The sequence below is a fragment of the Streptomyces sp. NPDC111516 genome (assembly GCF_055635345.1).
This window is the reverse complement of the sequence record NZ_JBVKBV010000004.1, coordinates 1-111,816: the sequence shown is the minus strand read 5'-3', so window position 1 is coordinate 111,816 and position 111,816 is coordinate 1. Positions and strand designations below refer to the sequence as shown.

Below are 111,816 nucleotides of genomic sequence, written 5' to 3'. Positions count from 1 at the left end.
TCCCGATGAGGGTGGTGCCGACCAGGCCTCCCGGGTCGCGACCCGGGAGCAGGACCTTGGCGATGGCACCGGCAAGCAGTCCGAGAATGATCCAACCAATAATGCTCATGCGTGCGAACCTACCCGTCACTCGTTCCTGGAATCCAAGACGTTCCTGCCGGTCGGGCGGTTGCGGTACGTGGCCCGCGATACGGGTTCGCGGTGGCGGGCGGGCCGTTCCCCGCTCGCCCATGGGTCATACACGGGCGCTGAAATCCGGCCAGGGCGCCATCTCGGCCCCTTCGTCCTCGGCCTCCTCGCAGTACCATGCGGTGCCGTCCAGCCAGTTACGGAGCCACTGGGCGAGGTCGGGCTGGTCCACGTACCAGGCGCGCTCCGGCTCATCGGCGTTCGGCTCGAAGAGCAGCACCGTGGTGTGTTCACTGCGGCAGTCCACGCAGGAGTACATCCCGCACCCCAGGCTGCATATCGGCAGTACGCCCTCCGGCCACGGCCACTCGCCCTCCTCGGTCGCGGCCCGGCGGTGCGCGAGATACTGCGCGACGGCGGACTCCTCACCGTCCGGGCCGCGGTCGCCGGTCAGCGGAATCAGGCCGTACTCCGGTCCGAAGCCGCCGTTGGCGATGCGGGTGTACAACGCGGTGAGCAGCGGCGGCAGGGCGAAGCCGAGGGCGGCTTCGGCCCGTTCGACGGCCTCGGTGGGCAGCGGGGCGGGAAGAGGGTGCTCCTCCCGGCGCGGGGCGGTGTGTGCGGTCTTCTCCGCGGCTGCCAGCAACTGCTCGGTGTCGTTCATGGGTTCATGGTGGACGACGGCACTGACAGTCAGGCGGGCCCTCTTCGCCCCCGGGACCGATACTGGCTTTGAGCAGCCCTGCCGGCAGGCGAGATTTATGGAAGGCTAGTGATCATGAAGCTCGTACAGCTGATCCTGAACGTCTTGTGGGTGGTGTTCTGCGGGTTCTGGATGGCCCTCGGGTACCTGGTCGCCGCAATCATCTGTTTCGTTCTGATCGTGACGATTCCATTCGGCATCGCATCCCTGAGGATCGCCGGCTACGTGCTGTGGCCGTTCGGGCGGACCACGGTGGAACGGCCCGACGCGGGTGCGCCCTCCTGCGTCGGTAACGTGATCTGGCTCGTCTTCGCCGGGTGGTGGCTCGCGCTGGGTCACCTGATCACGAGCATCCCGCTGTTCGTGTCGATCATCGGAATCCCCTTCGGCTGGGCAAATCTGAAGATGATCCCCATCTCGCTCATGCCGCTGGGCCGAGAGGTGGTCTCGACCGACGAAGCGTTCGGAGCCCGCTAGGGCCTTTCGTTTGGATCAGGCCGGATCAGGGAGCGGGGTCCGGTGCCGTGCATCGCAAGGCGGAGGAAGGAGTCATGGCGGAGCCAATGGGGTCTCCCCTGCTCGAGCGGAGCCGAGAGCTTGGGGAAGGCTGACGACAACGCCGCGAGGTGCGGTGCCGGGGCACGCGAGCCCGGCATGATCCAAACGACAGGGCCCAGGAGTTGTCGGCGTCCCCTGGCAGGGGGTTCGGTTCAATAGCGGCGTGGGGGACGACGATGAGTACGCGAGAACCAGCAACCGGCTGACGGGGTGCGGCTGCCTGGCCGGGCTGGCGATCGCCGTACTCATCGTGCTCGGCTTCCCCCCTGTGGATTTTCCTCGGTCTGCTCTTCTCCGACTTCCACTAGGGCGTCCGCACCGATCGTCCTCACGGGCGATGACCTGCCATCTGTTCCAGTCGGGCGATGCGCTCCGCCATCGGCGGGTGTGTCGAGAACATCTTGGACATGCCCTGGCCGGGGCGGAAGGGGTTCGCGATCATCATGTGGCTCGCGGTCTCGATCCTCGGCTCGGGGGGCAGCGGGAGCTGTTTCGTTCCTGCGTCCAGCTTCCGCAGGGCGCTGGCGAGGGCCAGCGGGTCGCCGGTCAGCTGGGCGCCCGAGGCGTCCGCCTGGTATTCGCGGGAGCGGCTGACGGCCAGTTGGATGACGGACGCGGCCAGCGGGCCGAGGATCATGATCAGCAGCATGCCCAGGATGCCTGGGCCCTCGTCGTCGTTGGACCGGCCCCCCGGAATCAGCCAGGCGAAGTTGACCAGGAACATGACGACGGAGGCGAGCGCTCCGGCGACGGACGAGATCAGGATGTCGCGGTTGTAGACATGGCTCAGCTCGTGGCCGAGGACGCCGCGCAGCTCTCGCTCGTCCAGGATCTGCAGGATGCCTTCTGTGCAGCAGACCGCCGCGTTGCGCGGATTACGGCCCGTGGCGAACGCGTTGGGGGCCTGTGTCGGGGAGATGTAGAGCCGGGGCATGGGCTGGCGGGCGGCCGTCGAGAGCTCGCGGACCATGCGGTACAGCTGGGGCGCCTCGAATTCGCTGACGGGGCGGGCGCGCATGGCCCTGAGCGCCAGTTTGTCGCTGTTCCAGTACGCGTAGGCGTTGGTACCGACGGCTACGAAGAGCGCGACGATCAGGCCCGTACGTCCGAAGAAGCTTCCGATGACGATGATGAGTGCGGACAGGCCTCCGAGGAGTACGGCGGTTCTCAGCCCGTTGTGCCGGCGGTGCACGGTACGCCCTCCAAGTGGTGCGGCAGGGGAACCCTTTACTTGGTGGTCTCCACTTCCCCAGTGGAGCCTCCCGTACAGGTCAACGCCAGGCGAGGAGAGCTAGTTCCCTGGTGCTGCGGCCGCGGGACAGTGCCTGTCAGGCCGTTGGGGCCCGGCGCCGGGCTTTGGACCGAACGGGTCAGGGCCTGTCCGGCCGTGATGGGCCGGACAGGCCCTGAGGGGACCGTGCGTCTTTCGTTCCGTGCCGGACGGCTCAGCGCTGGGCGGGGAGACCGGCGAGTGCGAGGGCCTCGGGGTCCGGCTTGATCTCGCTGGTGCAGTGGGCGCAGCGGGAGGCGATGGCCGGGATCTCGGTGTAGCAGCGGGGGCAGTCGCGCAGGGCTGCCTTGATGTCGACCTTCTCCTCCGCCTTGGAGAAGCGGTTCTGGACCTTGGTCATGGGGACGACGACGCCGAAGTAGAGCACCGCCGCGGTGATCAGGAAGGCGATGGCGGCGGCCAGGAACTTCCCGTACGGGAAGATGGCGCCCTCGATCGAGAACTCCGCCGAGCTGAAGTCGCCGACGGAGCCGGTCGCGAGGCCGATCAGCGGGGTGATGAAGGCGGTGCTGAATCCGGTGACGACTGCGGTGAACGCCGCTCCGACGGCCAGCCCGATGGCCATGGAGATGACGTTTCCGCGCAGGATGAAGTCCTTGAACCCGTTCAGCACTGCTCTTGCTCCTCTGGGACCTGGGTGCGTGTGTGGGGCTGTGCGGCCATGACCTTGCCCTGTGGGGACCGCTCCGGGCAAACCGATCTTGGATATGTCAGAAGAGATTGACGGCGGCGAATCTGAGGACCGTCTGCGGGGCACCGGAGAGCACGACGCCGGCGACGGCGGTGAGGGCGATCGCGAGGGCGACGGGCGTCGGGGCGCGGTGCCTGGCGGGTGCGGCCGCGTCCGCGGGTGCGGGCCCCTCCGCCCGGGCCTGGGCCGGGGCCTCCTCAGGGGCGCGGAAGAGCGCCGCGGTCCACTGAAGGTAGTAGTAGAGCGCGATCACGACGTTGACGGCCATGACGACCGCGAGCCAGCCGAGTCCCGCGTCGACGGCTGCGGAGAAGACCGTGACCTTGGCGAAGAGGCCGACGATGCCGGGCGGCAGGCCGGCCAGGCAGAGCAGGAAGAAGGCCATCGCGAGGGCGGCGAGGGGACGGGTGGCGTACAGGCCGCGGTAGTCGGAGATCCGGTTCCCGGGGTTCGTGCGGGCGACGAGGGCGGCGACCGCGAAGGCGCCGAGGTTCACGACGGCGTACATGAGGGCGTACGCGACCGTCGAGCCGATGTGCTCGTCGCTGGAGTATGCGGCGGCGGCGATCGGCACCAGGAGGTAGCCGGCCTGGGCGACGGACGACCAGGCGAGCAGGCGTACGGCGCTGCGGACGCGGGTGGCGCTCTGGCGCAGGGCGGCGACGTTGCCGATGGTCATGGTGAGCGCGGCGAGGACGGCGAGGGCCGGCCCCCAGACGTCCGCGTACGCCGGGAACGCGATCACGGTGACGAGGATGAGGCCGGAGAAGCCGACCGCTTTGCCGACGACGGAGAGGTAGGCGGCGACCGGCAGGGGGGCGCCGACATAGGTGTCGGGCACCCAGAAGTGGAAGGGCGCGGCGGCCGTCTTGAATGCGAAGCCGACCAGGGTGAGGACGACGCCCGCCTGGGCGAGGGTGTCGAGCTGACCTGGTACGTCGTCGAGCCGGGCGGCGATCTCCGTGAGGTGCAGGGTGCCGGTGGCCGCGTACACGAAGCTGACACCGAGCAGCGTGACGGCGGTGGCGACGACGGAGGAGAGGAAGAATTTCAGCGCGGCTTCGGAGGACCGCCGGTCGCCGCGCTTGATGCCGACGAGGGCGAAGGCGGGCAGCGAGGCGACTTCGAGGGCGACGACGAGGGTGGCGAGGTCGCGGGCGGCGGGCAGGAGCGCGGCGCCCGACGCGGAGGACAGCAGCAGGAACCAGAACTCGCCCGCGGGAAGTCTGCGGATGTCGCCGAGGGAGAGCAGGGCGGTCAGCAGGGCGCCGCCGAGTACGAGTGCCTGGATGACGAGGGCGAAGTGATCGGCGGTGTAGCTGCAGGCCCCGGGGGCACCGGTGCCGGTGGTTGCCGCGGTGAGGCAGAAGGTGGAGTGGTCGCCGTCGCGCAGTGGGACGAGGAGGGCCAGTGCGGCGACGAGTCCGGCCATGGTGACCCAGCCGAGGAGCGGCTTGCGCTCCTCGGGGAGGAAGAGGTCGGCGACCAGGACGATCAGCGCGACGGCCGCGACGACGACCGGGGGCGCGATCGCGAGCCAGTCGACGGACTGGACGAGGCTGGTGGTGCTGTCGGCCGCTGCGGTGACGACGGCTGTGGTCACGACTTGCCTCCTGCAAGGAGCTTCTGCACGGCCGGGTCGGTGAGGCCGAGGAGGACGGCGGGCCAGAGGCCGGCGAGGACGGTGAGGGCGACGAGCGGGGTCCAGGCGGCGAATTCGTACGCCTGGACATCGGCGAGCTGCTGCGGCTCTGCCCGCTTCTCACCCATGCAGACGCGGCGTACGACGATCAGCATGTACGCGGCGGTGAGCAGGGTGCCGAACGCGGCGATCGACATGAAGGTGAGGAAGGCGGGGCGGCTGAGGCCGTCGGCGGGATCGAAGGAGCCGAACAGGGCGAGCATCTCGCCCCAGAATCCGGCGAGCCCGGGCAGGCCGAGGGAGGCGACGGCGGCGAAGGCGAGGAGGCCGCCGAGGCGGGGTGCCCGGCCGTAGAGCGCGGCTCCGGTGGCGCCGGAGAGGGTGTCGAGGTCCGCGGTGCCGTACCGGTCCTTGACCGCGCCGACCAGGAAGAACAGCAGGCCGGTGATGAGGCCGTGGGCGATGTTGGCGAAGAGCGCGCCGTTGACTCCGGTGGGGGTCATGCTCGCGATGCCGAGGAGTACGAAGCCCATGTGTCCGACGGAGGAGTACGCGATCAGGCGCTTGAGGTCACCCTTGGAGCCGGGGCGGGCCAGCGCCAGGCAGGCGAGCGATCCGTAGACGATGCCGACGACCGCGAAGGCGGCGAGGTAGGGCGCGAAGGTGTGCATCCCGTCGGGGGTGATGGGCAGCAGGATCCGGACGAACCCGTACGTACCCATCTTCAGCAGGACGCCCGCGAGCAGCACCGAGCCGACGGTCGGGGCGGCGGTGTGGGCGTCCGGGAGCCAGCTGTGCAGCGGCCACATCGGGGTCTTCACGGCGAGCCCGATGCCGATCGCCAGAACGGCGATGACCTGCACGGACGAGGTGAGCCCACGGCCGTTGTCAGTGGCGAGTGCCACCATGTCGAAGGTGCCGCTCTTCAGTCCGATGAGGAGCAGGCCCAGCAGCATGATCACCGAGCCGAGCAGCGTGTAGAGGATGAACTTCCAGGCGGCGGCCTGCTTCTGCGCACCGCCCCAGCGGGCGATGAGGAAGTACATCGGGATGAGCACCATCTCGAATGCCAGGAAGAACAGCAGCAGGTCGAGGACGGCGAAAGTCGCGAGGGTGCCGGACTCCAGGACGAGGAGGAGTGCGACGAAGGCCTTCGGGGAGGGGCCCTCAGGCATTTTGAAGTAGCTGTAGAGCGCGCAGAGGAAGGTCAGCAGCGCGGTCAGTACGAGAAGGGGGAGCGAAATGCCGTCGATGCCGAGATGGATGCGGACGTCGAGCGCCGGGATCCAGCTGATGTCGGTGGTGGCCTGCATCTTCGACGGGTGGTCGTGGTCGAAGCCGGCGGCCAGCACGATCGCGGCAATGAGGACCGCCCCGGTGACGGTCACGCCGTGGCGGAGCACGGCCTGGTCGGGGCTGGTTCCCTTCAGCCCGGGCGGGGCCGGCAGGAGAGCGGCCACGGCGCCGATGAGCGGGACGACGACGATGAACGCGAGAAGGAACTGCATCACGGATTCACTGATATCGATCACGGCTCACGACCCGGCGTTGACGTTGGCAAAGACGACGGCGGCGATCGCCAGGACCAGGGAACCGGCAAGCAGTGCGCTGAGGTAGGTCTGCACGTTGCCGGTCTGGGCGCGGCGGACGGCGGTGCCGAGCCAGCGTGCGCCGGTGCCGGAGCCGCGCACGTACGTGTCGACGACCTCGCGGTCCAGGAAGCGGACGAGGCTCGCCGCGGCCTGGACGGGGCGGACGAACAGGGTCGTGTACAGGGCGTCGAGGTGGAAGCCCGCGGCGGCGTGGCGGTGGAGCGGGCCGAGGAGCAGGCGGCCGGGGTCGGCCGGGTCGGGGGCGTCCCCGTAGGCGCCGTAGGCGGCGGTGTGCGCCGACATGGCCTGGGCTTCGACAAGGGCGGGTTCGGCGTCGGGGTGAGCGACGACCGTGCCGACGGCGGTGCGGGCGGCGAGCGCCGAGGTGTGGCGCCAGGCTCCGTAGGTGACGAGGCCGCCGACGAGGCCGACGCCCGTGGAGAGGACGGCGGTGGTCAGGGACGGGGTGAGGCTGTGGCCGTCGAACCAGTCGGTGATCACGCCGACGGTCAGCCCGAAGGCAATGGTGGGAATGGCGAGGACCCAGAGGACGGCGGTCATCGCGACGGGCTGCCTGCCGTGGTCGGGGGCCTCGGCCCCACGGCCCCGGAAGGCGAGGAGCCAGAGGCGGGTGGCGTACGCGGCGGTGAGGACGGCGGCGAGCAGTCCGGCGACGAGGACGGTCCAGCCGGCCGCGGCCGGGGCGACGTGCCGTTCCCCGAGTGCGGTGTGCTCGGCGGCGACGAGGACGGCTTCCTTGGAGAAGAAGCCGGCGAACGGCGGGATGGCGGCGAGCGCGAGGAGGGCGACGGTCATCGTCCAGTAGGCGTCAGGGATGCGCTTCGTCAGGCCGCCCATGCGGGACATGGCGGCCAGTGAGTTGGTCCCGGCGGCGTGGATGACGACGCCCGCTGCGAGGAAGAGGACGGCCTTGAACGCTCCGTGGGAGAGGAGGTGGAAGACGGCGGCACCGCGGTCGCCGACGGCCAGGGCGCCGGACATGTAGCCGAGCTGGCCGATCGTCGAGTAGGCGAGGACGCGTTTGATGTCGTCCTGGGCGAGGGCCGCGATTCCCGAGCCGATCATCGTGACGGCGGCCATCACGGCGAGGACGACGAGGGCCGCGCCGGACTGGGCGAAGACGGGGAGGAGCCGCGCCACGAAGTAGATACCGGCGGCGACCATCGTCGCGGCGTGGATCAGCGCGGAGACGGGGGTGGGGCCGGCCATCGCGTCGGGCAGCCAGGTGTGCAGGGGGAACTGTGCGGACTTGCCCGCGACACCCGCGAGGAGCAGCAGGGCGATGAGGGTGGGGTGGTCCAGTCCGCCGTTGGCGACGGCGCCCAGGATGCGGGTGATGCGGAACGAGCCGGTGTCGGCGGCGAGTGCGAACAGACCGATCAGGAAGGGGACGTCGCCGAGCTTGGTGACCAGGAAGGCCTTGAGCGAGGCGGCGCGGGCTTCGGGCGTCTCCCAGTAGTGGCCGACGAGGAAGTACGAGCAGATGCCCATGATCTCCCAGCCGACCAGGAGCACCATCAGGTCGCCGGAGTAGACGACGAGCAGCATCGCGGAGGTGAAGAGGGAGACGAGGGCCGCGTACGAGGGGTAGCGGGGGTCGTCGCGCAGATACGCGGTCGAGTAGATCTGCACACAGGCCGCGACGAGCCCGACCAGGACGGCGACGAGGACCGCGAAGCCGTCGAGGTGCAGGGCGAGGTCGACCGGGACCGAGCCGGTGGGGGTGAGCCGGGTCGCCGCGTCGATGGCAGGGCCGCCGCCCTGGCGCGAGGCGACGACGACGGCGAGCGCGAAGGCGGTGAGGGTGGGCAGTACGGCCAGGGGGCGTACGTAACCGGGGGCAAAGAAAAGCGCGCGAAGCCCCGTCTCGGGGCGGTGGCGGGAGACGGGTGGGCCGAGAAGGAGACCGGCCACGGCGCCCAGGAACGGAAGGAGGGGCACGAGGACGGCGAGGGTCGTGGTGGTCACGTGGTGGCCTCTGCCTTCTTTGCCTTCCCTGCCGGAGCAGTGGCCTGGTCTTCGGTGTCGTCGGCCTCGTCGCCGGGGAGGGTTTCGGCGGAGTCGGTCTCTGCGGTGTCGCGGAGGCGGTCGACGTCGGAGCTGCCGCGGTTGCGGTGGACGGCGAGGACGATGGCGAGGCCGATGCCGAGCTCTGCCGCCGCGATGGCGATGGTGAAGAGGGTGAGGGCCTGGCCGGAGTGCAGGGCGTCGCGGAGCCAGACGTCGAAGGCGACCAGGTTGAGGTTGACGGCGTTGAGCATCAGCTCGACGGACATCAGGACCAGGATCGCGTTGCGGCGGGCGAGCACTCCGTACAGCCCGGTACAGAAGAGGAGGACGGCGAGCACGGCGGGATAGGCGAGGTGCATCAGCTCTGCTCCTTACCGCGCTTGCGGGACAGGACGATCGCGCCGACGAGCGCGGCGAGCAGCAGGACGGAGAGCGCCTCGAACGGCAGCACCCAGTGCCGGAAGAGGAAGGCGCCGGTCACCTCGGTGGAGCCCTGGGCCGGTCCGTCCAGGTTGATCCAGGTGGCGCGGAAGGCGTCGACGACGACCCAGACGAGCGTGCCGGCGGCGGCGACCGCCACACCGAGGGCCGCCCAGCGGTTGCCCGAGTCTGCGTCCGGGGAGCGGCCGATGGGGGCCTTGGTGAGCATCAGCCCGAAGAGAAGGAGAACGACCACGGAACCGATGTAGATCAGTACCTGCACCCAGGCGATGAACTCCGCGGTGAGCAGGAGGTACTCGACGGCGAGACCACCGAGCGCCACGACCAGCCAGAGGGCGGCATGCACCAGCTGCTTGGTCGTGACGGTGAGGAGGGCCGCGCCGAGGGTGGCGATGCCGACGAGGACGAAGGCGATCTCGATGCCGGTCGGGGAGAGGAAGCCGGAGTGGGCGGAGTCGGCAGCGTGGACGAATTGCGCTGCGGCGGCTGCGAGTGTCACTCCTCCCCCTCTTCCTTCCGGTCCTGCTGGGTCGCTCGGGCCTGCTGGGCTTCCTGCGCCTCCTTGGCGCGCTGGGCTTCGAGTTTCTCCGCCGTCTTGCGGGCGGCGGCGATCTCCTTCGGCTCCTCGGCACCGGGGTCGAGCGCGGGCGGTTCCGGTACCGTCCACATCCATTCGCGGAGCTTGTCGCGCTCATGGGTGAGTTCGAGGATGTCCGTCTCCGCGTACTCGAACTCCGGCGACCAGAACAGTGCGTCGAAGGGGCAGACCTCGATACAGATACCGCAGTACATGCAGAGCGAGAAGTCGATCGCGAAGCGGTCGAGGACGTTGCGGCTGCGCTCGCGTCCGCCCGGTGCGGCGGCGGGCACCGTCTCCTTGTGGGAGTCGATGTAGATGCACCAGTCCGGGCACTCACGGGCGCAGAGCATGCAGACCGTGCAGTTCTCCTCGAACAGTGCGATGACGCCGCGGGAGCGGGGCGGGAGCTCGGGCTGGACATCCGGGTACTGAGCGGTGACCGTCTTCCTCGTCATCGTCCGCAGGGTGACGGCCAGGCCCTTGGCCAGACCGGAGCCGGGAATGCCGGGTCGGGAGGGCTGGGGGGTACCACGCCGGGAGGGCGGGAGCGGCGCAGCCATCAGTTGATCGCCACCTTCACGATGCCGGTGAGCGCGATCTGCGCGAGAGCGAGCGGGATGAGCGTGGTCCAGGCGAGCTTCTGCAGCTGGTCCTCGCGGAGCCGGGGATAGCTCACGCGCAGCCAGATGACGACGAAGGCGAGGACCGCGATCTTGAGGAGCGTCCAGACCCAGCCGAGTCCGTGGGCGCCGAACGGGCCGTGCCAGCCGCCGAGGAAGAGGACGGTGGTCAGTCCGCACAGCACGACGATGCCCGCGTACTCGGCGAGCAGGAACAGCGCGAAGCGGAGGCCGGTGTACTCGGTGTACGCGCCGAAGATGATCTCCGAGTCGGCGACCGGCATGTCGAACGGCGGGCGCTGCAGTTCGGCGAGTCCGGCCACGAAGAAGACCAGGGCACCGACGATCTGCCAGGGCAGCCACCACCACTCGAAGGCGTCGAGGATGCCCGGGAGGGAGACGGTGCCGGCCGCCATCGCGACGGAGGCGGCGGCGAGCAGCATCGGCAGTTCGTACGCGAGCAGCTGGGCGGCGGTACGGAGGCCTCCGAGGAGGGAGAACTTGTTGGCCGAGGCCCAGCCCGCCATCAGCGAGCCGAGCACGCCGACGCCCATCACGGCGAGCACGAAGAAGATGCCCGCGTCGACGACCTGGCCGACCGCGCCCTCGCCGGGGCCGATCGGGATGGCGACGAGCACGAGGAGGTACGGGAGCAGCGCGACGGCCGGTGCGAGCTGGAAGATACGGCGGTCGGCCTCGGCCGGGACGATGTCTTCCTTCTGCGCGAACTTCACGCCGTCGGCGACGAGCTGGGCCCAGCCGTGGAAGCCACCCGCGTACATGGGTCCGAGGCGGCCCTGCATGTGGGCCATCACCTTGTGCTCGGTCTGTCCCACGACGAGGGGGAGGACCATGAACACGGCGAAGACGATGACGAGCCGGAGGGCGACGTCGAGTACGTCGTTCACGCGCTATCGCCTCCGGCGGGGCGGTCGGGGGTTTCGGTTTCGGGCTGCTCGGGTTCGGCGGGGTGCGTGGGCGGGGTCCCGGGCTGGTTCGGGGTGTCCGGGCTGTCCTCCGTCGTGCCCTGCGACTGCGACGTACCCGGGTCCGAGGGCGGTTCGGGAGTGGTGTCGAAGGCCGGACGGGCGTGGTGCCAGGGCGCGTCGGCGCTTCCTGGGGTCGGCTCCGCCGACCCGGACCCGGCGCCCGTTTCCGTTGCCGGCTTCGTTGCCTCGCGCTGCTGGCTCGCCGAACCCTGGGAAGCGCTGCGGGTGCGGCGCGGGGGTACGGGGGAAGTGGTCTCGGCTCCGGCCGCCGGTGCGGCCGGCTCCTGCCGCTGGCCGGCCGAGCCCTCGCTCACGCTGCGGGCGCGGCGTACCGGGCGGTCGCCCGCCGCGCGTGCGGCGCGGGCCGGGCGGGACGGGGCGGGCGGAAGCTGGCCCTTCAGGGGGCCCCATTCGTTCGGGTCGGGGACGCCGGGCGGCAGCATCGTGCGCCGCTTCGGGCCGCCGTGCTCCGACTCGCCCGGCTCCTTCGCACCCGGCCAGGCCTTCGCGACGCGTGCCGCCAGCACGAAGTCCTTGCGCAACGGATGCCCCTCGAAGCCCTCGGGCAGCAGCAGCGGCACCAGATGCGGGTGGCCCTCGAAGCCGATGCCGAACATCTCGTGTGTCTCGCGCTCGTGCCAGGCGGCGCCCGCGTAGACGTCGATGGCGGTGGGAAGGACGGCCGCCTCGTGCGGAACGGTCGTACGGATCAGGAGACGGCGGACCCTGCCCTCGGCCAGGGCCACGACGTGGGCGCAGACCCGGAAGCCGGTGCCCGGTTCGTCGACCGCGCTCAGCCAGTCGAAATAGGTGCAGCCGAGCCGGTCGCGGGCCGTTTCGAGGGCGGCGGTCCAGGAGGCGGCCGGTACGTCGACGGTCAGCAGGTCGTACGCGTACGCGGCCGTGGCCTCCTCGCCGAAGAACTCGGCGGCGGCATCCGGCAGGCGGTCGTAGCCGTCGGCGGCGTCAGGGGTGCTGGTCATCGCGGTCCTCCCCCGGTGCCGGCGGGGCGGCGACCAGGCCGCTGCGCAGTGCGGTCGTGGAGGGACGGCTGCCGCCGCCCGTCGCGTACCGCTCGCCCAGCGACTCGCGGGCGATCTTCTCCTGAAGCTTGAGGATGCCCTGGAGGAGCGCCTCGGGACGGGGCGGGCAGCCGGGTACGTAGACATCGACCGGAATGATCTGGTCGACGCCCTTCGTCACGGAGTACGAGTCCCAGTAGGGGCCCCCGCAGTTGGAGCAGGCGCCGAAGGAGATGACGTACTTGGGCTCGGGCATCTGCTCGTACAGCCGCTTCACGGCCGGGGCCATCTTGTCCGTCACCGTGCCGGAGACGATCATGAGGTCGGCCTGGCGCGGGCCCGGGGCGAACGGGATCACGCCGAGCCGGATGAAGTCGTGCCGGGCCATGGAGGCGGCGATGAATTCGATGGCGCAGCAGGCGAGCCCGAAGTTGAAGACCCAGAGGCTGTAGCGGCGGCCCCAGTTCAGGACCACCTTCATCGGCTCGGGGGCCAGGCGCGACAGGACGCCGAGCCGCTTGGGCTCCGGCAGGAATGTCGGAACGGCCTGCGGTTCGGAGCCCGTCTCGGGGTCCGGTCCCGGCTGCGTCGCGGGCCGGCGCTCGGGGGGCGGCGTGCTCGTCACGTCCATTCGAGGACGCCCTTCTTCCATGCGTAGAGCAGTCCTACGGCCAGGAAACCGAGGAAGATGAACATCTCCACCAGGGTCGTCGCCCCGTATCCGGGTGCGGCGAATACGGTCGCCCACGGAAACAGGAAGATCGAGTCGACGGCGAAGATCACGTACAGGAAGGCATAGACGTAATAACGGACCTGGGTATGTGCCCATCCTTCACCCACCGGGTCCACACCGCACTCGTACGTCAGGAGCTTCTCCGGTGTGGGAACCACGGGCCGCAGCAGCCGGCCCGCCCCGAAGGCGACGGCGACGAACAGCACGCCGATCACAGCGAGCAGTCCGACCACGGAATAGCTGTGGAAGTAGTCCGACGCGAGAACGGTCGATTCCGGCAGGTCCGCCACGTCCGCCCCTCGCTCCCTCAAACCCGTTCGACGATCTGTACGCAGGGAGTCTAGGCCCTGACAAAGAGCCCTGTTAAAGAGAGGGTAAGCAGCCGCCTCGGGCTACGGGTGGGGTTATCCCTACTTCACCCCACCCACGAGCCCCATGGCGCGCGCAGACCCCGCCCGGCAGGCTGGGGCGTATGACCATGAGCCCCCTGGTGCCCGACAACGACCGTCCACCGCCCGCCCGCTTCGCCCTCGATCGGTGGACATGGAAGGAGATCGGCTACCTCCTGGCCAACCTTCCCATGGCCGCGGCCGGGTTCGTTTACACAATTTTCATGATCGGCATCGGTGTGGGGCTCGCGGTCACGGTCATCGGTCTGCCGCTGCTCGCCGCCGGACTGCAGGGAGCGAGGCTGATCGGCCGGGCCGAGCGGAGCCGGGCGCGGGCGATGCTCGGGGTGTGGATCGACGAGCCGAGCCCGATGGTTCTGTCCCGCCGCGAGCAGGGCTTCTTTCCCTGGCTGTGGTCGAGCCTGAAGGATCCGGTGGGCTGGCGGGCGGTGCTCTACTCCTTCATCCGGCTGCCCTGGGGCGTACTCACCTTCACCGTGACGCTCGTGAGCCTCTTCGTGCTGTGGCCCGTGCTCCCCTACATCGCGCGGCTCCTCGCCAATGCCGACCGTGCGATGGCGCGCGGGCTGCTCTCCCCCTCCGACGAGTTGGAGCGCAGGATCGCCGAGCTGGAGTCGGACCGCGGGGTGGTCGTCGACACGGCCGCCGCCGACCTGCGCCGCATCGAGCGCGACCTGCACGACGGCGCACAGGCCCGACTCGTCGCCCTCGCCATGGATCTGGGCCTGGCAAAGGAGAAGCTGACGGACGACCCCGAGGCCGCGGCCCGCATGGTCGACGAGGCCCACGGCGAGGTCAAGGTCGCCCTCCAGGAACTCCGCGACCTCGCCCGCGGCATCCACCCCGCCGTCCTCACCGACCGCGGACTCGACGCCGCGCTCTCCGCCATCGCCTCCCGCTGCACCGTCCCCGTGACGGTGGGGGTGGATCTGCCGGCGCGTCCGGCGGAGGCGATCGAGGGGATCGCGTACTTCACGGTCTCGGAGCTGTTGCAGAACGTGAGCAAGCACAGCGGGGCACGTTCGGCGTCCGTGGAGGTGTGGCGGTCGGCGGACCGGATGCTGCTCCAGGTCACCGACGACGGGCGGGGCGGGGCCCGGATGGACGGCGGTACGGGCATGGCCGGGCTGGCCGAACGGCTGGGCGCCGTCGACGGGCTGTTCGTCCTCGACTCGCCGGTCGGCGGCCCGACGACCGTCACCGCGGAACTGCCCTGGCGGGACCGGGACCGGGACAAGGGCCGGGTCGGGTAGGCCGGGAAGCCAAGCACTCCCAGGTCCCCTCCCGGGGTAGGGAAAACCCCCGGTCGAAGAGGGATACCGGCCTCATGGTGCACGGGCCCACGACCCAGCACCCTTGATGTACCAGTCGAAGCCCGTAACCCGAACCCCGTACCCCGAGCCCATGACCCCGAGCCCCCGGACCCGCGCGAATCCGCCGGAGAATCCGGGCCTCCGCCGGAGAAACCGGCTCCCCGAGACGAAACGGACAGCACCCATGGCCACGGCATACGGACCGGACACTCGGGACCACCAGCGGTCCGGAGCCGGCTTCGGGGACCTTCCCCCGGCGAAGCACTTCTTCCCCGCCGCGCTCCGCGCGCCCTTCGAGGGCAGGACCTGGCGCGAATTCGGCTATCTGCTGCTGAGCCTGCCGATCAGCGCGGTCCTGTTCGGCCTCTCGATCACCCTGACGTCCCTGGGCGTCGGCATGCTGATCACCTTCCTCGGCGTCCCGATCCTGGCCGGCGCGCTCGCCATGTGCCGCGGTTTCGGCGCGCTGGAGCGGGCCCGGGCGCGCGGGCTGCTGGGGCTGAACGTGGCCGCGCCGGCGCCGGTGCGCGGCAGGACCGGCGGCCTGATGTCCTGGGTGGGCGCGGTCCTGAAGAGCGGGGTGTCCTGGCGGCATCTGCTCTACACGCTGCTGCACTTCCCGTGGGCGGTCTTCGCCTTCACCGTGTCGCTGACGCTCTGGACCTTCGGATGGGGGACGCTCACCTACCCGCTGTGGCACTGGGTCTTCCCCTCGTACGTGGGGATCGACGGCATCCAGCTGTACGGCGACAACACCCATCAGATCTACCTCGATTCCCCCTTCGAGCTGGCCGCGACCAGCGTGTGCGGCCTGATCGTCGTCCTCATCACCCCGTGGATCATCCGCGGTCTGGCAGGCGTGGACCGGGTGATGGTGGCCGGGCTGCTCGGCCCGTCCCGGCTGGCGACGCGCGTCTCGGAGCTGGAGTCGGACCGCGGGGTGGTCGTCGACACGGCCGCCGCCGACCTGCGCCGCATCGAGCGCGACCTGCACGACGGCGCACAGGCCCGACTCGTCGCCCTCGCCATGGATCTGGGCCTGGCAAAGGAGAAGCTGACGGACGACCCCGAGGCCGCGGCCCGCATGGTCGACGAGGCCCACGGCGAGGTCAAGGTCGCCCTCCAGGAACTCCGCGACCTCGCCCGCGGCATCCACCCCGCCGTCCTCACCGACCGCGGACTCGACGCCGCACTCTCCGCCATCGCCTCCCGCTGCACCGTCCCCGTGACGGTCGAGGTGGACCTGGCGTCCCGGCCCGCCCAGGCCATCGAGGGGATCGCGTACTTCACGGTCTCGGAGCTGTTGCAGAACGTGAGCAAGCATGCACGGGCGACCCGTGCGTCGGTCGATGTGTGGCGGTCGGCGGACCGGCTGATGCTCCAGGTCACCGACAACGGCCGTGGCGGCGCCGAGGTGTCGTCGGGCAGCGGGCTGGCCGGGCTGACCGAGCGGCTGGACGCGGTGGACGGCGTCCTCGTCGTGGATTCCCCGCAGGGCGGTCCGACGCGGATCACGGCCGAGCTGCCCTGGCGCGGCTGAGCGCACCCGTCCGGTGCCGTGACCGGGACCCCAGGTCCACGGCCCCTTCCAGTCTCCTCGTCCCCGGCCGTCGTACCGGCTCGATTTCGAGCCGGTACGACGGCCGGGGACACGGCGCTGCCGATACTGGGATGCTGGAGGCCATACGGGCGGGACCAGCAAACAGTGGGGATACAGGCGTCATGGTGGAGGACAGGGTGCGGGTAGTCATCGCCGAGGATTCGGTACTGCTTCGGGAGGGGCTCACCCGGCTGCTGACCGATCTCGGGCATGACGTCGTCGCCGGGGTCGGGGACGCCGAGGCGCTGATCAAGACGGTGCGCGAGCTCGCGGAACAGGACGCGCTGCCCGATGTGGTGGTCGCCGACGTACGGATGCCGCCCACCCACACCGACGAGGGCGTGCGGGCGGCCGTGCGGCTGCGCAAGGACCACCCGGGGATCGGGGTCCTGGTTCTTTCGCAGTACGTCGAGGAGCAGTACGCCACCGAGCTGCTGGCCGGATCCAGCCGAGGTGTGGGGTATCTGCTGAAGGACCGGGTCGCCGAGGTCCGGGAATTCGTCGACGCCGTGGTCCGGGTGGCGCAGGGCGGCACGGCGCTGGATCCGGAAGTGGTGGCTCAGCTGCTGGGCCGGAGCCGTAAGCAGGACGTCCTGGCCGGGCTGACGCCGCGCGAGCGCGAGGTGCTCAGCCTGATGGCGGAGGGGCGGACGAATTCCGCGGTGGCCAAACAGCTGGTGGTGAGCGACGGCGCCGTGGAGAAGCACGTCAGCAATATCTTCCTGAAGCTGGGCCTGTCCCCCAGTGACGGGGATCACCGCAGGGTACTGGCGGTACTCACCTACCTGAACTCCTGATTCACTGACACTCTGTCAGATACCTGGTGAGAGCCGGTGCGGGCCGGCGGGGGCGCCGCGGACTCCGATCGGCCGTCTCGGCGGCCGATCCGAGTCCTAGAACCAAAGAATGAGTGCACAGCGTCTTCATCGAACGGCTGGGGGGCTTGCCAAACATGACAAACCGGTATCAAATCGCGTCTCAAAACGACGTCCACCATATGATCGGTCCAGGGAAGGCGACCCTTACCGACGTAGGGTGGGCCTTGGGACCGTCGGCGGGCCGACCGGTCCCGAGCCGCCGCCCCGAGGGAGGTCCAGTTCAGTGACCAGCCAGGTCAGTAGCGCAGCCGAACAGGCCGATGAGGCCAGCGAGGCGCTCGTCGGGGGACAGCGTGCCCCCCGTTCCGATCATGCGGGTGCCGGTGAGAAGGAGATCCGCCGTCTCGACCGGGTGATCATCCGTTTCGCGGGTGACTCCGGTGACGGTATGCAGCTCACGGGTGACCGGTTCACTTCGGAGACCGCGTCGTTCGGGAACGATCTGTCGACGCTGCCGAACTTCCCCGCCGAGATCCGGGCCCCTGCAGGCACCCTGCCAGGGGTTTCGTCGTTCCAGCTGCATTTCGCCGATCATGACATCCTCACCCCGGGCGACGCGCCGAACGTTCTGGTCGCGATGAACCCGGCCGCGTTGAAGGCGAACATCGGCGATGTGCCGCGCGGCGGTGAAATCATCGTGAACACCGATGAGTTCACCAAGCGTCCGATGGCGAAGGTCGGCTACGCGACCAGTCCGCTGGAGGACGGCTCGCTGGAGGCGTACAACGTCCATCCGGTGCCGTTGACGACGCTGACCATCGAGGCGCTGAAGGAGTTCGGGCTTTCCCGCAAGGAGGCCGAGCGGTCCAAGAACATGTTCGCGCTCGGGCTTTTGTCCTGGATGTATCACCGGCCGACGGAGCGGACCGAGGCGTTCCTTCGGGCGAAGTTCGCGAAGAAACCGCAGATCGCAGAGGCGAACGTAGCGGCGTTCAGGGCGGGGTGGAACTTCGGGGAGACGACGGAGGACTTCGCCGTCAGTTACGAGGTGGCACCCGCCTCGCAGGCCTTCCCTGCGGGTACGTACCGCAACATCTCGGGGAATCTGGCGCTGTCGTACGGGCTGATCGCTGCGTCGCGGCAGGCGGATCTGCCGTTGTATCTGGGTTCGTATCCGATCACTCCGGCGTCCGACATTCTGCACGAGCTCAGCAGGCACAAGAATTTCGGTGTCCGTACGTTCCAGGCCGAGGACGAGATCGCGGGTATCGGGGCGGCGCTGGGTGCCGCGTTCGGCGGGTCGCTCGCGGTGACGACGACGTCCGGGCCCGGGGTGGCGCTGAAGTCGGAGACGATCGGGCTGGCGGTCTCGCTGGAACTGCCGCTGATCGTCATCGACATCCAGCGTGGCGGCCCGTCCACGGGTCTGCCCACCAAGACCGAGCAGGCCGATCTCCTCCAGGCGATGTACGGGCGCAACGGTGAGGCGCCGGTCCCGATCGTGGCGCCCAGGACCCCGGCGGACTGCTTCGATGCCGCGCTCGACGCCGCCCGGATCGCCCTGACGTACCGGACCCCGGTCTTCCTCCTCTCGGACGGGTATCTCGCCAACGGTTCCGAGCCGTGGAAGATCCCCGACGTCGATGAGCTCCCGGATCTGCGTGTCCGGTTCGCGACCGGTCCGAACCATGAACTGGCCGACGGCACCGAGGTGTTCTGGCCCTACAAGCGTGACCCGCAGACCCTGGCCCGCCCGTGGGCCCTGCCGGGCACTCCCGGTCTCGAACACCGTATCGGCGGCATCGAGAAGCAGGACGGCAGCGGCAACATCTCCTACGACCCCGCCAACCACGACTTCATGGTCCGCACCCGCCAGGCCAAGACCGACGGCGTCGAGGTCCCCGACATCCATGTCGACGACCCCGACCAGGCACGCACCCTCGTCCTGGGCTGGGGCTCGACCTACGGTCCCATCACCGCCGCCGTCCGCCGGCTCCGCGCCACCGGGCAGCCCATCGCGCAGGCCCATCTGCGCCACCTCAACCCCTTCCCGGGGAATCTCGGCGAGGTGCTGAAGCACTACGACAAGGTGATCGTGCCCGAGATGAACCTCGGCCAGCTCGCCACCCTCATCCGGGCCAAATACCTCGTCGACGCACACAGTTACAACCAGGTCAACGGTATGCCGTTCAAGGCCGAACAGCTCGCGACGGCACTGAAGGAGGCCATCGATGCCTGACGCCAACCCCCTCCTCCACCTGGTGCCCAAGGCCGAAGCCGAACAGACCATGAAGGACTTCAAGTCCGACCAGGAAGTCCGCTGGTGCCCCGGCTGCGGCGACTACGCCGTCCTCGCCGCCGTCCAGGGCTTCATGCCCGAACTCGGCCTGGCCAAAGAGAACATCGTCTTCGTCTCCGGCATCGGCTGCTCCTCCCGCTTCCCGTACTACATGAACACCTACGGGATGCACTCCATCCACGGCCGCGCCCCCGCCATCGCCACCGGACTCGCAACCTCCCGCCGCGACCTGTCCGTCTGGGTCGTCACCGGCGACGGCGACGCCCTGTCCATCGGCGGCAACCACCTCATCCACGCCCTGCGCCGCAACGTCAACCTCAAGATCCTCCTCTTCAACAACCGGATCTACGGACTCACCAAGGGCCAGTACTCCCCCACCTCCGAAGTCGGCAAGATCACCAAATCGACGCCGATGGGGTCGCTCGACGCCCCGTTCAACCCGGTGTCCCTGGCCCTCGGCGCGGAGGCGTCCTTCGTCGCCCGCACCATCGACTCCGACCGCAAACACCTCACCAGCGTGCTGCGCGCCGCGGCCGACCACCCCGGCACGGCGCTGGTGGAGATCTACCAGAACTGCAACATCTTCAACGACGGCGCCTTCGAAGTCCTCAAGGACAAGGACCAGGCACAGAACGCCGTGATCCGGCTGGAACACGGGCAGCCGATCCTCTTCGGCACGGACAACGCCAAGGGCGTCGTACGCGACCCCGCCACCGGCGACCTGTCGGTCGTCACGGTCACCGAGGACAACAAGTCCCGGATCCTCGTCCACGACGCCCACGCCGCCAGCCCCACCACGGCCTTCGCCCTGTCCCGCCTCGCCGACCCCGACACCCTCCACCAGACCCCCATCGGAGTCCTGCGCAACGTCGACCGGCCCGTCTACGACACGCAAATGGCCGAACAGCTCGACACCGCCGTCGAGCAGAACGGCAAGGGCGACCTGGCCGCGCTCCTCGCGGGCAACGACAACTGGACCGTCGTCGGCTGACGGTTCCCGCCGTCGCCACCTGCCGTCGCCGGACGGGCTGAATTTCGGCCCGTCCGGCGATTGCGTCCAGGGGTGCGCCCGACCACCGCGCACCATGTGGCCATGACCCTGGACCGCCCCGCCTACCGCATCAAGCGGCGTCTGCTCGGCAGAGCTCTCACCACCGAGCGCATCAGCGAGGAGAAGCTGGACAACCGGACGGCGCTCGGGGTGCTCGCCTCCGACTGCCTCAGTTCGACCGCGTACGGCTCCGAGGAGATGCTCCGGGTCCTCGTACCCGTCGTCGGTGCCGCCGCCTTCACGCTGCTCATGCCGGTGACCGGCGCGATCCTGCTCGTACTGCTGCTCCTGACGCTCTGCTACAGCGATGTCGTGATGATCTACACCCGGGCCGGCGGGTCGTACGTCGTCGCCCGGGAGAACTTCGGGCCGAACATCGCGCAGATCGCCGCCGTGGCACTGCTCGTCGACTACATCGTCACCGTGGCCGTGCAGGTGTCGGCCGGTACGAACGCCCTGATCTCGCTCGCCCATCTGCTCGGCGGCAACTTCACCGGCCTGGACCATCTCCAGATCCCGGTCTCCGTCGCCGTCATCGTGCTGCTCGCGTACGGGAATCTGCGCGGGGTCCGCGAGGCGGGCCGGGCCTTCGCGCTGCCCGCCTACCTCTTCATGGCCGCCGTCGGCCTCGTCCTCCTCGTCGCCGCGCTGCGCGGGATCTTCGGCGAGCTGCCGCACGCCGATCTGCACGCCCCCGGGGTCGTGCCGCTCGGTACCCCGGGCAGCGGCTGGCTCTACGGCGCCTCCCTCTTCATCGTGCTGCGCTCGTTCGCCAACGGCGGCTCGTCCCTCACCGGGCTCGAAGCGATCTCCAACGGCATCTCCGCGTTCCGTGAACCCCAGGGCCGCAACGCCCGCCGCACCCTCATCGCCATGAGCGCGGTGCTCGGCACCCTCGTACTGGGCGTCTCCACGCTGGCGCACTTCACCCACGCGGTGCCGTACACCGACGGCACCCCGACCGTGATCGCGCAGGAGGCCCACCTCGCATTCGGCAGCGGGCCGGTCGGCACGGCCGGGCTGGTCTTCGTGCAACTGGCGACCGCACTGATCCTCTACACCGGCGCCAACACCCCGTTCACCGGCTTCCCGTACCTCGCCAGTTTCGTCGCCGCAGACCGGTTCCTGCCGCGCTTGCTGACCCGGCGCGGGCACCGGCTGGCGTTCTCCAACGGCATCATCTCGCTGACCGTCGTCTCGCTGGCGCTGCTGCTGGCGACCGGCGCCAGCGTGGACAGGCTGGTGGCGCTGTACGCGATCGGCGTGTTCACCGCGTTCACCATGGCCGGGGCCGGCCTCACCGCGTACCACGTGCGGCGCCGGGAGCCGCGCCGCCGGCTGAAGATCGCGATCAACGGGCTCACTGCGTTCATCTCGGCCGGCGTCGTGCTGATCTTCGCCGTCACCAAGTTCACCGAGGGCGCCTGGCTGGTCGTGGTGATCTTCCCGCTCGGCGTCTGGGCACTGACACGGATCAACCGCGAATACCGGCGCGAGGCGGCCGCACTGCAGAGCATCCACGCTCCGGGCGCCGACCGTGCCCGGTCCCGCCGCCATCTGGTCTTCGTGCTCGTCGAGACGCTCGACCTCGCGACGCTGAAGGCCCTGCGGTACGCCCATGAGCTGCGTCCGGACCAGATCCGGGCGGTGCACTTCGCGATCGACGAGGCGTACGGCAGACGGCTGGCCGCACGGTGGGAGACGACGGCCGCCACGTCCGTGTCCCTGGAGTTGGTGGCGTGCCCGGACCGGCGGCTGCGCAACGCGATGCGGAAGCTCGCGGTCCGCACCACGGAGGACGGGAACACCTGGCTGACGGTGCTGGTGCCCCGGCGCACGTACCGCAATGTGCTCGGGAAGCTGCTGCACCGGGGTACGGGTGAGCAGATGGCGAAGACGCTGGCGCCGCTGCCGCACGTGGCGGTGACGATCCTGCCGTTCGACGTCTCGCGGGCGCTGCGGACGCTGGAGGAGGGGGGAGCACCTCAGCCGGACTGACCGCTGCCTTCCTGCTGCTTCCGGGTGGTCCGGGCCCCCGGGGAGCATCCGAACGGAAATCAGCGGTAGCCGCTGAACCGGATCACGGTCCGGTTGGTGCCGCGAGGGTGTTGCCGCCGTTCTCGAACTCGCGACGGGACGGGCTTTGCGCTGTGGCGGGATGGCCGGGGTGCCCGGCCAACGAGGCGGCCCTGCGCGCATGGGCGTCATGGGCCGCCGCACGGCACGACACCTACGAGCTGGGCGCCGCGCGCGCCGAGGTCCTGGCGACGGTCGAGCACCTCCTCGACGCCGCCGCGCAGAAGCCGCTGCGGATCGGGAAGGCGTACCTGCTGGACGAGCACCGTCCTCCCCGCCGTCTTGATCGGCGGCCTCGGCAGCGACCTCGACGAGCGGCGCGCCGACCTGGCCGCGACCGTCCGCCTCCTGGCCCGCGCCGCGGACCGGGAGCCGGTCGAACCGTCCGAAGCGCTCGCCGGGCAGCTCGAGTTCCTGCTGACCGGGACGGGCTCGGCCCCCGCCAGCCAGATGACCGCGATCATCTGCGGCGACGTGGCCGAGCGGCGCGGCGTCGGCAGCTACTGGCGCGCGGTCCAGGCCTCCCGCGAGCGGTTCCCCCTCGCCGGGCCGCTGGCCAACAACATCACCCCCTGCGAGTTCTGGGACCGGCCCGCCGTGGCGCCGACCGTGCTCGACAACGACGTCCCGGCCCTGCTCGTCAACGCCACCGGCGACCCCCGCACCCTCTACGCCGGCGCCCAGGCCGTGCGCGAGCAGTGGCCGAGCTCCCGGCTGCTCACCATGGACGGCGCCCGCCAGCACGGCCTGTACGGCGAGTACGGCAACGCCTGCGTCGACGAGCACGTCAACGCCTACCTGCGCACGGGGCGGCTCCCCGCGCACGACCTGACCTGCGAGGCGTAGCCCTGGCAGCGGTACCCGGCGTCGCGGGCGGTGCCGGCGTCGCCGGGGCCGTACATCACGCTCCGCGATGAGCCGGGGTCCCGCCGGTCATGCTGCTGGATCGAACGCCATGGGCGTTGGCTGTCCTGACCTGCGATCGGGCGCTCTCCAGACAGACGCCGTAGCTGCCGTGACCAGTGGTCCGGCTTCGGCCGGTCACGACCCGCGGCGATCGCGCGCTGGACCGGGCCGCTGCGTATCACCCTGTCCGGCTTCGGCGGGCAGGGTGATACCGAGGGCCGGCTACGCGTCGCACGCCTTCCGCGTGTCGTACGTCTCGCGCGCCGCGTGCACGGCGTCGAGGCGGCGCTCCGTCCAGCGGGCCAGTGCCCATACCTGCTCGGCGGCCTCCCGGCCCAGCCCGGTGAGCGAGTAGTCGACCCGGGGCGGGATCACCGGCTTCGCGTCCCGGTGCACGAAACCGTCCCGCTCCAGGGTCTGGAGGGTCTGGGCCAGCATCTTCTCGCTGACCCCGCCGACCTCGCGGCGCAGTTCGCTGAAGCGGTACGAGCGCTCCAGCAGCGCGGCGAGGACCAGGACGCCCCAGCGGCTGGTGACGTGTTCGAGCACCAGCCGGGAGGGGCACATCTGCCGGTTCACGTCGGGCTTCCGGCTCGGACCCGGGTCACTCACGCTCATGCCAGTACCTTACTCCAGTGGGTACTTTCGTTTGGTTAGTGCACCCCGTACGGTGAGCTCAAGAGACCGAACAAGGACCAGCGCCACCGAAAGAGGAGAAACCCATGAGCATCGTCGTCACCGGAGCCACCGGAGAGCTCGGCCGTCTCGTCATCGACCAGCTGCTCACCACCGTGCCCGCGACCGAGATCGCCGCCGTGGTCCGCGACGAGGAGAAGGCCGCCCCGCTCGCCGCCCGCGGCGTCGAGCTCCGCGTCGCCGACTACGACCGTCCGGAGTCCCTCAAGGGCGCCTTCCGGGCCGGTGACCGCGTCCTGCTCATCTCCGGCAGCGAGGTCGGCAGGCGCGTCCCGCAGCACACCGCCGTCATCGACGCGGCCAAGGCGGCGGGCATCGCACAGCTCGCGTACACGGGCGTGCTGGGCGGTCCCGACGCGGACTTCACGCTCGCCGACGAGCACAAGGTCACCGAACAGCTGATCCTCGACGCCGGGCTGCCGCACACCTTCCTGCGCAACGGCTGGTACACCGAGAACTACACCGCCAACCTCGCCCCCGTCCTGGAGCACGGCGCCGTCGTCGCCAACGCGGGCGACGGACGGGTCGCCTCCGCCACCCGCGCCGACTACGCCGCCGCGGCGGCGGCCGTACTGACCGGCGAGGGCCACATCGGCGCGGTCTACGAGCTGAGCGGCGATGTCGCCTGGTCGTTCGCCGAGTACGCGGCCGAGGTCGCCGGGGCCACCGGCAAGGAGATCGTCCACAAGAACGTCCCGGCCGCCGTCCACCAGGAGATCCTGGTCGGCGCCGGTCTGCCCGAGGGTTTCGCGGCGATCCTCGTCGATGTGGACGCCGCGATCGAGCGCGGGCTGCTCGCCGGTACGAGCGGGGACCTGGCCCGGCTGATCGGCCGGCCGACGACGCCGCTCGCCGAGACGGTTGCCGCGGCGGTGGCCACGGCGTAACTCCGCCCACCCCTCCTCACACACCCCAGGGGCCCCTTGTCATGACCGTATGCCGATACGGCTATGACATGGGGCCCTTCCGGCGCTACCGTCGTGCAGTCGACGGATCGATCGACGCCCAGCAGCTGACACAGACATGCCAGGAGGGCCCGTGAAGGGGACGACCGACCAACGGGCCGGACTGCTGTCCGGTATCGGCGCATACGGCCTGTGGGGCATCGTCCCCCTGTTCTGGCCGCTGCTGAAGCCCGCCGGCGCGATCGAGATCCTCGCTCACCGCATGGTCTGGTCCCTCGGGGTCGTCGGCATCGCGCTGCTGGCACTGCGCCGCTGGTCCTGGATCGGCGAGCTGATACGGCAGCCGAGGAAGCTCGGTCTGATATCGGTCGCGGCGGCCGTGATCACGGTCAACTGGGGTCTGTACATCTGGTCCGTGAACAACGGGCACGTCGTCGAGGCCTCGCTCGGCTACTTCATCAATCCGCTGGTCACCATCGCGATGGGCGTCCTGCTCCTCGGCGAACGGCTGCGCCCCACGCAGTGGGTGGCGGTCGGCACCGGCGTCGCGGCGGTGCTGGTGCTTGCGATCGGTTACGGACGGCCGCCGTGGATCTCGTTGGCGCTGGCGTTCTCCTTCGCGACGTACGGCCTGGTGAAGAAGAAGGTCAACATGGGCGGCCTGGAGTCGCTCACCGCCGAGACCACCGTGCTGTTCGTGCCCGCGCTCGGCTATCTGCTGTGGCTGGGCGCGCAGGGCGACTCGACGTTCACCTCCGAGGGCCTCGGCCATGCGGCGCTGCTGGCCGCGACGGGTGTCGTAACGGCCACGCCGCTCGTCCTGTTCGGAGCGGCCGCGATTCGCGTACCCCTCTCCACGCTGGGCCTGCTGCAGTATCTGGCACCGGTCTTCCAGTTCATCCTCGGCATCCTGTACTTCCATGAGGCGATGCCGCCGGAGCGGTGGGCCGGATTCGCCCTGGTGTGGCTGGCGCTCACCCTCCTGACCTGGGACGCGTTCCGGACGGCACGGCGGACGAGGGCGCAGGCGCAGGCCGTTGCCGCGCAACTGGCGGGACAGCCGGTACAGCAGACGCCACCGACCGGGGATTCCGCATCGCCCCCCTCGGCCGCTACCCCGACCCGGTGACCGGACCTCCAATTCAGTTACCCGGTTTGCTTTTTTAACTCGGTTACGTTTTTCTGGGCTTCCACGGACCTACGACCGAGGACCCCGCATGCCCATACCCACCGCCCAGGTACTGATCGTCGGCTCGGGCCCCACCGGCCTGACCCTGGCCTGCGATCTGGCCCGGCGTTCCGTCGCCGTACGGATCATCGACAAGTCCCCCGAGTTTCCGCGCAGCTCGCGGGCCAAGGGCCCCAATCCCCGTTCCCTGGAGGACCTCGGGATCGTTGACAGGGTTCTGGCGGCGGGCTCGGCGCCGCTGCCCATGCGGAAGTACCGCAATGGGCTGCCGATCACCGACACCGACCCGTTCGAGGCGTCGCACCCGACGCCGGACGCCCCGTACGACCGGGGGTGGCTGATCGCCCAGTGGCGGCTGGAGGAGATCCTGCGGGACCGCCTGGCGGAGTACGGCGTACACGTGGAACTCGACGCGGAGGCAACCGGGTTGGCGGCAGGACCCGACTCGGTGACCGTCACGCTCGCCGACGGCCGGAGCCTCGCGGCGCCGTACGTGGTGGGGTGCGACGGCGGTCACAGCCCGGTACGCAAGCTGCTCGGCATCCCGTTCGAGGGGAAGACGACCGAGGAGCAGATGATGGTCTGCGGGGACGTGGAGGCGGACGGCCTCGACCGCGGCTACTGGCACCAGTGGTTCGACGAGGACGGTGCCGTGATGCTGTGCCCGATCCCGGGTACGGGGTCGGGCTGGTGGTTCCAGGCCGGGCCGGAGCGGGACCGGGCGGGAGCCCCCGTACCGCCCTCGCTGGAGAGTTTCCGCCGGCTCTTCGCCCGGCACACCGGACTGCCGGGCACCCAACTGACGCGGGCCGACCTGCTGTCCACGTACCGGGTCAACGAGCGCATGGCCGACCGCTACCGGGTGGGCCGCGTCCTGCTGGCCGGGGACGCCGCGCATGTGCACTCCGTCGCGGGCGGACTGGGCATGAACACCGGGATCCAGGACGCGTTCAACCTGGGCTGGAAGCTCGCCCGAGTCGTCAGCGGCCAGTCGGATCCGGGCCTGTTGGACACGTACGAGGAGGAGCGGCTGCCCGTGGCCTCCTGGACGCTGGACATCACCTCCGAGCGGCTGCGCGCCACCCTCGAAGCGATCAAACAGCCGGGCGGCGGCCTGGACGCGGCGGGCACCGCCGAGACCACGGGCCTGACCCGTGGCTACCGCTGGAGTTCGCTCTCCCCCACGGGCTCCACCTCCCGTCTGCGAGTGGGCGACCGCGCCCCGGACGCCCCCTGCCGCGACGCCGTGACGGGCGCACCGACCCGCCTCTTCGAAGCGTTCGCCGGACCGCACTTCACCCTGCTGGGCTTCGGCCCGGGCACTGCGGACGCGCTACGGGCGACGGAAGCGTCGTACGGCGACGCGGTGCGGGCGTACGGGGTGGGCGCGGGCGGCCCCGCCGATCTGGCCGACGAGGCGGGCCACGCCCGTACGGCATACGGCATCGAGCCGGGCAGCGACACCCTCGTCCTGGTCCGCCCGGACAACCACGTGGCACTGATCTCACCGGCGGCGGACAGCCGGGCCGTCAGTACCTACATGGACCACCTGAGCGGTACGGCATTCAGGCGGCTCTGAGCGCGTCGCGCCGGGCAATCCCGGAACTGTCACACACTCATATTTTCCTGACGTGTTATGAGCCGACTCACGCGCGCGTGCGGGAACTCCCGCGTGCTCCTGCGCACCGCCACCGCCACCCTGTCAACGCTGTCCTTCCTGGTCTTCGGCGCCTCACCCACGGACCACGCGGACGCCGGCGCGGACCGGACCCACCCGTCCGGCCCTGCCTCCCCGCGGCCCGTCCACGTCGTCGAGGGGTACCCGCAGCAATACTTCCTGGGCCCTTGGTCCACTGCCTCGTGACCAAGCCGGAGTGCCCGGCGTGATCGCCTCCGGCGAGCGACCCGACGGGGCGCTCGCCCTCGACCAACGCTCGCCTACCCCTCCGCCTTGGCTGCACACTCCACCCAGAGCAGCTTCCCGCCCTGCCCCGGCAGCCCGCCACGCATGGGGTACGCGCCCCAGCTCTCCGCGTAGAGGGTGACGAGGTACAGCCCGCGCCCCCGCTCCGCCAGCTCCGCCGGGGCCTCGGCGCTCCACCGGAACGGGGCGGGGATGTGCGGGTTGGTGTCCCACACGCTCAGCCTGACCCGGCTACGCCCGGCATCGCGCAACCGCAAGGAGTACGCCCCCGAGGAGTGCAGGTACGCGTTGGTCACCAGCTCGCTCGCCAACAGTTCGGCGATCTCGGTCAGTTCGCGCATGCCGTGCACGCGCAGGATCGTGCGGAGAGTCGTACGGGCCACGCCGGGCGCGCGGGGATCCTGCGGAAGTTGGAGGGTGTACGTCCAGGGCGGCGTTACCGTGGCACTGACCATGGAAGTCTCCATTCACGGAGGGAGGTTGGAAGGTGCACTGCGGGTTGCCCGGTGACGAGACCGCTCCGTCGAGCGGGGTACTTCCGGGCGGGCGGCCCGGCATTCAAGGTAGCGACTCGGCGCATAAACTATTTGCCATATGGCCAATTGCTTGATGTAAGCACTCATGTGGGTGACACTTCCTACGGCAGTCGGAATGAGGAGAGTTGACGATGGCGTCCAGAGGCACTCCTGGTGTGCGACGGGTGCGCCTCGGCTTCGAACTGCGGCGGTTGCGGGAAAGAGCAGGGCTCACCGCCACCGAGGGCGCACGTCTGCTCGGCATCAGCCAGGCCCAGCTCAGCAACATCGAAGCGAGCCGTTTCGGAGTGAGTCCCGAGCGCCTGCGCGCCATGGCCCGCAACTACAGGTGTGCGGACGCCGATTACATCGACGGCCTGCTCGACCTCGCCGGGGAACGCAGGAACGGGTGGTGGGAGACACTGCGCGAAGTGCTGCCGGCACCGCTTCTGGACATCGCTGAATTGGAACACCACGCCACAGCGCTGCAATCGGCCAACACCTCTCACGTTCCTGGCCTTCTCCAGACCACGGACCACGCCCGCGAGATCTTCCGCCAGGTCGTCCCCGAGTTCTCCCGTACGGACATCGAGCATCGGGTGAGTCACCGCCTCCAACGCCAGACCATCCTGGACCGACCGGCACCGCCGCCCTACCGGGCTGTCATTCACGAGGCGGCCCTCCGCGTGCCGGTCGGCGGACCGGCCACGGCCAAGGCGCAGCTTCGTCACTTGCTGGAGCAGGGCGAACGCGAGCACATCACGGTCCAGGTGATCCCGTTCGCCATTGGTGCCTATCCCGGATCAGGGCAGACGATCCTGTACGTGCACGGCTCGGCACCCCGGCTCGACACCGTCTCCCTGGATCAGTCGCACGGGCCCGTCCTGGTGGATGCCGAAGCGGAACTCGATGCGTACCGGCTCCTGTTGGCGCGTATGGAAGCAATCGCCCTCACACCAGCCAGGACCAGGGACTTCATCCGCGCTTTGGCCGACGAACTGTGAAGGAGCCCTTCGTGCACCCGTACACCTGGCAGAAGTCCTCATACTGCGGGCAAGGCGAGTCCTGCGTCCACGTAGCCACCCCCGCCCCCGGCATGGTCTGGCTCACCGAGAGCGCCGACCCGACCGGGGCGATACTCCGTACCGCCCCCGCCACCCTGGCCGCCCTCCTCCACACCCTGAAGAAAGACACCCTCCATGGCTGACATCGCCACCGACCTCACCTGGGTCCGCGCCGCCCCCGAGGGCGAGGAGGGCCCCGGCCCCTGGATCGAGATCGCCTTCGGACCGGACGAACTCGTCCACCTCCGCGAAACCGGCGACCCCACCAACGTCGTCACGACCACCCGGACCAAATGGGACGCCTTCACCAAGGGCGTCCAGGCCGGCGAGTTCGACCACTTCATCGAACCCGACGACCGAACACCGCAGAGCTGAGCTGAGTTGGCTCAGGCTGACCTGTGCGGCGAGGCCGTGGGGTGGTTGACTTCTTCGTCCGTCGCTTCGCTGGGCCCGGTTTGCCGCCTGTGTAGACGTAGGTGCCGTCCATGAGCTGGGGCCTGGCTCGAGCGTGCAGACGATCGAGTACGGCCAGCCGGGGACAGGGATGTGCCGGTCCTTGCCCCGGCCGTAATCGCCAAGAGGCCCTGCCTTTATGCACCGGCCGCACCGAGATCATCCGATCCAGAACGCTGTTCGATCCCCAAGCTCCATATTCGGCATGAATACGGCTTCTAGCCAAACAGCCCAATCACACCTGATTCCTGATAGATCTCCCGGCCAGATCCGGACGCCAGGCGGGATCGGCCCACCAGCGGTGGATCTCTTCTGCGGCGGCGCCGATGTGGAAGGGAGTGGCGTCGTCGTAGGCGCGGCCGACGATCTGCGCGCCGGTGGGGACGCCGTTGGCGGCGCGGCCGGTGGGGATGTTCAGGACGGGGTGGCGGCTTGCGACGTTGAAGACCGGCGTGAGGGCGGCGCCGAGGTAGAAGTCGAGGTAGGTTCCGTCGACGGTGACACCGTGGTCGACATAGTCGTCATCGGCCAGGAATCCGGTGCTGCCGAGGGTGGGGCAGATGATGGCGTCGTAGTCCGCGAACACATCGACCAGAGCCTGCTGGACATCGGCCTCCAGGCACAGGCCTTTGAAGAAGCCGTGGGCGGCGAGGGCTTGTCCCGCCCGGTCGGCGAAGCGGCGGGCGTAGCGGGTCAGCCGGTCGTCGTCGCCGAGCTCGGTGATCATCGGTCCGAAGATGGCGCCGTAGTGGATCAGGGCCGCGGTGAACACGGTCTCGTGGGTGATGGGTATCGCGACTTCCTCGACCTTGACCCCTGCGCCCCGCAGGGAGTCGGCCAGGGCGCGGGTGTTCGCGGCGACGTCCGGGTCGATGGGGAAGTCGCCGATGGTGGCCGCGAAGGCGATCTTCAAGCCGCGGGCCTTCGTCGCGTCCGGAACCACCGGCCGGGTCGCCGGGAGTGACACGGGATCCACCGGGTGCGCGCCGGCGATCAGGTTCTGCAGCAGCGCGGTGTCGGCGACGGTGCGGGCCATCGGTCCGTCGTGGCAGTAGGTGTCCAGGTTGAACGGGGGCACACCCGGAACCCGGGCGTAAGGGGGCTTGAACCCCACCACTCCGCACAGCGAGGCGGGCAGCCGGATGGAGCCGCCGATATCGGATCCCGTGGCCAGGATCGTGGTGCCCGCCGCGAGCGCGGCGCCGGAGCCGCCGGACGAACCGCCCGGTCCGTAGCCGAGGTTCCACGGGTTCCGCGTGACTCCCCACAGCGCGGACTGGGTGAACGCCGCACACGAGTACTCCGGTGTCGCCGCCCGGGCGTGGACCACGCCGCCGGCCGCGAGGACGCGCTCCACCACCGGGTGGGTGATCGGCGAGGGAGTGTCGTCCGTGAGAACGGATCCGAGGCGGAGCGGAAGCCCGGCGATGGGCTGCTCCTCCTTGGCCGCGACGGGGATCCCCTCCAGCGGACGCGGCTCGCCGCCGCCCCGGCCGGCGTAGCGGGCCTCGGCCTCGACCGCAGCGGCGCGGGCCCGCTCCTGGAGCCGGTCGCTCAGGGCGTTGACGGCCGGCTCGACGGCATCCGCCCGGGCCTCGACCGCGTCGAGGACCTCGACGGGCGACAGCGCCCTGGTCCGGTAGGCCTCCAGCAGCCCGTGCGCGCTGAGGTAGTGCAGATCTGTCATGAACTTTCCTTCGTGTTCTGTGTCGCATCCGTGCTGGCGAGCACGGCGTAGAGGTCGGGCCGACGGGCCCGGAGGCGGAGCGCGTACCCGGCCCCGCCGAGGCCGAGCAGCACCACCGGGCTGAGCAGCGCGCCGTTGATCCAGCCGGTGCGGCCTGTGAGCAGCTCGAAATTGGTGAGCATCAGGTACAGGCCGACGGTGAGGCCGACGGAGGCGAGCGCCGGAGCGGCCTTGACCCGTGCGAAGTGGTGCCCGCGGTTGTCCTTCCAGAAGAACCGGATGACCGCGAGCGCGCACAGCACCTGGAGGGCGACGATTCCGATGATCCCGACGCCGTTCGTCCACAACAGCAGCTGCATGTAAGGGTCGGCGTGGACGAGCGTCGCGAACACCACGACGACCACCGAGACCGCGGTCATGGCGACGCTGGCCACGTGCGGCGAGCTGTGCTTCGTGTGGGTGCGGGCGAGCCGACGGGGCAGGAGCCGCTCCCGGCCCAGGGCGAACAGGTAGCGGGTGCTGGCGTTGTGGAACGCGATGAGCGCCGCGAAGATGCTCGTGACGATGAGGGCTTCCATCACGGACTTCGCCGCGTGTCCGACGAACTTGTCGGCGAGGTCGAAGTACATGTTCCCGAAGTCGTCGGATTGGGCCAGGCTCACAAGGCCGTCGGCTCCGAAACCGACGGTCGCGGCCCAGGTGGCGAATGTGTAGAACAGGGCCAGGAAAGCTACGGCCAGGTAGGTCGCGAGAGGGATCGTCCGCTTCGGCTCCCGCGTCTCCTCCGAGTAGATCGCGGTGCCCTCGAAGCCGATGAACGCGCCTAGGACGAGCACGAACATCCCGCCGGCGCCGGCGCCGAACACCTGGCCGGGCTGGAAGGAGCGGGCTGACATGCCCTCCGGGCCTCCGGTCACCAGCACGGCCACGGCCACGACGATCAGAATGAGGACCTCGGCCGCCATGAACACCCCGAGCACTCGGGCGCCCACGTCGATCTGGCGGTAGCCGAGGCACCCGACGACGGCCACCGCGGCCAGCGCCCACAGCGGCCAGGGAACTGTCACACCGGTGAGGTCGGCCAGGGTGTTTCGCGCGAAGTAGCCGAACGCACCGTAGAACCCGGTGCAGATCGCGCAGTACGACAGCAGCGCGACCAGCGCTCCCCCGACGCCGACGGGCTTGGCCAGGCCGCGGGAGATGTAGGCGTAGAACGCTCCGGCGTTCGCCATTCGCCCGGACATGGCGGTGAATCCGACCGCGAACACGATGTAGACGACGCCCGCGAACAGGTAGGCCGCGGGCGCGCCGATGCCGCCCAGCCGGAACGCCAGGGGTGCGCTGCCGGCGACCACGGTCAACGGCGCGGCGGCGCCGACGACGAAGAAGACGATGTCGAAGGTGCGTAGCTTTCCGCTGGCGAGCCGCCCGGCGGGCACGTCGGGAACGGGGCGGTCGTCCGTGATTGGCACAGCCATGAGCGGCTCCTGAGCACACTGACGTACTTAGTACGGTATGGTGTACGGAGTATTGTGGCCAGGGTGACTACAAGTCAAGAGACCCAGCGGCGGCCGCGAGGATCGTTGTCCCGGCAGAGCATCGGCGCCGCGGCGCTGCGCGTGATCGAGCGCGACGGACTTGACTGCCTGACCATGCGCCGAGTCGCGAGTGAGCTGTCCTGCGGGGTGATGAGCCTCTACTCCCACCTGACCGATGCCGACGACCTGCGTGGCGTCGTGGTCGGGCAGCTCATCGACCGCATGGACCTGCGCCCGCGCGAAGGGGAATCCTGGCAGGACGCGACGCGCCGGATGCTGAGCACCTACGCGGACCTGGCCGCCTCGTTCCCCCGCTCGTTCGAGCTGCTGGCCCTGGCCGGCGCCGACCAGCGGCCGGTCGCCCCGAACATGGAGCGGCTGGTCGACCTGCTCGTCACGGCGGGACTGACCGAAGAGGACGCCCTGATCGCGCTGAGCGTGATCGACGCCTACGCGTCCGGGTTCCTCGTCATCGCCGTCCGGAACCGGCCGACTGCCGCCTCGGCCGAGCGGGCCGCTCCGCATCAGCACGATCGGCTCGCCCGGCTGCACCACCTCGACTCCTACGGCGTCGGGTCGGAGGTCGTCATCGCAGGGCTGGAACAGCGCTTCGAAGGGCGTCGGGCCGGGCGAAAGCCACGATGAACCGTCGCCGCGGACCGGAAGCCGCCGGTCGAGGTGGTGGACGCCGGGGGTTCGGTGATGCGGATGGCGGTCCGGGGCCGAAGCCTGTCGCTCACCACAGCGGTGAGCGGCAGGACTTCGGCCCGGCTACGGACCGGTCGGTTCAGTCCTCCACCACATCCTGTGGATACCAACGCAGCTCCACGGTGTTGCCGTCCGGGTCCTGGACGTACACCGACTGCGCCGAGCCGCGGGCACCGGAGCGGTCGACCGGGCCCTCCAGCACGGTGAAGGTGCCCGAGTCGATGACCTCTTGCCAGTCCAACGGCTCGACGACCAGGCAGATATGGTCGACGTTCGATTCGGAGCGCGGTCGGCACAGCAGATCGATGATCATGCTCGGGCTGACCCGCACCGACGGGAACGGGAACTCACCCGCCCGCCACTCGTCCACCTTGATCGGCTCCAGGCCGAGAAGGCCGCAATAGAACTCCAGGGCTCGCTCGACATCCTGCACATTGAGCACCAGGTGATCGAAGTCCTTGACTCTTACTCGCACGGCACAGCCTTTCAGCCACTCGAATTCGGTTCGGTTCAAAGAGCCGCAGCGGCCGGAGGAGCCGAAGGCCATGGGACCTCGGCCAGCAGGGGCAGGATCTGCTTCTCCTCGTAGTCGAGATGCGCGTTCAGCTCCGTGGACATCCTGTCCAGCTCGGCGCGGAAGAACTCGGGTTCGGCAATACCGATGTCCGCCAGCAGGGCCACCAACTCGCCCTGGATGCGGGCGACCGCGCGGTGTTCGTCGGCGAGCCGGGCGAAAGTGTCGGTCACGTGCGGGTGGTGGCGGGCGATTCCGGGGAACAGGTGAGCGTCCTCGCTGGTGTGGTGGAACTCCAGGGACTGGCAGAACGCCAGGCAGCGCTGCCGGATCTGCAGCCCCAGGCTCGGGGCCTGTGGTTCGCCGGGGCCCTGATGGGCCGCCCGTGCGACGAAGTGGGCATCGACCTCCCTCTTCACCTGTCGCAACTGGCCCCGCAGCCAGGTGTGGACCTCCATGACCTTGTCGGCGAGGCTGTTGACCTCACGGGGGGCCTCCCAGCCGTCGGGCTCGGCACGCTCCAGCACTACGACCGGCAGGAGCCGGGTGGTCCGGGCCTGGTAGTCGCCGTATCCGGGCGCCGCTTTGGCGGCATGCTCGAACAGTTCCTCGCGTCGCACCCCTTCGGCGGGGACCGCGAGGGCCTGGAACGTACGAGTGCCGAGCTCCACCCGCACCACGGGGTGGGCGAGCAGGTTGTGGTACCAGTCGGGATCGGTCGGGGCGCCGAGGTTGGAGCCGACGATCAGGAGCGAGTCGCCGTGGCGGACGTAACCGAGAGGGGTGGCGGTCTCCTTCCCCGACCTCGCGCCGGTGGTCGTCAGCAGGAGGAGGTCGCCGCCCTTGAAGGGGCCGCCGACCTTTCCTCCGTTGGCGCGGAACTCTTCGATGACCGATTGGTTGAAAGACGTGGGCATACGGGGCTGTGTCTCCGTGGGTAGCAGGCGCGGCCGTGGCCGCGTTGAACTGAGGGAACGAGTGATCGCGGTGCGCGTCCGGGCGGCGGTTTCGCACATCGCGGTGCGGACGGCGCGCAGGACGGTGCGCAGCGCCGGAAGGCGTGAAAGGCGGACGAGGGCGCGCGGCTGCCGCGCTGTCGCTACGTCAGATGCAGGGTGCGGAGCAGAAACTCATCACGGACCCCTTGAATACAGAGTGTTCGCCCGATCACCGGCCGGCCCACTGCTCTTTGGCCAGCGTCACGCGACACCGGTTTCATTACACGCAGCCGACCGTCGCCTGTCAACGCGGACGTGTGCGCACCTGGGCCGACCTTAGGCTTGATCCATGCACATCCCACCCGCCCATGCCCTCGTCGCCACGGACCTGGACGGCACCCTGTTGCGCCGTGACGACAGCGTGAGTTCCCGCACCCGTGCCGCGCTCGCGCTGGCCGCCCGGGCCGGGGCGAGGCATCTCGTGGTCACCGGACGGCCCGTGCCCGGTATACGAGGGCTGCTGGCCGCGCTGGGCTACCGGGGTCCGGCGGTCTGCGGACAGGGGGCGCAGCTGTACGACGCCGGGTCCGGGCGCATGGTGCGTGCGGTCACCCTGGACCGGGAGGCCGCCGACACCGCACTGGGCAAGATCGAGGCCCAGGTGGGGCCGGTCCACGCGGCCGTCGACCAGGACGGGGCCGAGGGCCGGACACTGATCGAGCCGGGATATCTGATGCCTCACCCCACGCTCCCCGCCCAACGGACCCGACACCGCGATGAGTTGTGGTCGGCGCCCGTCATCAAGGTGCTCATCCGCCACCCGGAGCTCACCGATGACGCGCTGGCCGAGGCCGCCCGTACGGCGGTCGGCGACCTCGCCTCCGTCACGCTCTCCGGCCCCGGCACCGTCGAACTGCAGCCGTACGGCGTCGACAAGGGAAGCGGGCTCGCGCTGGCCGCCGAATTCCTGGGCGTGGCCGCGGACACCACGATCGCCTTCGGGGACATGCCCAACGACCTGCCGATGTTCCGCGCGGCCGGATACGGAGTCGCAATGGCCAACGGTCATCCGGACCTACGGGCCGCGGCGGACGAGGTGACGTCGTCGAACGAGGACGACGGGGTCGCGGAGGTGCTGGAGCGGGTATTCGGCTGAGTGGGCGTGACCGTACCGATCACGGTGATCCGTTCCGTGGACGGTTCTCAGCCACTCCCGCCCTCCGACAGGCGCGGCTCCGACGCCCCCAGCGCCCGCAGCACATGCGCGACCAGGGCCGCGACCGTCTCCTCGTCGTGCACCGGCTTGCGCAGCACATGGCGGTAGTACACCGGGCCGTACAGCAGCTCCACGGCCAGCGGAAGGTCGGCGTCCGATGGGATCTGGCCCTGTTCCTGCGCGCGGCGCAGGCGGGCGACGGCCTCCTCGAAGCGGGGGTCGACCAGCTTCGTTCTGACCGTTTCCGCGAGCGCGTCGTCGTGGTGGACCTCGGAGAGGATCCCGGCGTACGCGGGGCCGAAGGGCGGTGTGGAGAGCAGCTTCACCGCGCCCATCACATTGGCCCGCAGGTCGGCGGCGATGTCACCGGTGTCGACGAACGGCGTCGTGCCGACCAGTGCGTCGGTGAACGCCTCCAGCATCACCGCGCCCTTTGACGGCCACCAGCGGTAGATCGTCTTCTTGCTGACACCCGCTCTGGCCGCGATGGCCTCGACCGTGACCCGGCCGTACCCCTTCTCCGTGCACAGGTCGAGGGCGGCTTTCAGGATCGCCCGTCGTGATCTCTCGCTGCGGCGCAGTGAACTCGGCGATGTGATCATTTGGTGAGCATAGGTGTATTTGAGCCAATCCTTATTGACAGTCCGTCGCCAGAAGTCGAACAATACTGAGGCGGAAACGGAACGTGCCGTGTCGCATCGTTCCTGCTGTTCGCACCGTTCGTGTCGTTCGTGCCGCGACGAGCCGATCGGGGGACGGCTCGCCCGGCCGACGGCACGAGGGCGGTGCGCCGTACGTCAGACGGTGATGTCCTTCGCCGTGAACCGGGCCCACGCCGCCGAGCCGAACACCGCCGCGTACAACCCCTGAAGCCCCAGGTTCTTCACCACGTCGTCCCAGTAAACGGGTTCGCGCAGCAGGTCCGCGTACGACATCCAGTAGTGCGGGAAGAGATACGGGTGGATGCCGCTCAACTGCGGGATCGTGTCCACGATCTGCACGGTGATCAGCAGTCCGACGGTGGCGGCCATGGCCGCGATCCCGCTGCCGGTGAGGGTCGAGATGAACAGGCCGACCGCCGCGAACCCGATCAGCGACGCGGCGGCCACCACCGCGATCAGCCCGGCCCGCAGCAGCCCTTCGCCGAAGCCGATCCGGGTGCCCGAGATGGTGGTGACCTCGCCGACGGGGAACAGCAGTGTGCCCACGGCCAGCGCCGAGGCCGCCACGACCAGGGTCGCGACCAGGCAGAACGTGAGGACGGAGGCGTACTTCGTCAGCAGCAGCCGGGTCCGGCCCGCCGGGGCGACCAGCAGATAGCGCAGGGTGCCGGCGTTGGCCTCGCCCGCGATGGAGTCGCCCGCCACGACCCCGACTGCCATCGGGAGGAAGACCGGGAGCGTCACGGCGAGGGCCGCGAAGACCAGGAAGAGGCCGTTGTTGGTGACCTGGGAGAGGAACGCGGGGCCACCTCCGCCACCGGCGGGTCCGGGCGACGAGCCGTGGTTCGTCTCGATCCGCACCGCGATCCCGATCAGTACGGGAACGGCGGCAAGCACCCCGAGCAGCGCGAGAGTGCGCCAGCGGCGGAGCGTGGTGGTCAGTTCGGAGCGGAGGATTCCGAACGTCCACAGCGGACTGCGCGTCCTGCCCGAACCGGCTGCCCCGCCCGAACCGGCCGCCCCGCCCGAACCGGCTGCCCTGCCCGACCCGCCCGATCCGGCGCGTGCGGCTTCAGCCTGCGACATCGAAACCCTCTCCCGTGAGTGCGACAAAGGCGTCCTCCAACGAGGCCCGTTCGACGCCGAAGAACCGCAGGCGCACGCCCGCGTGCACCAGCGCCGCGCTGAGGTCCGCGAGTTCGACGTCGCCCGCCGGGGCATCGGCGCTCACCCGGTCGCCGTCGACCGTGATGCCGGTGACACCCAGTTCCTTGAGGACGCGGGCTGCGTCACCCGGGTCGGGGGTGGTGACAGCCAGCCGGCCGCGGGCGCCCGCCGCCAGCTCCGCCACCGGACCCTGGGTGATCAGCCGCCCCCTGGCCATCACCGCGGCGTGGGTGCAGACCTGCTCGATCTCGTCGAGGAGGTGGGAGGAGAGGAAGACCGTGGTGCCCTCCGCCGCCAGTTCCCGGACCAGGGTGCGGATCTCGCGCATGCCCTGCGGGTCCAGGCCGTTGGTCGGCTCGTCGAGGACGAGCAGGCGGCGCGGCTGGAGCAGGGCGGCGGCGAGACCGAGGCGCTGCTTCATGCCGAGCGAGTACGCCTTGGCCTTCTTGCCGGCCGCCGCGGCCAGCCCGACCCGGTCCAGGGCCTGTCCGACACGGACCCGTCGGGTGCGCGGATCGGCGGTCGGGTCGGCGGAGTCGTAGCGCAGCAGGTTGTCCCGGCCGCTCAGGAAGCCGTACAGCGCGGGCCCCTCGATCAGCGCCCCGACCTGCGGGAGCACGGAGCGGGCCGCGCCCGGCATGGGGTGGCCGAGGACCCGCGCGGTGCCGGACGTCGGATCGATCAGGCCCATCAGCATCCGGATCGTCGTGGTCTTCCCGGAGCCGTTGGGTCCGAGGAATCCGAAGACGCTCCCCGCGGGCACGCCGAGGTCGAGACCGTCGACGGCGAGCTGGCCGCCGCGGTACCGCTTGGTGAGGCCCCGTGTCTCGATCACGGTCACCGGCCCCGGCTCGATCACGCTCCCGGGCTCTGTCATACGTACTCCCCCTCGGTCGGTCAGGGATTGCGGACCGCCCCGCCGTACGGAGCGTACGGCGGGGCGGGTGGATGCTGTCGGGAAGCGCGGCGCGCCCCGGCTCAGGAGGCGCCGTTGGCCGCCTTGACCAGCGCGTCCGGCGTGACCGCGCCGACGTACACCTTGCCGTTGTCCGTCACCAGCGCGTTGACCAGGCGGGTCTTGAAGACCGTGCCCGAGCCGAACGTGCCGGAGACCTTGTCGCCCAGCGAGTCCAGGAACTGCTGCGCCTCGGCCGGTACGTCACCCGACGCCTTCGAGGGGAGTCCGGTGCCGCCCGGGGTCCGGATCTCGGCGATCGCGTTCCAGCCCTCGCCGATGACCTTCGTGTCCTTGGCGCCCGAGCCCCCGGCGCCCAGTCCTTCGGCACCCGGGAACATGCCCAGGCCCTCGGCCCCGCCGGCCTTCCGCTGTGCCTTCGCGTCGTCGGCCTCGGTCACCTTGGCGCCCTTGGGCGGGGTGAACGTGAACGAGGAGGCAGCCGGCTTCGCGAAGTCGACCTTGGTGAATCCGGCGTCGACAACGGCCTTGCCACCGCTGCTCGGAAGCAGCGTGAACTTCAGCGGCACACCGTTCCGGGCGTCGACCGCGACCGTGACCGAACCGATCGTGGAACCGCTCTGCCTGGGCTTGATGAGCAGCTTGTACGCGTCACGTCCGGCGACCTGCGCCGTGCCGTCGACCGTCACCGAGGTGGTGGGGCCCGCGGCCTTCAGGACCTGCTCGGCGAGCGCCTTCGGCGTGGTCGGCACGGACTCGGGGGCCAGGGTCGAGTGACCGGACTTCTCGCCGGACTTCTGCCCGGCCCGGTGCTCGGTACCGGCCCGGTTCTCGGTGGCGTGATAGGCCTCGTTGGACTTGCTGTCGTACGCCCAGACCTGATCGCCGTTGTGGATCAGGCTGTACTCCGCCGCGCTGTCCAGGATCGACACCCGCTGCTTGTCGGGGCCGTCGGCGGCCACCCGCAGCGTGTGCGTGCCGGACGCCAGCTCCGTCATCCTCGACTGCGGGTCGGCGCTCGAATCGCCCTTGCCGCCGCTGCCACCGCCCTGGGCGAAGGAGTCGGCCAGACCGCCGAGCGACGGAATGCCCAGGTCCGTACTGATCTTCACCGTGCCGGAGAGCTGCTGGGTGTCCGAAGCGGCGATCTTCTCGATGAGCTGCTGCGCGCTGATCTTCGGCAGATCGGGGTCACCGGTACTCGCGAGCGCCGGGACGAGCCCGACCGTCGCGGCCGCCACTCCCGCCACCGCGACCGGGACGATGTAGCGCGCCGCCTTGCGGCGGCCGACGGCGGTGCCCCTGGTCCCGCCGTTGCTCTCAACGCTGTCGTTCGGTGCCATATGTGCCCTACCTCCGTGGTCGGCGGCTTCCGTCCGGATGCACTCGTCCACTCCGTGCCGCCATTCTCACCGGTTTGCTCAGGAGTGGTTGTTCTCCATCTGACCAAAACGGCGGCGTGGAATCGTCAGCCCCGGGGAGCAACTCCGCGTACCTCTTCGGTATGACACCACCGGGCCGGGTGCCCACCGTCCCGTAGGGGTTGCCACACGCGCGGGCTCAGCCCGCGCGGTGCACCACCGCGTCGCACAGCTCCTCCAGCGCGGCCTTCGCGTAACCCTCGGGCAGCGGCGCCAGCGTCGTGCGCGCCTCCTGCGCGTACCGGACGGTGTCCCGTCGGGCGTGCTCCAGCGCCGGGTGGGCGCGCAGCCTGCGCAGCACCTCGGCGTGCCGGGCGTCGTCACTCAGGTCGCCGTCGAGCAGCTCGACGAGCTCCAGGTCCTCCGGCTTGCCGTCGGCCGCCGCCTGTGCCCGCAGGTGGAGCACGGGGAGCGTCGGAATGCCTTCGCGCAGATCGGTGCCGGGGGTCTTGCCGGACTCGTGGGAGTCGGAGGCGATGTCGAGTACGTCGTCGGCGAGCTGGAAGGCGACACCGAGCCGCTCCCCGTACTGGGTGAGGATGTCGACGGCAGACTCGTCCGCACCGGACATCATCGCGCCGAACCGGCAGGCCACGGCGATCAGCGAGCCGGTCTTGCCGCGCATCACGTCGAGGTAGTGCTCGACCGGGTCGCGCCCGTCGACCGGACCCGCGGTCTCCAGGATCTGGCCGGTGACCAGCCGCTCGAACGCCTCCGCCTGGATGCGTACGGCCTCCGGACCGAGGTCGGCCAGTATGTGCGAGGCGCGGGCGAACAGGAAGTCGCCGGTCAGGACGGCCACCGAGTTGCCCCAGCGGGTGTTGGCGCTGTCGACGCCGCGGCGTACGTCCGCCTCGTCCATCACGTCGTCGTGGTAGAGCGTCGCGAGATGTGTCAGCTCGACGACGACGGCCGCGGGCACGACACCCGGTGCGTCGGGGTCGCCGAACTGGGCGGCCAGCATGGCCAGCAGTGGCCGGAATCGCTTGCCCCCGGCGCGTACCAGATGCTGCGCGGCCTCCGTGATGAAGGGCACGCCGCTCTTGGTGGCATCGAGCAGCCCCGACTCGACAGCAGCCAAACCGGCCTGGACATCGGCCTCAAGAGCGTGGTCCCGCACGCTCAGTCCGAACGGCCCGACGACGGTCACGAGGGGATCTCCTGTCTGCTGACGATCACACGGAATGTCGATGTGTCGCTGTCATCACTCAACTCAGCGTATCCGGTCCCCTTTGGATCACCATGGGCGCCTTCCCGCCACCGCCGGTATGTTCGGGATCAGCTCATACGATCAGGAGTCCTCCCTTTGTCCCACATAGCCACCGACACTGAACCGACTCAGCTGCCGGCCCGCGACGACCATGCCTTTTTCGGCCAGCCACGGGGCCTGATGACCCTGTCCGGCCTGGAGGTCTGGGAACGGTTCTCGTTCCTCGGCATGCAGGCGATCCTGGTCCTCTACTTCGCCGACACCGTCGCCCGCGGCGGCATGGGCATGGACGTGGGCACCGCGGCGTCCGTCTCGGCCGCCTACGGCACCCTGGTCTACCTGGTCTCCGTAGCCGGCGGCTGGCTGGCCGACCGGATTCTCGGCTCGTACCGCGCCGTCCTGTACGGCGGAATTCTCATCGCCTGCGGGCATTACGCCATGGCGGTGCCCGCCGACGCCATGACGTGGACCGGCCTCGGTCTGATCAGCGCCGGCACCGGTCTGCTCAAGCCCAATGTGGCGACCATGGTCGGCAAGCTCTACCGCACCGCCGACGAGCGCCGCGACGCCGGCTTCGCGCTCTATTACATGGGCATCAACATCGGCGCGTTCCTCGGCCCGCTGGTCACCGGCTGGCTCGGGGATCACGCGAGCTGGCACTGGGGCTTCTCGGCCGCCGCCTTCGGTATGACCCTCGGCCTGATCCAGTACGTACTGGGCCGGCGTCACCTGAACGGCCGTATGCACGGCGCCGAATTCAAGCTGGAGCCGCAGCCGATGCGCCGCGCCGTTCGGCTGATCGTGATCGGCGCCGTCGTGGTCGCCGCCGTCGCCACCGCGCTGGCCCTGACGGGCTGGCTGACCATGGGCCGCTTCGTCGACCTGCTCACCCTGGTGTCGGTGATCGCACCGGTCGTGTACTTCGCGGTGATGTTCTGCAGTCCGCGGGTCACCGGCGAGGAGCGTGGCAGGCTGCGCCCGTACGTGGTGCTGTTCCTGGCCTCCGTCGTCTTCAACTTCATCCTCTTCCAGGCGTACTCGACGATGATGCTGCTCGCGTCGACCAACGCCCGTACCGAGATCTTCGGCTTCCACTTCCCGGCGAGCTGGTACGCCTCCGCGCTCGGCGCCTTCGAGGTCGCGCTCGCCCCGGTGGTCGCCGCCGTCTGGGCCCGGATGGGCCCGCGTCAGCCGCACGCCTCCAACAAGATCGCGATCGGGGTGATCCTCGGTGGGCTGTCGTTCCTGCTGATGGTGCTGCCGACCTCCGGGCACTCCGGCGACACCTTCAAGATGGCCGCCTGGTGGATCGTCGGCTCGTACCTGCTGCTCGGTCTCGGCGACATCCTGCTGGAGACCTCCGGCATGTCCGCGACCACCAAGCTCGCGCCCAAGGCGTTCGCCAGCCAGACGATGGCGCTCTGGTTCCTCTCGCTGGCCCTCGCCAACGGCATCCAGGCCCAAGTCGTGAAGCTGTACGGCGAGGTGTCCAACCCCGCCTACTTCGGTGTCAATGGCGCGATCGCGGTGGTGGCCGGTGTGGCTGTCATCGCCGCCGCACCCTGGCTCAAACGCACCATGCACCCCGTCCACTGAGGTACCGCCATGCACATCCGCACCACGTTTCCGTATGACACCACCCATGAGGACGTCCGCATCCCGCTGCCGGACGGCACCCGGCTGTACGCCCGGATCTGGCGTCCCGTCACCGACGAACCCGTCCCCGCTCTCCTGGAATATCTGCCCTACCGGCTGAGCGACTGGACGGCGCCGCGCGACTGGCAGCGCCACCCCTGGTACGCGGGCCACGGCTACGCCTCCGTCCGGGTGGACGTACGCGGGCACGGCAACAGCGAGGGCCTGCCGGGCGACGAGTACGACGCGACCGAACTGGCCGACGGGGTCGCCGTCATCCACTGGCTGGCCCAGCAGGAGTGGTGCTCAGGCCGCGTCGGCATGTTCGGCATCTCCTGGGGCGGCTTCAACTCGCTCCAGATCGCGGCGCTGGCACCCGAGCCGCTGAAGGCGATCGTCACCGTCTGCTCGACGGACGACCGTTACGACAACGACGTCCACTACATGGGCGGCTCGGTCCTCGCCGTCGACATGCACGCCTGGGCGGCCACCATGCTGGCCTTCGTCTCCCGCCCGCCGGACCCGGCGCAGGTCGGCGAGGGCTGGAAGGACATGTGGCTGAAGCGGCTGGAGACCGTCGAGCCGTATCTCCACACCTGGCTGGCGCACCAGACCCGCGACGACTACTGGAAGCACGGCAGCGTCTGCGAGGACTACTCCGCGATCACAGCGAACGTCCTCGCGGTGGGAGGCTGGCACGACCCGTACCGCGACACCGTCCTGCGACTCGTCGAGCACCTCGGCCCGGACAAGGTCCGCGGGCTGATCGGGCCCTGGTCGCACCAGTACCCCGACCGCGGTCTGCCGCCGGGCCCGGCGATCGGCTTCCTCCAGGAGACGCTGCGCTGGTGGGACCAGCACCTGAAGGACAAGGACACCGGCGTCATGGCCGAGCCGCTGCTGCGGTCCTGGATCAGCGAGTCGCACCGGCCCGCCACGGCGTACGAGACGCTGCCCGGCCGCTGGGTCGGCGACACCAGCTGGCCGTCGGAGAACATCGCGCCGGTCTCGTACGCCCTCCAGGGCGGTCCGCAGATCGTCGACTCGCCGCAGCAGACAGGCCTGGACGCCGGGCGCTTCTTCCCGTTCGGCAACGACGCCGACCTGCCGCCCGACCAGCGCGACGAGGACGCCAAATCGGTCTCCTTCGAGTTCCCGGTCGAGGACGCCCCGATCGAGATCCTGGGCCGCCCCCGGGTGAAGCTGCGCATCCGGATGGACGTGCCCCGCGGCCAGGCGATCGCCCGGCTCTGCGACGTCGCACCGGACGGCTCCTCCACTCTGGTCACCCGCGGCGCGCTCAACCTCTCCGCCCGGCACGGCCGCGACCGCGCGGACGACTGGCCGGTGGGCCGGTACGAGGACGTGACGTTCGACCTCAACGGCATCGGGCACACCTTCCCGCCCGGCCACCGGATCAGGCTCGCGGTCTCGTCCTCGTACTGGCCGTGGATCTGGCCGCAGGCCGGGTCGGTGGGCTTCACCCTGGACGCCGACGGCAGCTTCGTCGAACTGCCGGTGCGCAGGCACACCGAGGATCCCGCGATCCGGTTCGAGGAACCGGAGCAGTCGGAGCCGCTCGGCGTCGTCCACCCCGTGACCCTCGACGAACAACGCCCCGAGCGGCTGGTGGTCCGCGACGTCGCCAAGGGCGAATGGCGGCTAGAGGTCGACCCGCGCTACGGCGGCACCCGCGTCTACCCGGACGGCCTCGAATTCACCGAGGACGCCCTGGAGACGTACACGATCCAGGAGAACGACCCGCTCTCCGCCCGCACCCGCTCCGACTGGGCGATCCGGCTGCACCGGCCGGAGATGGCGTGGGACGTACGGATCGAGACCCGCTCCGAAATCAGTGCGGACGACACCGACTTCATCACGTCCAATGAGGTGGTCTGCAAGGACGGCGGCGAGGTCGTCTTCCACCGCACCTGGGAAAAGCGGATCCCGCGCACGGCGGGATGAACCACCGCCGTGCCCCTGCACACCGGGGGCACGGCGGAACTTTCCGGGCATCAGGAGCAGTTGGGACACTCCCGCGGGGTAGCAACTCCGACGTAACGTGTCCCCCAAGCGACCTGGAAAGCGAGGCAGCAACACATGCCCGAGCAGAGCAGCCCGCTCGATCTGGCCGAGGGCGACCCCTTCGGTCCGCACAACCTTCCGTACGGTGTGTTCTCCACCCCCGACCACCCCGAGGACCGCCGGGTCGGCGTCCGCATCGGCAGCCACGTACTGGACGCCGGAGCCGCGGCACACGCACTCGGCTCGCCCTACGCGCAGCTCCTCGCCCAGCCGGACCTGACCGCGCTGCTGGCCGCCGGCCGCACCGCCTGGCGGGACGTCCGACGAGCGCTGACCGCCTGGGTGACGGTCCCGGCACACCGCGCGGACATCGAACCGCTGCTGCACCCGGTCGAGTCCGTGACGCTCCATCTGCCGTACAAGGTCGCGGACTACGTCGACTTCTACGCGAGCGAGCACCACGCCACCAACGTCGGGAAGATCTTCCGGCCGAACGGTGACGCGCTGACCCCCAACTGGAAGCACCTCCCGATCGGCTACCACGGCAGGTCCGGCACCGTCGTCGTCTCCGGTACGGACGTGGTGCGCCCGTCCGGCCAGCGCAAGGCGCCCGCCGACCCGGCCCCGGTCTTCGGTCCGTCCATCAAGCTCGACATCGAGGCCGAGGTCGGCTTCGTCGTCGGAGTCGGCTCCGAGCAGGGCCGACCGGTTCCGCTCGGCAACTTCCGCGACCATGTCTTCGGGCTGTCGCTGCTCAACGACTGGTCGGCGCGGGACATCCAGGCCTGGGAGTACGTCCCGCTCGGCCCGTTCCTCGGCAAGTCCTTCGCCACGTCAGTTTCGGCGTGGGTTACGCCGCTCGAAGCCCTGGAGGCGGCCCGGATCGCGCCCCCGGCCCGCGACTTCCCGCTGCTCCCCTATCTGGAGGACGCGGACGAGGACGAGGCCGGGGGACTCGACCTGCGGATCTCCGTCGCGATCAACGGACAGTTGGTCGCCGAGCCGCCGTTCGCCACCATGTACTGGACGGCGGCCCAGATGCTGGCCCATATGACGGTGAACGGCGCGTCGCTGCGCACCGGTGATCTGTACGGCTCCGGCACGGTCAGCGGCGCCGAACCCGGACAGCGCGGCTCCCTCCTTGAACTGACCTGGAACGGCCGCGATCCGCTGGACCTCCCGGACGGCAAGCGGACGTTCCTGGAGGACGGCGACACCGTGACCATGACGGCCTGGGCTCCGGGCCCGGACGGCACGCGGGTGGGGCTCGGCGAAGTCACGGGACGGATCGTGCCCGCATCGTGACCACGGACCCACCGGAGCTCACACTCCCCGAGGAACTGCTGCTGCTCGCGCTGGACCCGCAGCGCGGCAAGCCGTACTGCCGCACCCGTTTCCTGGAGTACGGGATGGCGGGTGCGGTCCTGGCGGAGCTGGAGCTCCAGGGCCGGATCGCCGAACGCCTCGGCCGGGTACGGGTGATCAGCCCGCTGGCTCCCCAGGACCCGCTGCTCGCGCAGGTCCTCGGGAGCCTGCCCGCCCCGGCCGAGGGCAGAATCGCGGACGGCGTCAGCGCGAGGTCCTGGATACGGCGAACCGGCCGGTACGTCGAGGAGCTGTGCCTGGAGCATCTGGTGGGCCGCTCGGTCCTGCGCAGGGAGACCCACCGGTTCCTCGGCCTGCTGCCCTACCACCGCCACCCGGCGGCGGACCCGGCCCTGTCGGCGGGGGTCCGGGAGCGTTTCGCGGCCACCGAGACAGCCGGCTTCCCGGACCGGCGCGGCCGCACCCTGGCCGCGCTGGTCTCGGCGATCGGTCTCTCGCACGAGGTGGCGCGGGGCGGCCTGCGGAGCCGTTGGGCGATGCGCGATCTGGTGCGCGACGAGTGGACCGCCCATGCGGTGCACCGGAACGTACGCCAGGACAAGCCGAACAGGATCGGCGGGAGCACCGGGAGCACCGGCGGCGGGAGCGACGGGGACTGACGGGGGACGGGGCTGCCCCGGGCCGGCCGGGGAAGAGGCCGAGGCGGTCAGCCGTGCGCGGGTCGTTCACACGTTTGGGGGAGCCGTACCCCGTTCCCGGCCGATACGCTGGAATCTCCCGCGAGACTCTGCGTCATGGGAGCACTGATGAGCATCGAATCCGAGGCCTCCGAGCCGCGGTGGGCGGTTCCGCCCGTGGGCGGCTGGACCGCCGATGACCTGGACACACTCCCGAATCTGCCTCCGCACACGGAGCTGATCGACGGGAGTCTTGTTTTCGTGAGTCCGCAGACCCTGTTCCATTCACGAGCGGTCAGCTTCTTTGAATGGCAGCTGCAGTCGCTGGTACCACATGACCTCGAGGTCGTGCGCGAGTTCACCATCGACATCGACCGCTACAACCGGCCCGAACCCGATGTGATCGTCGTGGACGGCGAGATCATCCAGGACCCGAACCAGACTCGTTTCCCCGCCGAGTCCGTACAGCTGGCCATCGAGGTCGTCTCCCCCGAGTCCCTGACTCGGGACCGGGAGACCAAGCCCGTGAAGTACGCACGGGCGAGGATCCCTCACTACTGGCGGGTGGAGAACCACGACGGCAGGGCGGTGGTCTATGTCTTCGAACTGGAGCCGTCGACCGGGGCCTACACCTCCACCGGCATCTTCCACGACCGGATGAAGGTCTCCGTTCCCTTCCCGGTCGATCTGGATCTCACCGCCATCACGGCACGCCGCCGGGCAGTGGCCCCGGAGTAGACCGGCGAGCGCCGCCCGCCCCCGCGCTCACTCGTACTCGGGCGGCTCCTCGTCCCAGCCGAACTCCGGGTCGTCGTCCGGGGCCGCAGACGCCGACGGGACGCGTGCGGCCGGGACCGCCGCGGGGCCGGGCTCCGCCGCCAGGACCGAACCGGCTTCCGGTACCACCAACGGTTCCGGACCGGTGACTGGCACCGCCGCGACATCGCCGAACGACGCGAGCACCTCCAGCACCCCTTCCCCGTACGTCGCCAGCTTCTTCTCGCCCAGGCCACTGATCCCGCCCAGCGCGGACACCGAGTCCGGCCGCACCGTGGCGATCTCGCGCAGTGTCGCGTCGTGGAAGATGACGTACGCGGGGACGCCCTGCTCCTTCGCCTGGACACCGCGCCAGGCCCGAAGCGCTTCGAAGACCGGGATGGCCTCGGTGGCCAGCTCGGCGCCGGCCGCCTGAGATTTCGCCTTGCGTTCGCCCTTCGTGGAGCGCGACGCGGGCTTCGGCGCCTCCTTGCGCAGCAGCACCTCGCGCTCCCGGCCGAGCACCGAGCCGCTCTCCTCCGTCAGCACCAGCGTGCCGTACTCGCCCTCGACGGCGATCAGCCCCTGGGCGAGCAACTGCCGTACGACTCCGCGCCATTCGGCCTCGGCCAGCTCCTCGCCGATACCGAAGACCGAGAGCCGGTCGTGGTCGAACTGGATGACCTTCGCCGTCTTGCGGCCGAGCAGGATGTCGATGATCTGGCCCGCCCCGAACTTCTGCCCGCGCTCCCGCTTCAGCCGTACCACGGTCGACAGCAGCTTCTGCGCGACCACCGTGCCGTCCCAGGTCAGGGGCGGGATGAGGCAGGTGTCGCAGTTGCCGCAGGCCACCGCGGCGGGCTCCTGGCCGAAGTACGTCAGGAGCTGGGCACGGCGGCACTGGACCGTCTCGCACAGGGCCAGCATCGAATCCAGGTGGGCGGACGCGCGGCGGCGGAACGCCTCGTCGCCCTCGCCGCCCTGGATGAGCTTGCGCTGCTGGACGACGTCCTGGAGTCCGTACGCCATCCAGGCCGTGGACGGCATCCCGTCACGCCCGGCTCGGCCGGTTTCCTGGTAGTAGCCCTCGACCGATTTCGGCAGGTCGAGGTGGGCGACGAAGCGGACGTCGGGCTTGTCGATGCCCATGCCGAAGGCAATGGTCGCGACGACGACCAGGCCCTCTTCGCGCAGGAAGCGGGACTGGTGGACGGCGCGCGTGCCCGCGTCCAGACCGGCGTGGTACGGGATGGCCTCGATGCCGTTGCGGCAGAGGTATTCGGCGGTCTTCTCGGTCGAGTTGCGCGACAGGCAGTAGACGATGCCCGCGTCCCCGGCGTGCTCCTCCTTGAGGAAGGAGAGCAGCTGCTTCTTCGGGTCGGCCTTCGGCACGATCCGGTACTGGATGTTCGGCCGGTCGAAACTGGCGACGAAGTGCTTCGCGTCGGGCATGCCCAGGCGCTGGGTGATCTCCTGGTGCGTCGCGCCGGTCGCGGTCGCGGTCAGGGCGATGCGCGGTACGTCGGGCCAGCGCTCGCCGAGAACGGAGAGGGCCAGGTAGTCCGGGCGGAAGTCGTGGCCCCACTGGGCCACGCAGTGCGCCTCGTCGATCGCGAAGACGGAGATCTCGCCGCGGGAGAGCAGGCCGAGCGTGGTGTCCAGGCGGAGCCGCTCCGGGGCCAGGTAGAGCAGGTCGAGCTCACCGGCGACGAACTGGGCCTCCATCGAGCGGCGCTCGTCGAAATCCTGCGTGGAGTTGATGAAGCCGGCCCGCACACCGAGCGCCCGCAGCGCGTCCACCTGGTCCTGCATCAGCGCGATCAGGGGCGAGATGACGATGCCCGTACCGGCTCTGACCAGGGCCGGGATCTGGTAGCAGAGGGACTTTCCGCCACCGGTCGGCATGAGCACGACGGCGTCGCCGCCCGCCACCACGTGGTCGACGACCGCTTCCTGCTCCCCGCGGAACGCCTCGTACCCGAACACCCGGTGCAGCGTCTGCCGCGCGTCGCTCTCGGTCACATCCATGGTCCCGCCCGTCGCGCTCATCGTTCTGTCCCCCGAGATCCCGGGCCCGTCCCGGGACCGTCCCGTTCCGTCCTGCCGCCGTCCCCTGCCACGATAGGCGCCGCCTACGACAACGCCGGACGGGCTTGACTTCTCAAGCCCGTCCGGCGTTGTCGTGACTGTGTACCGGCTGTGTGCGTGTGCGCTACCTCACGAAGACTCCCGCCTGGCCGGCCAGGTCCAGGAAGTACTGCGGGGCCAGGCCCAGCACCAGCGTGACCGCGACGCCGACCGCGATCGTCGTCATCGTCAGCGGGGACGGGACGGCGACCGTCGGGCCGTCGGCCTTCGGCTCGCTGAAGAACATCAGCACGATGACCCGGATGTAGAAGAACGCGGCGATCGCCGACGAGATCACACCGACCACGACCAGCCCGACCGCGCCACCGTCCGCCGCCGCCTTGAAGACGGCGAACTTCCCGGAGAAGCCGGAGGTGAGCGGGATACCGGCGAAGGCCAGCAGGAACACCGCGAAGACCGCGGCAACCAGCGGCGAGCGCCGGCCGAGCCCCGCCCACTTCGACAGATGCGTCGCCTCGCCGCCCGCGTCGCGCACCAGCGTCACGACGGCGAACGCGCCGACCGTCACGAAGGAATAAGCGCCGAGGTAGAAGAGGACCGACGAGACGCCCTCCGGGGTGGCCGCGATGACACCGGCGAGGATGAAGCCGGCGTGTGCGATCGAGGAGTAGGCGAGCAGCCGCTTGATGTCGGTCTGGGTGATGGCGACGACCGCGCCGCCCAGCATCGTGACGATCGCGACGGCCCACATGACCGGGCGCCAGTCCCAGACCAGACCCGGCAGGACCACGTACAGGAGGCGCAGCAGCGCACCGAACGCAGCGACCTTGGTGGCCGCGGCCATGAAGCCGGTGACCGGGGTCGGGGCGCCCTGGTAGACGTCCGGGGTCCACATGTGGAACGGGACGGCGCCGACCTTGAAGAGCAGACCGGTCAGGATCATCGCCCCGCCGATCAGCAGCAGCGCGTCGTTGCCCATGGTGTCGGCGAGCGCCGGGTCGATCTTCGTGACGGAGCCGTCTACCACGTTGGCGATGGTGGCGTACGAGACGGAGCCCGCGTACCCGTACAGCAGGGCGATCCCGAAGAGCAGGAACGCCGACGAGAAGGCGCCGAGCAGGAAGTACTTCACCGCGGCCTCCTGCGACATCAGCCGCTTGCGGCGGGCGACGGCGCACAGGAGGTAGAGCGGGAGGGAGAAGACCTCCAGGGCCACGAAGAGCGTCAGCAGGTCGTTGGCCGCCGGGAAGACCAGCATGCCGGCCACCGAGAAGAGGACCAGCGGGAAGACCTCGGTGGTGGTGAACCCGGCCCTGACCGCGGCCTTCTCGCTGTCGCTGCCGGGGACCGACGCGGCCTGTGCGGCGAAGGAGTCGACGCGGTTGCCATGCGTGGCAGGGTCGAGCCGACGCTCGGCGAAGGTGAAGACGGCGACCAGCGAGGTCAGCAGGATGGTGCCCTGCAGAAACAGCGTCGGACCGTCGATCGCGAGGGCGCCCATCGCGGCGACGTGCGCCTTCGTCGTGCCGTATCCCCCGGCTGCCAGGCCGATGACCGCTGCGAACGCGGCGGCGAGGGCGACGACCGTCAGGAAGACCTGCGTGTAGTAGCGGGACCGGCGCGGCACGAAGGCCTCGACGAGCACGCCCACCACGGCGACACCGATCACGATGAGGACCGGGGTCAGCTGGGCGTACTCGATGACCGGTGGCTGGAACTTCTCGGCCGGGGCCGCCGATGTCACCCCGCCTGCTGTCGTCCACAGGCTGTGGACAGCTGTTGCGCTCACTTGGCGGCCTCCACCTCAGGCTGGGGGTCCTTCTTCTGGACGTCCGACATGGTGTGCTGCACCGCCGGGTTGACGATCTCCGTCAGCGGCTTCGGGTAGACACCCAGGAAGAGCAGCAGCGCGATCAGCGGCAGGACCACCACCAGCTCCCGGACCTTGAGGTCCGCCATGCCCTGGACCTCGGCCTTCACGGGGCCCGTCATCGTCCGCTGGTAGAGGACGAGGACGTACAGCGCGGCGAGCACGATGCCGGTCGTGGCGATGACGCCCGCCGCCGGGTACGCGCTGAACGCGCCGACCAGGACCAGGAATTCGCTGACGAACGGGGCGAGTCCGGGCAGCGACAGGGTGGCCAGACCGCCGATCAGGAAGGTGCCGGCCAGGATGGGCGCCACCTTCTGCACCCCGCCGTAGTCGGCGATGAGCCGCGACCCGCGCCGGGTGATCAGGAAGCCCGCCACCAGCATCAGCGCTGCGGTCGAGATCCCGTGGTTGACCATGTAGAGCGTCGCACCCGACTGGCCCTGGCTCGTCATCGCGAAGATGCCCAGGATGATGAAGCCGAAGTGCGAGATCGACGCGTAGGCGATCAGCCGCTTGATGTCGCGCTGGCCGACGGCGAGCAGCGCCCCGTACACGATGCTGATCAGTGCCAGGACGATGATCACCGGCGTCGCCCACTTGCTGGCCTCCGGGAAGAGCTGGAGGCAGAAGCGGAGCATCGCGAACGTGCCGACCTTGTCGACGACCGCGGTGATCAGGACGGCGACCGGGCTGGTCGCCTCACCCATGGCGTTGGGCAGCCAGGTGTGCAGCGGCCACAGCGGGGCCTTCACCGCGAAGGCGAAGAAGAACCCGAGGAAGAGCCAGCGCTCCGTGCCCGTCGCCATGGAGAGCGAGCCGTTGGCCCGGGCCTCGGCGATCTCGGAGAGCGAGAACGTCCCCGCGACCACGTACAGCCCGATCACGGCGGCCAGCATGATGAGGCCGCCGACCAGGTTGTAGAGGAGGAACTTCACCGCGGCGTACGAGCGTTGCGCCGCCGCGTTCTCGTCGCTGCCCGTGTGTGCCCGGTCCCCGAAGCCGCCGATGAGGAAGTACATCGGGATGAGCATGGCTTCGAAGAGGATGTAGAAGAGGAAGACGTCGGTGGCCTCGAAGGAGAGGATCACCATCGCTTCGACCATCAGGATCAGGGCGAAGAAGCCCTGGGTGGGCCGCCAGCGCGAGGACGTGGTCTCCAGAGGGTCGGCGTCGTGCCAGCCGGCCAGGATGACGAAGGGGATCAGCAGCGCGGTGAGCGCCATGAGCGCCACCCCGATGCCGTCCACGCCCAGTTCGTACCGGACGCCGAAGTCCTTGATCCAGGCGTGCGATTCGGTGAGCTGGTAACGGGCGCCGCCGGGCTCGAAGCGGGCGAGCGCGACGCCCGCCAGTACGAGTGTGGCCAGCGAGAAGAGCAGCGCCAGCCATTTGGCCGCGGTGCGTCGGGCGGCGGGGACGGCGGCGGTGGCGATCGCGCCGATCGCCGGGAGCGCCGCCGTCGCTGTCAGGAGAGGAAAGGACATGTGATCAGACCGCCCTCATCAGCAGGGTCGCGGCGATGACAATCGCTGTACCGCCGAGCATCGAGACCGCGTAGGAGCGGGCGTAGCCGTTCTGCAGCTTGCGCAGCCGGCCGGAGAGCCCGCCCATCGACGCGGCCGTGCCGTTGACGACGCCGTCGACCAGGGTGTGGTCGACGTACACCAGGGAGCGGGTGAGGTGCTCGCCGCCGCGGACCAGGACCACGTGGTTGAAGTCGTCCTGGAGGAGATCGCGGCGGGCGGCCCGGGTGAGCAGCGAGCCGCGCGGGGCGACGACCGGCACCGGCTTGCGCCCGTACATCGCCCAGGCGATCGCAACACCGATGGCGAGCACGACCATGGTGGCGGCCGTGACGGTCGTGGCGCTGACCGGGGCGTGTCCGTGGCTGTGCCCGGTGACCGGCTCCAGCCAGTTCAGGAAGCGGTCGCCGACGGAGAAGAGGCCGCCGGCGAAGACCGAGCCGAACGCCAGGATGATCATGGGGATGGTCATCGACTTCGGGGACTCGTGCGGATGCGGCTCGTGGCCCTGGTCGTCCGGCTGCCAGCGCTTCTCGCCGAAGAACGTCAGCAGCATCACGCGCGTCATGTAGAACGCGGTGATCGCGGCGCCCAGCAGGGCCACCGAGCCGAGGATCCAGCCCTCGGTGCCGCCCTTGGCGAAGGCCGCCTCGATGATCTTGTCCTTGGAGAAGAAGCCGGACAGACCGGGGAAGCCGATGATCGCCAGATAGCCGAGGCCGAAGGTGATGAAGGTGACCGGCATGTACTTCCGCAGGCCCCCGTACTTCCGCATGTCGACCTCGTCGTTCATGCCGTGCATGACCGAACCGGCTCCGAGGAAGAGCCCGGCCTTGAAGAAGCCGTGCGTCACCAGGTGCATGATCGCGAAGACGTAGCCGATCGGGCCGAGCCCGGCGGCCAGGATCATGTAGCCGATCTGCGACATCGTCGACCCGGCGAGGGCCTTCTTGATGTCGTCCTTCGCACAACCGACGATCGCACCGAAGAGCAGCGTGACCGCACCGACGACCACGACGGCCAGCTGCGCGTCCGGCGCGCCGTTGAAGATCGCGCCGGACCGGACGATGAGGTAGACGCCCGCCGTCACCATGGTCGCGGCGTGGATGAGGGCGGAGACCGGGGTCGGGCCCTCCATCGCGTCACCAAGCCAGGACTGCAGCGGCACCTGCGCCGACTTGCCGCAGGCCGCGAGCAGCAGCAGCAGGCCGATCGCCGTCAGCTTGCCCTCGCTCACCTCCCCGGTCGCCCCCAGGACGGGACCGAAGGCGAACGTGCCGAACGTGGTGAACATCAGCATGATCGCGATCGACAGGCCCATGTCGCCGACCCGGTTGACCAGGAATGCCTTCTTGGCGGCCGTGGCCGCGCTGGGCTTGTGCTGCCAGAAGCCGATGAGCAGGTACGACGCCAGACCGACGCCCTCCCACCCGACGTACAGCAGCAGGTAGTTGTCCGCGATGACCAGGATCAGCATCGCCGCGAGGAAGAGGTTCAGATAGCCGAAGAATCGGCGCCGGCGCTCGTCGTGCTCCATGTAGCCGATCGAGTAGATGTGGATCAGGGTGCCCACACCGGTGATCAGCAGCACGAACGTCATCGACAACTGGTCGAGCTGGAAGGCCACATCGGCCTGGAAGCTCTCGACCGGAATCCAGCTGAACAGCTTCTGGTGCAGCGCCCGGTCCTCCGCGCCCTTTCCGAGCATGTCGAGGAAGAGCACGACACCGATGACGAACGACACGGCGGCGAGCAGGGTGCCGATCCAGTGTCCGGACCGGTCCAGCCGCCGACCGCCGCAGAGCAGGACCGCGGCTCCGAGCAGAGGCGCCGCGACGAGCAGCGCAATCAGGTTCTCCACGATTCAACGTCCCCTTACAGCTTCATCAGGCTGGCGTCGTCGACCGAGGCCGAGTGGCGGGAACGGAACACCGACACGATGATCGCGAGTCCGACCACGACCTCGGCAGCGGCGACGACCATCGTGAAGAAGGCGATGATCTGCCCGTCGAGATTGCCGTGCATCCGGGAGAAGGTCACGAACGCGAGGTTGCAGGCGTTGAGCATCAGCTCCACACACATGAAGACCACGATCGCGTTCCGCCTGATCAACACCCCGGCCGCACCGATGGTGAACAACAGGGCCGCGAGATAGAGGTAGTTGACCGGATTCACTTGGCGACCTCCTCGTCTTCGTTGTCACGGCCGAGCCGCTTCTCGGAGCGCTGCTCCAGTGCCTTGAGCTGCTCCAGCGACTCCTTCGACACATCGCGGATCTGCCCGCGGCTGCGCAGCGTCTGCATGACGGTGAGTCCGGACGGTGTGCCGTCGGGAAGCAGACCCGGGATGTCCACGGCGTTGTGCCGGGCGTAGACACCGGGGGCGGGCAGCGGCGGCACCTGCTTGCCGCGTACGCGCGCCTCGGACATCTCCCGCTGGGTCTTTGCCCGTTCGGTGCGCTCCCGGTGGGTGAGCACCATCGCGCCGACCGTCGCCGTGATCAGCAGGGCGCCGGTGATCTCGAAGGCGAAGACGTACCTGGTGAAGATGAGGCTGGCCAGCCCCTCGATGTTCCCGCCGTGCTGGGCGTTGGCGGTGCCGAGCCCGTTGAAGCTGTTCAGCGAGGCGTTGCCGATGCCCGCGATGAGCAGGATGCCGAAGCCGATCCCGCAGCCCGCGGCCAGCCAGCGCTGGCCCTTGATGGTCTCCTTCAGGGAGTCGGCCGCCGTGACGCCGACGAGCATGACCACGAAGAGGAACAGCATCATGATCGCGCCGGTGTAGACGACGATCTGGACGACGCCCAGGAAGTAGGCGCCGTTGGCCAGATAGAACACCGCCAGGACGATCATGGTCCCGGCGAGGCTCAGCGCGCTGTGCACGGCTTTTTTCATCAGTACGGTGGACAGCGCGCCGAGCACGGCGACGGTGCCCAGCACCCAGAACTGGACGGCCTCGCCGGTCGAGGTCTGGGAGGCCGCCGCGGCCAGGCCGGTCATGCGTCCACCTCCCGCGCCGAGCCATTCGCGTGTCCGTCGTCCTGCTTGGACTCGCCCTTGGAGACCGCGACCTGACGTTCGGTACCGGGCGCGGCCTCGGTGACGAGACCCCGGTAGTAGTCCTGCTCGTCCATCCCCGGATAGATCGCGTGCGGGGTGTCGACCATGCCCTCCTCCAGGCCCGCGAGCAGTTCGTCCTTGGTGTAGATGAGGCTCTCGCGGGTGGTGTTGGCGAGCTCGAACTCATTGGTCATCGTCAGTGCCCGGGTCGGGCACGCCTCGATGCACAGACCGCAGAGAATGCAGCGCGCGTAGTTGATCTGGTAGACGCGGCCGTAGCGCTCGCCCGGGGAGTAGCGCTCCTCGTCGGTGTTGTCCGCGCCCTCCACGTAGATCGCGTCCGCCGGACAGGCCCAGGCGCACAGCTCACAGCCGATGCACTTCTCCAGACCGTCCGGGTGGCGGTTGAGCTGATGCCGGCCGTGGAAGCGCGGCGCCGTCACCTTCTGCGTTTCCGGATACTGCTCGGTCAGCCGCTTCTTGAACATGGCCTTGAAGGTCACGCCGAAGCCGGCGACAGGGTTCTGGAACTTCTCGCCCGAGGGCTCTGATGACTCAGACACCGTCAGCCTCCTTTCCGTCACTCGAATTGCCGTCACTCTGAGTATCCGACCCGCCACTGACAACGAGCTTCCGCTCGCCCCGTGGCCTGCGGCGCGGCACCGGCGGCAGAGTCTGTCCGGGCAGCGGCGGCACCGGGAATCCGCCCGCCATCGGGTCGAACTCCGGCTCCGGTCCCGGCTTCGCCTCCGCGGCCCGGCCCTTCTTGTCGCGGAAGATGTCGGCGACGAAGGAGATCAGCAGGATCGCGATCACGGCCCCGGCCACGTACAGCACGATCTTCGAGAAGTCGTACCCCTCGTTGCGCAGCGCCCGCACCGTCGCGACCAGCATCAGCCAGAGCAGGGAGACCGGGATCAGGACCTTCCAGCCGAGCTTCATCAGCTGGTCGTAACGGACCCGGGGCAGCGTGCCGCGCAGCCAGATGAAGAAGAACAGCAGCAGCTGGACCTTGATGACGAACCAGAGCATCGGCCACCAGCCGTGGTTCGCGCCCTCCCAGAAGGTGCTGATCGGCCACGGGGCCCGCCAGCCGCCCAGGAACAGGGTCGTGGAGACCGCGGAGACGGTGACCATGTTGACGTACTCGGCGAGCATGAACATCGCGAACTTGATCGACGAGTACTCGGTGTTGAAGCCGCCCACCAGGTCGCCCTCGGACTCCGGCATGTCGAACGGGGCCCGGTTGGTCTCGCCGACCATCGTGACGATGTAGATGATGAAGGAGACCGGCAGCAGCAGGATGAACCAGCGGTCCTGCTGAGCCTCCACGATCTTCGAGGTCGACATCGACCCGGAGTAGAGGAAGACCGAGGCGAACGCGGCGCCCATCGCGATCTCGTAACTGATCATCTGGGCGCAGGAGCGCAGGCCGCCGAGGAGCGGGTACGTCGATCCGGACGACCAGCCCGCCAGCACGATGCCGTAGATCCCGACCGAGGCGACCGCGAGGACGTAGAGCATCGCGATCGGCAGGTCGGTGAGCTGCATCGCCGTACGGTGCCCGAAGATCGAGACCTCGTCGGACGGGCCGAACGGGATCACCGCGATCGCCATGAACGCCGGGATGGCGGCGACAATCGGCGCGAGCACGTACACGACCTTGTCGGCGCGCTTGACGACGACGTCTTCCTTCAGCATCAGCTTGATGCCGTCGGCGAGCGACTGGAGCATGCCCCAGGGGCCGTGCCGGTTGGGGCCGATGCGCAACTGCATCCAGGCGACGACCTTGCGCTCCCACACGATGGAGAAGAGCACGGTCACCATCAGGAACGCGAAGCAGAACACCGCCTTGATGACGACGAGCCACCACGGGTCGGTGCCGAACATCGACAGATCCTCGGCGGCGAGTACGGCACTGTGCGGTGCCGCGGCCAGTTGAGCGAAGGAAGTCACGCCCCCACCTCCGGTGTGACGTCGGGAGTGGCCGGTGCGGCGGGGCCGATCCGGACCAGGCCGCCGGGCCGGGCGCCGGTGTCGGCCGGGACGCCCCGTCCGACGGAGTTCAGCGGCACCCAGACCACCCGGTCCGGCATGTCGGTGACCTTCAACGGGAGTTCGACGCTGCCCGCCGGGCCGGTGACGGCCAGCAGATCGCCGTCCTTCACGCCCGTCTCGGCCGCGGTGGCGGCGGAGAGCCGGGCGACCGAGGCGTGCCGGGTGCCGGCCAGCGCGTCGTCGCCCTCCTGGAGCCGGCCCAGGTCGAGCAGCATCCGGTGGCCCGCGAGGACCGCCTCGCCGTCGCCGGGCCGAGGCAGCGGCCGGGCCGACTCGTTCGGGTCGGTGGCGTGCGCACCGGTCCAGCCGCCGAGCCGGTCCAGCTCGCGGCGTACGGACTTCACGTCCGGCAGCGCGAGGTCGGCGTCCAGCGCGTCGGCCAGCATGTGCAGCACCCGCGCGTCGGCCGGCGCGAGCGTCCGCGTCATCTGCTCGGGCTTCAGCGCGGCCTCGAACATCCGCGCCCTGCCCTCCCAGTTGAGGAAGGTGCCGGCCTTCTCGGCGACCGCGGCGACCGGGAAGACCACATCGGCCCGCTCGGTCACCTCGCTGGGCCGCAGCTCCAGCGAGACCAGGAAGCCGACCCGGTCCAGGGCCTCCAGGGCCCGGGCCGGGTCCGGCAGATCCACCGGCTCGACCCCGGCGACGAGCAGCGCGCCCAGTTCGCCGGTGGCCGCGGCCGCCACGATCTGGCCGGTGTCGCGGCCGAAGCGGGACGGGAGTTCGGCGACGCCCCAGACGGCCGCCACCTCGTCCCTGGCCCGCGGGTCGGTCGCCGGACGGCCGCCGGGCAGCAGCGACGGAAGCGCGCCCGCCTCCACCGCACCGCGCTCGCCGGCCCGCCGCGGCATCCACACCAGCGCGGCTCCGGTCGCGGTGGCGGCCCGCACCGCGGCGGTCAGTCCGCCCGGCACGGCCGCCAGCCGCTCACCGGCCACGATCACGGCCGCCTCGCCGCGCAACGCCTCGGCCGCCGCGGCTCCGTCGCCGTCGAGCCCGACGCCGCCCGCGATCGCGTCCAGCCACTCGGTCTCGGTGCCGGGGGCGGCGGGGAGCAGCGTGCCGCCCGCCTTCTCCAGTCCTCGCGTGGCGTGCGAGGCGACGGCGAACGTGCGCTGTCCGTGCTTGCGGTTCGCCTTGCGCAGCCGCAGGAAGACGCCGGGCGCCTCCTCCTCCGACTCGAACCCGACCAGCAGCACCGTCGGGGCCTTCTCCAGCGAGGTGTACGTGGCACCCGAGCCGTCCAGGTCCCGGCCGCGCCCGGCCACGCGGGCGGCCAGGAAGTCGGCCTCCTCGTTGCTGTGCGCCCGGGCCCGGAAGTCGATGTCGTTGGTGTCCAGCGCGACCCGGGCGAACTTGCTGTACGCGTACGCGTCCTCGACGGTCAGCCGGCCGCCGATGAGGACACCCGTCCTGCCGCGTGCGGCGGCGAGCCCGGTGGCCGCGGCGGCCAGCGCCTCGGGCCAGCTCGCCGGTTCCAGGACGCCGTCCGCGTTGCGCACCAGCGGAGTGGTGAGCCGGTCCCGCGCTTGCGCGTAGCGGAAACCGAAGCGGCCCTTGTCGCAGAGCCACTCCTCGTTCACCTCGGGGTCGTTGGCGGCGAGCCGCCGCATGACCTTGCCGCGCCGGTGGTCGGTACGGGTCGCGCAGCCGCCCGCGCAGTGCTCGCACACCGACGGCGACGACACCAGGTCGAAGGGCCGGGCGCGGAACCGGTACGCCGCCGAGGTCAGCGCCCCGACCGGGCAGATCTGGATGGTGTTCCCGGAGAAGTACGACTCGAACGGGTCGCCCTGGCCCGTGCCGACCTGCTGGAGCGCGCCGCGTTCCAGCAGCTCGATCATCGGGTCACCGGCCACCTGGTTGGAGAACCGGGTGCAGCGCGCGCAGAGCACACACCGCTCACGGTCCAGGAGTACCTGGGTGGAGAGCGGGACGGGCTTCTCGAACGTGCGCTTCTTGCCGTCGAAGCGGGAGTCGGCGCCGCCGTGCGACATCGCCTGGTTCTGCAGCGGGCACTCACCGCCCTTGTCGCAGACCGGGCAGTCCAGCGGGTGGTTGATGAGCAGCAGCTCCATCACACCCTTCTGCGCCTTCTCGGCGACCGGCGAGGTGAGCTGCGACCGCACCACCATGCCGTCGGTGCAGGTGATGGTGCAGGACGCCATCGGCTTGCGCTGGCCCTCGACCTCGACGATGCACTGGCGGCAGGCGCCGGCCGGGTCGAGGAGCGGGTGGTCGCAGAAGCGCGGGATCTCGATGCCGAGGAGTTCGGCGGCGCGGATGACCAGGGTGCCCTTGGGCACGCTGATCTCGATGCCGTCGATCGTCAGCGTGACGAGGTCCTCGGGCGGGACGGCCGCCTCGCCGCCCCCGGAGGGCGCACTCGTGGTGACTGTCATGCGTTCACCCCCTGGTGAGCGTTCTTGTCGTCGGCCCAGGCGGTCGACCTGGCGGGATCGAAGGGGCAGCCCCTGCCCGTGATGTGCTGCTCGTACTCCTCGCGGAAGTACTTCAGCGAGGAGAAGATCGGCGAGGCGGCGCCGTCGCCGAGGGCGCAGAAGGACTTGCCGTTGATGTTGTCGGCGATGTCGTTCAGCTTGTCGAGGTCGGCCATCTGTCCCTTGCCCGCCTCGATGTCGCGAAGCAACTGGACGAGCCAGTAGGTGCCTTCGCGGCACGGTGTGCACTTGCCGCAGGACTCGTGGGCGTAGAACTCGGTCCAGCGGGTGACGGCCCGCACGACGCAGGTCGTCTCGTCGAAGCACTGGAGCGCCTTGGTGCCGAGCATGGATCCGGCGGCGCCGACGCCTTCGTAGTCGAGCGGTACGTCGAGGTGCTCGTCGGTGAACATCGGGGTCGAGGAACCGCCCGGGGTCCAGAACTTCAGCCGGTGGCCGGGGCGCATCCCGCCGCTCATGTCGAGCAGCTGGCGCAGCGTGATGCCGAGCGGGGCCTCGTACTGACCGGGGCTCGCGACATGCCCGCTGAGCGAATACAGCGTGAAGCCCGGGGACTTCTCGCTGCCCATCGACTTGAACCACTCCTTGCCCCGGTTCAGGATCGCGGGAACCGAGGCGATGGACTCGACGTTGTTCACCACAGTGGGGCACGCGTACAGACCGGCGACCGCGGGGAAGGGGGGTCGCAGCCGGGGCTGGCCGCGTCGCCCTTCGAGCGAGTCGAGCAGTGCGGTCTCCTCACCACAGATGTACGCGCCCGCGCCCGCGTGCACGGTGAGTTCCAGGTCGAGCCCCGAGCCCAGGATGTTCGTCCCGAGGAAGCCCGCCTCGTACGCCTCGCGCACGGCCTCGTGCAACCGCCTCAGTACGGGGACGACTTCACCCCGCAGATAGATGAACGCGTGCGAGGAACGGATCGCGTAGCAGGCGATCACGATGCCCTCGATGAGGGAGTGCGGGTTGGCGAAGAGGAGCGGGATGTCCTTGCAGGTCCCGGGCTCCGACTCGTCGGCGTTGACGACCAGGTAGTGCGGTTTGCCATCGCCCTGCGGGATGAACTGCCACTTCATCCCGGTGGGGAAGCCCGCGCCGCCGCGGCCGCGCAGACCGGAGTCCTTGACGTACGCGATGAGCTCGTCCGGCGACATGGCGAGGGCCTTGCGCAGCCCCTCGTATCCCTCGTGGCGCCGGTAGGTCTCCAGGGTCCAGGATTCCGGCTCGTTCCAGAAGGCGGAGAGGACGGGGGCGAGCAGCTTCTCGGGGCTGTCCCCGCTGCCGTTTCCGTTGATTTCGGTTGCCAACGTCATCACTCTCCCTCCTCGGCTGTCGGGCCGGCCACGTGGTCCGGGTCCTGCGGGGCATCGGCGGGTCCGGACCCGCGCGTGCTCTCGCTGCGGGGGGCGACGACGCGCGGGTGCGGTTCCTCGCCCCTCGCGAGGCGGAGGCCGACCAGTGAGGCGGGGCCCGCGCCGCCGGATGCCTCGACGGCGCCGGGGCGCTCGTCGGGGAAGCCGGCCAGGATCCGGGACGTCTCCTTGTACGAGCACAGGGGGGCGCCGCGGGTGGGTTCGACGGTGCGTCCGGCGATCAGGTCGTCGACCAGGCGCGTCGCGCTCTCGGGTGTCTGGTTGTCGAAGAACTCCCAGTTGATCATCACCACGGGAGCGAAGTCGCAGGCCGCGTTGCACTCGATGTGTTCGAGGGTGACCTTGCCGTCCGCAGTCGTCATATCGGGCCCGTCGTTGCCGACGCCGAGGTGTTCCTTGAGCCGGTCGAAGATGGCGTCGCCGCCCATCACCGCGCACAGGGTGTTGGTGCAGACGCCGACCTGGTAGTCGCCGCTCGGCTTGCGCCGGTACATCGTGTAGAAGGTGGCGACCGCGGTGACCTCGGCGGTGGTGAGGCCGAGCAGCTCGGCGCAGAACGCCATGCCCGTACGGGAGACGTAGCCCTCCTCGGACTGCACCAGGTGCAGCAGCGGCAGCAGGGCGGAGCGGCTGCCGGGGTAGCGGGCGATCACCTCCTTCGCGTCCGCTTCGAGCCTGGCGCGCACCTCGGCCGGGTAGGCGGGGGCGGGGAGCTGCGGCATCCCCAGACTGACTTCCTGACGTGCTTCGGTCACCGGTCGACGCCTCCCATCACGGGGTCGATGGACGCGACGGCGACGATGACGTCGGCGACCTGGCCGCCCTCGCACATCGCCGCCATGGCCTGCAGATTGGTGAAGGACGGGTCGCGGAAGTGGACCCGGTAGGGACGGGTGCCGCCGTCCGAGACGACATGGACTCCGAGCTCGCCCTTGGGCGACTCGACCGCGGTGTACACCTGTCCGGCCGGGACGCGGAAGCCCTCGGTCACCAGCTTGAAGTGGTGGATCAGGGCCTCCATGGAGGTGCCCATGATCTTCTTGATGTGGTCGAGCGAGTTGCCGAGCCCGTCCGGACCGAGCGCGAGCTGCGCCGGCCAGGCGATCTTCTTGTCGGCGACCATCACCGGTCCGGGGGCGAGCCGGTCGATGCACTGCTCGATGATCCGCAGCGACTGACGCATCTCCTCCAGCCGGATGAGGAAGCGGCCGTAGGCGTCGCAGCTGTCGGCGGTGGGGACGTCGAACTCGTAGTCCTCGTATCCGCAGTACGGGTCCGTCTTGCGCAGGTCGTGCGGGAGTCCGGCGGAGCGCAGGATCGGGCCGGTGGCGCCGAGTGCCATGCAGCCGGTCAGATCGAGATAGCCGACGTCCTGCATGCGGGCCTTGAAGATCGGGTTGCCGGTGGCGAGCTTGTCGTACTCCGGCAGGTTCTTCTTCATGGTCTTCAGGAACTCGCGGAGCTGGTCGATCGCGCCGGGCGGCAGGTCCTGGGCGAGTCCGCCGGGCCGGATGAACGCGTGGTTCATCCGCAGGCCGGTGATCAGCTCGAAGAGATCGAGAACGAGTTCACGGTCACGGAAGCCGTAGATCATGATCGTGGTGGCGCCGAGTTCCATGCCGCCGGTGGCGATGCACACCAGGTGCGAGGAGATCCGGTTGAGCTCCATCAGAAGCACGCGCAGGACGGTGGCCCGGTCGGGGATCTGGTCCTCGATGCCGAGCAGCTTCTCGACGCCGAGGCAGTAAGCCGCCTCGTTGAAGAACGGCGTCAGGTAGTCCATGCGCGTCACGAAGGTGGTGCCCTGGGTCCAGTTCCGGAATTCGAGGTTCTTCTCGATGCCGGTGTGGAGGTAGCCGATGCCGCAGCGGGCCTCGGTGACGGTCTCGCCGTCGATCTCCAGGATCAGCCGCAGCACCCCGTGCGTGGACGGGTGCTGGGGACCCATGTTGACGATGATGCGCTCGTCGTCGGCCTTGACCGCCGACTCGACGACCTCGTCCCAGTCGCCGCCGGTGACTGTATACACAGTCCCCTCGGTCGTAGCCCTGGCATTCGAGAGGGGCGTCCCGGAGGGACCCGATGGGGGGTGGTGGCCGGGCGACGGGTGGGAGTGGGGAGTAGTCATCAGGAGTACGACCTCCGCTGGTCCGGAGCCGGGATCTGGGCGCCCTTGTACTCGACGGCGATGCCGCCGAGCGGATAGTCCTTGCGCTGCGGGAAGCCCTGCCAGTCGTCCGGCATCATGATCCGGGTGAGGGCGGGGTGTCCGTCGAAGATCAGTCCGAAGAAGTCGTAGGCCTCGCGCTCGTGCCAGTCGTTGGTCGGGTAGACCTCGACGAGCGACGGGATGTGCGGATCGCTGTCCGGGGCCGACACCTCCAGGCGGATCAGCCGGCCGTGCGTGATCGAGCGCAGGTGGTAGACGGCGTGCAGCTCCCGGCCCTTGTCGCCGAGGAAGTGGACGCCGCTCACCCCCGTACAGAGCTCGAAGCGCAGCGCCGGGTCGTCGCGCAGGGTGCGGGCGACCCGGACGAGGTGCTCGCGGGCGATGTGGAAGGTGAGCTCGCCGCGGTCGACAACGGTCTTCTCGATGGCGTTCTCGGGAAGCAGGTCCTGTTCCTCCAGGGCCCCTTCGAGCTCGTCCGCGACTTCGTCGAACCAGCCGCCGTACGGACGGGACGTGGCGCCCGGCAGGGTCACCGTGCGGACGAGGCCGCCGTAGCCGGAGGTGTCGCCGCCGTTGTTGGCGCCGAACATGCCCTTGCGTACGCCGATGACCTCGCCGGTCTCGTCGCGCGGAGCGGGCACACCGTTGTTGTTCTGCTCACCGTGCTCGGGGTTCTCGCTCATCGCAGCAGCCCCTTCATCTCGATCAGGGGCAGTGCCTTGAGCGCCGCGTCCTCCGCCTCGCGGGCGGCCTCCTCCGCGTTGACCCCGAGCTTGGAGCTCTGGATCTTCTGGTGGAGCTTGAGAATCGCGTCCATCAGCATCTCGGGCCGCGGCGGGCAGCCCGGCAAATAAATATCAACCGGGACAATGTGATCAACACCCTGAACAATGGCGTAATTATTGAACATTCCGCCCGATGATGCGCAAACCCCCATGGAGATCACCCACTTGGGGTTGGGCATCTGGTCGTAGACCTGCCGCAGGACAGGCGCCATCTTCTGGCTGACCCGCCCCGCCACGATCATCAGGTCCGCCTGGCGCGGCGATCCGCGGAAGACCTCCATACCGAAACGGGCCAGGTCGTAGCGCCCGGCCCCGGTCGTCATCATTTCGATGGCGCAGCAGGCCAGGCCGAAGGTGGCCGGGAAGACGGAGGACTTCCGTACCCAGCCGGCGGCCTGCTCGACAGTGGTCAGCACGAAGCCGCTGGGCAGCTTCTCTTCGAGTCCCATGGTGTGCCCCTCAGCCCCTCAGTCCCATTCCAGGCCGCCGCGACGCCACACATACGCGTAGGCGACGAAGACGGTGAGCACGAAGAGCAGCATCTCCACGAGCCCGAAGATCCCCAGGGCGTCGAAGGTGACCGCCCAGGGATAGAGGAAGACGATCTCGATGTCGAAGACGATGAAGAGCATCGCCGTCAGGTAGTACTTGATGGGGAAGCGGCCGCCTCCGGCTGGAGTGGGGGTGGGTTCGATACCGCACTCGTACGCTTCGAGCTTTGCTCGGTTGTACCGCTTCGGGCCGATAAGCGTGGCCATGACCACGGAGAAGATCGCAAACCCTGCCCCGAGGGCGCCGAGCACGAGGATGGGCGCGTAGGCATTCACGCTCCTCGCTCCTTCCAGTCGTCCTTGACCGTTGGACCGCATCGGGCGATTCGGCTCGCCACCCCACCAAGATCGTGCACATGTGAGGCAGTTCACAAGCCCGACTGCCCCGCATCCTATGCCCGCCGTCCTGTGATCTGCGACACGGGGTACAACAACGAGTTTGTGATCTCCACCACCAGGCGAAGAGCCGCGAAGTCACCTGAGCGGTGATCTTCGTACGCAAAGCGGCCGAGTGATCACGAGACGTGACATTCGATGCTGTCTTCGCTGGTCAAGAAGGTTTTCCTCTAACAATCAGATACCCGAGGAGGCAAATTGGCAATGGACGGGCGGGGCGTGATAAGAGGATCGGCCCGCTCCGGGCTCACCCCGACGAGGGGCCCCCGGGGAGCGAAGTGGACGTGTGCGCGCATTCACGATCTTCGGGATGAATGGGAGGGGTGGCGGCGCAGGGTCGACGGGCGGCCCGACCGGCACGCGGCGGCGCTTCGGGCGCCGGGCGCACCCACACCCCCTCATCGCGGTCGCACCCGGGCCACACCTTGATCACCCTGTGACCTGCGTCACACCGCACGAACCTCAGCAAAAGCGGGCTTGGCCATCGGTGTGAACGGATGGTAAGCGGCGGGCAATTCGGGCGTATTGCCGAAAGCCCGTGATCACAGCGCTGATCAAGCCCGCCCGGTTTGCCCGTTACGGCGTCAATAAGGGCCACCGGAAAGCGGATTCACAGATTCCGTACGTAACTGTGTCGCAACACACGTTTCTTGATGGGAGCCCCGTAGCCCTGATAGCGCTAGTACACATGTCCCACACCGCTCACATACCCAGCCACCGGAAGCCCCGCCGAAACGCGCCGAAGACGGCGCTGCGCGCCGGAGTTGCCGGTGGCGTCCTCAGCACCATCGCGGTGGCAGGCGCCGCCGGTCCGGCCCAGGCCGAGCCGGTGACCCAGACCATCGAGATGCCCACCATCACCTCCGGGCTCTCCACCGCCGTCGCCGCGTCCGCCCAGGCCACGCAGCAGGTCGCCCAGGACCTGCAGACGCAGGCCCAGGAGGACGCCGCAGCCGCCACCGCGGCCAAGGCCGCCAAGAAGGCCAAGGCCGAGGCGGTCCGCAAGGCCGAGGCCAAGAAGAAGGCGGAGGCCAAGGCCAAGGCGGAGGCCGCCGCCAAGGCCAAGGCGGAGGCCGCCGAGCGTGCTTCCCGCTCCGCCGTCCGTACGACGCTCAGCGCGACCTCCGGCTCCACCGCCTCGGCCTCCTCGTACTCGTCGAGCGCGACCGGCTCCGCCGCATCCGTCATCGCCTTCGCGCAGGCTCAGGTCGGCGACGCGTACGTCTCCGGCGGCACCGGGCCCAACTCGTGGGACTGCTCCGGCCTCGTCCAGGCCGCGTTCCGCTCGGTCGGCGTCGACCTGCCGCGCGTCTCGCAGGCCCAGTCCACCGCGGGCACCCAGGTCTCCCTGAGCAACCTCCAGCCGGGCGACATCCTGTACTGGGGCGGCGCGGGCAGCGCGTACCACGTCGGGATCTACGTGGGCGGCGGCGAGTTCGTCGGTGCGCAGAACTCCAGCACCGGTGTGGTGCAGCGTCCGCTGTCCTACGACCCGCCGTCGGGCGCGGTCCGCGTTCTCTGATTCACAAGCACGTGTGAGGCGTGTGTGAAGACGGCGAAGGGCCGTCGCTCCCCCGCTCGGGAGCGACGGCCCTTCGCCGTGCGTCCGGACCGGACCGAACGCGGAAGGAACGAGTCCGCCGACTCAGGTCAGCGGACCCCGCCGTCCTCGGTGTTCTTCCGGACCCGGATTCGCACGACGTGGTCGTCCAGGTCCACCCCCAGGGGCGGGCCTGCTGGACAGATCTCCGTCGGGATCGTCGGATGCGAGGTGTTGCCGGACCAGACCGACCAGACCGTCGACAAGGGGGCCGGACTCGACGGATGGGTCGAGCGAACGCTGCAGCAGGTAGCCGTCGATCGCCGCCGTGAGGGTGACCGCGACGACGAGCGGACGCGCGACCCCCCGGGCCGCGAACCAGTCGCACAACGACTGCCGGAACTCGGCCAGCAAGTCGGAGATTTCGGCGCGCAGTTGGTCGTCCCGGCTCGCTGCGACGAGGGACTCGTACAGCAGCAGCAGCTCCGGGTCACGCGGATCATTGGCCGACAGCGCGCGAATCATGGTTTCGACGGCCGCGGCCGGATCCGACTGCGCCAGGGCTTCGCCGACCCGGTCGAGGAAGAACGTCCGGATCTTCCGCACTGCGGCGATGCGCCGGAGTTCACCGATGCTTCCCACGTGGTAATGGATCACACCGGTGTTCACGCCCGCGCGCTCCGCGACCCGTCGGCTGCTCACATCGCCCCAGCCCAACTCGGGAATGAGTGAGGCAGCGGCCTCGATGATCTTTTCGCGCGTATCCGTCCGGCGCGAGGGATTCGTGGACTCACTGTTCACAGTCGCATTCCCTGGATCGAGATCACCACGTTCACGCCGGCCGAGGCCAGTGCGATCGCTTCGAGGACGAGCAGCTGCACCGGCAGGGCGTCGGGCACGACGGGGAAGACCGCGCCGAGGTCGGCCGCGAAGACCGCGATGTAGCCGAGGCTCAGCACCAGTGCCGCCACGAATGCCCAGTGATGGTTCGCCATGGCGAACCCGGCCACCACGAAGCTGGCGAGCCCGAGAGAGGTCAGATACACGTTGAAGCTGTTGAACTGCCACCGGGGGAGCGCGGAGAAGTCCCTCGTGTCGATCAGCTTTCCCGGGACCATGGGAATCAGCAGGAGTGCTTCCCAGACCAGAAGCGCTGCCGTCACCGTCGCCAACAGGGATTGATGCATTACGCCCTCCGTCGCCACCGCAAGAACAAGTCGTCGATTTGGACGATAGTCCTGGACGGTCGTCCAAATCAACCGCCGCGATCCGCGCACGACCGGGAGCGGGCACTACGGCGCGGATCGGGTGCGGACGTTTCAGCACCCCGAGGCGGCGAGGGTGAACCACACCGTCTTCGAGTGCGGCGAACCCGCCCCGTACGAGGCGGTCCCCCACCGGGCGGCGAGAGCGTTCACAAGGAGAAGCCCCCGGCCGCCCCACACCCCGTCGTTCCGGAATCCGCATGGGTTAGGCTCGCCGGGGCGCAGTGAGGGGCCTCGACCGGGGTCCGGCCTTCAAGTACCGCCGCGCCGGACTCGCCACCGGCCCCGTCCAACCCTGAGCAGCGGCCCCGGAGGAACCGGAAGAAACTGTTCAGGTATCGGCCTGCTGCTGGGCCGGGATGTGAGGGCCGCCCGTGCGGGACTACTTGCTCATGCTGTTCATCACGGCGGCAGTGACCCATCTCCTGACCGGACCGGTCCGCAAGTTCGCCATCGCGATCGGAGCGGCGCCGGAAATCCGGGCGCGCGACGTCCACCGCGAGCCGACCCCGCGCCTCGGCGGCATCGCCATGTTCGGCGGGCTGCTGGCCGGATACCTCGTGGCCTCCCACCTGCCCCACCTGGAAGAGATCTTCACCCAGAGCTCCACGCCCCGCGCGCTGCTGTCCGGGGCAGCGCTGATCTGGCTGCTGGGGGTGCTCGACGACAAATGGGAGCTCGATTCGCTGGTCAAGCTCGGCGGGCAACTGCTGGCCGCCGGCGTGATGGCGTTCCAGGGCCTGACGATCCTCTGGCTGCCGGTGCCGGGCACCGACGGCTTCTACCTCTCCGACTGGCAGGGCACCCTGCTGACCGTGGGGCTGATCGTCTTCACCATCAACGCGGTCAACTTCGTCGACGGGCTCGACGGACTGGCCGCCGGGACGGTGGGTATCGCGGCGACGGCGTTCTTCCTCTACGCGTATCGGCTCTGGTACGGCTACGGCATCGAGGCCGCCGCCTCCACCACACTGATCTCCGTGATCCTCGCAGGCATGTGCCTCGGCTTCCTGGTGCACAACTCGCACCCGGCCCGGATCTTCATGGGGGACTCCGGCTCCATGCTGCTCGGGCTGCTCATCGCCGGGTGCGCCATCTCTGTCACGGGCGAGGTCGATCCGAGCCTCCTCAAGCAGACCGTCGACGGTACGTCCGGGTCGGCCGCGATGGTGCCGGTCTACATTCCGCTGCTGCTTCCGCTGTCAGTCATCGCGCTGCCGGTCGCGGACCTCGTGCTCGCCGTCGTCAGGCGTACGTGGAACGGACGGTCCCCCTTCTCCGCCGACAAGGGGCACCTCCACCACCGCCTGCTCCAGCTCGGCCACTCGCACCGCCGGGCCGTGCTGCTCATGTACTTCTGGTCGGCGCTGTTCTCGTTCGGGATCGTGGCCTACTCGGCGCGGGGCGCCAAGTCCTGGATGCTCTTCGGGGTCGCGTTCGTCTGCGGACTGGGCCTGCTTCTGCTGCTCCAGCCACGCTACGAATCCGGCCTTGCCCGCCTTCTGGGCCGGGTACGGCCGCGCAGGTCCGGGGGCCGCGTGGTCGCCACCGGCGGAAAGCGCACCGGGCCCGACGACCACCGCACACGCGTGGACGCCGGTCACCGGGACGGCTGACCGGCGGCCGGCGCGGTGAAGAACCCCGGGGACCGCTCGGGCACGTCGATCGACGCCGATCCCGAGGAGGCGCGCCACCTCCGTCGCGCACGCCAGGAACGCGCGCTCCCTCTCCGTGTCTTCCGCCTTCTCGGTCACGGCAGCGTTCTGGACTGACGCAATGCCACGACGGGCCCATACTTGGCGATCCCCACGCCCAGAAGCCCGGGTCCACCAATGGAATGATCAACGCGTGGCTGGTGTGATCACGGCGTCGGAGCCGTCCTGGTATCTCCCATTCACTGGGCTGAGCCCACGCACGTTCGGCAAGCTGGTCACGACGCTGCGCCGCGGCGGCGCCGATGCCGGGCAACAAGTCGCCCTCCACCGGCCGGTCACCGGCTCAGGCCTTCGGGGCCACCTTCGACAGACCGTTGATGATCCGGTCCATCGCGTCGCCGCCCGTCGGGTCGGTCAGATTGGCGAGCATCTTCAGGGTGAACTTCATCAGCAGCGGATGCGTCAGACCGCGCTGGGTGGCGACCTTCATGACCTTCGGGTTGCCGATCAGCTTCACGAAGGCCCGGCCCAGCGTGTAGTAGCCGCCGTAGGTCTCCTTGAGCACCTTCGGGTAGTTGGTGAGCGCCAGTTCGCGCTGGGCCGGGGTCGCGCGGGCGTGAGCCTGGACGATGACGTCCGCGGCGATCTGACCCGATTCCATGGCGTACGCGATGCCTTCGCCGTTGAACGGGTTGACCATGCCGCCCGCATCGCCGACGAGCAACAGGCCCTTGGTGTAGTGCGGCTGGCGGTTGAAGGCCATCGGAAGGGCGGCGCCGCGGATCGGCATCGTCATGTTCTCCGGGGTGTAGCCCCAGTCCTCCGGCATGGACGCGCACCACGCCTTGAGAACCTCGCGCCAGTCCAACTCCCTGAAGGCGGACGAGGAGTCGAGGATGCCGAGACCGACGTTGGACGTGCCGTCGCCCATGCCGAAGATCCAGCCGTAGCCGGGCAGGAGCCGGTCCTGGGGGCCTCGGCGGTCCCACAGCTCCAGCCAGGACTCCAGGTAGTCGTCGTCGTGGCGGGGCGAGGTGAAGTACGTACGCACGGCCACCCCCATCGGGCGGTCCTCGCGGCGGTGCAGGCCCATCGCGAGCGACAGCCGGGTGGAGTTGCCGTCGGCGGCGACGACGAGCGGGGCGTGGAAGGTGACCGGGGTCTTCTCCTCACCGAGCTTCGCGTTGACGCCGGTGATGCGGCCGGTACGGTCGTCGACGATCGGGGCGCCGACATTGCAGCGCTCGTACAGCCGCGCGCCCGCCTTCTGCGCCTGGCGGGCCAGCTGCTCGTCGAAGTCGTCGCGCTTGCGGACCAGTCCGTAGTCCGGGTACGAGGCGAGATCCGGCCAGTCCAGTTGGAGGCGGACGCCGCCGCCGATGATGCGCAGGCCCTTGTTGCGCAGCCAGCCGGCCTCTTCGGAGATGTCGATGCCCATGGAGACGAGCTGCTTGGTGGCGCGCGGGGTGAGGCCGTCGCCGCAGACCTTCTCCCGGGGGAAGGCGGTCTTCTCCAGGAGCAGGACGTCCAGTCCGGCCTTGGCGAGGTAGTACGCGGTCGTGGAGCCGGCCGGGCCTGCCCCGACGACGATCACATCCGCGCTGTGTTCGGAGAGGGGCTCGGTCACGGTCGGATCTCCCGAAGACTCGAAATCGCGTGCCGCGCGGCACCTGTCCCATGCAGTCTATGGGGGCCCGCCGGGCAGCCTTCCGAAGGGCTCCCCGATGTCGGCCGGGCCCTCCGTACAGTTGCGGGCGGGAGCACGGGACCGGCCGGCCCCACCTCCCGGTCTCCCGTCAACGGGCGGCACCGGCGCGCTGCTTCAGGGACGTACGCCCCGGTGCAGCGCCACCACACCGCCGGTGAGATTGCGCCAGGCGACCTTCGACCAGCCGGCCTGCTGAAGCTTCGCCGCGAGTCCGGCCTGGTCGGGCCAGGCACGGATGGACTCGGCGAGGTAGACGTACGCGTCGGGGTTGGACGACACCGCGCGCGCGACCGGCGGCAGCGCCCGCATCAGGTACTCGGTGTAGACCGTGCGGAACGGCGTCCAGGTCGGCTGCGAGAACTCGCAGATCACCACGCGGCCTCCCGGCTTCGTCACCCGGTACAGCTCGCGCAGCGCCGCATCCGTGTCCTGGACGTTGCGCAGTCCGAAGGAGATCGTCACCGCGTCGAAGGTCTCGTCGCGGAACGGCAGCCGGGTGGCGTCACCCGCGGTGAAGGGCAGCCAGGAGTGGCGCTTCTTGCCCTCCTGAAGCATGCCGATGGAGAAGTCGCAGGGCACGACGTACGCGCCCGTCGCGGCGAACGGCAGCGAGGACGTCGCCGTGCCCGCGGCCAGGTCGAGGACCTTCTCCGCAGGTCGGGCATGCACCGCCTTCGCGACCTCCTTGCGCCACAGCCGGGCCTGGCCGAGCGACAGCACATCGTTGGTGAGGTCGTAGTTCGCCGCCACGTCGTCGAACATCGAGGCGACTTCGTGCGGCTGTTTGTCCAGGGATGCTCGGGTCACCCGTCCATTCAAGCAGCCCGGTCGGCGCCGCCTCGCGCCGGTCGTGCGTCGGCGCCGGAACGTCCCCGAACTCGCCTTCAACCTTTTGGCCGCGGCACAACTCAGTACAGGCGTGAGAGACCACCGAGACCCCGGAGAGGGGGACAGATGACCGCAGTCGGCAGTCGGGACCTCATCGGATTCGAGGAGTTCGCCCGGGCGAACCAACGGCGTCTGTACCGGACCGCATATCTGCTGTGCGGCGATGCGGAGAGCGCCCGCGACCTGACCCAGACGACGCTGGCCAAGCTCTTCCAGCACTGGCACCGGGCGAGCGCGGCCGACCATCCCGCCGCCTATGCGCGCACCGTCCTCACCCGGACGTATCTCGCCGAGCGCCGGCGCAGGCTCCGCGACTTCCTGGCCCACAGCCATGTCGATGCCCCGGCCCCCTCGGTGGGCCCCGAGCTGACGGTGACGCTGCTGACCGCGCTGGCCGAACTGCCACCCCGCGCCCGGGCGATGGTCGTCCTGCGCTACTGGGAGGACCTGGCCGTGCAGACGGTCGCCGAGCTGCTGCGCTGCAGCGAGTCCACCGTCAAGAGCCAGTGCTCACGCTCGCTCGCCACGCTGCGTACGCGGCTGGGCGACCCGCGCCTCTACACCACCCGCAGCTGAGGAGAACGTCATGGACATCTTTCCGGAAAGCGTGCCGCAGGAGAGCGAGGACCGACTGATCAGGGAGGCCATGGCGGAGGCGGCCGAGGGGGCGCCGCCGCTGCCGGACCTGGTGCCGGTCGCCCTGGCCGTGGGCCGCAGGCGCCGCTCCAGGGCGCGGGCGGCGATCGGTGGCGGGGTGGTGGGAGTGGTGGCGCTCGGAGTGCTCGGCGCAACGCTGCCGTCCTGGGGCACGGGCGCCGGTGCGGGCGAGGGCACCGCGCAGGTCGGGGCGTCCTCGCCCGTACCGAGCATGGGTCACGGGACCCCGTCCCCCGTACCCCCCGGGTCCGCGCCCGGCTTCCCGATGCCGGTCCCCTCGCTCACCGGGCCGTCACGTACGCCCGTCCACATCAAACCCACTCCGGGCGAGTCGTCCATGGCCGACCTGCCCGCGCCCGAGCGCGGGCGGCAGGAGGAGTTCCAGCAGCAGGCGGCGGCCGTGCTGGACGAGCTGTTGCCTCCGGCGTTCGGCAAGGTACGCCCGGTCGATCTGGACGTCAGCCGGTATCAGGGCGGGTCCGGGGGCCATGTCTTCCCCGTCGTCTTCTCCGTACGCCCCACCGGTGGCCCGTCGGACGGCCCGTCCGGCAGGCCGGTGCAGGAGCCTTGCTCGTACGACCCGGAGAAGAAGTACCGGTGCGAGGAGGCGACCCTGCTGGACGGGATCGTGGCCCGCGTCGTCACCGCGACCGGAAGCTCGAAGGACGGGAAGGACATCGTCGGCGTCAGCGTCCGCTTCACGTTCAAGGACAGCGCCGTCGTCCTCTCGGCCGACGGCGACGACTCCGCCATGGTCTCGGCGCCGGTCACCGCCGACCAGCTGCTCCACCTCGCTCGGGACGCCCGCTTCCTGCACCTGGTGCGTTACGCCGAAGCGTTCCCGATGGAGCCGAAGCAGGAGACCGTCCATGGTGGGTGAGGAGCGGGGCCGCCGGGCGCGTGGCCGCGGTCGCGGTGCGGTCCGGCGGGCCCGCCGCCGGAAAGCCCGGATACGGGTGACGGGCGCCGTGCTGGTGCCGGGTGCACTGCTGCTCTGCGGAGCGCTGGTGTGGGGGGCGTGGGGTGGCGGTGAAGGGGCGTCGGCGTCGGCGGGCACACCGTCGGACCGGTTGGCGGTGTCGTCGTCCCCGGGGCCGGGCGCCGAGCCCGGCTCCCATTCCACGCCCGGCAGTCCGCGCCCCTCCGCCTCGGCCGACGACGCCGACACCGACGCCGATACCGGCGCCGGGAAGGGGCGCACGGCGGAGAAGAAGCCCGAGCCGGGAAAGCGGGCGGACGAGTCCCGGATCCCGTCCGGGTCCGTGCCCGTGCACGGCTCCGGTACGTTCGTCACCGCTGCCCCGGCGCACACCGGCAGCCGGGGCACCGGCACGGTCCACCGCTACCGCGTCGAGGTGGAGCGGGGCGCCGGTCTGGCCACGCGTCCCGCCGCGGCCGCGGTCTCCGAGGTGTTGGCCGACCCGCGCGGCTGGACCCGCACGGGGCGCGACGCGTTCCAGCAGGTCTCGGGCCCGGCCGGTCTGGTGATCCGGATCGCGACACCGGACACCGTCGACCGGCTCTGCGGGGCGTACGGGCTGAACACCCACGGCGAGGTCAACTGCCGCGTCGGCACCACGGTCGTGGTGAACCTGAAGCGGTGGATGCGGGGGTCGCCGCAGTTCGACGGCCCGCTCGGCGAGTACCGGGCGCTGATCATCAACCACGAGGTCGGCCACTGGCTGGGCCACGGCCATGAGACCTGCCCGGGGCCCGGGCGCCGCGCGCCCGCGATGATGCAGCAGATCGACGGGCTGAAGGGGTGCGTCGCCAACGCGTGGCCGTACACGTCCGCGGGAACGTACCTGCGCGGCCCGTCCGTCCCGTGACAGCGCTGACGCCCTGTCCATGCCGGGGCCGGACACATGTCCAGGACGGTCGGGCGCGCGTCTAACGCCGCCGGTACACCAGCCGCCCGCCCAGCACCGTGGCGACGCACGGTCCGGCCCCCGACGCGTTCAGCGCGTCCTCGTCCGGGACATCGAAGACGGCGAGGTCGGCGCGGGAGCCGATGGTGAGCGGGCCGTGCACGGAACCGGGCAGGTCGTAACCCTCCACGAACGGGTCCAGGCTCGGTTCGCCGACCAGGATTCCGGGGGCGCCGACGACCGAGACCTCCGTCAGACCCGAGCGGGCCACGGCGGTGCGGACGGCCGGGTCGTGGAAGCGGCCCGCGAGGTGTGTAGTGCCGTACCGCAGCATCTGCTGCAGCCCGCGCCGTACGCTGCCCGCCCGCCGCGTCGCGTCCATCCCGGCGGCCAGCCGCTCGAATTCCTCGCCCCACAGCGGCTGGTCGCCGAGCGCGTCCGCCTCCCGCGGGTCGGGGTGGTAGCAGCGGGTGAGCAGCCACAGCCCGTGCCACTGCCGCAGTCCCGGTGTGATGACGCCCGGCCAGGTGCGGACCCGGGCCGCCGGGTGGGCGGCGACGACCTCGTCGTACGGTCCGAGGCCGACGATCCGGTCGCCCTCCACGGCGACCGCGCCCCGCGCGATGGGCGCCGCGCCGACCGGAAGCACCAGTGGCGCGGCGTGAACTGTCAGCAAAGCGGCCTCAGACCGACCGGCACATGGGGGGCGGCGTCGCGGGGCTGGGCACGCACATCTGCCGCGTTGTCGTCAATCACCATGGCTCCTTCCCCAAGCTCTCGGCTGCGCTCGAGCAGGGGAGACCCCATCTGCCTCAGTCCTCCGCCTTGCAGCTGCACGCACCCAGCCCCGCTCCTACTCCCACCCCCCCATGTGCCGGTCGGTCTCAGTTGGCGTTGAGGAGCTTCAGCTCCGGGTGTGCCGTGCCGCCCTCGATCGCCGTGGACGAGATGTGCGAGACCACCCGCTCGTCGACCGGGTCGTTCGCCGGGTCGTCGTGCACGACGAGGTGCTCGTACGTCGTGGCGCGCTGCGCCGGTACGCGGCCCGCCTTGCGGATGAGGTCGATGATTTCGAGCCGGTTGGAGCGGTGCTTGGCACCGGCCGAGGAGACGACGTTCTCCTCCAGCATGATCGAACCGAGGTCGTCGGCGCCGTAGTGCAGCGACAGCTGGCCGACCTCCTTGCCGGTGGTCAGCCAGGAGCCCTGGATGTGCGCGACGTTGTCCAGGAAGATCCGGGCGATGGCGATCATCCGCAGGTACTCGAAGAGCGTCGCCTGCGTCCGGCCCTTCAGGTGGTTGTTCTCCGGCTGGTACGTGTACGGGATGAACGCGCGGAAGCCGCCCGTGCGGTCCTGCACGTCACGGATCATCCGGAGGTGCTCGATGCGCTCGGCGTTGGTCTCGCCGGTGCCCATCAGCATGGTGGAGGTGGATTCGACGCCGAGGCGGTGCGCGGCCTCCATGATCTCCAGCCAGCGCTCGCCGGACTCCTTGAGCGGGGCGATCGCCTTGCGCGGCCGGGCCGGCAGCAGCTCGGCGCCCGCCCCCGCGAAGGAGTCGAGACCGGCGGCGTGGATGCGCTGGATGGCCTCCTCCACGGAAACCTTGGAGATCCGGGCCATGTGCTCGACCTCGGAGGCGCCCAGCGAGTGGATGACCAGCTGCGGGAACGCCTTCTTGATGGCGGAGAAGTGCTCCTCGTAGTACTCGACGCCGTAGTCCGGGTGGTGTCCGCCCTGGAACATGATCTGCGTACCACCGAGTTCGACGGTCTCCGCGCAGCGGCGCAGGATGTCGTCGAGATCGCGGGACCAGCCCTTGGCGGTGTCCTTGGGTGCGGCGTAGAAGGCGCAGAACTTGCAGGCCGTGACACACACGTTCGTGTAGTTGATGTTGCGCTCGATGATGTACGTCGCGATGTGCTCCGTACCGGCGTAACGGCGGCGGCGTACGGCGTCGGCGGCCGCGCCCAGTGCGTGCAGGGGCGCCGACCGGTAGAGGTCGAGGGCCTCCTCCGGAGTGATCCGACCGCCCTCGGCGGCTCGGTCGAGGATGGGCTGGAGGTCGGCCTTCTCGGTCACCGGGCTGTCACCTTTCGGCGGTTTTTCAACGGATCTACGGACCGGTTCACCCTACGCCAGCCCCCGTCGGCGTCAGCTGCCGGACCGGCTGAGCGTGCCGTAGGGGAGTCCCGCGCCCCTCTCCTCGGACCGGAAGCGGAGGGTCCCGTCGGCGGCCCGCGTGAAGTGGACGTCGGTGGAGGTGGACGTGCAGAAGGTCGGGTCGCCGGGGCGCTCGGGATCGGCGCGTTCACGGAGCGTCAGTTCCTTCTCCGTGCCTGAGGAGAGGCGGGCGACGCTGTTGCAGCGGACGGTCAGTCCGAGAGCGGAGACCTCCGTGGTCATGCGGACCACGTCCGTGCCCTTCTTTCCGGCGGTGAACACGGCGGTGAGCGTGCCGTGGGACTGCCTGCTGGTCTTCTCGGTGAGCGGGCCCTTCCACGTACCGATGAACTCCTTCGGGAGCTCGGTGACCTGGCCCGCGCCACCTGTGCCACCCGTGCCCGAGTCCGAAGGCCGCGAGGGTTCCGTGGAGGGCGTGGCGGCGGGCAGGGTGTGGCCGGCGCCGCCGTTCTCGGCACTGTCCCCGCCGCCGCCCGGCATCAGATCGAACAGGTACGCACTGCCCACGGTCACGGCGGCGAGCGCGCCCGCCACGGCGAGGGCGACGGTGCAGCTCAGCCGGCGGCCACGGTTCGCAGCGGCGCGGGCCGGGCCGGAGTCCGCGCCGACGGTTACGGAGAAGTGGGGGTCGGACGCACGTGGCCCGGTCGGCCCGGCCGGCCCGGGGCTTCCCGACGGCCCGGCCGGCTCGGCCGTACCGGCGCTCGCGGGCCACGAGGGCGGCCCGGCCGGCCGGGGAGGCCGGGTCGGTTCCTGCGACCGGGCCGGCTCGACCGGCGGGCCGAACCCACCGCCCGCACCACCCGGACCGTTCGCGCCATTCCCCCCGTCGGGACCATGGGCGCCATCCGCACCGATGGCACCACCGGCACCGTTGGCACCCCACGCCGCACTGCTGAACGGCACCGGCCCCGACTGCACCGGCGCGTCCTGCGGCTCCAGGTCCAGAAGCGCGACCGCCGCCCGGCTGACCTCGCGCACGAGCGGGCCGGGCAGCCAGCCCGCCGCCACCAGCCCCGCCGCCCCGCCCGGCGCCAGCCGCCGGGCCAGCTCCGTCGGGGTCGGCCGGTCCTCCGGCTCCTTCGCCAGGCACCCGGCGACGATGTCCCGCAGCTCCCCGTCCAACTCCCCGAGCTCCGGCTCCTCGTGCACCACCTTGTAGAGCAGTACGGCGGAGGAATCGCCGAGGAAGGGGGCGGTACCCGTTGCCGCGTACGCGAGCACCGCGCCGAGCGAGAAGACGTCGGCCGCGCCCGAGATGTCCAAGCCCCGGATCTGCTCCGGTGCCATGTAGCCGGGCGAGCCGACCGTGACCCCGGTGGAGGTGAGGGAGGCGGTGGCACCGATGGCGTGGGCGATGCCGAAGTCGATGAGCCGGGGGCCGTCGAGGGTGAGCAGTACGTTGGACGGCTTCACATCACGGTGGATGAGGCCCTGCGCGTGCACCGCCGCCAGAGCCTCCCCCAGACCGGCGCCCAGCGCCCGTACCGCGTGGTCGGGCAGCGGCCCGTGCTCGACGACCGCGGCGGACAGCGGCGGCCCGGCCACGTAGCCTGTGGCGACCCACGGAATGGGCGCGTCCGGGTCGGCGTCCAGGACGGGCGCCGTCCACTGCGCACCGATTCGCCGAGCAGCGTCCACTTCCCGCCGGAAGCGGGCCCGGAACTGCTCGTCGAGAGCGAAATGGGGATGCACGACCTTTACCGCGACGGTACGTCCGCCCGCGCTGCGCCCCAGATAGACCCGGCCCATGCCGCCCGCACCAAGCCTGCCGAGCAATCGGTAGGCACCGATGGTCAGCGGTTCGCCGGCTTCCAGCGGCTGCATATGGACTCCCCCTGTGGACCGGCCGGACCTCCGACCGAAGCCTAGGGGCGAAGGTCATCGGGTCACAGGGGAAACCATCCGCCGATTTCCCCCCTAAGGGAACGAACGACGGCTTTCGACACAACAAAAGGCGTGAATGTGTCGTTCACCCGAGCGATTCCGGTACACGATGTGGACTCACCCCGGACACCGTCCGGGAATCGACTATTCGACGCGTATTAACCCGAATCGATTCGATAGCCGGGCCGGAGGAACCGGACCGTCGGAAGGGGTGGGAGAAGGGCCCGGAGAAGGACAGGCGAGAAGGGGGGAAGCGATATCCGCCCCGGAGGTACGGGATTCACCTATATCCCGGCCCATTCCCGTGTCCGGCACACCCTGCGCCCGCCCCGCCCCCTCCCGCGCCCCTCGTCCCGTCAGCCGCCGAGCAGCTCGACCTTCACGTCCGCCGGGAAGCCGGTCGTCGGACCGACCCGGCGTGCGAACTCCTGTACGCCGGCCAGCTGGTCCGGGCCGAAGCGGAAGTCCAGGGTCGTGAAGTACCGCTCCAGCACCTCCGCGTCGAAGGCCTCCCAGCGCGCCGCCTGCTCCGCGACCTTGGTGACCTCCTCCAGGGAGACGTCCCGCGAGGCCAGGAAGGCCTCGTGCACCTGGCTCACACAGTGGGGCTCGGCTGCCAGGTAGTCCTTGCGGGCCGCCCAGACCGCGAAGACGAAGGGGAGCCCGGTCCACTCCTTCCACATCTGCCCCAGGTCGTGGACCTGGAGGCCGAGCCGGGGCGCGTCGTGCAGGTTGGCGCGCAGCGCGGCGTCGCCGATCAGCACGGCGGCGTCCGCCTCCTGCATCATCACGCCGAGGTCCGGTGGGCAGGTGTAGTAGTCCGGACTGACCCCGTACCGCTCGGCGAGCAGCAGCTGGGCCAGACGCACGGAGGTGCGCGAGGTGGAACCGAGCGCCACCCGGGCCCGGTCCAGCTGGTCCAGCGGCACCTGCGACACGATCACGCACGACATGACGGGCCCGTCGCAGCCCACCGCGATGTCCGGGAAGGCGACCAGGTCGTCGGCGTTGCGGAGGAACTCGACCAGCGTGACGGGGCCGATGTCCAGATCGCCCCTGACCAGCTGCTCACTGAGCTTCTCCGGGGTGTCCTTCGAGAGCTCCAGGTCGAGCAGGGTTCCGGTCCTCGCCAGTCCCCAGTACAGCGGGAGGCAGTTCAGGAACTGGATGTGGCCGACGCGCGGCCTGCTGCGACGGTCGTCGCCTGCGACGGTTGAGACGGTTGAATTGTCCACATCGCGAGGCTAGACCCGTGGTGCTGCCCGGGTGGCACCGGGTACGCGTGGCGTCACGGGATCCCACCCCCGGGGAACGGCGCCGAAGCCTTGCCCGTACCCCCTCGAAGGCACCTCCGCGAGCCGTTCACGACACCCCTCGCGACACCCTCCGGGACACCCACTTCATGCGGTCATCGGCGCGGCAATCAAACATCCGGGTGAAGTGATCATTCCCTCTACCCTTCCCTGCATGCTGCGTGCTAGGCTCGACGCAAGTTGCAGTTTGGTTTCCCTTGCAGTACAGAGCCTGCGGAGCATGTAACCCGCAGGCTTTTGTAGTTTTCAGACTTGTTTGCAGGTTCTGGAGCAGGGCAACCCTTTGGCCCAAGGAGGGCTTATGGCTACCGGAACCGTCAAGTGGTTCAACGCTGAAAAGGGCTTCGGCTTCATCGCCCAGGACGGCGGCGGCCCGGATGTCTTCGTTCACTACTCCGCGATCAACGCGTCCGGGTTCCGCTCCCTCGAGGAGAACCAGGTCGTGAACTTCGACGTCACTCAGGGACCCAAGGGTCCGCAGGCTGAGAACGTCACCCCGGCCTAGTTGCCCGGGTCGGCCGATCGCGGCCGGCTAGCAGTACCCAAGGAGCCCCGCTCCTCCGCTTCGGCGGGGAACGGGGCTCCTGCCCTTTTCCGGGAGGCGGGCGATGCGGCGCCCGGGGTGTCACGTTGCTTTCACGTTCTTTTCCACCACCTACCGTCCTCCCCCGGGCCCTGCCCACAGCCCGTCGTCCGTCAGCCCCAGCAGATCGATCGCGTTGCGGCGCACGATCCGGTCCACCACGTCCGGGTCCAGGTGCCCCATCTGTGCCTCACCGACCTCGCGGGACTTGGGCCAGGTGGAGTCGGAGTGCGGGTAGTCCGTCTCGTACAGGACGTTCCCGACGCCGATCGCGTCCAGGTTCTTCAGCCCGAAGGCGTCGTCGAAGAAGCAGCCGTAGACGTGCTCGGCGAACAGCTCCGACGGCGGACGGTGGACCTTGTCGGCGACGCCGCCCCAGGCCCGGTTCTCCTCCCAGACCACGTCGGCGCGTTCCAGGATGTACGGAATCCAGCCGATCTGGCCCTCCGCGTACATGATCCGGAGGTTCGGGAACCGTTCGAACTTGCCGCTCATCAGCCAGTCGACCATCGAGAAGCAGCAGTTGGCGAAGGTGATGGTGGAGCCGACGGCGGGCGGCGCGTCGGCCGAGGTGGACGGCATCTTCGAGGACGAGCCGATGTGCATCGCGATCACCGTGCCCGTCTCGTCACAGGCCCGCAGGAACGGATCCCACTCGTCCGTGTGAATGGACGGCAGGCCGAGATGCGGCGGTATCTCGGAGAACGCCACCGCGCGTACGCCGCGCGCCGCGTTCCGCCGGACCTCGTCCGCGGCCAGCCGCGCGTCCCAGAGCGGGATCAGGGTGAGCGGGATGAGCCGGCCCCGCGCCTCGGGCCCGCACCACTCCTCCACCATCCAGTCGTTGTACGCCCGCACCCCGAGCAGCCCCAGCTCGCGGTCCTTCGCTTCGGTGAAGGTCTGGCCGCAGAAGCGGGGGAAGGTGGGGAAGCAGAGGGCGGACTGGACATGGTTGACGTCCATGTCGGCCAGCCGGTCGGGAACCGAGAAGGAACCCCGTCGCATCTGCTCGTACGTGATGACCTCGAGCTTGATCTCGTCCCGGTCGTAGCCGACCGAGGTGTCGAGCCGGGTCAGCGGGCGGTGCAGGTCCTCGTACACCCACCAGTCGCCGATCGGCCCGTCGTCGCCCTTCGCACCCATCACGGGCGCGAACTTGCCGCCCATGAAGGTCATTTCCTTGAGCGGTGCGCGGACGATCCGCGGGCCGCGGTCCAGGTACTTGGACGGGAGCCGGTCCCGCCAGACATGAGGGGGCTCCACCGTGTGGTCGTCCACCGAGATGATCTCCGGGAAGGTCTCCATGCCTCCCACGGTAGCGCTGATCTGACGCATCGTCAGCTATCTTTACCGGCCCGGGTTCAGCAATCGTTGTCGAGGGCTTGTGCAGACAGTCACCCACTGCTGACGTTTCCGCCCCTGACAAGGCAGACTGTTGAGCGCGATACCAGCGGTACCGAACAATCCGGATTCACCCGTACCCGACCGGCACATGGGCGGGCAATCCGAAGCAGACAGCATCAGCGTGATCGGCAGGACCGGCGGGGCGAGCAGGGCAGGGGGCAGCAATGGACCGTGACCACGGGCCGCGCATGCATGTTCCGGAGCAGCGAGCTCCGCAACAGGGGTCGGCCGACGGGGCCGATCTGCGCTTCTCCGTGCTCGGCCCGGTACGGGCATGGCGGGGCGGCGAGGCGCTGCCGTCCGGTTCACCGCAGCAGCGCGCCCTGCTGACGGCGCTGCTCCTGCGCGGCGGCCGCACCGCCACCGCCGCCGAACTCATCGACGCCATCTGGGGCGAGGACCCGCCCTCGCAGGCGCTCGCCGCGGTACGCACGTACGCCTCCCGGCTCCGGAAGGTCCTCGACCCGCAGACGCTGGTCAGCGACGCCGGTGGATACGCGATCCGGACCAGGCGCGACGCCCTCGACCTGACCGTGGCCCAGGAACTGGCGGCCGAGGCGGAGAAGGCCCGTGCCGTCTGCGACCGCGCCCAGGCCCGCACGCTGTTCAACAAGGCGCTCGGCCTGTGGGACGGCGAGGCCCTGGCCTCCGTGCCCGGCCCGTACGCCGAGTATCAGCGCACCCGGCTGGAGGAGTGGCGGCTCCAGCTCACCGAGACCCGCCTGGATCTGGACCTGGAGGTCGGCTGCCACGCGGAGGCGGTCTCCGAACTGACCGCGCTGACCGCCGCGCACCCGCTGCGTGAACGGCTGCGCGAACTCCTCATGATCGCCCTGTACCGCAGCGGCCGCCAGGCGGAGGCGCTCGCGGTGTACGCGGACACCCGCCGGCTGCTCGCCGACGAACTGGGCGTCGACCCGCGCCCCGAGCTCTCCCAGCTCCAGCAGCGCATCCTGCGGGCCGACGAGGAGCTGGCCCGTCCGGCCGACGAACCGGCCCCGGCCCCCGCGCCCGTCCGCCCCGCCCAGCTCCCCGCCACGGTCCCGGACTTCACCGGCCGCGTCTCCTTCGTACGCGAGCTGGGCGACCGGCTGGCGACCGCCGAGGGTTCGGTCATGGCCGTCTCGGCGCTGGCCGGCATCGGTGGCGTCGGCAAGACGACCCTCGCCGTGCACGTCGCCCACCAGGCACGCCAGCACTTCCCGGACGGCCAGCTGTACGTGGACCTCCAGGGCGCCGGCGCTCGGGCGGCAGAGCCGGAGACGGTCCTCGGCGCGTTCCTGCGCGCCCTGGGCACGGCGGACTCGGCGATCCCCGACTCCCTGGACGAGCGCGCCGCGCTCTACCGCTCCACGCTCGACGGCCGCCGCGTCCTGGTCCTCCTCGACAACGCCCACGACGCGGCCCAGATCCGCCCCCTCCTGCCCGGCACCGCAGGCTGCGCGGCCCTGGTCACCAGCCGCGTCCGCATGGTCGACCTGGCCGGCGCCCACCTGGTCGACCTGGATGTGATGTCGCCGGAGGAGGCGCTCCAGCTCTTCACCCGCATCGTGGGCGAGGAGCGCATCAACTCCGAGCGCGAGGCCGCCCTCGACGTGGTCGCCGCCTGCGGCTTCCTCCCCCTGGCCATCCGCATCGCCGCCTCCCGCCTGGCCTCCCGCCGCACCTGGACGGTCTCGGTCCTGGCCGCCAAACTCGCCGACGAACGCCGCCGCCTGGACGAACTCCAGGCCGGCGACCTCGCGGTGAAGGCGACCTTCGAACTCGGCTACGGCCAGCTGGAACCCGCCCAGGCCCGCGCCTTCCGCCTCCTCGGCCTCGCCGACGGCCCCGACATCTCCCTGGCCGCGGCGGCAGCCCTGCTGAACCTGGAAACCCACGCGGCGGAAGACCTGCTGGAGGCCCTGGTCGACACCAGTCTCCTGGAGTCCGCGGCTCCGGGCCGCTACCGCTACCACGACTTGGTGCGCCTCTACGCGCGTTCCTGCGCGGAACGGGACGAACAGCCGCCGGAGGAGCGGGAGTTGGCGCTGTCGCGGCTGCTGGACTTCTATCTGGCGACGGCGGCGGGGGTGTATGCGCTGGAGCGGCCGGGGGATCGCGCTGTCGCCCACCTGGTGGCCACCGAGCACCCGGGGCTCGAATTCATCGACGGGCACGAAGCGGTGGACTGGCTGTACAGCGAGGCCGATTCGCTGCTTGCCTGTGCCCATCAGAGCGCTTCGAGCGGAATGCTGCGGCGGGCCGTCGACCTGCTGTGCGCGGCAAAGGACCTGGCGGAGTCAGGAGCGAACTCGCGTCAGTACGAGACCACGGGCGCGGCCCTGCGCGACGCGGCGAAGGCCGCCGGCGACCCCCGCTGCGAGGCGCGGGCCCGCGCTTCTCTGTCCACCGTCTACCTCGTCTCGGGCCGTTTCACCCTGGCCGACGAGGAAGCCCTGCACGCGATGGCGCTGGCCGAGAGCACCAAGGACCCGATCCCCGCGTGCTGGGCACCCAACGACCGCGGCATCATCGCGTTCTACCAAGGCCGGCACGCGGAGGGCGAGAAATTCCTGCAGGAGGCGATAGACAACTACCGCGCGGACGGAAACCTGGTCGGCGAGGCATCGGCGCTGTGCAACCTCTCGCGTATCCACGTGAACATGAACCGCACGGCAAGCGCGGTCGAGCTCGCCCAGCGGGGCACAGCCATCTTCGACGAAATGGGGCTGAGCCTCCGCTCGGCCAACGGTCGCTTCGCGCTGGGCATCGCACTCACTCAGGCCGGAAGGTCGGCCGAGGCCCTGGAGGAGCTCAACGAAGCGCTGCACGTGTTCCAGGGGAACCGCCAGCGGCTCTGGGAAGGCTCAACCCACTACCGCATGGCGGAGGCTCATCTGACCGACAGGCGTCCCGCGCAGGCGGCTCAGCATGCGGAACAGGCACTGGCCCTGCGTGTCATCGGAGGCGAATGGATGCGGGGCAACGTCCTGATTACTCTGGGACACGCCCTCGAACGCCTCGGTCAGATCGACCGGGCCCATGCATGCTGGACCGAGGCACTGGCCATCCACGAACATTTCGGAGCCGCTGAGGCGGACGAAGTGCGGGCCCTTCTCACCCCGGTCGCTACTGCCTGAGGCACTGTCACTGACAGAGAACCGTCGGCGTTCATCGATTGTTTATCGCCACTCGTCAGTCTTTAGCCCATCGATCCGTCGCGTCGGGGGGCAGGCGGGTTGCACGGGGGGCCGTACCGCTAGGGTAAACGGCCCTGATACGCCCGTCCGGCGGCCCACGGGGGAGTCGCCGGACGGGCATTGCCGATCAAGCAGCAAGACCTCTGGGAGTTGACAGGCATGAGCGACGCACTGAAGCCCAAGACTGGTACCGCAGCCACGCAGGAGAACCACGCGGGGAGCCCGGGCAGCGGTGACGGCACCGTCAAGCCGCTGGAGAACCACGCAGGCAGCGTGAGCGAAGACATCACGACTTTGGAGAACCACGCCGGCAGCACGCCGAAGGACCTTCTCAAGACGCAGGAGAACCACGCAGGCTCCGAGACGGCCTAAAGCCTCACTGGACGGGGGAGCGGCCGCGGCGGCGCGGAGGGGGAGCCGTCGCGGCCGCTGCATGTCCCCGCGCGCCTTCGTCGCGTACGACAAGCGCCTCGTCGAATCCGCACAGTCCCTGGGGCTGCCGGTCCGAAGCCCCGGCTCACCCTGAGCCGTCAGGCCCCTGTCCGCCCCCGCAGCTCCCCCTTCACCACCTTGCCGCTCGCGTTGCGCGGCAGCTCCCCCACGAACTCCACCGCCCTCGGCACCTTGTAGTTCGCCATCTCGCGCCGGGCCCAGGCGATCAGGTCGTCCGCCGTCAGTGTGGCGCCCGCCCGGCGGACCGCGTACGCCTTGCCGACCTCGCCGAGTCTCGGGTCCGGGATGCCGATCACCGCCACGTCCGCCACGTCCGGGTGCAGGCCCAGGAGCTGTTCGATCTCGGCCGGGTACGCGTTGAAGCCGCCGACGATGAACATGTCCTTGATCCGGTCCGTGATGCGCAGGTTGCCCGCCTCGTCGAGGATGCCTACGTCTCCCGTGTGGAGCCAGCCGTCCGGGGTGATGGCGGTGGCCGTGGTGGCGGGGTCCTCGAAGTAGCCCCGCATCACGTGGAAGCCGCGGACCAGGACCTCGCCGGGGGTGCCGGGGGCCGCCAGGACGCGGACCTCCGTACCGGGGATCGCGCGGCCCGAGGTGGAGGAGATCACGTCGGGCCGGTCGCCGCGGCGGCACATCGTGACGATGCCGCTCGCCTCGGAGAGGCCGTACGCCGTAAGGACCGTCTCGATGCCCAGCTCCGTGTGCAGGCGTTCCACCAGCCGCAGGGGGACGACCGCCGCGCCCGTGACGACCAGGCGCAGGGCGGAGAGGTCGTGCGTCGCCCGCGCCGGGTGGTCCAGGAGCGACTGGTGGAGGGTGGGCGGGCCGGGGAGGACCGAGATGCGTTCGGCAGCGATGTTCGCGAGGACCGTGTCCACGTTGAACACCGGCTGCGGGATCATCGTCGCGCCCCGCATCAGGCACGCGATGATGCCCGCCTTGTAGCCGAAGGTGTGGAAGAACGGGTTCACAATCAGATAGCGGTCTCCCTCGCGCAGGCCCGCCAGCTCGCTCCAGATCTCGTAGCAGCGCAGGGTCTGGGCGTGGGTGATGACAGCGCCCTTGGGGCGGCCCGTGGTGCCGGAGGTGTAGATGATGTCGGACGGGGATGAGGAGGCGACCGCGTCGGCCCGTTCCCGTACCGCGGCAGGCGATATCCGCTCCCCCGTCGCCAGGAAGTCCTTCCAGGTGATGTAGGACTCGGGGGCAGCGTCCGCCAGCACCACCACCCGTTCCAGGTTCGGGAGTTCCACCTCCGCCCGGCGCAGCGACGCCACGTACGACGTGCCCAGGAACGTGCCGGTGATGAAGAGCAGCTTCGCCCGGCTGCGCTGCAGGATGTACGCCGCCTCCGTGCCCTTGAAGCGGGTGTTGAGGGGGACCAGGACTGCGCCCGCCGTGACCGCCCCGAGCGCGGAGACGATCCAGTCCAGCGTGTTCGGCGCCCAGACGGCGACCCGGTCGCCGGGCTCGACGCCCGAGGCCATGCACGCGGCGGCGGCCCGTTCGACGCGGTCGCCGAGTTCGGCGTACGAGATCCGGGTCCGGCCCTCGACGACCGCCTCCCGGTCCCCGTACCGCCGCGCCGCCGCCCGTACCAGCTTCGGGATGCTGCCCCATTCCTCGTCGCCGCGCATCGCTCGCCCTCCCTGACACAGTAGCTGACTATCCGTCAGATTAGCTGTAGCCTCAGCCGCTGTCAGCAGTGACGACGGCCTCGGAGGTGGCAGTGGCGGCGCTCAAGGACGTGACAGCGATAGCCGGCATAGGACAGACGGCCTTCGCGAAACAACTGCCCGAATCCGAGAAGACACTGGCCTGCCGGGCCATCGTCGCGGCACTCGACGACGCGGGCATCGCCGCCTCGGAGGTGGACGCCTTCGCCTCGTACACGATGGAGGAGACCGACGAGGTCGAGATCGCCAAGGCCATCGGTGCGGGCGATGTCACCTTCTTCAGCAAGGTGGGGTACGGAGGCGGGGGTTCGTGCGCGACGATCGCGCATCTCGCCGCGGCCGTGGCGACCGGGCAGGCGAGTGTCGGTGTCGCCTGGCGGTCGCGGAAGCGGGGATCGGGGCCCCGGCCCTGGAAGAACACCGTCGTGCAACTGCCCACCCCCGCCCAGTGGACCCGGCCGTACGGACTGCTGCGGCCGGCCGACGAGATCGGGATGCTGGCGCGGCGGTACATGCATGAGTACGGGGCGACCCGCGACCATCTCTTCAACGTCGCCCTCGCCTGCCGCAACCGCGCCAACCAGAACCCGGACGCGGTGATGTACGAGCGGCCACTGACCCGCGACATGTATATGACCTCGCGCTGGATCAGCGAGCCGCTCTGCCTCTTCGACAACTGCCTGGAGACGGACGGCGCGCTGGCCTGCGTGATCGTCTCGGCGGAGCGGGCCCGCGACTGCCGGCAGAAGCCCGTCTACATCCACTCCGTCGCCCAGGGGCTGCCCGCCCAGCACCACGGCATGGTCAATTACTGGAACGACGACCCGCTCAGCGGCCCCGCCTGGACAGCCGCCCGGCAGCTGTGGAAGCAGGCCGACTTCGGCCCCGACGACGTGGACGTCGCCCAGATCTATGACGCGTTCACCCCGCTCATTCCGCTCTCGCTGGAGGGTTACGGCTTCTGCGGGCGCGGCGAGGGCGCCGCGTTCACCGAGGGCGGGGCGCTGGAGAGCGGCGGGCGGCTGCCGATCAATACCGGTGGCGGCGGGCTCAGCGAGGCGTACGTGCACGGCTTCAACCTGATCAACGAGGGCGTGAAGCAGCTGCGCGGCGTCTCCACCGCCCAGGTCCCGGACGCCGGTACGTGCCTGGTCACCGCCGGGGAAGGTGTGCCCACCTCCGCCGTACTGCTGAGGAGTTGAGGAGCCGACATGGATGCTCTGCTGATGCCCGTCGTGGACGAGGACGGCGCCCCCTTCTGGGAGTACGCGGCCCGCGGCGAACTCCGCGTCCAGGCGTGCGCAGCCCGGGAGTGCGGACGGCTCCGCTTCCCGCCCCGGCCGTGCTGCCCGCGCTGTCAGTCCTTCGCGAGCGAGTGGCGGGCGATGAGCGGACGTGGCCGCATCTGGTCGTACGTGCTGCCGCACCCGCCGCTGCTGCCCGCGTACGCCGCACAGGCCCCGTACAACGCCGTGGTGGTCGAGCTGGCCGACGCCCCCGAGATCAGGTTGGTCGGGAACGTGGTGAGCGGTCCGGATGCCCCGCTGGACTCGGTCGATCCGGGGCGGCTGCGGATCGGGGCGCCGGTGCGGGCGGTGTTCTGCCCGTCCGGGTCCGGGGTGACGCTGGTGCGCTGGCTGCTGGAGAGGTGACCGGCGATGGTGCTGCGGACGGAGACGGACAAGGAGACCGGGGTCGCGCTCGTCACCCTCGACCGGCCCGAGAAGCACAATGCGATCGACCTGGCGACGGCCGCCGAACTGGCCGCCGCCTGGCGGGCGTTCCGCTTCGACGACGCGGTGCGGGCCGTCGTCGTCACCGGTGCGGGCGGCCGGGCCTTCTGTACCGGGATCGACCGGGGCGTGGCGGTGCCGCAGCCCTCGTCCCCGTACACGATCGACGATCCGCTGATCGCGATCGGGCCGAAGGCGAACGACCTGTGGAAGCCGGTGATCGCGGCCGTGGAGGGGATGGCCTGCGGCGGGGCGTTCTATCTGCTGGGCGAGGCGGAGTTCGTCATCGCGTCCGAGGAGGCGACGTTCTTCGACCCGCACACCACGTACGGCATGGTCAGCGCGTACGAGGCGATCTCCATGGCGCAGCGGATGCCGTTCGGCGAGGTGGCCCGGATGTCCCTGATGGGTACGGCCGAACGGGTCACGGCCCGGCGGGCGTACGAGACCGGGCTGGTCAGTGAGGTGACGACGCCCGGCGGCGCCGTGGCGGCGGCGCTGCGGGCGGCGGCGGTGATCGCCTCGTACCCGACGGAGGGGGTGCAGGGGACGGTTCGGGCGGTGTGGTCCGCGAAGGAGGCGGCCAGGGCGCAGGCCATGGCGCACGCCCCGCACCTGATCGCGCTCGGGAACCTGGCGCCGGAGCGGCAGGCCGAGCTGTTCCGGGGGCGGGGCCGCGACGGGTTCAGGACACGGTGAGGGTCAGTGGCTCAGCTCGGCGTCGACCTTGCACTTCGCCACCTCGGAGACCTTGCTCGGGCTCTCCATCCGCACGGTGACGGTCGTGGTCTCGCCGCCCTCGGCGTCCACGTCCGCATCACCCGTGGTGACGAGGTTGCCCAGCACGTCGAGGAACTGCACATCGACTTCGTAGGTGTGCGAGCCGGCGGCGTTCGCCGTGAGCCGGACGGTGGAGAAGGTGACGGCCTTGCGCTTGCCCTTGCGGGGCCGGGCGCAGCGGATGACTGACACCTGGGGTTCCTCGGCGGCGGTGAGGCTCGGGGGCGGCGTCGCGTGGTTGCCGGAGGACGAGCCGCTCGACGAACCGTAGTCGTCGTTGTCGTCGTAGTCGCTGTGGTGGTAACCACCGTTGCTCTTCTCGGAGTTGGAGCAGCCGCCGCCGCTGCCGCTCGATCCCCTGCTCTTACCGCTTCGGCCGCCGTGGCTGGAGGTCGAGAAGCCGGTGAGTGCGAGTACCACCACGACCAGTACCGCGGAAAGCTTTATGTGCTGCCGCATCATCGATGCAGCCCCCCTTTGGCTGTTGCTGTTGTCGAACGACCGCGCGACACCGTAGCGCAGGGATGCGGGGGTCAGGGGCCGGGCGTAGCGTCGGGGGCGGTAGCGGTACAGACTCGTGACGCCCGTCCGCGCACACGCAGGAGGCCGATGATGACCCGCAACGTCCTCGGCTCCTTCCTCGCTCTCCTGGGAGCGGCGGCCGCCGTGCTGAGCCCCTTCCGTCACTGGTACGACGGCCGTCTCGGGCGTCATTACCGGATCGACCAGCTGTTCACCGGTATCACCGGCAGCCGGCCCGGACCGCTGGGTTCGATCCTGCTCGTCTTCCTCTTCGCCGCTCTGCTGACGGTGGTCGGCGTCGTGCTGCGGTCGCGGCTGCTGGTGGCGGCCGCGGGTGTGGTGGCGCTCGGGTTCACCGTGCTGTGGATGGTGCGCCAGGGGGAGGCGGTGGGCAGCCTGACGGTCTCGGGCGACGGTTCCGGGCTGCGGTGGGGAGTGGCGGAGGCGACGGTGGGCGCGGTGCTGATGCTGCTGGGCGCGTCGGTGATGTCGGGACGACGCGGTGGCGGGCGGCGGCCTGCCCACCAGGGCCGTGCCCAGCCGTACGCCGCGCCCGGTTCGGAGAACCCGGACACGTGGCCGCCGACGCAGGAGCCGGGGCCTTCCGTGCAGACGAGTCCGTTGCCGGAGCCCGAGCCGGACCTGTACACGGGGCCGCCCGCGGAGGGCCGGCAGACGGAGGGCCGGCCGGAGGCCACGGCTCCGTACCCCTCCGTGCCGGACGAGGGCCCTGACACGCACCGGCCGCCGCGCCCCTGAGAGCCTGTCGACAGGCTCTGAGAGCCGACGCCCCGAGGCGCTATGCCCGGGCCCGGTTGCCGGTGCCCGTGCCCGTGCCCTTCAGCGCGTCCAACGCGTACACGCAGCGGTCCTTGCTGCACGCGTACACGACACCGCCCCGGGCGACCGGCGAGCCCGTGATCTCACCGCCCGTCGCGAGCTTCCAGCGGAGCTGGCCGCCCGCCGCGTCCAGGGTGTACAGGACGTGGTCGGCGGAGCCGAAGTGGACCCGGCCGTCGGCGACCACCGGAGCCCCCACCACGTCTCCGCCTGCCGCGAACCGCCACTTCGGGGTGCCGGTGACCGCGTCGAGCGTGTACAGGGCGCTGCCGCTGCCGACGTGGACGTTCCCTGCCGCCACCAGGACCGGTTCGATCGACTGCCGGGCCTCCGTGGCGATGCGCCAGCGGTCCTTGCCGGTCGCGGCGTCGAGCGCGTACACCGTGCCGAGGTAGTCGGCGAGATACACACCGCCACCGGTGACGGCGGGCCCCGGCGCGAACGCGGGCGGGGAGAGGAAGACCGCGGGCGACTCGAAGTGCCAGCGGACATGGCCGGACACCGTGTCGACGGCCAGCACCCGGGCGCCGGCGCTGACGTACACGAAGCCGTCCGCCGCCGAAGTCACCCGGACCGGCACACCGCCGCAGGAGACGGCGTCGCCGATGGGGTACGACCAGCGCTCGATGCCGGTACGGGCGTCGACGGCGCGCAGCCGGGCGTCCTGCCAGAGGTAGACCGTGCCGTCGTGGATCACGGGCCCGGCCTCCGGCGTCTCGAAGTCGGTCTGTACGCCGCCGCTCTCCCAAAGCTTCTCGCCCGTGGACGCCTCCCACGCCTGGACGCCACCGCCCCGGGTGCCGGTGACTACGGTGCCGCGGTCGGCCTTGAGGGAGTACACCCAGGCGTCGGTCTGCAGCCGCCACCGTTCGGCTCCGGTCGCCGCGTCCAGGGCGTACAGCGACGGCCCGTCGGAGGCGTGGATACGGCCGCCCTCGACGGCCATCACCCAGGCCACGTCCCGAGTCTTGAACTGGCGCCGTCCGTTTCCGACGTCCAGGGCGTGCACCTCGAACGACGTGACGTAGAGGAGGTCCCCGGCGACGACGGGCGTCCCCCAGACGTCGTTGGACATCCGGAACCGCCAGGGCCGCCAGCGGTCGGGGCCAGGGGGCGCGGGCTCGGGGGCGTGCGCGGGCCCGGGCAGGGGGGCGGGCGGGGCGGCGGGGGCCGCGCCGTTCACCCCGGCGGGCGGGCGCACCCAGCCGGTCGCGGGGCCGGCGTCCGCGGTGGCCGTGGCGGCGGCCCGGACGTCCTGGGCGCGCGGGCCGGGGCCGATCGGCACCTTCGCACCGGGCAGCCGCACCGGACCGCCCCCATCGGGCAACTGGGCCGAAGAAGCGGCCGGGGGGCGCAGGTCGGCGCCACTGCGCCAGGCAGGGTCCCGGCCGGCGCCGGGCGGCTGCTGGGGCGGCGGCGGCACGGGGGCCGGGGCGGGCGCGGGAGCGGGTGCCGGAGCGGGAGCCACGGCCGTGCGGCCGCCGCGGCGCTGCTCGATCATCGCGGTCGCGGAGGTGGGCAGCCAGGCCGAGGCCGTACCGCTGTCGTCGCCGCCGGCGGCGAAGAGGTGCGGGGCGAGCTGGGCCTGCAGGTCGGCGGGGGTGGGCCGTAGCCCGGCGTCCATCTGCATGCAGGAGTCGATCAGCGGCCGCAGTTCGTCGGGCAAGCCCTCCAGGTCGGGGCCCTCGCGCAGCAGCATGAAGACCGTTTCAACGGGGTTGGCGCCGTGGAACGGCGCATGGCCGGTGGCGGCGAAGACCAGCGTCGAGCCGAGCGAGAAGACATCGCTGGCGCCGGTGACGCTGCGCGAGTCCCGCGCCTGCTCGGGCGACATGTACGCGGGTGTGCCGACGGCGACGTTCGTCATGGTCAGCCGGGTGTTGGAGACCCCGGACGCGATCCCGAAGTCGATCACCCGCGGGCCGTCCTCGACGACGAGCACGTTCGACGGCTTCATGTCGCGGTGGACGAGACCCGCACCGTGGATCGACTGGAGCGCCTCGGCGATACCGGCGGCCAGCCAGCGCACCGCCTGGGTCGGCATGGGCCCGCACTCATTCACTATCTCTTCGAGCGACGGTGCGGGCACATAGGCGGTGGCCAGCCACGGCACGGCGGCCCGGGGATCGGCGTCCACCACCGCGGCCGTGTAGAAGCCGCTGACGGCCCGGGCGGCCTCCACCTCACGCGTGAAGCGGACCCGGAACAGCTGGTCCTCGGCGAGCTCCGTACGTACCGTCTTGATCGCCACCCGTCGGCCCGAAGCCGAGCGGGCGAGATAGACCAGCCCCATGCCACCGGCCCCGAGCCGTCCCAGCACCTCGAACGGGCCGATCCGCCTCGGGTCGTGCTGCGTCAGCTGCTCCACCACTTGCCCTGCCACCTCCCCGTACGGGCCTCAGGAACAGAAGCCCGCGAAAACCCGCCCTGTACGGCGTCTCACCACTGGGCACCACCCGGCGGTGCGCACCCCGATTGTTCCTGGCTGAGGCCCTGGTTGCGAACCCGGGGGCCGACCGGGGTGTCATAGCTCACTCTGCCCTCTTCCGGGACACAGGGGGCTGAAGTACGGCGAACACGGCACCCTGATCGTCCTGGAGGACAGCCATCCGTCCGAACGGGATGTCGAAGGGCGGCGCGGAGATCCGGCCGCCGAGGCGTACGGCGTGTCCGGCGGTGGCGTTGCAGTCCTCGACGGCGAAGTAGCTCAGGAAGTAGCTGGGCATCTCGGCCGGGAAGGCGTCGGTGATGACGCTGCGCCCGCCGATCGCGGTGTCCGGTCCCGGTTCGGTGCCCGCCGGGGACCACATGCGGAAGTCGAGGCCGGGTTCGGATGCGCGGGGTTCGAGGGTGCCGGGCTCGGGGGCGCCGGGCTCGGAGGCCCCGGGCTCGGAGGCCCCGGGCTCGGGCGCGCCCGAGGTGTCGAGGTCGGTGCCCTGGAAGCCGAAGACCTCTTCGTAGAAGGCGTCGACACGGTCCTTCTCGCGTGTGTACACCTCGGTCCAGCAGAACGAAACCGGTTCGTTCTGCTTCTGGAAGCCTTCGCGTTCACCGGCCTGCCAGAGACCGAAGACCGCTCCGCCGGGGTCGGCCGCCTGGGCGAGCACTCCGGCCCGGCCGGCCCGCACGGGGTCGGTGATCACCTGACCACCGGCCTCCCTGATCCGGGCGACGGTCGCGACGATGTCGTCGGTGGCGAAGTAGACGCCCCACGCGGTGGGCATCCGGCCGTCCTGCTTGGCGGCGAGTGCGGCGACGAGCTTCCCGTCGCTGAAGGCGTCCGCGTACGGGCCGTCGCCGGCCCGGAAGGTCCAGCCGAACAGCTCACCGTAGAAGCGCTTGCCCGCTTCGAGGTCGGGGAGCTGCACATCCACCCAGCACGGCGCGGATTGGGCGAATGCGGCCATGGGCGCGGGTCCTTCCGTAACGGTCGTACGCAGCGAGTGACGCTCGTCACGGCAAACGTAACCGGCGGCGGCACGCGCCGCGCCCCGACCCATACACATCGAACTGATTTTCGACAGACGACTCCCTCACTCACGGCGTCACGGAAAGTTATCCACGGAAGTTATCCACAGGCTGTTGATAACACTTATTGCCCTTGCGGGGCGCATCCGTCGATATCCGGCCACTCTCCCCACCCCGCCTGCGGCGCTCCCCATTTGCAGTCGGCCGAATCGCGCTCCGACCCCCCCTCGGTAAGCTGACGGCATGACAGGACAAGTGCGCACCGTCGACGGCCGCGTGGCCGGTCGACGCGGACAGGCGACGCGGCAGAAGCTGCTCGACTGCCTCAGCGAGATGCTCAGTTCCTCGCCGTACCGGGACGTCAAAGTCATCGACGTGGCCCGGAAGGCGGGGACTTCACCCGCGACGTTCTACCAATACTTCCCCGACGTCGAGGGCGCCGTCCTCGAAATCGCCGAAGAAATGGCAAAGGAGGGTGCCGGGTTGACCGAACTGGTCGCAGGCCGCTCCTGGGTCGGCAAGGCCGGCTGGCAGACCGCCGAAGAACTCGTCGAGGGATTCCTCGACTTCTGGCGACATCATGACGCGATCCTGCGCGTGGTCGACCTCGGAGCGGCCGAGGGCGACAAGCGGTTCTACAAGATCCGCATGAAGATCCTGAACTCGGTCACCAACTCCCTCACGGACTCGGTGAAGGAGCTCCAGGCCAAGGGCAAGGTCGACAAGGACGTGAGCGCCGCCGCGATGGCGGGCTCGCTGGTCGCGATGCTGGCCGCGGTCGCCTCGCACCAGAAGGGCTTCACGACCTGGGGCGTCAAGCAGGCCGAACTCAAGCCGAATCTCTCACTGTTGGTGCATCTGGGCATCACCGGCAAGAAGCCGACGAAGTAGCGCCGCGCCGGGCCCCTTACCCGTACTGGGCACCGCGCGGTGATTCCGGGCGCCCCAGGTCCTGTCTCACCGACGGCGGACCACACAGGTGGCCCGCCGTCGGTGCACCCGGACCGTTCCGGCGATCGCCCCAACGGCCGTTCCCGGCCCCGGTGTTCCCACACCTTTCCGAGCCGCCGAGTCCGGCGCACCGATTCCGCCTCCGGCCGCCTCAGGCCGCTGCGTCCGGCCGTCTCAGGTCGTGGCGTCGTCCCGCCGTTCCAGCCTGAAGAGCCGGATCTCCCGCTCGACCCGCGCCTGGTATGCCGCGTACGGCGGCCAGAACTTCAGCGCCGTCTGCCACACCGCGTCCCGTTCCGCACCCTTCAGCAGCGTGGCGCGCACCGGAATGTCCCGGCCCTTCCAGTTGACGACGGCCGCGTCGGGACCGGCCAGCAGATTCGCGGTCCAGGCCGGGTGCCCCGTACGGCCGAAGTTGCTGCCGACCAGGATCCAGCTCTGCTCCGCCCCGTGCTCCGGCATGCAGGCCAGCGGAGTGGTCCTGAGCTGCCCGCTCCTCGCGCCCGGCACCGTCAGGATCAGCCCCGGCAGCATCCGGGCGCTGAGCAGCACCTTGCCGCGCGTGAGCCGGTGCACCGTACGGTCCATGGCGGGCACGACATGCGGGGCGATCCTCGCGAACGTGCGGGTCGAGGAGACCTTCTGGATCAGCCGGACGCCGGGCGCCATCAGACCGCCACCTGCCCGGCAGGGCCCGGGGTGACCGGTTCCGGGGCGGCGAAGAGCCCGGCCCGCCGGGCCGCATGGTCGCGGAGTCGGTGGACGGGGCCGAAGAGCAGTTCGTCGGCGGCGGCCCGCTTGAAGTACAGATGCGCCTCGTGTTCCCAGGTGAAGCCGTTCCCGCCGTGCAGCTGGACCGCCTCGGCGGTGGTGATCCGCAACGCCTCCAGGGCCTGGGCGAGAGCGAGCCCCCCGGCCGTGGCCGGGTCCCAGGCCGCGTAGTACGCGGCGGAACGGGCCGCCTGCACCCGTACATACAGATCCGCGAGGCGGTGCTTCACGGCCTGGGAGGAGCCGAGCGCCCGGCCGAACTGTTCGCGCGCCTCGACGTACTCGACGGTCCGCTCCAGTGCGCCCGCCGCCGCGCCCACCGCCTCCGCCGCGAGCAGCGCGGCGGCCCCGTGTCCGACCGAGGCGAGGGCGCCGGTCACGTCCGCGGTGGCGTCCGCGCCGAGCAGCTCGGCCTCGGTGTCGCGGAGTTCCACGCGGGCCAGCGGGCGGGTCTCGTCCAACGAGGTCCGACGGGTGCGGACGACCCCGGCCGCCGTGTCCGGGCGGACCAGGAAGAGGAGCGTACGGCTGCGCGGGAAGCCGCCGGCATGGGCCGCGACCAGGAGGAACCCCGCACTGTGCCCGTCGAGGACCTGGTCGGCCTCCCCGTACAGCCGCCAGCCCGCCCCGCCGCCGACCGGCCTCGCCTGGACGCCGCCCGCCCGGCCGCCACCCGCCCAGGCGCCGCCGGTCGGGTCGCCGGTGAGGCCGAGGGCGGTGCCGAGCGAGCCGCCGGGGACGGCCGGCGTCGCGGTCAGTTCCCCGGCGGCGATGCGCGGCAGCAGGGCGGCACGCTGGGCCCCGGTGCCGAGTGCGGCGATCAGGGGCGCGGCGAGCGCGGCGGTGGCGATCAGGGGTGACGGCAGCAGCGCGCGGCCGGTCTCCTCGCAGGCGACGGCGAGGTCGGCGAGGCCGCCGCCGACGCCTCCGTACTCCTCCGGGAGGGCGAGTCCGGGCAGCCCGAGGTCCTGGGCGAGCTGCCGCCACAGGGCCGCGTCGTACCCGTCGGCGGTCCGCACGGCGCTGGGGACGTCGTCGGGTCCGCCGTGTTCGGCGAGCAGTTCGCGCAGGGCGCGGCGGATCTCGTCCTGTTCCGCGGTGAAGGCGGCATCCATCGTCGGGCTCCTTCTCCTCAGGGGCGTTCGGCCTCTGATCTGACGGCCCGTCATGCTAGGGGTGAATCTTCGAGATGCCCAGAGCCGCGCACGCCGGCAGCCCGCCCGACGCCCTGCCCCGCGCCCCACTCGGCAGCCCGCTCGGCGCATATCTGATGTACCGTCAGATGCATGCCTTCTTCCCACCGCAAGGTCGCTGTCGTCGGCATATCCCTCGCCGACTGCGGACGCGTCGACGAGGCCACGCCGTACGCGCTGCACGCCCAGGCCGCCCGCCGGGCCCTGGCCGATTCGGGGCTGGACCGGTCCGTCGTCGACGGTTTCGCCTCCGCCGGGCTCGGCACGCTCGCCCCGGTCGAGGTCGCCGAGTATCTGGGGCTGAAACCCACCTGGGTGGATTCCACCGCGGTCGGCGGCTCGACCTGGGAGGTGATGGCGGCCCACGCGGCGGACGCCGTCGCCGCCGGGCACGCCAATGCCGTGCTGCTGGTGTACGGGTCGACGGCGCGGGCAGACATCAAAGCAGGCCGCCGGACGTCCAACCTGTCCTTCGGGGCGCGCGGCCCGCTCCAGTTCGAGGTGCCGTACGGGCACTCGCTGATCGCCAAGTACGCGATGGCCGCCCGCCGCCATATGCACGAGTACGGGACGACCCTGGAGCAGCTCGCCGAGGTGGCGGTCCGGGCAAGGGCGAACGCGGCGGCCAACCCGGACGCGATGTTCCGTGACCCGATCACCGTGGACGACGTGCTGTCGGGGCCGATGATCGCGGACCCGTTCACCAAGCTGCACTGCTGCATCCGCAGCGACGGCGGCTGCGCGGTGCTGCTGGCCGCCGAGGAGTACGTACCGGACACGGCGAAGGAACCGGTGTGGATCCTCGGTGCCGGTGAGCACGTCTCGCACTCCACGATGTCCGAGTGGGACGACTTCACGGTCTCCCCCGCGGCGGTCTCCGGCCGGCTGGCGTTCGAACGGGCCGGGGTGCGGCCGGGCGACATCGACCTCGCCGAGATCTACGACGCGTTCACCTACATGACGCTGGTGACGCTGGAGGACCTTGGTTTCTGCGCGAAGGGCGAGGGCGGCGCGTTCGTGGAGAAGGGCCGGACCGGCCTGACCGGCGAACTGCCGGTCAACACGGACGGCGGCGGCCTGTCCGCCTGCCATCCCGGGATGCGCGGGCTGTTCCTGCTGGTGGAGGCAGTACGGCAGCTGCGCGGCGAGGCGGGCGACCGTCAGGTGCGCAGGGCCGGCGGCCGGCTGCCGGAGCTGGCGGTGGCGTCGGGGACGGGCGGCTGGTTCTGCTCGTCGGGCACGGTGGTACTGGGACGGGGGTGAGGGCCCGGGCGGGGCCCATACGCTGCAATGGGGCCATGAGCGACGTACCGAAAACCAACGCGCAGAAGACCGACGCGCAGAAGACCGACGCACCGGAGACCGACGTACCGAAGTCCGATGTGCGGCAGACCGACGCCCGGCAGAGCTTCCTGGACCTGCTCCACACCCAGCGCGTCTGGGACGTGGAGCTTCCCGCGTTCGACCCGGCCACCGCACCACCTGCCCCGCTCCCCCTCTTCCACGCCTGGTTCGCCGAGGCTGTGGCCGCCGGGCAGGCCGAGCCGCACACGATGTCACTGGCCACCGTCGACGCCGCCGGCCGGCCCGACGTGCGGACGCTGATGCTGCACGACGCGGACGAGCGCGGCTGGCACTTCGCCACGCACCGCACCAGCACGAAGGGCCGCCAGCTCGCCGCCCACCCCTACGCCGCGCTCGGGTTCTACTGGCCGGCACAGGGCCGGCAGGTACGGGTACGGGGGCCGGTCACCGAGACGAGCCGGGCGGAGAGCCTGGCCGATCTGCACGCGCGCTCGACCGGGGCGCTCGCGTCGGCGCTGACCGGCTCACAGAGCGAGGTGCTCGGCTCGCAGGCGGAACTGAGCCGGGCCGCCGACGCCGCCTGGGAACGGGCGCAGGCCGAGCCGGACGCGGAGGTCGCGAGCTGGACGCGGTACGTGGTCGAGCCGCGGGAGGTCGAGTTCTTCCAGGGCGACGCGCGGCGCAGGCACGTACGGCTGCGCTACCGCCGGGAAGGCACGCACTGGACGCGGGAGCTGCTCTGGCCGTAGGGCAGGGCGCTCACCGCGGAATCCCGGTATCAGCCGTTCCGCTCCGTCTTATTCGGTTTCAACAGTGAAGGGGCACTATGGGAGACAGGCGGAGAGACAGGTCCCGATGAGGGCTGGAGGCACCGATGAGCCGTACCCGTTCCCGTTACGCCGCGGACCGCGGTCTGACCACACGCATGGTGACCACCATGTTCCTGATCGGCCTGCTGTACGTGGTCCTGGTCGGCGTGCTGCTCGCGGTGCTGCGCGGCGCCTGGCCGATCATTCTGATCTTCACCGGGGCACTCTTCATCGCACAGTTCTGGTTCAGCGACCGCATCGCGGCCTTCAGCATGGGCGCCCGGGAGGTGACCCCCGAGGAGGCGCCGGAACTGCACGGCACCGTCGACCGGATCTGCGCGCTGGCCAACATGCCCAAGCCAAGGGTGGCGATCGCCCAGAGCGATGTCCCGAACGCCTTCGCCACCGGCCGGAGCGAGAAGACCGCCCTGGTCTGCGCCACCACCGGTCTGCTCCGCAGACTGCAGCCGGAGGAACTGGAGGGCGTGCTCGCGCACGAGATGTCGCACGTCGCGCACCGCGACGTGGCCGTCATGACGATCGCCTCGTTCCTCGGTGTGCTCGCCGGGATCATCACCCGCGTCGCCCTGTGGGGCGGCCTCTCCCGCAGCAGCCGGAGCAATGACCCCGTCGGCATCGTGGTCATCCTGATCCCGCTGATCAGCGCGGTCGTGTACGCCCTGAGCTTCCTGCTCACCCGGCTGCTCTCGCGCTACCGCGAGCTCTCCGCCGACCGCGCCGCCGCCCTGCTCACCGGCCGCCCCTCGGCACTCGCCTCCGCCCTCACGAAGGTGACCGGTCAGATGGCCCGCATCCCTACCGAGGACCTGCGCAAGGCGGAGCCGTACAACGCCTTCTACTTCGTCCCCGCGTTCTCCTCGAAGGAGAGCCTGAGCCGGCTGCTCTCCTCCCACCCGACTCTCGAACAGCGTCTCGACCAGCTGGCCCGCATCTCCGCCGACCTCTCCCGCCCGTAAGGAGCGTCCATGGGTCTTCTCGACACCATCCTCGGCCGCAGCAAACCGGTCCGCCCCGACCTCGACCAGCTCTTCGCCGTGCCCTCCGCCGCCCTCACCCTCCAGGCGGGCGCCGGGTTCGAGCCCACCGGCCTCGGCTCGGTCTGCTTCGCCGGCGCGGAAGGCGGCACCTTCGCCCGCATCCAGCAGGATGTACGCGAGCTGCTCGACGCCGACACGGGCCGGGGCGGCGTCCCGGTGGAGTTCAGCCAGGACACGTACGGCTACACCTGGCTGCTCGCACGTCAGCCCGCCGAGGACATCGCGTCCCTGGTCAACGACCTGCACGCGGTCAACACCCTGCTCCAGGACGGTGGCTTCGGGCCGCAGCTGCTCTGCTCCCTGATCGGCTTCCGGGACGCGCGGGACCGTCCGCTGGCCCTGGTCTACCTCTACAAGCGCGGCACGTTCTATCCGTTCGCGCCGGTGCCGGGCGGCATCGAGAAACGGGACAACCAGCTGGAGTTGCAGGTCAGGGCGGTACTCGGGGACGACCTGCGGATGGAGAAGGACCTGGCCCGGTGGTTCCCGGTGTGGGGGGCGCCCGGGCTGTGAGCCGGGCGCCGAGCTGTTCCGTATCATCAGGTTCATGACTACCGAGCGCCCGAACTCCGTCAGTCGGCTGCGCGCGTCCGACGCCGACCGCGAAGCGGTGGTCGACCAGTTGAGGGAGGCCGCGGCCGAGGGCCGTATCGACCTCGACGAGCTGGACACGCGACTGGGCGAGGCGCTGGTCGCCAAGACCTACGCCGAGCTGGCGCCCCTCACCGCCGATCTGGGGCCCGCGCCGCAGGACGCGGGGAAGCCACTGGTGCTCAAGGGCGGCATCCACGGCGCGGCGCGCACCGGGCGCTGGAAGGTGCCCGCGCACATCGATGTGTACGGCGGCATGGGCGGCGCCAGGCTCGACTTCACGCAGACCGAGTGCCGGCTGCGCGAGATCGAGCTGGAGGTCAACGGGCAGGTGGGCGGGGTCAGAATCACCGTCCCGGCGAGCTGGGCCGTGGAGACCGACGAGGTCGATCCCGGCATGGGCGGCGTCAAGAACCGGACCACGGCGGAACGGCTCCCGGGTACGCCACTGATCAGCGTCACCGGCACGGCCGGCATGGGCGGTGTGTTCGTCCGCCACCCCAACGTGTGGGAGCGGCGGAAGCTGCGGCGCGACCTGCGGCGCCGCAGGTCGCTCTGAGAGCCTGTCGGGTGGCCTCTGATCGGGCGGCCACCCGACAGGCTCCGAGTCACGCCTGCTGAGCGGCAGAGCCGGGGCCGCCCCACGGTCGGAAGACCGGGACCGCCTCGCCGCCCTCCTCCCGCCGGAAGGTGACGCGGAGTTCCATGCCGATGGCGAGGCCGGTCTCCTGGCAGTCCACGATCTCCGTCATCATCCGCGGCCCCTCGACCAGGTCGACGACGGCGGCGGTGTACGGGACGCGGGCGCCGAACGGCGGCAGGTCGTTGCGGTGGACGACCGACCAGGTGTAGAGCGTGGCGTGCCCGCTCGCCCGTTCCCAGCCGACGTCCTCGCTCCAGCAGTGCGGGCAGAACTCGCGGGGGTAGTGGTGGGCGCGCCCGCAGGCGCGGCAGCGGCGCAGCAGCAACTGCCCCTGGGCGGCGGCATCCCAGTAGGGCCGGGTGAAGGCGTCGGGCTCGGGGAGGTCGAAACGTACGGCTGCCGGGGTCAAAGGAAGAGTCCGATCGCGTCGTCGAGGGACCAGGTCTGCCAGGACATCGCGAACAGCGCCACGAGCGAGATGAGCGCCATCATCGCGTTCTGCCCCTGCTCGGCCCAGTCGTGGATCATCAGCACCAGGTAGAGGAGGTTGAGGAGGAGTCCGGCGACGAGTGCGACAGGGGTGAGGAATCCGGCAATCAGTCCGAGTCCCAGGGCGAGTTCGGCGTACACGACGAGGTGCGCCATGAACTTGGGACGCGGAGCGACGATCCGCTGGAATCCGGTCCGCACGGCCGCCCACCGGTGTTCGGCCGCCACGTCCGCGGCCCAGGCGATGCCCGTACCGCGTTCGAACCAGCCCTTCTTGTCCTTGTGCCGCCAGCTCTCCAGCCACCACAGGCCGAGGCCTATCCGGAGGACGGCGAGCCACTCGGCACCGCCGAGCCAGATCGTCTGCATGGGGCCTCCCGCTCACTGAATCTGACGGTATGTCAGTTGACCTGATGGCGACAACTTGCGCAAGGGGCACGGGGAAGCGCGCAGGAACCGCACGCCCGTGATCAATTCGCAACCGATTCCGGTCTCGGCCGAGACCCATCACATGAGTGCGCGATTACGCTCCGAACCATGCCCGACAGTGCACTTACCGCCGGTAGCACCGCACCGACCGGCATCGACCTCACCGAGGGCCGGCCCGTATACGTCATCGGTGGCGGCCCGGGCGGTCTCGCCGTCGCGGCGGCCCTGCGCGAGCAAGGTGTACGGGCGGTCGTGCTGGAGAAGTCCGAGAACGTGGGGGCGTCCTGGCGCCGCCATTACGACCGCCTCCACCTCCACACGACCCGGCGCTGGTCCGCGCTGCCGGGGCTTGCGATGCCGCGCCGGTTCGGACGCTGGGTGGCCAGGGACGATGTGGTGCGCTACCTGGAGAAGTACGCCGAGCACCATGAGCTTGAAGTGGTGACGGGCGTCGAGGTGTCCCGGATCGACCGGGCCCCCGACGGAGCGGGCTGGCAGTTGACCGCGACCGGCGGCCGGGTGCTGACCGGCCGCGCCGTCGTCGTCGCCACCGGCTACAACCACACCCCGCGGATTCCCGACTGGTCCGGCCGCGCCACCTTCGCCGGCGAGCTGGTGCACGCCTGCGACTACCGCAATCCGGCCCCGTACGCGGGCAGGGACGTCCTCGTCGTCGGCATCGGCAACACGGGCGCGGAGATCGCCGCCGACCTGGTGGACGGCGGGGCGTCCCGGGTGCGGATCGCCGTACGCACCGTGCCGCACATCGTGCGCCGCTCCACGGCCGGCTGGCCCTCCCAGGCGACCGGCATCCTGGTCCGCAGGCTGCCGGTCCGGCTCGTCGACCGAGCCGGACGCCTGATGGCCCGGGTCGCCGTGCCCGACCTCGCCGCTCACGGGTTGCCGCGCCCGGACACCGGTCTGTACTCACGGGTGAAGGACGGCGCCATTCCGGTGCAGGACGTGGGGCTGATCGACGCGGTGAAGAGCGGCCGGGTGGTGCCGGTGGCAGCCGTCGCGTCGTTCGACGAGGACGCGGTGGTGCTGACCGACGGGGACCGGATCACCCCGGACGCGGTGATCGCGGCGACCGGCTACCGACGGGCCCTGGAAGGACTGGTCGGCCACCTGGGCGTACTGGACGCGCGGGGGCGGCCGGTGGTGCACGGCGGCCGCACGCCCAAGCAGGCACCCGGCCTGTACTTCACCGGGTTCACCAACCCGATCAGCGGCATGCTCCGCGAAATGGCCCTGGACGCAAGGAAGATCGCCAAGAGGCTGGCCCGTACCCGCTGACCGGCCGGTCGGGCCGCAAGGCGCGTGCGTACGCGCACGCGAAGGAACGTGCCGCGTCGGGCAGCGCCCGGTACGGCAGGGAGCAGACGTACCGCGAGGCACCGGTCGGCCGCGGGAGGTTGTACGGCGGCGCCGGCGAACGGCCGGGCTGCCCGCTGCATTCCGTCACCTGCATGCCGTCCTTGCGTACCGTTGACGCATGGACGTGTTCGACGAGCTGTTGCGTGGTGTGCGGGGGAAGGGGACGGTCTTCGGCCGTTCGGTGCTGTGGCCGCCGTGGTCGCTGAGATTCACGGACGGTGCGTATCTGACCCTGTGCATGCCGCTGCGCGGCGAGGGCTGGATCGTCCCGGGCGCCGGAAGCGAGGACGGGAACGGGAACCGGTCCGGGGTCGGCAAGGGCGACGGAGCGGGCGACGGCGACCGCGCGGCGCGCCGGGTGCGGGTCGGTGAGGCAGCGATCGTACGGGGCCCGGCCCCGTTCGTCTTCACCGACGACCCGGCCACGGGCGCGGGCGCGGGTGCGTCCGCACGCGAGGTGCGCTGGGAAACCGACCCCGATGCCGTCCCGGCGCCGGCGGACGAACTCGCCGGCCCCACCGTACTGTTGGCAGCCTCCTACGATGTGCGGGCCGAGGTTCCGCGACGGCTGCTCCGGGCCCTCCCACCGGTACTCGTCGTACCGGACGACCATGGCTGTTCGCCCCTGCACGACTACCTGGAGGCACAGATCGGCGGGGCGCGGCCCGGCCAGCAGATCGTGCTGGACCGGCTGCTGGACTGGCTGCTGGTGTGCACCCTCCGCGACTGGTTCGACCGACCGGAGGCGGCCCCGCCCACGTGGTACCGCGCGCTGGGCGACGAGGTGGCGGGCCCGGCCCTGCGCGCCCTGCACGAGGACCCGGCCCATCCGTGGACGACGGCGGAGCTGGCCGCACGGGCCGGGGTCTCGCGCACCACGTTCGCCAAACGGTTCACCGAACTGGTCGGGCAGGGCCCGGTGGCGTATCTGACCGAATGGCGCATGACGCTCGCCGCCGATCTGCTGAGCCGCCAGGACCTGACGGTGGCGGCGGTGGCCCGCCGGGTGGGGTACGCCGACGCGTTCGGCTTCAGCGCGGCATTCAAGCGGGTCCGGGGCGTCAGCCCGAGCGCGTACCGCCGGGAACCCGCGGCACGACGCGACCCCGACCAGGAGGCCCCGGCGGGCTGACGGCCCCGCGCCTCTCACTCCCCCAGGGGCCCACCGGCCCAGGGGCTCACCCGGCCCCGGGGCTCAGCCGGTCCAGGCACCCGCGGTGGCCGCCTCGCGCACGAACGCGCCGAAGTCCCGCGGCGGGCGCCCCAACGCTCGCTGCACACCGTCGACGACCGGAGCCTCCCGGCTCGTACGGATCGGCTTCAGCGCGTCCGTCCACAGCGCCGCCTCCTCCGGGGACACCCCCTGGGCGACGAGTCCCGCCCGGAACTCCTGCTCGGCGACGGGGACATACCCGGCCCGCCGCCCCGTGACCCCCGCGATCTCGGCCAGTGCGTCGTCGATGGTGAGCGCCCGCGGCCCGGACAGCTCGTACACCTGCCCTTCGTGGCCGGGCCGGGTGAGCGCGGCGACGGCAACATCCGCGATGTCCGCCGCGTCGACGAACGCAGCGGCCCCGTCCCCGGCGGGAAGCGCCAGCTCACCGCCGATCACCCCGTCGCGGAAGACCCCCTCGCTGAAGTTCTGCGCGAACCAGCCGGGCCGCAGGATCGTCCATGGCACCCCGGAGGCCCGCACCGCGATCTCCCCCTCCAGGTGCGGCCCGGTCCCGTCGTAGGAATCCCCGAAGTACCCCGGCACATCGGCGCCCCGGGCGGAGAGCAGCACCAGCCGCCCGACCCCGCTCACCACGGCCTGCTCGACCAGGGCGGGGGTCCGGGAAGGGGACAGATCCATCGGGACGACGTATGCCGTCGCGACCCCCTCCAGCGCCGCCTTCCAGGTCTCCCGGTCGTCCCAGTCGAACGACGTCTCACCGGACCGCGACGCCACCCGCGTCTCCACTCCTTGCTCCCGCAGCCGGTCCACGACCCGGCGCCCGGTCTTTCCGGTACCTCCGATGACGAGTACGGGCTGGTCGGTTCGGGGATTCTGTGTGTCCTGCGCTTTCTGTGTCATACGGGAAGCCTGTCCCAGCGCCCCGCCCACCGGCCATGTCCCGGAATCCGGAATGAATGTCCGACCGTCCGGGGTGCGCCCCGCGATCTCCGCCGCGACGGTCCGTCAAGGCCCTCGCTATCGTGGCGTCCCTCACGCTCCCCTCCCTCAGGGAGGGGATTCTCACGGCCCGCGCCGTGATCCTTTCTGATGGCCGCGGAGGCAATCCGATGACTGACAACGACTACTGGGAGTACCCGCCGGAGCGGGGCGTCGCGCAGCACGGGGAGTTCAGGCTCACCCTCGTCGAGCGGCCCTTCCCCACCGGCGGAGGGGCTCTGCCCGCTCATGACCCCTCACGGGCACGGGATTTCGCCGCTGCTTTCGGCACCATCGACACGGTGGTGGAGGAGGTCGACCGGATCGAGGCGACCGAGCGGCCTCCCTTCGCCACCCGCGCGGACCTCGACCTGGTCAGCGTCGGATGCTGGGGAACGGTGACCGAGATCAACGATCCCGCCCTGGTGTTCACCGGGGGCACCTTCCCCCTCGCCGAGCAGGCGGACGAGCTTGCCGAGCGCTTTCCCGGAGCCGTCGTCATCGGCTCGGCAACGATCGACCACAACGTGACCTACGGCACCCATGTGATCTATCACCCGGGCGGGGCACGCCTGTTCGCCGCAGGGTGGAGCGGCGAGGAGGACTGGGACCGTCAAGGCACCCCGCAAGACGTCATCGACGCCTTCGGCATCGACACCGATGCCCTGGAAGGGAAGGGCATCGACCTCGACGCCCACCCCGGGGACTTCCCCTGGGAGGGTCTTACGCGACTCGCCCTCCAGCGCGTCACCCCGCTGCTCCGCAAGGGCCGCACCCTGTCCGTGTTCCGCGTCCGGCACACCGAGGAGACCACCGGCGACCTGGAAGACACCTGGATCGGCGAGTCCGACGAGTTCTGACCGTAACAATCCGAAAACACCCGCCGGTTGGCGGGGACATGCCGACTAAACCCCGGAGCCACGCCCGACCCACCCCCCTAGTGTGGGCAACAGGCGGCGCACACACGTCAGTTGACGTCTAAACCGACGGCGCCGCGTTCTCAGCGTTCTCACGGGGAGAAGTCAGTGAGCATTCGGATACATCAACCTGCGCGCCGCCGGCGCGCGTGGCCGCGCCTCGCGCTCGCCCTCACCGCCGCGACGGCCCTGACCCTGACCGGCCTGCCCTCCCTCGATCAGGCGGAGGCGGCGAAGGCACCCAACGTCAAGCCGGTGCGGTGCGACGAGAAGTTCCTCAAGAAGCAGTTCCCCTCCACCCCGGCCGACTCGGGGCCGCCGGACAGCCTTCCGTACGACGCGTGGCCGAACGACGAGAACTACACCTATGACAACCCGGCCAAGGCGTATGACGGGGTGCTGCCGCCGACCGACGCCCAGCGCACGGCCGCGGGGACGAAGTACCGCAAGTGGCAGCGCAAGTACAACAAGACGAAGAACCCGGCGGACAAGGTCATGGAGATCTACGCCCGCTACAACAACCAGTACAACAACCCCCAGGGCTACCAGGACTTCAAGCGCTTCCTCGACGTGCGCTACATCGGCAACCACGGCAACCCGCCCCGGGGTGAAGCGTTCGAGGCCCGCATGGTCAAGAAGTACAACATGATCGGCCCCGACTGGTGGTGCCAGGACCCGATCGAGTACACCGACCCCAAGACCGGCGAGAAGCGCACCCGTGTCGTGGACGCACACAACCGGCGCACCGAGCGCAAGGTCGAGATGAAGTCCAACGGCAAGATCGAGAACGACCAGCTCACGGCCGACCGGCAGATCGCCAAGGAGAGGCCGAAGTCGACGTTCCGGTATCTGACCGGCGCCAAGACCGAGGATTCGACGAAGAGGAAGATCCAGCAGTTCGACGACGACCTCAAGGAGGACCGACGCACCAACCGCACCCAGGCCGGGGTCAACGAACGCCGGTCGAACGCCATCGAACGCACCCAGAAGCCGAACGCCTATACCAACTACGACAAGCGGTTCAACCCCGATCCGCTCAAGGGCGGCCGAGGGCCGATCATCGACCAGGCCCTGCGGTCCGGGAAGACGGTCGAGGAAGCGCGCCGGCTTCAGGCGATGTACAACCAGAACAACCGCGGCGGCTACTTCGGCCGCGGGCCGGGCGGCATCGACTTCTCCACCCTGGAGATCAACTACGTCGGTACCCCGGTCAAGGGCAAGGGCCTCGACTATTCGATGAGGGCCGACTACGTCAAGGACCCGGACGAGAACCCCGGCTACGGCGGTGACGCCAAGCTCCAGCTCGCCTCGGACGCCTTCTTCACCTGGCTCGCCCTGACGCCGGACAAGTTCTGGGTCAACCTCAACCCGATCCGCCCCGACGTGATCATGGACAAGGAGTTCGCCAAGACCGACGCCGGGCGCGTCCTGCTGGAGGCCGACCTGACCCTCAAGCACGACTACGCGGATGCGATGAACCCCGACAAGTACGATCGCGGCGAACGCTTCTGGCGCGCAGCTCCCCGCACCCCGGAAGGCATGCCGTGCCTGCCCATAATCCGCCAGTGGATCACCCCGAAGCCCGCGAAGATCCGGGAGCAGGACGGCGGCATCTACATCCTTGACGCGCCGCTGAAGGTCAACATGGAGGTCCCCACCGGACCGGACGTGCCGCCGAACGCCTGCAAGCTCACCGAGGCGCAGACCAAGCAGGCCGAGACCCTGATCCTCACGATGATCCAGCCGGAGCTGGAGCGTCGCGTCAACGACGACAAGTCCTACGCCGACCTGCGCCGCGTCTACTCCTCGCGCGTGGCCGCCGAGTACATCCGCCGCCAGGACGCGGTCGGCCCCACCGACTTCCGCAAGATCATCAACAGCAACGATGTCAAGCGGTGGCCGCTCAGGGCCGAGAACAAGGACTGGGACAAGAAGACCGTCTACGACAAGTACGTCGACTCGTTCAAGAACGGCGACTACAAGTTCGAGCGCGTCTACGACGGCAAGGTGTGGATCCTGTCCATGGGCGGGGTCGATTTCTCCAAGGCACCGAAGAAGAACATCAGCCGCACTCAGTTCAACACGCAGCACCGCGGCCTGGACAAGACCACCAAGACATCCGTCCGGGCCGAGGTGACCTACCAGGACAGTGAGACCGCCTACCTCGGCGGGTCCGCCGCCGACCAGCCCACCAGCCCGGAGGACCCGAAGCCGACCCCGACCCCGACCGGCCCGCACGACCCGAAACCGACCGGCACCCCGTCGACGCCGGCACCCGGACCGTCCACGCCCGGCGGTGACAAGACGACTCCGCCGGCGAAGGACACGAACGGCGACCTCGCCGACACCGGCAACAGCGCCCCCGTCGGCCTGATCGCCGCCGCGGCCGCGGCGCTCGCCGTGGCAGGCGGCGCGCTGACGTGGTGGATGCGACGCCGAAGGGCCGCAGGCAGCTAGTAGTGCTTGGTCAGGTCGGCTGTGGTGGTGCGTTTCTTTCGGGTTCGGTGTGTCGTTGAGGGAGTGTGACTCCGGACGAGATTGCGGTGGT

Annotated in this window: 103 protein-coding genes and 1 pseudogene (1 of these 104 only partly in view); 45 read left to right on the top strand and 59 right to left on the bottom strand. The window is 70.1% G+C overall.

What is annotated here, in order from left to right; translation table 11 throughout:
* Both ACZ7L9_RS10760 and ACZ7L9_RS10755 read right to left on the bottom strand, forming a co-directional pair.
* Nucleotides 1–109, bottom strand: the 5' portion of a protein-coding gene (locus ACZ7L9_RS10760; RefSeq protein WP_383847047.1) for a GlsB/YeaQ/YmgE family stress response membrane protein. It extends 164 nt beyond the left edge of the window; the window shows 109 of its 273 coding nt (coding positions 1–109); its start codon is at nt 107–109; the stop codon falls past the left edge of the window.
* A gap of 126 nt (nt 110–235) precedes the next feature.
* Nucleotides 236–793, bottom strand: a complete 558-nt coding sequence (locus ACZ7L9_RS10755) for an SMI1/KNR4 family protein (protein ID WP_471414283.1) — start codon at nt 791–793, stop codon at nt 236–238.
* Between the two features lie 114 nt (nt 794–907).
* Here ACZ7L9_RS10755 and ACZ7L9_RS10750 point away from each other — a divergent pair, with 114 nt between their 5' ends.
* A complete protein-coding gene (locus ACZ7L9_RS10750; protein WP_393692437.1) occupies nt 908–1,309 on the top strand; it encodes a YccF domain-containing protein in 402 nt (133 codons plus the stop codon).
* 409 nt (nt 1,310–1,718) lie between these two features.
* Here ACZ7L9_RS10750 and htpX (ACZ7L9_RS10745) read toward each other — a convergent pair whose 3' ends face one another.
* The 12 genes from htpX (ACZ7L9_RS10745) to ACZ7L9_RS10690 all read right to left on the bottom strand — a co-directional run bounded on the left by htpX (ACZ7L9_RS10745) (nt 1,719) and on the right by ACZ7L9_RS10690 (nt 13,312).
* Nucleotides 1,719–2,582 carry a zinc metalloprotease HtpX gene (htpX, locus tag ACZ7L9_RS10745; protein WP_471414281.1) on the bottom strand — a complete coding sequence of 288 codons (864 nt, stop codon included), beginning with the start codon at nt 2,580–2,582 and terminating at the stop codon, nt 1,719–1,721.
* A gap of 253 nt (nt 2,583–2,835) precedes the next feature.
* Nucleotides 2,836–3,294: a large conductance mechanosensitive channel protein MscL gene (gene mscL, locus ACZ7L9_RS10740; protein WP_471414279.1), complete on the bottom strand. Its 459-nt coding sequence runs from the start codon at nt 3,292–3,294 to the stop codon at nt 2,836–2,838.
* Between the two features lie 97 nt (nt 3,295–3,391).
* The gene (locus ACZ7L9_RS10735) at nt 3,392–4,975 is read right to left on the bottom strand and encodes an NADH-quinone oxidoreductase subunit N (RefSeq protein WP_471414278.1); all 1,584 of its coding nucleotides are present in this window, start codon (nt 4,973–4,975) and stop codon (nt 3,392–3,394) included.
* The gene (locus tag ACZ7L9_RS10730; RefSeq protein WP_471414666.1) at nt 4,972–6,522 is read right to left on the bottom strand and encodes a complex I subunit 4 family protein; all 1,551 of its coding nucleotides are present in this window, start codon (nt 6,520–6,522) and stop codon (nt 4,972–4,974) included. The genes ACZ7L9_RS10735 and ACZ7L9_RS10730 overlap by 4 nt, the downstream gene beginning before the upstream one ends.
* Before the next feature lie 27 nt (nt 6,523–6,549).
* Nucleotides 6,550–8,595 carry an NADH-quinone oxidoreductase subunit 5 family protein gene (locus tag ACZ7L9_RS10725; protein WP_471414276.1) on the bottom strand — a complete coding sequence of 682 codons (2,046 nt, stop codon included), beginning with the start codon at nt 8,593–8,595 and terminating at the stop codon, nt 6,550–6,552.
* Complete coding sequence (gene nuoK / locus ACZ7L9_RS10720) at nt 8,592–8,996, bottom strand: NADH-quinone oxidoreductase subunit NuoK (protein WP_471414275.1); 405 nt, start codon at nt 8,994–8,996, stop codon at nt 8,592–8,594. The genes ACZ7L9_RS10725 and nuoK (ACZ7L9_RS10720) overlap by 4 nt, the downstream gene beginning before the upstream one ends.
* Complete coding sequence (locus ACZ7L9_RS10715) at nt 8,996–9,577, bottom strand: NADH-quinone oxidoreductase subunit J family protein (RefSeq protein ID WP_471414274.1); 582 nt, start codon at nt 9,575–9,577, stop codon at nt 8,996–8,998. Before ACZ7L9_RS10715 ends, nuoK (ACZ7L9_RS10720) begins: the two co-directional genes overlap by 1 nt.
* Nucleotides 9,574–10,218 carry a NuoI/complex I 23 kDa subunit family protein gene (locus ACZ7L9_RS10710; RefSeq protein ID WP_471414272.1) on the bottom strand — a complete coding sequence of 215 codons (645 nt, stop codon included), beginning with the start codon at nt 10,216–10,218 and terminating at the stop codon, nt 9,574–9,576. The genes ACZ7L9_RS10715 and ACZ7L9_RS10710 overlap by 4 nt, the downstream gene beginning before the upstream one ends.
* The gene (locus ACZ7L9_RS10705) at nt 10,218–11,186 is read right to left on the bottom strand and encodes a complex I subunit 1/NuoH family protein (protein ID WP_471414270.1); all 969 of its coding nucleotides are present in this window, start codon (nt 11,184–11,186) and stop codon (nt 10,218–10,220) included. Before ACZ7L9_RS10705 ends, ACZ7L9_RS10710 begins: the two co-directional genes overlap by 1 nt.
* The gene (locus ACZ7L9_RS10700; protein ID WP_471414268.1) at nt 11,183–12,250 is read right to left on the bottom strand and encodes an NADH-quinone oxidoreductase subunit C; all 1,068 of its coding nucleotides are present in this window, start codon (nt 12,248–12,250) and stop codon (nt 11,183–11,185) included. The genes ACZ7L9_RS10705 and ACZ7L9_RS10700 overlap by 4 nt, the downstream gene beginning before the upstream one ends.
* Nucleotides 12,234–12,920: an NADH-quinone oxidoreductase subunit B gene (locus tag ACZ7L9_RS10695; RefSeq protein WP_471414266.1), complete on the bottom strand. Its 687-nt coding sequence runs from the start codon at nt 12,918–12,920 to the stop codon at nt 12,234–12,236. The genes ACZ7L9_RS10700 and ACZ7L9_RS10695 overlap by 17 nt, the downstream gene beginning before the upstream one ends.
* Nucleotides 12,911–13,312 carry an NADH-quinone oxidoreductase subunit A gene (locus ACZ7L9_RS10690; RefSeq protein ID WP_037689408.1) on the bottom strand — a complete coding sequence of 134 codons (402 nt, stop codon included), beginning with the start codon at nt 13,310–13,312 and terminating at the stop codon, nt 12,911–12,913. Before ACZ7L9_RS10690 ends, ACZ7L9_RS10695 begins: the two co-directional genes overlap by 10 nt.
* A 182-nt stretch (nt 13,313–13,494) precedes the next feature.
* Between ACZ7L9_RS10690 and ACZ7L9_RS10685 the strand changes: the two genes are divergently transcribed.
* The 6 genes from ACZ7L9_RS10685 (at nt 13,495) to ACZ7L9_RS10660 (ending at nt 22,511) form a co-directional block, all read left to right on the top strand.
* Nucleotides 13,495–14,685 (top strand): sensor histidine kinase, encoded by a 1,191-nt coding sequence (locus tag ACZ7L9_RS10685; protein ID WP_471414265.1) that lies wholly within the window; start codon nt 13,495–13,497, stop codon nt 14,683–14,685.
* A gap of 244 nt (nt 14,686–14,929) precedes the next feature.
* The gene (locus ACZ7L9_RS10680) at nt 14,930–16,285 is read left to right on the top strand and encodes a sensor histidine kinase (protein ID WP_471414264.1); all 1,356 of its coding nucleotides are present in this window, start codon (nt 14,930–14,932) and stop codon (nt 16,283–16,285) included.
* A 182-nt stretch (nt 16,286–16,467) separates the two neighbouring features.
* Nucleotides 16,468–17,142 carry a response regulator transcription factor gene (locus tag ACZ7L9_RS10675; protein ID WP_471414263.1) on the top strand — a complete coding sequence of 225 codons (675 nt, stop codon included), beginning with the start codon at nt 16,468–16,470 and terminating at the stop codon, nt 17,140–17,142.
* Nucleotides 17,143–17,446: 304 nt separating this feature from the next.
* Nucleotides 17,447–19,402 (top strand): 2-oxoacid:acceptor oxidoreductase subunit alpha, encoded by a 1,956-nt coding sequence (locus tag ACZ7L9_RS10670; protein WP_471414261.1) that lies wholly within the window; start codon nt 17,447–17,449, stop codon nt 19,400–19,402.
* Complete coding sequence (locus tag ACZ7L9_RS10665; protein WP_471414259.1) at nt 19,395–20,453, top strand: 2-oxoacid:ferredoxin oxidoreductase subunit beta; 1,059 nt, start codon at nt 19,395–19,397, stop codon at nt 20,451–20,453. The genes ACZ7L9_RS10670 and ACZ7L9_RS10665 overlap by 8 nt, the downstream gene beginning before the upstream one ends.
* A gap of 102 nt (nt 20,454–20,555) precedes the next feature.
* Nucleotides 20,556–22,511, top strand: coding sequence for an APC family permease (locus ACZ7L9_RS10660; RefSeq protein WP_471414258.1), 1,956 nt, complete (start codon nt 20,556–20,558; stop codon nt 22,509–22,511).
* Between the two features lie 206 nt (nt 22,512–22,717).
* Here ACZ7L9_RS10660 and ACZ7L9_RS10655 read toward each other — a convergent pair whose 3' ends face one another.
* Nucleotides 22,718–22,855: a hypothetical protein gene (locus ACZ7L9_RS10655; protein WP_471414256.1), complete on the bottom strand. Its 138-nt coding sequence runs from the start codon at nt 22,853–22,855 to the stop codon at nt 22,718–22,720.
* Between the two features lie 16 nt (nt 22,856–22,871).
* On the opposite strand from ACZ7L9_RS10655, the gene ACZ7L9_RS10650 reads away from it, so the two are divergent.
* Nucleotides 22,872–23,435: an alpha/beta hydrolase gene (locus ACZ7L9_RS10650; RefSeq protein ID WP_471414254.1), complete on the top strand. Its 564-nt coding sequence runs from the start codon at nt 22,872–22,874 to the stop codon at nt 23,433–23,435.
* Nucleotides 23,436–23,717: 282 nt separating this feature from the next.
* On the opposite strand, the gene ACZ7L9_RS10645 is transcribed toward ACZ7L9_RS10650, so the two are convergent.
* Complete coding sequence (locus ACZ7L9_RS10645) at nt 23,718–24,113, bottom strand: winged helix-turn-helix transcriptional regulator (RefSeq protein WP_471414253.1); 396 nt, start codon at nt 24,111–24,113, stop codon at nt 23,718–23,720.
* Between the two features lie 104 nt (nt 24,114–24,217).
* Here ACZ7L9_RS10645 and ACZ7L9_RS10640 point away from each other — a divergent pair, with 104 nt between their 5' ends.
* The 4 genes from ACZ7L9_RS10640 to ACZ7L9_RS10625 all read left to right on the top strand — a co-directional run bounded on the left by ACZ7L9_RS10640 (nt 24,218) and on the right by ACZ7L9_RS10625 (nt 28,149).
* A complete protein-coding gene (locus ACZ7L9_RS10640) occupies nt 24,218–25,078 on the top strand; it encodes an SDR family oxidoreductase (RefSeq protein ID WP_471414251.1) in 861 nt (286 codons plus the stop codon).
* 151 nt (nt 25,079–25,229) lie between these two features.
* A complete protein-coding gene (gene rarD / locus ACZ7L9_RS10635) occupies nt 25,230–26,225 on the top strand; it encodes an EamA family transporter RarD (RefSeq protein ID WP_471414250.1) in 996 nt (331 codons plus the stop codon).
* An 88-nt stretch (nt 26,226–26,313) separates the two neighbouring features.
* On the top strand, nt 26,314–27,864 hold the full coding sequence (locus tag ACZ7L9_RS10630; protein WP_471414248.1) for an FAD-dependent monooxygenase: 1,551 nt from the start codon (nt 26,314–26,316) through the stop codon (nt 27,862–27,864).
* A gap of 93 nt (nt 27,865–27,957) precedes the next feature.
* Nucleotides 27,958–28,149 (top strand): hypothetical protein, encoded by a 192-nt coding sequence (locus tag ACZ7L9_RS10625; protein ID WP_471414247.1) that lies wholly within the window; start codon nt 27,958–27,960, stop codon nt 28,147–28,149.
* A gap of 74 nt (nt 28,150–28,223) precedes the next feature.
* Here ACZ7L9_RS10625 and ACZ7L9_RS10620 read toward each other — a convergent pair whose 3' ends face one another.
* Entirely contained in the window at nt 28,224–28,664 is a 441-nt protein-coding gene (locus ACZ7L9_RS10620) for an ATP-binding protein (protein WP_471414245.1), read from the bottom strand.
* A gap of 212 nt (nt 28,665–28,876) precedes the next feature.
* On the opposite strand from ACZ7L9_RS10620, the gene ACZ7L9_RS10615 reads away from it, so the two are divergent.
* From ACZ7L9_RS10615 to ACZ7L9_RS10605, 3 genes are read left to right on the top strand one after another with little or no spacing between them, the layout of a single operon-like run.
* On the top strand, nt 28,877–29,728 hold the full coding sequence (locus tag ACZ7L9_RS10615; protein ID WP_471414243.1) for a helix-turn-helix domain-containing protein: 852 nt from the start codon (nt 28,877–28,879) through the stop codon (nt 29,726–29,728).
* 11 nt (nt 29,729–29,739) lie between these two features.
* Entirely contained in the window at nt 29,740–29,931 is a 192-nt protein-coding gene (locus tag ACZ7L9_RS10610; RefSeq protein ID WP_471414242.1) for a DUF397 domain-containing protein, read from the top strand.
* Nucleotides 29,924–30,163 carry a DUF397 domain-containing protein gene (locus tag ACZ7L9_RS10605; RefSeq protein ID WP_471414240.1) on the top strand — a complete coding sequence of 80 codons (240 nt, stop codon included), beginning with the start codon at nt 29,924–29,926 and terminating at the stop codon, nt 30,161–30,163. Before ACZ7L9_RS10610 ends, ACZ7L9_RS10605 begins: the two co-directional genes overlap by 8 nt.
* 313 nt (nt 30,164–30,476) lie before the next feature.
* Here the strand turns inward: ACZ7L9_RS10605 and ACZ7L9_RS10600 are convergent, their stop codons facing one another.
* Together ACZ7L9_RS10600 and ACZ7L9_RS10595 are read right to left on the bottom strand one after the other, a co-directional pair.
* Nucleotides 30,477–31,928 (bottom strand): amidase, encoded by a 1,452-nt coding sequence (locus tag ACZ7L9_RS10600; RefSeq protein WP_471414238.1) that lies wholly within the window; start codon nt 31,926–31,928, stop codon nt 30,477–30,479.
* On the bottom strand, nt 31,925–33,406 hold the full coding sequence (locus ACZ7L9_RS10595; protein ID WP_471414236.1) for an APC family permease: 1,482 nt from the start codon (nt 33,404–33,406) through the stop codon (nt 31,925–31,927). Before ACZ7L9_RS10595 ends, ACZ7L9_RS10600 begins: the two co-directional genes overlap by 4 nt.
* 63 nt (nt 33,407–33,469) lie before the next feature.
* Here ACZ7L9_RS10595 and ACZ7L9_RS10590 point away from each other — a divergent pair, with 63 nt between their 5' ends.
* Nucleotides 33,470–34,111 carry a TetR/AcrR family transcriptional regulator C-terminal domain-containing protein gene (locus tag ACZ7L9_RS10590; protein ID WP_471414235.1) on the top strand — a complete coding sequence of 214 codons (642 nt, stop codon included), beginning with the start codon at nt 33,470–33,472 and terminating at the stop codon, nt 34,109–34,111.
* Between the two features lie 142 nt (nt 34,112–34,253).
* Here the strand turns inward: ACZ7L9_RS10590 and ACZ7L9_RS10585 are convergent, their stop codons facing one another.
* Complete coding sequence (locus tag ACZ7L9_RS10585; RefSeq protein WP_471414233.1) at nt 34,254–34,649, bottom strand: VOC family protein; 396 nt, start codon at nt 34,647–34,649, stop codon at nt 34,254–34,256.
* A 35-nt stretch (nt 34,650–34,684) separates the two neighbouring features.
* A complete protein-coding gene (locus ACZ7L9_RS10580; protein ID WP_471414232.1) occupies nt 34,685–35,605 on the bottom strand; it encodes a nitroreductase/quinone reductase family protein in 921 nt (306 codons plus the stop codon).
* 370 nt (nt 35,606–35,975) lie between these two features.
* On the opposite strand from ACZ7L9_RS10580, the gene ACZ7L9_RS10575 reads away from it, so the two are divergent.
* Nucleotides 35,976–36,782, top strand: a complete 807-nt coding sequence (locus ACZ7L9_RS10575) for an HAD family hydrolase (RefSeq protein WP_471414230.1) — start codon at nt 35,976–35,978, stop codon at nt 36,780–36,782.
* 47 nt (nt 36,783–36,829) lie between these two features.
* Here ACZ7L9_RS10575 and ACZ7L9_RS10570 read toward each other — a convergent pair whose 3' ends face one another.
* From ACZ7L9_RS10570 to ACZ7L9_RS10550, 5 genes are all read right to left on the bottom strand, one after another.
* Nucleotides 36,830–37,444: a TetR/AcrR family transcriptional regulator gene (locus ACZ7L9_RS10570; protein WP_471414229.1), complete on the bottom strand. Its 615-nt coding sequence runs from the start codon at nt 37,442–37,444 to the stop codon at nt 36,830–36,832.
* 195 nt (nt 37,445–37,639) lie between these two features.
* The gene (locus ACZ7L9_RS10565) at nt 37,640–38,590 is read right to left on the bottom strand and encodes an ABC transporter permease (protein WP_471414228.1); all 951 of its coding nucleotides are present in this window, start codon (nt 38,588–38,590) and stop codon (nt 37,640–37,642) included.
* The gene (locus ACZ7L9_RS10560; protein ID WP_471414227.1) at nt 38,577–39,548 is read right to left on the bottom strand and encodes an ABC transporter ATP-binding protein; all 972 of its coding nucleotides are present in this window, start codon (nt 39,546–39,548) and stop codon (nt 38,577–38,579) included. Before ACZ7L9_RS10560 ends, ACZ7L9_RS10565 begins: the two co-directional genes overlap by 14 nt.
* Nucleotides 39,549–39,649: 101 nt before the next feature.
* Nucleotides 39,650–40,930: a LolA family protein gene (locus ACZ7L9_RS10555; RefSeq protein WP_471414226.1), complete on the bottom strand. Its 1,281-nt coding sequence runs from the start codon at nt 40,928–40,930 to the stop codon at nt 39,650–39,652.
* A gap of 217 nt (nt 40,931–41,147) precedes the next feature.
* Nucleotides 41,148–42,158: a polyprenyl synthetase family protein gene (locus ACZ7L9_RS10550; RefSeq protein WP_471414224.1), complete on the bottom strand. Its 1,011-nt coding sequence runs from the start codon at nt 42,156–42,158 to the stop codon at nt 41,148–41,150.
* Nucleotides 42,159–42,314: 156 nt separating this feature from the next.
* Between ACZ7L9_RS10550 and ACZ7L9_RS10545 the strand changes: the two genes are divergently transcribed.
* From ACZ7L9_RS10545 to ACZ7L9_RS10525, 5 genes are all read left to right on the top strand, one after another.
* Nucleotides 42,315–43,814 (top strand): peptide MFS transporter, encoded by a 1,500-nt coding sequence (locus ACZ7L9_RS10545; protein ID WP_471414223.1) that lies wholly within the window; start codon nt 42,315–42,317, stop codon nt 43,812–43,814.
* 9 nt (nt 43,815–43,823) lie between these two features.
* Nucleotides 43,824–45,818 (top strand): CocE/NonD family hydrolase, encoded by a 1,995-nt coding sequence (locus ACZ7L9_RS10540; protein WP_471414221.1) that lies wholly within the window; start codon nt 43,824–43,826, stop codon nt 45,816–45,818.
* 135 nt (nt 45,819–45,953) lie between these two features.
* Nucleotides 45,954–47,183 (top strand): fumarylacetoacetase, encoded by a 1,230-nt coding sequence (fahA, locus tag ACZ7L9_RS10535; RefSeq protein WP_471414220.1) that lies wholly within the window; start codon nt 45,954–45,956, stop codon nt 47,181–47,183.
* Nucleotides 47,180–47,863, top strand: coding sequence for a GOLPH3/VPS74 family protein (locus tag ACZ7L9_RS10530; RefSeq protein ID WP_471414218.1), 684 nt, complete (start codon nt 47,180–47,182; stop codon nt 47,861–47,863). The genes fahA and ACZ7L9_RS10530 overlap by 4 nt, the downstream gene beginning before the upstream one ends.
* A gap of 147 nt (nt 47,864–48,010) precedes the next feature.
* Nucleotides 48,011–48,619, top strand: a complete 609-nt coding sequence (locus ACZ7L9_RS10525) for a Uma2 family endonuclease (RefSeq protein WP_471414216.1) — start codon at nt 48,011–48,013, stop codon at nt 48,617–48,619.
* 27 nt (nt 48,620–48,646) lie between these two features.
* On the opposite strand, the gene recQ is transcribed toward ACZ7L9_RS10525, so the two are convergent.
* The 15 genes from recQ to ACZ7L9_RS10450 form a co-directional block, all read right to left on the bottom strand.
* A complete protein-coding gene (gene recQ / locus ACZ7L9_RS10520; RefSeq protein ID WP_471414214.1) occupies nt 48,647–50,686 on the bottom strand; it encodes a DNA helicase RecQ in 2,040 nt (679 codons plus the stop codon).
* A gap of 163 nt (nt 50,687–50,849) precedes the next feature.
* On the bottom strand, nt 50,850–52,514 hold the full coding sequence (gene nuoN / locus ACZ7L9_RS10515; RefSeq protein WP_471414213.1) for an NADH-quinone oxidoreductase subunit NuoN: 1,665 nt from the start codon (nt 52,512–52,514) through the stop codon (nt 50,850–50,852).
* On the bottom strand, nt 52,511–54,082 hold the full coding sequence (locus ACZ7L9_RS10510) for an NADH-quinone oxidoreductase subunit M (protein WP_471414212.1): 1,572 nt from the start codon (nt 54,080–54,082) through the stop codon (nt 52,511–52,513). Before ACZ7L9_RS10510 ends, nuoN begins: the two co-directional genes overlap by 4 nt.
* Before the next feature lie 4 nt (nt 54,083–54,086).
* Nucleotides 54,087–55,982: an NADH-quinone oxidoreductase subunit L gene (nuoL, locus tag ACZ7L9_RS10505; RefSeq protein WP_471414210.1), complete on the bottom strand. Its 1,896-nt coding sequence runs from the start codon at nt 55,980–55,982 to the stop codon at nt 54,087–54,089.
* Between the two features lie 14 nt (nt 55,983–55,996).
* Nucleotides 55,997–56,296 (bottom strand): NADH-quinone oxidoreductase subunit NuoK, encoded by a 300-nt coding sequence (gene nuoK / locus ACZ7L9_RS10500; protein WP_093543641.1) that lies wholly within the window; start codon nt 56,294–56,296, stop codon nt 55,997–55,999.
* Nucleotides 56,293–57,120: an NADH-quinone oxidoreductase subunit J gene (locus ACZ7L9_RS10495; RefSeq protein WP_471414208.1), complete on the bottom strand. Its 828-nt coding sequence runs from the start codon at nt 57,118–57,120 to the stop codon at nt 56,293–56,295. The genes nuoK (ACZ7L9_RS10500) and ACZ7L9_RS10495 overlap by 4 nt, the downstream gene beginning before the upstream one ends.
* Nucleotides 57,117–57,743, bottom strand: coding sequence for an NADH-quinone oxidoreductase subunit NuoI (gene nuoI / locus ACZ7L9_RS10490; protein WP_471414206.1), 627 nt, complete (start codon nt 57,741–57,743; stop codon nt 57,117–57,119). Before nuoI ends, ACZ7L9_RS10495 begins: the two co-directional genes overlap by 4 nt.
* Complete coding sequence (gene nuoH / locus ACZ7L9_RS10485; RefSeq protein WP_471414205.1) at nt 57,736–59,136, bottom strand: NADH-quinone oxidoreductase subunit NuoH; 1,401 nt, start codon at nt 59,134–59,136, stop codon at nt 57,736–57,738. The genes nuoI and nuoH overlap by 8 nt, the downstream gene beginning before the upstream one ends.
* A complete protein-coding gene (locus tag ACZ7L9_RS10480) occupies nt 59,133–61,640 on the bottom strand; it encodes an NADH-quinone oxidoreductase subunit G (protein WP_471414203.1) in 2,508 nt (835 codons plus the stop codon). The genes nuoH and ACZ7L9_RS10480 overlap by 4 nt, the downstream gene beginning before the upstream one ends.
* Nucleotides 61,637–63,010, bottom strand: coding sequence for an NADH-quinone oxidoreductase subunit NuoF (nuoF, locus tag ACZ7L9_RS10475; RefSeq protein WP_471414202.1), 1,374 nt, complete (start codon nt 63,008–63,010; stop codon nt 61,637–61,639). The genes ACZ7L9_RS10480 and nuoF overlap by 4 nt, the downstream gene beginning before the upstream one ends.
* Nucleotides 63,007–63,789 carry an NADH-quinone oxidoreductase subunit NuoE gene (gene nuoE, locus ACZ7L9_RS10470; protein ID WP_471414664.1) on the bottom strand — a complete coding sequence of 261 codons (783 nt, stop codon included), beginning with the start codon at nt 63,787–63,789 and terminating at the stop codon, nt 63,007–63,009. The genes nuoF and nuoE overlap by 4 nt, the downstream gene beginning before the upstream one ends.
* A 29-nt stretch (nt 63,790–63,818) precedes the next feature.
* A complete protein-coding gene (locus ACZ7L9_RS10465; RefSeq protein ID WP_471414201.1) occupies nt 63,819–65,195 on the bottom strand; it encodes an NADH-quinone oxidoreductase subunit D in 1,377 nt (458 codons plus the stop codon).
* Nucleotides 65,195–65,920, bottom strand: coding sequence for an NADH-quinone oxidoreductase subunit C (locus tag ACZ7L9_RS10460; protein WP_471414199.1), 726 nt, complete (start codon nt 65,918–65,920; stop codon nt 65,195–65,197). The genes ACZ7L9_RS10465 and ACZ7L9_RS10460 overlap by 1 nt, the downstream gene beginning before the upstream one ends.
* On the bottom strand, nt 65,917–66,471 hold the full coding sequence (locus ACZ7L9_RS10455) for a NuoB/complex I 20 kDa subunit family protein (protein ID WP_030975705.1): 555 nt from the start codon (nt 66,469–66,471) through the stop codon (nt 65,917–65,919). The genes ACZ7L9_RS10460 and ACZ7L9_RS10455 overlap by 4 nt, the downstream gene beginning before the upstream one ends.
* Before the next feature lie 18 nt (nt 66,472–66,489).
* Nucleotides 66,490–66,849, bottom strand: coding sequence for an NADH-quinone oxidoreductase subunit A (locus tag ACZ7L9_RS10450; RefSeq protein ID WP_003992243.1), 360 nt, complete (start codon nt 66,847–66,849; stop codon nt 66,490–66,492).
* A gap of 808 nt (nt 66,850–67,657) precedes the next feature.
* Between ACZ7L9_RS10450 and ACZ7L9_RS10445 the strand changes: the two genes are divergently transcribed.
* The gene (locus tag ACZ7L9_RS10445) at nt 67,658–68,491 is read left to right on the top strand and encodes a C40 family peptidase (protein ID WP_471414197.1); all 834 of its coding nucleotides are present in this window, start codon (nt 67,658–67,660) and stop codon (nt 68,489–68,491) included.
* A 123-nt stretch (nt 68,492–68,614) separates the two neighbouring features.
* Here ACZ7L9_RS10445 and ACZ7L9_RS10440 read toward each other — a convergent pair whose 3' ends face one another.
* Both ACZ7L9_RS10440 and ACZ7L9_RS10435 read right to left on the bottom strand, forming a co-directional pair.
* Nucleotides 68,615–69,310 (bottom strand): TetR/AcrR family transcriptional regulator, encoded by a 696-nt coding sequence (locus ACZ7L9_RS10440; RefSeq protein ID WP_471414196.1) that lies wholly within the window; start codon nt 69,308–69,310, stop codon nt 68,615–68,617.
* Entirely contained in the window at nt 69,307–69,696 is a 390-nt protein-coding gene (locus ACZ7L9_RS10435; protein ID WP_471414194.1) for a DUF8051 family protein, read from the bottom strand. Before ACZ7L9_RS10435 ends, ACZ7L9_RS10440 begins: the two co-directional genes overlap by 4 nt.
* A gap of 470 nt (nt 69,697–70,166) precedes the next feature.
* Here ACZ7L9_RS10435 and ACZ7L9_RS10430 point away from each other — a divergent pair, with 470 nt between their 5' ends.
* Nucleotides 70,167–71,390 carry an MraY family glycosyltransferase gene (locus ACZ7L9_RS10430; RefSeq protein ID WP_471414193.1) on the top strand — a complete coding sequence of 408 codons (1,224 nt, stop codon included), beginning with the start codon at nt 70,167–70,169 and terminating at the stop codon, nt 71,388–71,390.
* A gap of 232 nt (nt 71,391–71,622) precedes the next feature.
* Nucleotides 71,623–71,736, top strand: a pseudogene (locus ACZ7L9_RS10425) (IS5/IS1182 family transposase); the annotation flags it as partial.
* Between the two features lie 36 nt (nt 71,737–71,772).
* Here the strand turns inward: ACZ7L9_RS10425 and ACZ7L9_RS10420 are convergent.
* Nucleotides 71,773–73,056, bottom strand: a complete 1,284-nt coding sequence (locus ACZ7L9_RS10420; protein WP_471414192.1) for a geranylgeranyl reductase family protein — start codon at nt 73,054–73,056, stop codon at nt 71,773–71,775.
* A 195-nt stretch (nt 73,057–73,251) separates the two neighbouring features.
* Nucleotides 73,252–73,944 (bottom strand): demethylmenaquinone methyltransferase, encoded by a 693-nt coding sequence (locus ACZ7L9_RS10415; protein ID WP_471414191.1) that lies wholly within the window; start codon nt 73,942–73,944, stop codon nt 73,252–73,254.
* Nucleotides 73,945–74,091: 147 nt separating this feature from the next.
* On the opposite strand from ACZ7L9_RS10415, the gene ACZ7L9_RS10410 reads away from it, so the two are divergent.
* The 3 genes from ACZ7L9_RS10410 to ACZ7L9_RS10400 are packed head-to-tail and all read left to right on the top strand — an operon-like array spanning nt 74,092 to nt 76,511.
* Entirely contained in the window at nt 74,092–74,601 is a 510-nt protein-coding gene (locus tag ACZ7L9_RS10410; protein ID WP_471414662.1) for a SigE family RNA polymerase sigma factor, read from the top strand.
* 10 nt (nt 74,602–74,611) lie between these two features.
* Complete coding sequence (locus ACZ7L9_RS10405) at nt 74,612–75,562, top strand: hypothetical protein (RefSeq protein ID WP_471414190.1); 951 nt, start codon at nt 74,612–74,614, stop codon at nt 75,560–75,562.
* On the top strand, nt 75,552–76,511 hold the full coding sequence (locus ACZ7L9_RS10400; protein ID WP_471414188.1) for a DUF3152 domain-containing protein: 960 nt from the start codon (nt 75,552–75,554) through the stop codon (nt 76,509–76,511). The genes ACZ7L9_RS10405 and ACZ7L9_RS10400 overlap by 11 nt, the downstream gene beginning before the upstream one ends.
* Nucleotides 76,512–76,572: 61 nt before the next feature.
* Here ACZ7L9_RS10400 and ACZ7L9_RS10395 read toward each other — a convergent pair whose 3' ends face one another.
* The 4 genes from ACZ7L9_RS10395 to ACZ7L9_RS10380 form a co-directional block, all read right to left on the bottom strand.
* On the bottom strand, nt 76,573–77,226 hold the full coding sequence (locus ACZ7L9_RS10395; protein ID WP_471414187.1) for an imidazolonepropionase-like domain-containing protein: 654 nt from the start codon (nt 77,224–77,226) through the stop codon (nt 76,573–76,575).
* 208 nt (nt 77,227–77,434) lie between these two features.
* Nucleotides 77,435–78,634, bottom strand: coding sequence for a cyclic dehypoxanthinyl futalosine synthase (gene mqnC, locus ACZ7L9_RS10390; protein ID WP_093894616.1), 1,200 nt, complete (start codon nt 78,632–78,634; stop codon nt 77,435–77,437).
* Nucleotides 78,635–78,706: 72 nt separating this feature from the next.
* Complete coding sequence (locus ACZ7L9_RS10385; RefSeq protein WP_471414184.1) at nt 78,707–80,563, bottom strand: serine/threonine-protein kinase; 1,857 nt, start codon at nt 80,561–80,563, stop codon at nt 78,707–78,709.
* A 416-nt stretch (nt 80,564–80,979) separates the two neighbouring features.
* Nucleotides 80,980–81,858, bottom strand: a complete 879-nt coding sequence (locus tag ACZ7L9_RS10380) for a menaquinone biosynthetic enzyme MqnA/MqnD family protein (protein ID WP_471414183.1) — start codon at nt 81,856–81,858, stop codon at nt 80,980–80,982.
* A 379-nt stretch (nt 81,859–82,237) separates the two neighbouring features.
* Here ACZ7L9_RS10380 and ACZ7L9_RS10375 point away from each other — a divergent pair, with 379 nt between their 5' ends.
* Nucleotides 82,238–82,441, top strand: a complete 204-nt coding sequence (locus tag ACZ7L9_RS10375; RefSeq protein ID WP_003967102.1) for a cold-shock protein — start codon at nt 82,238–82,240, stop codon at nt 82,439–82,441.
* 150 nt (nt 82,442–82,591) lie between these two features.
* Here ACZ7L9_RS10375 and ACZ7L9_RS10370 read toward each other — a convergent pair whose 3' ends face one another.
* Complete coding sequence (locus tag ACZ7L9_RS10370; RefSeq protein WP_471414182.1) at nt 82,592–83,824, bottom strand: amidohydrolase family protein; 1,233 nt, start codon at nt 83,822–83,824, stop codon at nt 82,592–82,594.
* Between the two features lie 263 nt (nt 83,825–84,087).
* Here ACZ7L9_RS10370 and afsR point away from each other — a divergent pair, with 263 nt between their 5' ends.
* Entirely contained in the window at nt 84,088–87,045 is a 2,958-nt protein-coding gene (gene afsR / locus ACZ7L9_RS10365; RefSeq protein WP_471414180.1) for an SARP-family global regulator AfsR, read from the top strand.
* Between the two features lie 219 nt (nt 87,046–87,264).
* Complete coding sequence (locus tag ACZ7L9_RS10360; protein WP_471414179.1) at nt 87,265–87,477, top strand: hypothetical protein; 213 nt, start codon at nt 87,265–87,267, stop codon at nt 87,475–87,477.
* A gap of 158 nt (nt 87,478–87,635) precedes the next feature.
* On the opposite strand, the gene ACZ7L9_RS10355 is transcribed toward ACZ7L9_RS10360, so the two are convergent.
* Complete coding sequence (locus ACZ7L9_RS10355) at nt 87,636–89,198, bottom strand: FadD3 family acyl-CoA ligase (protein WP_471414177.1); 1,563 nt, start codon at nt 89,196–89,198, stop codon at nt 87,636–87,638.
* Between the two features lie 92 nt (nt 89,199–89,290).
* Between ACZ7L9_RS10355 and ACZ7L9_RS10350 the strand changes: the two genes are divergently transcribed.
* The 3 genes from ACZ7L9_RS10350 to ACZ7L9_RS10340 are packed head-to-tail and all read left to right on the top strand — an operon-like array spanning nt 89,291 to nt 91,669.
* Nucleotides 89,291–90,439 carry a lipid-transfer protein gene (locus ACZ7L9_RS10350; RefSeq protein WP_471414661.1) on the top strand — a complete coding sequence of 383 codons (1,149 nt, stop codon included), beginning with the start codon at nt 89,291–89,293 and terminating at the stop codon, nt 90,437–90,439.
* Nucleotides 90,440–90,448: 9 nt separating this feature from the next.
* Nucleotides 90,449–90,889, top strand: coding sequence for a Zn-ribbon domain-containing OB-fold protein (locus ACZ7L9_RS10345; protein ID WP_471414176.1), 441 nt, complete (start codon nt 90,449–90,451; stop codon nt 90,887–90,889).
* A 6-nt stretch (nt 90,890–90,895) separates the two neighbouring features.
* Nucleotides 90,896–91,669 (top strand): enoyl-CoA hydratase/isomerase family protein, encoded by a 774-nt coding sequence (locus ACZ7L9_RS10340; protein WP_471414175.1) that lies wholly within the window; start codon nt 90,896–90,898, stop codon nt 91,667–91,669.
* Nucleotides 91,670–91,672: 3 nt separating this feature from the next.
* Here ACZ7L9_RS10340 and ACZ7L9_RS10335 read toward each other — a convergent pair whose 3' ends face one another.
* Nucleotides 91,673–92,212 (bottom strand): hypothetical protein, encoded by a 540-nt coding sequence (locus ACZ7L9_RS10335; RefSeq protein ID WP_471414174.1) that lies wholly within the window; start codon nt 92,210–92,212, stop codon nt 91,673–91,675.
* A gap of 150 nt (nt 92,213–92,362) precedes the next feature.
* Here ACZ7L9_RS10335 and ACZ7L9_RS10330 point away from each other — a divergent pair, with 150 nt between their 5' ends.
* Nucleotides 92,363–93,031, top strand: a complete 669-nt coding sequence (locus tag ACZ7L9_RS10330; protein WP_471414172.1) for a hypothetical protein — start codon at nt 92,363–92,365, stop codon at nt 93,029–93,031.
* Between the two features lie 40 nt (nt 93,032–93,071).
* Here ACZ7L9_RS10330 and afsK read toward each other — a convergent pair whose 3' ends face one another.
* The gene (gene afsK / locus ACZ7L9_RS10325) at nt 93,072–95,480 is read right to left on the bottom strand and encodes a protein serine/threonine kinase AfsK (protein WP_471414660.1); all 2,409 of its coding nucleotides are present in this window, start codon (nt 95,478–95,480) and stop codon (nt 93,072–93,074) included.
* Nucleotides 95,481–95,643: 163 nt separating this feature from the next.
* Nucleotides 95,644–96,519 carry a VOC family protein gene (locus ACZ7L9_RS10320; protein WP_471414171.1) on the bottom strand — a complete coding sequence of 292 codons (876 nt, stop codon included), beginning with the start codon at nt 96,517–96,519 and terminating at the stop codon, nt 95,644–95,646.
* Nucleotides 96,520–96,823: 304 nt separating this feature from the next.
* On the opposite strand from ACZ7L9_RS10320, the gene ACZ7L9_RS10315 reads away from it, so the two are divergent.
* Entirely contained in the window at nt 96,824–97,471 is a 648-nt protein-coding gene (locus tag ACZ7L9_RS10315; protein WP_398633373.1) for a TetR family transcriptional regulator, read from the top strand.
* A gap of 234 nt (nt 97,472–97,705) precedes the next feature.
* Here ACZ7L9_RS10315 and ACZ7L9_RS10310 read toward each other — a convergent pair whose 3' ends face one another.
* Nucleotides 97,706–98,200: a nitroreductase family deazaflavin-dependent oxidoreductase gene (locus tag ACZ7L9_RS10310; RefSeq protein WP_471414170.1), complete on the bottom strand. Its 495-nt coding sequence runs from the start codon at nt 98,198–98,200 to the stop codon at nt 97,706–97,708.
* On the bottom strand, nt 98,200–99,417 hold the full coding sequence (locus ACZ7L9_RS10305; protein WP_471414168.1) for an acyl-CoA dehydrogenase family protein: 1,218 nt from the start codon (nt 99,415–99,417) through the stop codon (nt 98,200–98,202). Before ACZ7L9_RS10305 ends, ACZ7L9_RS10310 begins: the two co-directional genes overlap by 1 nt.
* 171 nt (nt 99,418–99,588) lie before the next feature.
* Between ACZ7L9_RS10305 and ACZ7L9_RS10300 the strand changes: the two genes are divergently transcribed.
* The 5 genes from ACZ7L9_RS10300 to ACZ7L9_RS10280 all read left to right on the top strand — a co-directional run bounded on the left by ACZ7L9_RS10300 (nt 99,589) and on the right by ACZ7L9_RS10280 (nt 103,817).
* The gene (locus ACZ7L9_RS10300) at nt 99,589–100,758 is read left to right on the top strand and encodes a thiolase C-terminal domain-containing protein (protein ID WP_471414167.1); all 1,170 of its coding nucleotides are present in this window, start codon (nt 99,589–99,591) and stop codon (nt 100,756–100,758) included.
* Between the two features lie 35 nt (nt 100,759–100,793).
* Complete coding sequence (locus ACZ7L9_RS10295; RefSeq protein ID WP_471414166.1) at nt 100,794–101,549, top strand: pyridoxine/pyridoxamine 5'-phosphate oxidase; 756 nt, start codon at nt 100,794–100,796, stop codon at nt 101,547–101,549.
* 125 nt (nt 101,550–101,674) lie between these two features.
* On the top strand, nt 101,675–102,586 hold the full coding sequence (gene htpX, locus ACZ7L9_RS10290; RefSeq protein ID WP_471414164.1) for a zinc metalloprotease HtpX: 912 nt from the start codon (nt 101,675–101,677) through the stop codon (nt 102,584–102,586).
* Between the two features lie 9 nt (nt 102,587–102,595).
* Nucleotides 102,596–103,180 (top strand): PspA-associated protein PspAB, encoded by a 585-nt coding sequence (pspAB, locus tag ACZ7L9_RS10285; protein ID WP_471414163.1) that lies wholly within the window; start codon nt 102,596–102,598, stop codon nt 103,178–103,180.
* 34 nt (nt 103,181–103,214) lie between these two features.
* Nucleotides 103,215–103,817: a DUF1707 SHOCT-like domain-containing protein gene (locus ACZ7L9_RS10280; RefSeq protein ID WP_471414161.1), complete on the top strand. Its 603-nt coding sequence runs from the start codon at nt 103,215–103,217 to the stop codon at nt 103,815–103,817.
* 49 nt (nt 103,818–103,866) lie between these two features.
* Here ACZ7L9_RS10280 and ACZ7L9_RS10275 read toward each other — a convergent pair whose 3' ends face one another.
* Nucleotides 103,867–104,310: a Zn-ribbon domain-containing OB-fold protein gene (locus ACZ7L9_RS10275; RefSeq protein WP_471414159.1), complete on the bottom strand. Its 444-nt coding sequence runs from the start codon at nt 104,308–104,310 to the stop codon at nt 103,867–103,869.
* On the bottom strand, nt 104,307–104,759 hold the full coding sequence (locus ACZ7L9_RS10270; RefSeq protein WP_471414157.1) for a DoxX family protein: 453 nt from the start codon (nt 104,757–104,759) through the stop codon (nt 104,307–104,309). The genes ACZ7L9_RS10275 and ACZ7L9_RS10270 overlap by 4 nt, the downstream gene beginning before the upstream one ends.
* 168 nt (nt 104,760–104,927) lie before the next feature.
* On the opposite strand from ACZ7L9_RS10270, the gene ACZ7L9_RS10265 reads away from it, so the two are divergent.
* Together ACZ7L9_RS10265 and ACZ7L9_RS10260 are read left to right on the top strand one after the other, a co-directional pair.
* Entirely contained in the window at nt 104,928–106,115 is a 1,188-nt protein-coding gene (locus ACZ7L9_RS10265; RefSeq protein WP_471414156.1) for a flavin-containing monooxygenase, read from the top strand.
* 199 nt (nt 106,116–106,314) lie between these two features.
* Nucleotides 106,315–107,328, top strand: coding sequence for an AraC family transcriptional regulator (locus tag ACZ7L9_RS10260; protein WP_471414154.1), 1,014 nt, complete (start codon nt 106,315–106,317; stop codon nt 107,326–107,328).
* A gap of 63 nt (nt 107,329–107,391) precedes the next feature.
* Here the strand turns inward: ACZ7L9_RS10260 and ACZ7L9_RS10255 are convergent, their stop codons facing one another.
* Nucleotides 107,392–108,273 (bottom strand): NAD(P)H-binding protein, encoded by an 882-nt coding sequence (locus tag ACZ7L9_RS10255; RefSeq protein ID WP_471414152.1) that lies wholly within the window; start codon nt 108,271–108,273, stop codon nt 107,392–107,394.
* A 209-nt stretch (nt 108,274–108,482) separates the two neighbouring features.
* On the opposite strand from ACZ7L9_RS10255, the gene ACZ7L9_RS10250 reads away from it, so the two are divergent.
* Together ACZ7L9_RS10250 and ACZ7L9_RS10245 are read left to right on the top strand one after the other, a co-directional pair.
* A complete protein-coding gene (locus ACZ7L9_RS10250; protein WP_471414149.1) occupies nt 108,483–109,211 on the top strand; it encodes a DUF6333 family protein in 729 nt (242 codons plus the stop codon).
* 165 nt (nt 109,212–109,376) lie between these two features.
* Nucleotides 109,377–111,725, top strand: a complete 2,349-nt coding sequence (locus ACZ7L9_RS10245) for a hypothetical protein (RefSeq protein WP_471414148.1) — start codon at nt 109,377–109,379, stop codon at nt 111,723–111,725.
* The last annotated feature ends 91 nt before the right edge of the window (nt 111,726–111,816 follow it).

Excerpts from the sequence above, each read along its gene's own strand:
- ACZ7L9_RS10755 (WP_471414283.1), bottom strand. The coding sequence starts at position 793 with ATGAACGACACCGAGCAGTTGCTGGCAGCCGCGGAGAAGACCGCACAC.
- ACZ7L9_RS10750 (WP_393692437.1), top strand. The coding sequence starts at position 908 with ATGAAGCTCGTACAGCTGATCCTGAACGTCTTGTGGGTGGTGTTCTGC.
- ACZ7L9_RS10730 (WP_471414666.1), bottom strand. The coding sequence starts at position 6,522 with ATGCAGTTCCTTCTCGCGTTCATCGTCGTCGTCCCGCTCATCGGCGCC.
- nuoK (WP_471414275.1), bottom strand. The coding sequence starts at position 8,996 with ATGCACCTCGCCTATCCCGCCGTGCTCGCCGTCCTCCTCTTCTGTACC.
- ACZ7L9_RS10710 (WP_471414272.1), bottom strand. The coding sequence starts at position 10,218 with ATGGCTGCGCCGCTCCCGCCCTCCCGGCGTGGTACCCCCCAGCCCTCC.
- ACZ7L9_RS10700 (WP_471414268.1), bottom strand. The coding sequence starts at position 12,250 with ATGACCAGCACCCCTGACGCCGCCGACGGCTACGACCGCCTGCCGGAT.
- ACZ7L9_RS10695 (WP_471414266.1), bottom strand. The coding sequence starts at position 12,920 with ATGGACGTGACGAGCACGCCGCCCCCCGAGCGCCGGCCCGCGACGCAG.
- ACZ7L9_RS10685 (WP_471414265.1), top strand. The coding sequence starts at position 13,495 with ATGACCATGAGCCCCCTGGTGCCCGACAACGACCGTCCACCGCCCGCC.
- ACZ7L9_RS10680 (WP_471414264.1), top strand. The coding sequence starts at position 14,930 with ATGGCCACGGCATACGGACCGGACACTCGGGACCACCAGCGGTCCGGA.
- ACZ7L9_RS10675 (WP_471414263.1), top strand. The coding sequence starts at position 16,468 with ATGGTGGAGGACAGGGTGCGGGTAGTCATCGCCGAGGATTCGGTACTG.
- ACZ7L9_RS10665 (WP_471414259.1), top strand. The coding sequence starts at position 19,395 with ATGCCTGACGCCAACCCCCTCCTCCACCTGGTGCCCAAGGCCGAAGCC.
- ACZ7L9_RS10660 (WP_471414258.1), top strand. The coding sequence starts at position 20,556 with ATGACCCTGGACCGCCCCGCCTACCGCATCAAGCGGCGTCTGCTCGGC.
- ACZ7L9_RS10645 (WP_471414253.1), bottom strand. The coding sequence starts at position 24,113 with ATGAGCGTGAGTGACCCGGGTCCGAGCCGGAAGCCCGACGTGAACCGG.
- ACZ7L9_RS10640 (WP_471414251.1), top strand. The coding sequence starts at position 24,218 with ATGAGCATCGTCGTCACCGGAGCCACCGGAGAGCTCGGCCGTCTCGTC.
- ACZ7L9_RS10630 (WP_471414248.1), top strand. The coding sequence starts at position 26,314 with ATGCCCATACCCACCGCCCAGGTACTGATCGTCGGCTCGGGCCCCACC.
- ACZ7L9_RS10620 (WP_471414245.1), bottom strand. The coding sequence starts at position 28,664 with ATGGTCAGTGCCACGGTAACGCCGCCCTGGACGTACACCCTCCAACTT.
- ACZ7L9_RS10615 (WP_471414243.1), top strand. The coding sequence starts at position 28,877 with ATGGCGTCCAGAGGCACTCCTGGTGTGCGACGGGTGCGCCTCGGCTTC.
- ACZ7L9_RS10605 (WP_471414240.1), top strand. The coding sequence starts at position 29,924 with ATGGCTGACATCGCCACCGACCTCACCTGGGTCCGCGCCGCCCCCGAG.
- ACZ7L9_RS10600 (WP_471414238.1), bottom strand. The coding sequence starts at position 31,928 with ATGACAGATCTGCACTACCTCAGCGCGCACGGGCTGCTGGAGGCCTAC.
- ACZ7L9_RS10595 (WP_471414236.1), bottom strand. The coding sequence starts at position 33,406 with ATGGCTGTGCCAATCACGGACGACCGCCCCGTTCCCGACGTGCCCGCC.
- ACZ7L9_RS10580 (WP_471414232.1), bottom strand. The coding sequence starts at position 35,605 with ATGCCCACGTCTTTCAACCAATCGGTCATCGAAGAGTTCCGCGCCAAC.
- ACZ7L9_RS10575 (WP_471414230.1), top strand. The coding sequence starts at position 35,976 with ATGCACATCCCACCCGCCCATGCCCTCGTCGCCACGGACCTGGACGGC.
- ACZ7L9_RS10570 (WP_471414229.1), bottom strand. The coding sequence starts at position 37,444 with ATGATCACATCGCCGAGTTCACTGCGCCGCAGCGAGAGATCACGACGG.
- ACZ7L9_RS10565 (WP_471414228.1), bottom strand. The coding sequence starts at position 38,590 with ATGTCGCAGGCTGAAGCCGCACGCGCCGGATCGGGCGGGTCGGGCAGG.
- ACZ7L9_RS10560 (WP_471414227.1), bottom strand. The coding sequence starts at position 39,548 with ATGACAGAGCCCGGGAGCGTGATCGAGCCGGGGCCGGTGACCGTGATC.
- ACZ7L9_RS10555 (WP_471414226.1), bottom strand. The coding sequence starts at position 40,930 with ATGGCACCGAACGACAGCGTTGAGAGCAACGGCGGGACCAGGGGCACC.
- ACZ7L9_RS10540 (WP_471414221.1), top strand. The coding sequence starts at position 43,824 with ATGCACATCCGCACCACGTTTCCGTATGACACCACCCATGAGGACGTC.
- fahA (WP_471414220.1), top strand. The coding sequence starts at position 45,954 with ATGCCCGAGCAGAGCAGCCCGCTCGATCTGGCCGAGGGCGACCCCTTC.
- ACZ7L9_RS10525 (WP_471414216.1), top strand. The coding sequence starts at position 48,011 with ATGAGCATCGAATCCGAGGCCTCCGAGCCGCGGTGGGCGGTTCCGCCC.
- recQ (WP_471414214.1), bottom strand. The coding sequence starts at position 50,686 with ATGAGCGCGACGGGCGGGACCATGGATGTGACCGAGAGCGACGCGCGG.
- ACZ7L9_RS10510 (WP_471414212.1), bottom strand. The coding sequence starts at position 54,082 with ATGTCCTTTCCTCTCCTGACAGCGACGGCGGCGCTCCCGGCGATCGGC.
- ACZ7L9_RS10495 (WP_471414208.1), bottom strand. The coding sequence starts at position 57,120 with ATGACCGGCCTGGCCGCGGCGGCCTCCCAGACCTCGACCGGCGAGGCC.
- ACZ7L9_RS10480 (WP_471414203.1), bottom strand. The coding sequence starts at position 61,640 with ATGACAGTCACCACGAGTGCGCCCTCCGGGGGCGGCGAGGCGGCCGTC.
- nuoE (WP_471414664.1), bottom strand. The coding sequence starts at position 63,789 with ATGCCGCAGCTCCCCGCCCCCGCCTACCCGGCCGAGGTGCGCGCCAGG.
- ACZ7L9_RS10465 (WP_471414201.1), bottom strand. The coding sequence starts at position 65,195 with ATGACTACTCCCCACTCCCACCCGTCGCCCGGCCACCACCCCCCATCG.
- ACZ7L9_RS10460 (WP_471414199.1), bottom strand. The coding sequence starts at position 65,920 with ATGAGCGAGAACCCCGAGCACGGTGAGCAGAACAACAACGGTGTGCCC.
- ACZ7L9_RS10455 (WP_030975705.1), bottom strand. The coding sequence starts at position 66,471 with ATGGGACTCGAAGAGAAGCTGCCCAGCGGCTTCGTGCTGACCACTGTC.
- ACZ7L9_RS10445 (WP_471414197.1), top strand. The coding sequence starts at position 67,658 with ATGTCCCACACCGCTCACATACCCAGCCACCGGAAGCCCCGCCGAAAC.
- ACZ7L9_RS10435 (WP_471414194.1), bottom strand. The coding sequence starts at position 69,696 with ATGCATCAATCCCTGTTGGCGACGGTGACGGCAGCGCTTCTGGTCTGG.
- ACZ7L9_RS10430 (WP_471414193.1), top strand. The coding sequence starts at position 70,167 with ATGCTGTTCATCACGGCGGCAGTGACCCATCTCCTGACCGGACCGGTC.
- ACZ7L9_RS10410 (WP_471414662.1), top strand. The coding sequence starts at position 74,092 with ATGACCGCAGTCGGCAGTCGGGACCTCATCGGATTCGAGGAGTTCGCC.
- ACZ7L9_RS10405 (WP_471414190.1), top strand. The coding sequence starts at position 74,612 with ATGGACATCTTTCCGGAAAGCGTGCCGCAGGAGAGCGAGGACCGACTG.
- ACZ7L9_RS10400 (WP_471414188.1), top strand. The coding sequence starts at position 75,552 with ATGGTGGGTGAGGAGCGGGGCCGCCGGGCGCGTGGCCGCGGTCGCGGT.
- ACZ7L9_RS10385 (WP_471414184.1), bottom strand. The coding sequence starts at position 80,563 with ATGCAGCCGCTGGAAGCCGGCGAACCGCTGACCATCGGTGCCTACCGA.
- ACZ7L9_RS10375 (WP_003967102.1), top strand. The coding sequence starts at position 82,238 with ATGGCTACCGGAACCGTCAAGTGGTTCAACGCTGAAAAGGGCTTCGGC.
- ACZ7L9_RS10370 (WP_471414182.1), bottom strand. The coding sequence starts at position 83,824 with ATGGAGACCTTCCCGGAGATCATCTCGGTGGACGACCACACGGTGGAG.
- afsR (WP_471414180.1), top strand. The coding sequence starts at position 84,088 with ATGGACCGTGACCACGGGCCGCGCATGCATGTTCCGGAGCAGCGAGCT.
- ACZ7L9_RS10360 (WP_471414179.1), top strand. The coding sequence starts at position 87,265 with ATGAGCGACGCACTGAAGCCCAAGACTGGTACCGCAGCCACGCAGGAG.
- ACZ7L9_RS10355 (WP_471414177.1), bottom strand. The coding sequence starts at position 89,198 with ATGCGCGGCGACGAGGAATGGGGCAGCATCCCGAAGCTGGTACGGGCG.
- ACZ7L9_RS10345 (WP_471414176.1), top strand. The coding sequence starts at position 90,449 with ATGGATGCTCTGCTGATGCCCGTCGTGGACGAGGACGGCGCCCCCTTC.
- ACZ7L9_RS10340 (WP_471414175.1), top strand. The coding sequence starts at position 90,896 with ATGGTGCTGCGGACGGAGACGGACAAGGAGACCGGGGTCGCGCTCGTC.
- ACZ7L9_RS10335 (WP_471414174.1), bottom strand. The coding sequence starts at position 92,212 with ATGATGCGGCAGCACATAAAGCTTTCCGCGGTACTGGTCGTGGTGGTA.
- ACZ7L9_RS10330 (WP_471414172.1), top strand. The coding sequence starts at position 92,363 with ATGACCCGCAACGTCCTCGGCTCCTTCCTCGCTCTCCTGGGAGCGGCG.
- ACZ7L9_RS10320 (WP_471414171.1), bottom strand. The coding sequence starts at position 96,519 with ATGGCCGCATTCGCCCAATCCGCGCCGTGCTGGGTGGATGTGCAGCTC.
- ACZ7L9_RS10315 (WP_398633373.1), top strand. The coding sequence starts at position 96,824 with ATGACAGGACAAGTGCGCACCGTCGACGGCCGCGTGGCCGGTCGACGC.
- ACZ7L9_RS10310 (WP_471414170.1), bottom strand. The coding sequence starts at position 98,200 with ATGGCGCCCGGCGTCCGGCTGATCCAGAAGGTCTCCTCGACCCGCACG.
- ACZ7L9_RS10305 (WP_471414168.1), bottom strand. The coding sequence starts at position 99,417 with ATGGATGCCGCCTTCACCGCGGAACAGGACGAGATCCGCCGCGCCCTG.
- ACZ7L9_RS10300 (WP_471414167.1), top strand. The coding sequence starts at position 99,589 with ATGCCTTCTTCCCACCGCAAGGTCGCTGTCGTCGGCATATCCCTCGCC.
- ACZ7L9_RS10295 (WP_471414166.1), top strand. The coding sequence starts at position 100,794 with ATGAGCGACGTACCGAAAACCAACGCGCAGAAGACCGACGCGCAGAAG.
- htpX (WP_471414164.1), top strand. The coding sequence starts at position 101,675 with ATGAGCCGTACCCGTTCCCGTTACGCCGCGGACCGCGGTCTGACCACA.
- pspAB (WP_471414163.1), top strand. The coding sequence starts at position 102,596 with ATGGGTCTTCTCGACACCATCCTCGGCCGCAGCAAACCGGTCCGCCCC.
- ACZ7L9_RS10280 (WP_471414161.1), top strand. The coding sequence starts at position 103,215 with ATGACTACCGAGCGCCCGAACTCCGTCAGTCGGCTGCGCGCGTCCGAC.
- ACZ7L9_RS10270 (WP_471414157.1), bottom strand. The coding sequence starts at position 104,759 with ATGCAGACGATCTGGCTCGGCGGTGCCGAGTGGCTCGCCGTCCTCCGG.
- ACZ7L9_RS10265 (WP_471414156.1), top strand. The coding sequence starts at position 104,928 with ATGCCCGACAGTGCACTTACCGCCGGTAGCACCGCACCGACCGGCATC.
- ACZ7L9_RS10260 (WP_471414154.1), top strand. The coding sequence starts at position 106,315 with ATGGACGTGTTCGACGAGCTGTTGCGTGGTGTGCGGGGGAAGGGGACG.
- ACZ7L9_RS10255 (WP_471414152.1), bottom strand. The coding sequence starts at position 108,273 with ATGACACAGAAAGCGCAGGACACACAGAATCCCCGAACCGACCAGCCC.
- ACZ7L9_RS10250 (WP_471414149.1), top strand. The coding sequence starts at position 108,483 with ATGACTGACAACGACTACTGGGAGTACCCGCCGGAGCGGGGCGTCGCG.